The sequence below is a fragment of the Paeniglutamicibacter sp. NPDC091659 genome (assembly GCF_044756805.1).
Classification (GTDB): Bacteria; Actinomycetota; Actinomycetes; order Actinomycetales; family Micrococcaceae; genus Paeniglutamicibacter.
The window spans coordinates 873,741-989,083 of sequence record NZ_JBIVTO010000001.1 but is presented as its reverse complement, the minus strand read 5'-3'; the positions used below and the strand labels follow the sequence as shown (position 1 = coordinate 989,083).

Here is a 115,343-nt window from a genome sequence, read left to right as displayed (position 1 = left end):
GACTCATGGCAACTCCAGTGTTGGTGAAGGTGGATGCGGCTGCATCCACCGGGAAGCGTTCATCGAAAACCAGTGACGGTCGTCACTGTTGATCAATTTACTGTCAATGTATCAGTGCATCGGGACCAGCAAAAGACCCTTCTCACATGTCGGATCGGCGCCACTTGGATCTCTTGGCACTCCGGATGAGTTGCTGGGCAACCAGGTGGCCGGAGCCGCCACCCAGGCCCGGACCCGGATGCGTCGCCGCCCCGATGTGCCAGAGGCCCTTGACCGGCGAGCGCCCCTTGCCCAGCCGCGGCAGCGGGCGCCACAACAGGTTTTGGTGCAGCTCGGCGGCTCCCCCGTACGGGTCGCCGGACACAGCGTTCCGGTTCGCCCGGCTCAGCTGTTGCGGGTTGAAGGCCTTGATGCCGAGCACCAGCACCCCGAGGCCCGGGGCGTACTGCTCGATCGCCCCCAGCACCCTTTGCATGAACTCGGCCGTGAGCTGTTCGTCCCAGCCGGCGCTGGTGTCCAGCTCCCCCGCGGCATCCCCGATGGGTTTGAACGGCAGTTCCTGCAGCTGCAGCCAGAGCGTCGTCTGCCCCTCCGGCGCACGGGAGGGATCGAGCACGCATTGCTGGCCCACCACGATGGTCGGGTTGGCCGGAAGCAGCCCGGCCTCCGCCTGGGCGCAGGCGATGGCTGTCGAGTCGGAGCCCGTCGAGATGTGGATCAGCGGGGTTCGGGCCAGACGCCCGTCGCTCCACGGCACGGGGCCGGAGAGCGCAACGTGGACTTGCATGGCGGCGCGGCCCGGCCGGTGGGCGCGGGCCTCGGCACGGGTTTCTTCCGGCACGGCCGCGGGCTCGAGCAGTTCGTTGTACAGCTGCGGCACCGAGACGGAGGCAAGGATGCCCCTGCGTGCAGTGAAGGTCTCGGTGGCCGTGCGCACCGCCGCCGCGCGCCCGCTGGCGACCACCACCCCCTGTGCGCGGGTGTTCTTGCGGATCACCACTCCGTGGTCGGTGAGCAGCGATTCAAAGGCGGCAACGAACTGCGCGGCCCCGCCCTGGACCACCGGCAGGCCGAATTGGTGCATGCTCGCGGCCATGACCGGGAGCATGACCCCGCCGCTTGCCTGCTCGGGGCCGAGCCCGGCATGCAGCAGCCAGGGGGCCCAGAGCTGGTCGGCCTCGGTCCCGGTGAAGGTGCTGCGGGTCAGGTTGCGTCCGCTCATCAGCCCCTGGCGCACCAGCTGCTGGGCCCTGTTCATGCCCAGGCGCACTGCCTTGAAGCCGAGTTTCGCGGCGTTGGGCAGGTTCATTTCGCTGCCCAGCACGCCGAAGATGACGGGCGCCTGTTTCCCGAAGTCCTCCAGCATGCGCGCGTAGGCCTCGCGGTCCTCCGCGTGTTCGAAGGCGGCGGCCGTGGCACCGGGGTCACGTTGCGCGTAGACCGCAGTGGTGTTCCCCCGTGCGTCGGTGCCGATGCTCGCACACACCCAGGGCGTGTTCGCGTCCTCCGTGTTGCGGTAGCGCAGGCCGCGGGCGTGCAGCTCCTGGCCCAGCTCAGCGTAGGCGCCCCCGGAGACGAACAACGGATGCCAGGAGGAAAACGTGTCGTGGATGAACCCAGGGACCGTCAGCTCCCCCGAGTCGATGAACCCGCCAAGCCGCTCGTGTTCCTCCAGCAGCACCACTTCCGCCCCGCTGCGCGCCAGTTCGGCCGCGGCGACCAGGGAATTGATGCCCGATCCAATGACGACGTAGTCGGTTTCCATGTGCTTCTCTCTCGCTTAGCTGAAGTCCGGGTGCAGGGCGGTCCGGTGGTAGGCGCCTGCGTGGAAGACCAGCGGGTCACCCTCGATCCGGGAGTATTTTTCCACCTCGCCCACGTAGATGACGTGGTCGCCCGCCTCGTGCCTGGCCACGGTCCGGCACTGGAAGGTGGCGACGGCGCCCTCGAGCAGCGGCACCCCGGCGATCCCCTCTACGCAGTCAACACCTGCGAACTTGTCCTCCGCCGGGGTCGCGAACTGGCGCGAGAGCACGTGCTGGGAGGATTCGAGCACGTTGATGGCAAAGTGCGTGGCTGCCTCGAAGTCGCCAAGCGACGGGGCGAACTTGCTGGGGCACCAGAGCACCAGCGGCGGATCCATGGACACGGAGGTGAAGGAGTTGGCCGTCATGCCGGCCTTCACGCCCTGCGGGGTGCGCGTTGTCACCACGGTGACACCCGTGGCGAACTGGCCCAGCGTGGAGCGGAAGTCGCGCAGGTCGAACGCGGCGTCTTCCTCAGCCACCGCGCGGTCCATGAACGCCTCGGCCTCCTCGGGCTCGAACCACCAGGGGAAGAGCGTGCGAGGGTCGTCGAACCCGTTGGCCAGCGCGGCGGCCAGGGACTCGTGGTGCCGGGCCGTGGCGAGGACGTCAAGCTGCCAGGGCTTGCGTTCGCGCAGCATGGAGTTGGTCCACACCGTGGAGAACTGGCCCCAGCCGCGCCAGAACTCGTCGAAGGTGCGCAACATCCACTCGGAGTCGAAGGCTTCTTCCCCGCGCGCGTCGATGGCACGGGCGTAGTGGTCGGCTGCCAGCGTCGCGTTGTTGGACCCCTGGCCGGTCAGCGGGTCGTTGAGCATGATCGCATCCCCCATGCCCATGACCGGCCGGCCGCCGGGCAGCGTCCCCAACCCGGAGCGGACCACCGGGGTGATGCGGCCGCGCAGCACGGCACCGGGGTCGCTGAGCACCGAGCCGGCAAAGCGTGGGTATTCGCGGGGGAAGTGCTCGCGCAGGATCCCCAGCGACATCGCCAGGTGCTCCTCGGCGCTGTTGACGGCGTCCCAGCAGTCCATGGGGCCACCGGGCAGGCCCTCGAAGACCATCATCTGGCACGGCCCCTCGGTGCTGAGCCCGGGGAAGGTGAAGAACTCGCCGACCCCGGGCACGATGTTCATCCTGATGCTTGACGCATCGGGTTCCCCACCGGCACCCTGCGCGGGCAACACGTAAGTGACGGCCACGGCGCGCTGCGGGCGGTCGAAGGGCGTCTTGGCCCTGTCGGTGGCAAAGACCTGCCCGAGCTCGCCCTTCCCGGTGCCCACCACCACCAGGTCGAAGAGCGCCGCGAGCTCCTCGAGCCTGCGCACCGAAAGCTTCTCGATGCGGAAGTCTCCCCCGCGGCCGATGAACGTCTCGATCCAGTGCGCGCACTTGACCCGCTGGTCCACCGACAGCGCCGGGCGCTCCAGCGTGCCCCGCCAGTCGATTTCCTCCAGTCCCTCACTCGCCGCGATGGTCATGTGCACCCCGGTGATGCCCATGTCCGCGGTGGTCGCCCCGGGGATGTCCAGCGGCTGCTGGACCCGCAGGGAAGACGAGAACACGCATTGGCTGGAGGTGATCGACCCGGTGCGGATCTGCTGGGCCGACCGGTCGGAGAACAGGGTGACGCTGTGGCCCGACCGCTGCAGGGCGAGGGCTAGCTGGGCACCGGATTCTCCGGCCCCGACGATGGCGATGGTACGCATTGAAAGCTCCAGTGTGTGGGGATGGTGTGTGACGGGGCGGGGCTCGACGGCGCTAGTGCACCGGGTCGAAGGAGCCCAGGTAGTCGGCCGCGGCTTCCTCGCTCATGAACCACCCGGCGAAGTCCGGCGGGTAGTCGAAGCCGTTGGCGAAGCGCTTGGCGATCTCCGGGTTCCCCTGGGCGGTGGCCAGCAACTGCAGCGCGTGCGGGGCCGGCGGGGCCAGCATGGTGTTGGTCCAGGCCGCGACGTGCCGCGCGTACTCCCAGTAGCCCTCGAAGAGGCCCTGCTTGAACTCGTCGTCGTAGGGGCGCTCGCCGTGTTCGAGGATCCCCTCGAGGTAGGCGGCCGCGCACTTGGCCGCGTTGTTGGAGCCCTGCCCGGTGATGGGGTCGTTGAGCACCACCACGTCGGCCATGCCCAGCACGGTCCTTCCGGAGGGCAGCGTTGCCAGCGGGTGCCGGACGGTCGGGGGGAAGCGGCCCTGCAGCACGCCGTTGGGGTCGGTGAGCGTCACGTCCGTGCAGCGCTCGGCTTCCCACGGCAGGTAGGTGCGCAGGATCCGCAGCGAGTTTTCCAGGTGCTCCTCGGGGGTCAGCCCCTTCCAGGAGTCCATGTCGGATCCGGGCAGGCCCTCGAACACCATGATGTCGCAGGGGCCGGTGACGGTCAGCGCGGGGAACACGAAGTATTCGCCGACGCCCGGGATGAGGTTGAAGTTGACGGCGGAGAATTCTTCGCGCGGCTTCATGCCGTTCACGTAGGTCAGGGCAAGCGCCCGCTGCGGGGCCGCATACCGGCTGCGCTCGGCGTCGCGCTCGAACAGGCCCGCGATCTCGCCCTTGCCCGCAGCCACCAGCACCAGGTCGCTGTTCTCCGCGTAGCGCTCCAGGTCCTCGACCCCGGCCTCCTCGAAAACCAGGGTGCCGCCGCGCGCCTCGAAGACCTCCATGAACGCGGGGAACTTGACCCGCTGGTCGATCGACTGGGCCGGGGCGTCCAGCCGGTGCGCCCAGCTCATGGCCTTGACGCCGGGCGCCTCCGGCGGTGCCACTGTGAAGGAAATGCCCTCCACCACCGGGGCGTTCGGCCACAGGTCCAGGCCCAGGTCGCGTTCGTGCCCGAGCGCCGCATCGAACATGCACTGGCTGGAGGCTATGGAGCCGGTGCGGATCTGCTCCGGGGTGCGGTTGGAGACGAGGGTGACGTCGTAGCCGGCGTCCAGCAGGCCGATGCCCAGCTGGAGGCCCGACTGTCCGGCGCCGACGATGGTGATGGTGCGTGGGGTCATGATCCTGGTTCCTTGTTCTCGCTGGAAATGAAGTGGAAGAGGGAGGTGCTGCGAAGGGAAACTAGTTGGCCGCCAGCAGCGGGATGGCCGGTTCGTTGCGCTCGGGACCCATGGCCGAGTAGCCGCCATCGACGGCCCAATCGGCGCCCGTGACAAACGAGGTCTGGTCAGAGAGCAGGAACGCAACCACGTCGCCGACCTCGCCCGGACGCCCGACCCTGCCCAGCAGGTGGAAGGGCGCAGCGACGGAGTCGGTCTTGGCCAGGTCCCCGCCGGAGAGCGTGTCCATGATCTTGGACCAGGTCCAGCCCGGGCTGACCGAATTCACCCGGATGCCGTCGGCGGCGAGGTCCGCGGCCATGGAGCGTGTGACCTGCACCAGCGTGGCCTTGCTGGCTGGGTAGAGCCAGCGTCCGGTCTGCGAGATCCCGGATGAGATCGAGGTGAAGTTAACGATCGCCCCGTGCCCCGAGGCGGCAAGCAGCGGGCGGACCAGCTTGGCGAGCATCACCGCGGAGACCACGTTGATGTTCAGGGCGGTGAGCCAGTCGGCCCTGTCGGATTCGATGCCGTCGTCAAGGTAGCTGCAGGCAAGGTTCACCAACCCGTCGAGGCGCCCGTGCGTCGACTCGATGCCGGCGACCAGGGACTCCAGGGCCGCGTCGTCGGTGATGTCCACCGCGTGGAATTCAACGCCCGGGTGGCGTTCCTGCAGTTCGGCGCCGCCCGTCTCGTCGATGTCCACGACGATGACGTGGGCTCCCGCGTCGACCAGCGAACCTGCGACCCCGGCGCCGACCTTGGTGGCTCCGCCGGTCAGCAGCACGACTCGATCCTGAAGCGATTTCATGGTTTTCCTCCCGAACAAACTGCATGTGACCCGTGTCATAATGAGTGGCCTGACAAGAAACTACGCCCCGGGACGCAGCCGTCTCTATCCACTTTGCGCACTTTTCATCCGATGCGCGCAGGGCGCGAGCACAGCAAAGGAGCATTCTGGATGCTGACCCAGCAGCCCGCCATGCCTTCACCAAGCCGCGTGCTCGACGCACTGCCGACGCTGCAAACACCCGACCCGCACGAGGCCCAGCAACGCATCAGCGAGCTTTTTTGCGAGCACACGCTGCAACCGCTTTCGGGGCGCGGAAACGTGAAATTGAACCTGCGGTCCTCCGGATCGGGCTTCGGCGTCCACTTGCTGGATTACGGAACGGCTGTGCGGATCAGCCCCGGCGCCCTGGAGACGTTTTACATGGTCCAGGTGCCGCTTTCGGGAAGGGCGCAAATGCGCAGTGCGGGGTCGACTGTCGAGTCGACGCCCAACCTGGCCACGATCCCTCCGATCGACCATGATTTTTCGATGACTTGGCAGGCCGGGACCCCGCAGTTGATAGTCACGGCCCCTCGCGGCCTGCTCAACGATGCGGCAGCGGCACTCTACGGGGCCAGGCTCGAGGGGCCGCTGAAGTTGGCGAACAGCATGGACATCTCCAGCCCGGAGGGCAAGTCGTTCATGCGCTCGGTCTTCGAGTACCACGACCTGGTCAACACCCCCAGCACCGCGCCGACGCCATACGCCCGGCGGCTGCACGAGGAATTGGTCCTCGCGCGTTGGCTCACGGCGGCCAGCTCGAACTTTTCCGCTGCGCTCACCCAGTGGGACGCCCCCGCTGCGGGCATGAAGAATTCGACCCTGGTCTCGGCGTTTTCCAAGCTCCTGGAAATCCACAGCGGGGAGGACCTCAGCGTCGGGGACCTGGCCGAGGCGCTGGGCGTTTCGATCCGCACACTGCAGGTCGCACTGGCCAAGGAACGGGGATCCACACCGTCGCGGATGCTGCGCGAGGCACGGCTGCAACGCGCCCACTTGATGCTCGGCGAAGCCGATCCGCACCTCGACAGCGTGACAAGCATTGCCGAACGATGCGGCTTCGGGCACCTGGGCCGCTTCGCGCAGGCCTACAGGCAGCACTTCGGGATGGCGCCCTCGCAGACCCTGCGCGATTCGTCCCCCAGGTAAACGGCCTGGACGCTACTTCCGCAGCGCCGCGTGGATTTCCTCAGGCCACGGCGCCGAGCTCTCGCTGCCCTGCGGCACGCAGACGGTAACGAAGCGACCCTCGGCGGCTAGCACCGCGTCGCGACCGTCGTGCGGATGCCCCCACACCCTAAAGGCGAAGTCCATGGAGCTGGTGCCGATGCGCTGGACAACCACAGCCGTGGTGACCGCCTGGCCGAAGTAGAGCTTGGCGCGGTAGTCGGTCTCGTGACGCACGCGCGGCGCGATGGCGAAATACGAGTTTTGGCCCAGCTCACGGAAGAGCTTTGCCTCGGCGGCCTCGACAAAGCGCAGGATCACCGAGTTGTGCTGGTGCCCGGCTGCGTCCGTGTCCACCCATTCAATGGTGCGCTGCAGGGAATTTCCGGCCAGCCCGCCGGCAAGGAACTCCCACACCAGGGCATCGATCGCGCCATCGGCACCCCGATCCACGTCAGGCACATTCTTGTCCATCACCGACCAAATCCCATCCAACTATTGTTACGTACGTCACTTTAACGACATACTACTAGGGATCGTCGCACCACCACCCATTTTCTTCCCTTCCACGCAAGGAGAACCACGTGGCGCCCTCATCCACGGTTTCGGACTGGAACATTCCCAAGCGCACCACCGGCATTGTGCTATTCGCCTGCTGGCTGGCCATCCTGGCCGAAGGCTACGACGTCGGCGTGCTCGGCGCGGTGCTGCCGGCACTGGCCGAGTACAAGGAATGGTCGCTGACCCCGCTGCAGCTCGGCGGCCTCGGCGCCTACGCCCTGGTCGGAATGCTCTTCGGCGCGTTATTCATCGGCACCCTGAGCGATATCATCGGCCGCCGCAAGATGCTGCTGCTTGCCATGCTCATCTTCACTGTCACGCAGGTTGGCGCGGCCATGGCCCCGACCCCGGAAATGTTCGGTTTCTTCCGCTTCCTCGGCGGCCTGGGCATGGGCGGAATCATCCCGGTCGCCGCGGCACTGACCATTGAATACTCGGCCCCGAAGAAGCGCTCGCTGAACTACGGCATCATGTACTCCGGCTATTCGCTGGGCATCGTGGCGGCTGCCCTGGTCGCCATGGCATTGCTGCCCACGCTCGGCTGGCGCTGGGTCATCGCCGTCGGCGCGCTGCCGGTGCTGATCCTTCCCCTGGTCGCCTGGATGCTCCCCGAGTCCCTCGAGTACCTGGCCTCCAAGGGCAAGATCGCCGAGGCCAAGGCCCTGGCGGCAAAGCTCAACGTGCGCAACTACGAGCCGGCGGCACCGGCCAAGCCGGGTGCAAAGGTTCCGTGGCGCGAGGTCATGGCCGCCATGTTCTCCGGCAAGTACCTGCGTTCGACCGTCTTCTTCTGGATCTCGCTGTTCTGCGGCATGGTGCTTGTCTACGGCTTGAACACCTGGCTGCCGCAGATCATGCGCAAGGCCGGCTACGACCTCGGCACCTCGCTCACCTTCCTGCTGGTCTTCTCGCTGGCCTCGGCCGCAGGCGGCCTGGCCCTCGGCTGGTTGGCCGACAAGTACGGGCAGAAGCCGATCCTGGTGATCTTCTACCTGTTGGGCGCCGGCGGCATCCTGCTGCTGATGTTCCCGAACACCATGTTCATCAACCTGTGCTTCGTGGCCTTCGCGGGCATCGGCTCGATCTCCACCTCGCTGGTCCTCACCGGCTACATCGCCGACTACTACCCGGCCGCCCAGCGCGGCACTGCCACGGGCTGGGCGTTGTCCTTCGCCCGGCTGGGCGCCATCTCCGGCCCTATCATCGGCGGCTGGATCGCCTCCACCGGCATGAACTTCCAGTTTAACTTCGTCTTCTTCGCCATCGTCGGCGTGGTCGCGGCCCTGGCCGTGTCGATGATCCCGCCGCGCATCACCGACACCTCCGCCCCGGTGCTTGCGGCCGAACGCGAAGTGGTGCTCGACTAACCATCCCTGATACAGCGCGTGAAGCGCCGGTCCCCGAAAGGGTCCGGCGCCTCACGCGTTTTGTGTTCCAGGCGCTTGCTAGCCCAGTTCCAGCGACGGAACGTCGGCGTCGAACCCGAAAACCGTCGCGTAGAAACCCAGCGATGTCTCCAGCGCGTTGACGATGGTTTCCATGCGGCGGAAGCCGTGCTGTTCCCCCGCGTAGAGCACATAGGCGTGCGGCACCCCGTTGGCGGCAAGGGCGTCGGCGACGACCTGCGACTGGGCCGGGGGCACCACCCTGTCCTCGTCGCCCTGCAGGAGCAGCACCGGGCAGGAGATGTCATCGACGTGGTTGATGGGCGCGCGCTGCGCGTAAAGCTCGGCGGCCTCCGGGTAGGGGCCGACGAGGGATTCCATGTAGCGGGACTCGAAGTCGTGGGTGTCGGTGACCAATCCGACCAGGTCGGATACCCCGTAGCGGGAGATGCCGGCCCTGAAGGTCTCCGTGGTGGTCAGCGCATTGAGCACGGTCCAGCCCCCGGCGCTTCCGCCCTCGATCGCCAGCCGGTTGCCGTCGGCCAGGCCCGCCGCGACGAGCCCCTCCATGACTGCCACGGTGTCCTGCACGTCGACGACGCCCCACTGGCCGCGCAGCCGTTCGCGGTAGGCGCGGCCGAAGCCCGTCGAGCCGCCGTAGTTCACATCGACCACGCCGATGCCGCGCGAGGTGTAGTAGGCGATGGACAGCGATAGCTGGGCAAAGGCCTGCGAGGTCGGTCCTCCGTGCACGAACGCGACGAACGGGGGCTTCTCACCCGCGGGTCCCGCGTACTCCCCCAGCCGCGGTGCGTACACATGGGCGTAGACCGGCGACCCGTCGGCGGTGGCGAATTCCATGGCTTTGGCGTGCGGCAGCGCCTCGGGGTCCGGCAGCGCGGAGAGCGACAGGGAGACGTTTTCCGCATCCAGGGTTTCAAGGTCGATCAGCCGCAGGCCGTCGCCCTCCATCAGCGAGGTGGCTGTAGCCAACAGCCGGTTTCCGCCCAGCGCCGAGGGGGAAATCCTGGTGAACGGCAGCTTGATCCCGGCCAGTTCCCCGGTGGCAAGGTCCAGTCGGGACAGCGAGCTGCCGTGGGTTCCGTGGGTCACCAGCAGGCTGCGCTCGCTTTCCACCTTGTACCAGTTCTGTCCCAGCGCCCACAGCGGGCCGGCGAATTCCTCCTCGCGGGTGCACAGCGCGCGCTGTTGGCCGGTTTCCAGCGTGTGAGCGTACAGGTTCCACCAGCCGCTGCGGTCGGAGGCGAAGACCAGCTCGCCGTCGTTGAGCCATTCGGGCTGCAGCACCGATTCCGTGGTGGAACCCGCCAGCACGGATTCGGTGGCCACGCGCCCGTCGACCAGGTCCCCCACGTGGAGTTCGGTTCCGTCCCACGGCATTTGTGGGTGTTCCCAGGAGACCCAGCTCAGCTTGGTTTGGTCGGGACTCAGCCGCGGGCAGGCGACAAAACGGGAGGACGGGCTGACCTCGCGAAGCCTGCCTGCGTCCGCCGCGGCCGATCCGTCCAGCGGGACAGCGACGATGTAGCGGCGCAGCCCTTCGCGATGGTCCTCGCACACGGCAAGGACCTCGCCCGCGGTGATGCCCGGAACGATCTCGGCAAACCGCAATTGCGGGTCCCCGTCCGCCCCTGCGCTTTCCGGGGTCAGCGGCACCGGGGTCTCGCCGTTCGCACCGGCCAGGTAGAGCCGTTGGTCGGCGAAGTTCGCGAAGACGAGCTTCTGGGCACCGTCCACGGGAATCGCGGCCCAGGAGGATCCGCCGTATTCGTTGACCCTGCTGCGCACGTTGAAGGGGGCGGAGACGAGCTCTCGCGAAGCCTCATCGGTCAGGGTCCCGCGCGCCATTACCGTCAGGCGTCCGCCTTCGGCGGGACGGCCCTCGAGCCACCACAATTCATCCCCCACCAAGTCGCCGCCGCCCACCGGGGTGGTCCCGGCTGCAACGTGTTCTGCGGTGATCGGCGAGGGCCAGGAGCCATAGGGCAGCGTCGTAGTCATGATGAGATCTTAGACCCCGTGCGCCGCGCATAGATTGATCCTCCGACGTGGGTTTTCTTGCGTTTCCTCGCAACGGGCAGACGCGCAGCGGGTCGCCTTGCCGAACCCGCGCTGCGCGGCGCAGACTTGGCAGCATGTATTTCTATGCGATTTTCCTGCGCGGCGTGAACGTCGGCGGCGTCAAGATTCTCATGAAGGACCTGGCTGTGCTGCTGGAACAGGCAGGTTTTTCCCGGGTGCGCACGCTGCTGGCCAGCGGGAACGTGGTGCTTGCAAGCGATGAGCCGGACCCCGAGGCAGTGAAAAGGACCTGCGAGGCGGCCATCGACTCGGCCTACGGCTACGGCACCCGGGTGATCGTGCAGGATGTGGAACAGCTTGAGTTCCTGGCCGGGAACTTCCCGTTCGTCCCTCCGAATGACGGAATCCAGCGTCATGACTACCTGGTCCTGACCGAGTCCGCGGAGGAGGCTGCTAGCATCCTGGGCACTGCCCCGCAGCCCTCGGGCGATGAACGCGTCGAACAACTTGCCCACGGAATCTGCTGGGAGGTGCCCCGCGGGCAGAGCCTCGACAGCCAGCTTGCCAAGCATTTCACCAAGATGTCTTCAAAGTTCCTTGTCACAACCAGGAACATGAACACCATCAACAAGATGCTCACGGCGCTCAAGGCACTGGCATAGTTGCGTTTCCTGCCCACTTCGTTCCGAGAACTTCAACCGGTTCTCCACGCCGGAGGCCGTAGAGGAGCTCGGCCACAAACGACCGCGGAAGGATTCGTTGGCGGCCGTTGTGCAACCAACTTATGCAAAATTTGTTTACATATGCGGTCTGCCCACTAGTTATTGTCGTCAAGCGATGCCTATGATTCCCGGGACAGCCAATCGGCCGGAGCCGCACCCCGGCCTGAAACAAGGAGAAGCATGAAGAATCGTATCGGCCGCGCCACTGCTGCCATCATTGCTGCGTCGTCAATGGTCCTGGGCGGTGCCGCCGTTGCCACGGCCGCCCCGTCGTCGGCTTCCGCCGTTCAGAGCCACAAGTCGCAATCCAAGGCACAGTCGAAGCCGACGATTGTCATCCGCGATATCAAGAACAAGACCATCGAAGCCGATGAGCTTGCCACGATCACGCCGAGGGTCACGGTCCGCAAGCAGGCCAAGGTCGTCTCCAAGACCCTGACCGTTGTGCAGGACAGCACCGTCCTGGTGGATGGCAAGAAGAAAGCCAAGCTTGGCGTCGGTACGTACGAGGTCACCACCACGGTCAAGTACCGCACCCTGGTCAAGCAGGTCGTGGTGAAGGTCAAGACCAAGGGCAAGAAGGTGAAGAAGGTCAAGAAGAACATCTGGTCGGAGATCCAGACCGAGTCCAAGACGCAGACGCTGGTCGTTGCGCTTGACTCGGACGACAACAAGTAGCCAAGTACGGCAACACGGTCGGGTGCACCGGGGCATTGTCCCGGTACACCCGACCCTTGTTTTGCCCGCGGTTGTCTTGCCTCTGTTGTGGCCGCCGGTCACCCACGGCAAGGCGCCGACGGATGCGGGTCTCCGCCCCACCTGCGATGCCCAGGCTTACGGTATTTGGGGGGATGGTTCCCTGGGCCCCCTGCCGCGCCATGGAGGAATCCGGCACCGTGTAGAAGCGGAGCCTTGTGATTAACCGCGGCGACACCGGATGCTGTAGCCTGCCTGATTGACCGATCCCCCGCCGACGAAAAGGACAGCCTCCATTGACAATGCCACTGGTGCTCGACCTGTTTGGGGTCTTTTTCTTCGGGGTTTCGGGTTCCCTGCTGGCGGCACGGCGAGGATTCGACATCGTCGGCTCACTGCTCCTTGCGGGGCTGACCGGGATCGGCGGCGGCATCATCCGCGACGTCATCCTCGGGCAGACACCGACGGCCTTCGCCAACCCGTTCTACTTCATTCCACCCGTGCTGGCAGCACTGCTTGTCTTTTTCCTGGCACCCGGGGTCCAGCGGATGATGCGCCCGCTGCTGGTCTTCGATGCGGCAGGGCTGGCCCTGTTCTGCATCACCGGAACCATCAAGGCGCTGGAATCGGGCATGAACCCCTTCGCCTCGGCGCTGCTGGGCGTCACATCCGCGGTCGGCGGCGGGTTGCTGCGCGATGTCGTGGCCAACAAGACGCCCGAACTGTTCAACCCGCGGGACATCTACGCCGTCCCGGCGATGCTCGGCGCGGGTCTCATTGCCGGTTTCTGGGGCATGGGATTGACCGGCGGGGCGTGGCAACTGGCCGTTGCGGCCGCAGTGTTCCTGTTGCGTGTGCTGGCCCTGACGTTCCACTGGCGGGTGCCGCGGGCCGTCGGCCCTTGGCACAGGGAAGCCACATTGAACTGACCGGCTTGGCCCGTCTAGACCACGCGCTCGAGCGGCCGCGGAGCTCCCGCGTCGCCGGGGCTGTCTTCGATCTTTCGCGGCCCGTTGATCATCACGGCGCCGGTGAGCATGACCGCAATGCAGATGCCGAGCATCGCAAAGGAAGCGCTCCAGCCGCCGGTCGCGTCCTTGACCATCCCGAAGAGCATCGGAACGATCGCGGCACCCGCGTAGCCCAGGCCTTGGCTGAATCCGGAAAGCACCCCCGAGCCGTAGGTCGTGCGCGAACGCAGGTTCATCATCAGCAGCGCGATGGCAAAGGTGCCCTGCCCCAGGCCGGCAAAGACCACCCAAACGACGGTGCCCTGAGCCGGTGAGAGATACATACCGAGGTGGCCGGTGATCCAAAACGAGGTGAAGACCAGCACGGCGATGATCGGATGGCGCAGCCGTGGAACCCATAGCGGCACCAGCAGGCTGACCGGCAGGCCCAGGATGGCAAAGAGGGCCAGCATGGATCCGGCGGTCAGGGTGTCCAGACCTTGCGACGAGAGGTACGGAGGCAGCCAGGTGAAGTACACGTAGGTCTGTGCGGAGTTTCCGGCCAAGAAAATCGCCAGCCCCCAGGCCACGGGTGAACGCCAGGGGTTGATCTTGGCCGGCGGTGCGGCAACCAATCCGTTGACCAAAGGCATGTCGGGACGCGGCTGCTTGCGGTCCTTGAAAAGCTGGATGGCCCACGGCACCAACACGATGGCCGAGAGCAACGCCCACGCGGCGATCGAGGTGCGCCAGTCGCCGGTTGCGTTGGCCAGCGGCACCGAGAATTGCGGGGCCATCCAGGTTCCCACTGCCAGCATCGTCACGTACCCGGAGGTCACCACCGCCAGACGATCCGGGAAGTATTTCTTGACCAGCGGCGGCAACACGACGTTGCCCATTCCATATCCTGCAAGTGTGATCACCGACAGCAGCAGGAAGCTGCTGACGTCGCCCACCAGCGACCTCACCAGCTGGCCGGCGACCGCAAGCAGAACCGCAGTGACCAAAACCTTCTCCAAGCCCCACCAGCGGATCAGGCGGGGTGTCAGCAGTCCGAACGCGGCAAAAACAATGGGTGCCAGCATGGCCAGCAATCCGGTGCTGAAGGAATCAAACCCGAGTTCCGGCCCGATGCTTCCCAACAGCGGTGGGACGGAAACCACCGCGGCGCGCAGGGACAGGGCCATGAGCAGGATTCCAAGCAGTGCTCCGATGCGGCCCGTCATATTTTGCAGCTGGGCGGTGGGGGTCATGAAGGCTAGTTACCGTTCTTGAGTCGCTCAACCTGTTTCAGCAGGTGGTCAAGGTCCTTGCCGAAGGTACCGGTGGACCACGAACCGGGCATTGAAGTTTGGTAGTACAGCCCCTCGCCGATGAGCATGATGGCCTCGGCCGCGTACTTGTCCTTGACCTCGCGCCGGATCAGGTTCAACCAGCCCTCCTGGACATCCTCAAGCGCCTTGACCGATGGCTCGTGGCCACCCTGGGCCAGCCGGAGCACGGCCAGGAAGTAGCGATCAAGTTCACCGCCGATGACGGTGCTGGTGCGCACGAAGTAGGTCGCCGGCCCCTCGGGCGCGGATTCCATGAGCCGCAGGTCGTCCTCATGGGTCCTGAGCAAGCCGTCGATGACACCTTGGGCCAACATTTCCTTGGAGGCAAAGTGGTAGAGCAGCCCTCCCTTTGAAACCCCGGCTTTCGCGGCCGTTGCTTCCATGGTGGCGGCGCGCTCACCTTCTTCACAGAGCATCGAAACATAGGCGTCGATGATCTTTTCCTTGGCTAATGGGGGGCGAGACATGTAGTGAACCTTATCCCTTTCCTGTAGGCATCGTCATATTGTAACTGTACCGTCCAGACGGTACAGTTATGAATGTCCGAGCAACTACTCCTTCAGGAAAACCTCCATCATGAGCACCCCGAACCTCACGACCCGATCAGCGCAAGAGCAAGCCGGTTCAATGAACCGCAAACGTTGGGCCGCCCTTGTCGTGCTGATGTTCCCCGTACTCCTGATCTCGGTGGACAACACCGTACTCAGCTTTGCGGTTCCCGCGCTTTCCGCGGCGCTGTCCCCTTCCGGCAACCAGCTGCTATGGATCATCGACATCTACCCGCTGGTTCTTGCCGGTCTCCTGGTTCCGATGGGGTCACTTGGTGACCGTTTCGGCCGCCGCCGCATGCTTCTGATTGGCTCGACAGGATTCGCCGCCGTATCCGCTGCCGCGGCGTTTGCCACAAGCGCCGAGCAACTCATCGCCGCCCGCGCCCTGCTCGGCATCTTCGGCGCCATGCTGATGCCTGCCACGCTGTCGTTGATCCGCAACATCTTCACCGACGCCAATGAACGTCGCAAGGCCATCGCCATCTGGGCCGCCGCGTTCTCCGGCGGCGCCGCGCTCGGCCCGATCGTTGGCGGCTTCCTGCTGGAGCATTTCTGGTGGGGTTCGGTTTTCCTGCTGGCCGTGCCGATGCTACTGCCGCTGCTTTTCCTGGGACCGGTACTCATCCCAGAGTCTCGCGACCCCAAACCGGGGGCCATTGACCCCATCTCCATCGCCCTGGTCATCATGACGCTGCTGCCGATCGTCTTCGGCGTCAAGGAACTGACCCACTCGGCCTCACCATGGCTGGGCGTCCTGGCCATCGCGGTCGGCATCAGCTGCGGCTTGTTCTTTGTGCTCCGCCAGCTCAAGCGCTCAAACCCGATGCTTGATGTCCGGTTGTTCACCAACCCGGTGTTCTCCGGCGCCCTGACGGTAAACCTGCTCAGCATCTTCGGGTTCGTAGGCTTCATTTACTTCCTGTCCCAGCATTTGCAGCTGGTCGCCGGAAATACCCCGATGATGGCTGGCATCCTGATGCTGCCCGGCCTTGCCCTGACCGTGACTTTTGGCCTCCTGGCCGTCCCTCTGGTGCGCAAGTTCAAGGTCTCCACCGTCATGATTGCCGGCCTGTCACTGAGCGCCATCGCCTACGGCATCGTGTTGGCCTTCGGGCAGTCCGGCTCTGTCGCGGCCCTCATGGTGGCATTCGGCGTTTTGGGTGCCGGCGTCGGCATGGCCGAGACGCTGTCCAACGACCTGGCCCTGTCCGCAGTCCCCGCATCCAAGGCTGGCGCCGCATCAGCCATTTCCGAGACGTCCTACGAGGTTGGCTCGGTCCTCGGCACCGCGGTTTTGGGGTCGATTCTCAATGCCGTCTACTCCCGAAACCTCCAGGTCCCGGCCACGTTGAACGCCGAACAGGCCGAGGCCGCACGCCAGACCCTTGGCGGCGCCCATGAGGTCGCCGCAGGCCTCCCCGAATCCCAGGCCTCGATTGCCGACCAGCTTCTCGCTTCCGCGGCAAACGCGTTTGATGCAGGCGTGGTTATCACTTCGGGAATTGCGGTTGCCTTGACCGTAATTACGATTTTCGTTATTTCAAAAACCATCCGCGGTGCAAAGACCCCTGAGCACACCCCTGCCCCAGAATCGGCACCTTCCGCCTAGGAAGTTCAACGGGCAGTTATGCCCACCGATGAAATGGGTGCCGTAGGAATCACAATTCCTACGGCACCCATTTTTTGTGGATTCGACGAAAACCCCGAGATTCCGCTCCTCCGGCAACCAGACACGGTTCCAAAAACCCAAAATGGCGGTGAATACCAGGCCCCTAAACGGCAAACTTTCTAAATTAATGTGCCAAAGGGTAGTAACTGCGCCAATAGTCGCGTACCGTAGTGCTTGTAGTTCTAGTTTTTCTCGCAGTAAAGCAGTGCAAATACCCCGTTGCCGGGGCGAGTACCTTTCTGAACCGCGGTGAATCACGTAGCTGCAAGTGAACTCCACAGTGGAGTTCGCTCCCCTACGTCCCATTTCAGGACAGTCTCGAAAGGACACCCCCATCATGGCAACAGGTACCGTTAAGTGGTTCAACGCCGAAAAGGGCTTCGGCTTCATCGCTCCGGACGACAACTCCGATGACGTTTTCGCTCACTACTCCGCCATCCAGTCGAACGGCTTCCGTTCGCTTGAAGAGGGCCAGCGCGTAGAGTTCGAAGTAACTCAGGGCCAGAAGGGCCTTCAGGCCACCGATATCCGCGCTGTCTAAGTTCGGATCATCACCTTCGGCTAATTAGCTGATTCTATTTGGGCGGTATCTCCTTGCGGAGGTACCGCCCAAATTGTTTTTTGCCACCATGCCTCTAGCGCTCCTGGGCCAGGAAACCGCTCACATGGGCCAGCGTGGGCACGGCATCCTGCTTCTTCAGGAGCACAATCCAATCTTCCCCGCGCCTCGGTTGCGTGGAATCTCCGGGCTCCACGCTCACGCGCATTTTCAGGAATTGGCCGTCACCGGACGACGATGCGCCAAGCAGACCAAGTAGCCAATACTCGGCATTGGAAGCTTGTGATTGCGCACGGGCCCGACGTAGATTCCCCAGGTTCTCCCCCACCATCGCTTTCCGCAGCTCCTCCAGGGTCTCATCCTCCTCTCGGGAAAAGAGCACCTGCCCGTAGACCCGGCCTATCGCATCGGCAAGAGCTTCAAGGCATCCAGCGGTGCTGGCTCCTGCGATCCAGCGCGGATCACTGGCAACCATGGTCGTCCCGGCATTCGCCCAATCACTCAAACGCGCCAGCAGCAGTTCTGCGCCATCCTCCCCGGTTCCTGCTCCCAGGGGTTCAGGAACCACGAATCCTTCGGCGGAGGGGCACCCGGCTGGGAGCTCCTCCAACCTTGCCTGTGCAGCCGAGGGGGCCGACGATGATCCGGTTTCATCCGGAACAAGAATCGTGCAGCCGCTCAACAAACCCAGAAACAATCCGCACACCGGAACGAGCAGCATCCGCTTCATGCTCAGATAATACGTTTCCTTGACCACAAAACTACCCACTGGCAGCCGGCCAGGGAATGAATCCGGCACGGTCGGGGTTGCCTCCCTACGTGAGCATTCCCTTGTCGATCCTTGATCTTGCCCCCATCCGCAGCGGCGGTTCAGCCGCCGAAACATTTTCCGAAAGCGTTCGGCTGGCGCAAACCGCCGAAGCCAACGGCTACACCCGTGTCTGGTACGCCGAACACCACAACATGTCCTCGATCGCCTCGAGCGCAACTTCGGTGCTCATCGGCCACATTGCCTACCACACCAAGAGCATTCGTCTGGGCTCGGGCGGCATCATGCTGCCCAACCACTCCCCCTTGGTGATTGCCGAACAATTCGGAACCCTCGAAACGCTGTTCCCCGGACGCATCGATCTGGGCCTGGGGCGCGCCCCCGGCACCGACCAGCTCACGTTCCAGGCACTGCGCCGCGACCCCGCCGCTTCCGACGCCTTCCCCCATGACGTGCTCGAACTCCAGGCCTACCTCGGCGAGACTTCGCGCATTGAGGGTGTGAACGCCTACCCGGGATACGGAACCAACGTGCCCCTGTACATCCTGGGATCCAGCCTCTTCGGGGCCCGCCTTGCCGCACAGCTGGGGCTACCGTACTCGTTTGCCTCGCACTTCGCACCCGATGCGCTGGTCCAGGCGGTCACCACCTACCGCAACGAATTCCGTCCCTCCGCGCAGCTCGCGGAGCCCTACGTCATTGCCGGTGTGGGAGTCGTCGCTGCCGAAAGCAACTCGGAGGCCCACCGCATCATGGAACAGGTCCGCCGCGATCGCATCCAGCTCTTCTTGGGCAGGAACCGTCCCACCCCGTTTACCGAAGCCGAGATCGACATGCTCCTGGATTCGTCTCACGGGGAGTCGATCTTGAACATGCTCAAGTACACGGCCGTGGGCGACGGTGCCACGGTCGCCCAATACCTTGAGGATTTCGCGCGCACGGCTCAGGCCGACGAACTGATCACCGTGCACAATTCCAGCAGTGCGGCCCAGCGCCTGGCATCCGTGGAAATCTCTGCCCGGGCCATGAACCTCGCCGGCTGACCAGACGCCAAAGGCCAACGGGGCCGGGCTGCAAACCACGAGGGACCCACTCCTCCAGTGGTTGCCGCCCGGCCCTTTTCGCGGGGAAATCGCTCGGTCTGGATGCCCGGCAGGCGGCGACAGTCAAGGCCACGCTAGTGGAGGGCGGACAGAGACTTACGGGAATTTGCAGTGTCGCATCTCCAGATTGCAGCCCCCGAACAGGGCCATGCCAAGCGAAAAAGTGCCCATTCCCATAACCAAGGATGGGACATAGGCTGTAATCAATCGCGGATCAGCCACGAACACCGCGTTTGGTGAATAGAGGGACACGATGAGCGACATCTTTGACGACACGGTCTTTGACGAGCCGATTGACGACGACATGTATGAGCCTGGCGACGGCCGCGATGGCCAGCCCTACGAAGGCTCATCCGACAGCCCCGAAACAATGACGGCCCTGGACCCGCTGCGCAGACACCTCTATCTGCTTGACGACGATCTGACGGCCGAAGACGAGATCGAAGACGAAGACGCCGTGGAAGTGGCATGGGTGGAGGAGATTTCCGAAGAGGAGGCCGAGGGTCTCGCCTCCGCACCATAGGATTGGGGTTGGCAACGCATGTTGCCAACCCCCATCATCTTGAGGCTCGGGAGAACCTGTGGTCAATCCGGTGCACCTGCGCACGCTGATCGAAGTCGTACAACATAAGTCCTTTGCCGTGGCTGCGACACGGCTCGGCTACACTCCCTCGGCCGTATCGCAACAGATGACAGCCCTCGAACGCACCACCGGCACAACGCTTTTTACGCGGGGTGCCAAGAGCATTGAGCCCACGCCCGCGGCCATGACAATGGTCCGTCATGCGCAACGGGTGCTCACCGACATTGACGCGCTGCTTGCCGCGACGTCCACCCCCGACCTTGACCCCAGCGGAAAGCCTCTCCAGGAGTTGCGGCTGGGCATTTTCCCGTCGCTGGCCATCTACGCGTTGCCCCGCCTGCTGGGTTCCCCCGATTGGGACCAGCTTGGCATTGCGCTTCGCGTCCACGTCGGGGAACCGCACCAAACCGTTGCCGGATTGCGCCAAGACGGCGAACTTGATCTGGCTTTGATCTTCCAGGTCGGACAGGCCGGACTTGCCTGGCCCGCCCAGCTGGAACGCCAGTGGCTGGGTGACGATCAGTTCAGGGTTGTGGTTCCGGCTTCCTGGAAGCTCTCGAGCTCCTCTACGGTGAGTGCCGAACAGCTGGCCAACATGCCGTGGATCATGCACCATCCCGGCACCAGCGACGCGACGGTCATCTCCCGGCTCTTTTCCGCGTTCAACATCCACCCGCGGGTTGTCGCCTACAGCGACGACTTCAACGCTTCGCTGCACATGGCTGCGGCTGGCCTTGGCGCCGCACTGGTTCCCGAACTGGCCATGTTGCAGGCACCCGAGGGTATCCGGGTCATCGATGCACCGGAGATCAGGTTGGCCCGCAGCATTTTTGCCTTGCAATCCCCGGACAACCACAATCCAAAGGTGCGGGTCTTCATGGATCGTCTCACCACCGTGCTCGGTGAATTGAGTATCGCGCCCAAACGGCGCTAGGAAACTAGCTGTTCCCACGCACCGTGCTTGAAGCGACCGAGACGCTGGCACCGGAACTCTTTCGCACCCCGAGCTTTCCTGCGGCACTGTTGTACAGGATCTTCGCGCTGCTGACCTTCATGGTTGCCTTGTTGGCCGCGGCGATGCCGCCGGTGAACGTTGCTGGTTTGTAGCCGGCCCAGCCGTTTTTGCTGATTTCGGTTCCCCGAACGATCGAGTTCTTTCCGCCCGAGGCGCTGACTCCCACCTGGCCGTTGAGCCGGATCGTCGAGTTCAGGACTTCAGTGGCGGCGCCGTTGCTTTGCACTCCGATGCCGTGGTTCACGGCCACTCGTGAGGAAAACAGCCCCGAATGCGCACCCGAGAGCCGCACTGCACCCGTGTTGCTGGGGTTGGCGTATCCGACCACATTCATCTTGCCCATGCGCGACCATGTACCCAAGGTGATGGCACGGGTTTGCACGGCCATCGAGTACTTGTATTTGCTGCTGCTGGCTTTGCCCGTGTAGATGGCCCGCCCCTTGTGATCGATCCAGTAGGTGCCGGCCTTCACCTTCGCCTTGGAACTTACCCGCTTGAGCTGGATCCCGTTGGCGAAAAGAATCTGGGCGCTGTTGCACTGGCTGCCGGTGGTGCACTTGAGCGTGGCAGGCGCCTTGGAAGGGATCTTGCTGGAAGAAATCTTGTAGATCTTGCCCGACTTCTTGGTTTTTACCGCGGTGGTTCCGTCGAAGCGGGTGGTACTGCTGCCTTGACCCACCAAAGTTTGGCGGGACTTGAGCACCAGGTTCGCCGGTTTGTGGGTTCCGGCCTTCAAACAGATGACTGCTCCCTCCCTTTGGGAAGCAATCGCCTTTGAAATGCTAGAACCGGTTGCCACCGTCGTGGTGCAGAAATTGTTGGGGTTGATCGTCGTCGCAGCCGGGGTGGTGGTCGAGGCCTTCACCCCGGAGATCCAAGCCGCACGGGCACCGATGCCGTTGCTCGAACCCCTGAAGGCAATGCCCGTCAGCGACTTGGTGGTTCCCGCCGAAGTCGTGGCAGTTGCCGAGGAAATCGTCTTGTCCGTGGCCCGGCTGATCTTCACCGAAACGACGTCGTTGAGCCCGAAGACCTTGGCCATCTTGGCCTGGCTCACACCCTGCGTCCATGAGTCGTAGGGGTTGTTGGCGCTTGGCTTCAGTGACCATGAGTCGTCCCGGGATCGCAGGTACGGAAGCGCAGCACCGCCCCACACGTCTTCGCTGTTGCGCGTGGCTCCGCCGGTGGACGAGGAATAGAGCGTTTCGGCCAGCCGTCCGCCGTACATGACGACCTTGCCGGAGGTCGGAGTGCTCCCGCTGCGGGAAACCGTGGCGTCCACCGCGGCCTTCCATTTGGCGCCGTAACCGGGTTGTTCGTTTTCCTTGCGCCATCCGGTGAACTTTTGGTCCTGCACCTCGTCCGTCACGTTGCAGCCGCAGGAAGTCTTCACGGTGTTGATCTTGCGCATGGCATAGGTCCGTCCTGCAATCGCCTGCGCCTGCAACACCGCGCTCGGCCAGGAGGACGGGACCTCTGCAAGGCCGTAGAGGTACTCGTCATTCAGTCGAAGTGAGGTCACCAGGTTGACCTGGTCGTTGAGGATCCCGGCCTCGAGGAAACCGTGCCGGTAGGTTCCTGGGGTCGTAGATTCGGCGTTGGCCTTCGGAATGGAGAGAACGGCACGTTTGCTCGAGGGCCAGGCCGTGGTGCCTTCCCATTCGATGCGCAATTTGCCGGTGACCTTGTTTGCGGCAACGCTTTGGTCCTTGTCGTTCTTCAGCACGTAGCTCAGCTGGGAACCGCTCCGGCTGAAAGTCAGCGCGGAGCCGGCCGGTGCCGTATAGGTCTTTTGGGCCGTGGGGTCCTTGACCCGCATGCCGCCGCCGGCCACGGTCACCGAGGCGGTCGTCGACTTCAGCACCTGCACGCGGATGTCTTGCGACGGCGAGGTGGTGTTTTTCTCGACCGTTGCAGGCTTGTAGTAATGCGTAAGGATTTCAGTGGCGCTCCAGCCTGCCTCGGCCATCGCCCGCGCGCCGTACTGGCTCATGCCAACGCCGTGGCCCCATCCGGCGCCAGTGACCGTGAAGTCCGGCAGCTTGGGGACGCTGGGCAGCCAGTAGGAAGTTCCGTTGCTGCGCACCCCGAGCACGCCGCCGTTGAAGTTCTGCCGCGTGTCGCTTCCGGACTTGTAGTGCTTCCCCGTGGGGTAGCCGAATCGGCCGTTTTCCCATCCGGTGTCGGCCCACGCCTTCGCGATGTTGTTGGGTACCGTCAGCGCCCTGCGCTTGTCCGAGTAGACCACGATGCCATCGCGGTAGGAGCGCCAATAGCTCCAAGAGTTTCCGTCCCTGAGCTTTCCGGAGCCGTCGCTGGCACCGCCCAGGGTCTTTGCTGCCTTGGCCAAGTACGCGGAGTTGTCCTGCGCGATGCTCGCCGTGGCGACATTCACCGTTGCCGGTTCAGCGGCTGTCGCGGCGGCCGCCGGTACCAGCAGGGAGGCGACCAGAACTGCGGATAGGGCGAGGGCTGTTTTTCTCATGGACATCCTTGAACGACTTTGCGGGTACGAGACACCAGGGCGACTGCTCCCGATCTTACGTGAGCAGTCGATCTCGGCACCCGGACGGCACACGTCAACGGCCGAATCCCTGTAAGTTCACTTGCCGCGCGGCCCCGTTCGGCCCCGTCCTCAGTCGGTCAGCACCAGGAAAATCCCGAGTGCCCCGACCCCCACCACGGCCCCGCTCATCGCGAGCACGGCCACGACGTCCGCGTGGACGCGTTCCAGGGCAATTCCGTGGGACGCCAAGGCGTAGCGCCTGCGCTGGGTGGCATAGATGCTGCCGGCCACCAGCAGGCACAACACGACCATCAGCAGGATCCCGGCGCCGTAATGCGGGTACCACCGCAGAAAGACGAGCGCCGCCACGCACAGCGACATCGTGGTCCTCCCCCAGGACATCACCGTGCGCTCGGGTTGCAGTCCCGGATCGTCATGGGAAAACAGGGGCCCGTTGGCACTCACAGCTTGGTCGCGATCAACACCGCCACGATGGCTGCGACGATCGCGCCGCCCAAGCCCAGAATGGGGACGATCAGCGGCAGCGGCAGCGGCTTGCCGTGGCGCATGGACAGTTCGATCCTCCGCCAGCGCAGGGCCGCCCCGGCGCTGATCAGCATGCCGATGATGATCAGAAATACGGAGATGCCGGTGCGGAGCTGTGCGGGAAACTCCCGGGCGGCGAAAGCCTCCAGGGCGATGCCGCCGGCCAGGAAGGCCAGCGAGGTGCGGATCCAGGCCAGGAACGTCCGCTCGTTGGCCAGCGTGAAACGCGGGTCGGGTTCCTTGCCGCCGGGCAATACGCGCTTGGCCAGTGCCCCGCGATCGTCGTCCTCATCGTATTCAGCCATCGGCCAGGACCCCTCTCAAACACAGTGCGGCCGAGGCGTTGCCCGGCGCAAAATCCCTTTGAATCCTATCGCGGGAGTGCCACGGCGGCGGAATGTGTCGCCGCTCCCCAGTGCCTGGGAATCTGTACTTCGGGATCCCTGCCTGTAGCGTTTCTACCAGCATCTTGCGCCCTGCACACGGCATTATTCGGAAGGACCCCGACCATCACTTCGCACATCCGCGCTTCAATCACCGGACCGCTGGGAATCCTGGCGCTTGACCGCCCCTCAAAGATCAATGCGCTGACCCGCGGCATGCTCCAGGCACTCACCGACACGCTGGTGCTGTGGAGGGATGACCCGTCCGTCTCCATGGTGGTCCTGCGTGGCGAGGGCGAGCGCGGTTTTTGCGCCGGAGGAGACATCAAGGACTTCCACCGTGCGGTGAGCAACGACGCCCACGGCGAGTTCGCGGACCTGCTGTCCCTGGAGTTCGACCTGGACGCCATGATCGCCGGCTATCCCAAGCCCGTGGTCACCCTGGCGCACGGGCTGTGCATGGGCGGCGGGATCGGCCTTGCGTCGCACGCGGCCATCCGCATCGCCACCCCGGGGTCCAGCTTTGCCATGCCCGAGGCCCGCATCGGCTACACACCAGACGTCGGCGGCACCCACCTGATGGCGCTGGCCCCCGGCCACATCGGGGAATACCTGGCGCTGACGGCATCCACGTTCTCCGGCGTCGACGCGGTGGAACTCGGCTTCGCGGACATGCTGGTGGACGGGGAAAAGTTCGACGACGTGATCGACGCGCTGCCGGACTTCGAGGGAATGGACGCCGCGGAGATCGCCGCCGCGCTCGAGGTGCTTTTCGGTTCCTTCGGCGCATCCCCGCTGATGGCCGCGCAGCCGTGGATCGACCACGCCTTCAGCGCCCCGACGCTCGGGGAGATCCTGGACAGGCTCGATGCGATGTCCCATTCGGCGGCGGCCGAGGCCGCGGAGCAGATGCGCGCGAACTGCCCGACGTCCATGGAGTGCGCCCTGCAGTCGGTCCGCGCGGCACGCGCCGAGGAGCACCTGCGCTCGGCCCTCGACCGCGAGCTGCGCCTGGCCAAGTACCTCATGCACCGCGGCGACCTGGCCGAGGGCATCCGCGCACAGGTCATCGACAAGGACCGCAACCCGGCGTGGGTTCCGGCGGGCATCGGCGAGGTCGACGTTGCGGCGGTCGCCGCGGTGGTTTCCGAACCGAATTAGTCCTTCTGCATTCAGTCCTTCATGGAGCGCAGGGGGATGATCGAGCCCAGGGTCGCGGCGGCCATCGTCGAGCCCAGGACCGCGAACACTCCCCCGGCGCCGAGCCCCGTGGCGAAGATCCCGACGCCCACGGGGATGACCGCCTGGCCCAGCCTGTTGCCCAGCAGGCGGATGGACATCCAGGTGCCGCGGGTGCCCTCGGAGGCCGCGGCGGAGACGACGCTCATGCTCAGCGGCTGCCCGATACCCAGGCTCAGCCCGGCCATCACCAGCAGCGCGCCCGTCCAGAACACGCCCAGGTCAAGCACCAGCAGCGCGATGAGCACCGCGGAGATCCCGGTGGAGGCCAGCAGCAGCCGGGCCCGGCCGACGGTGCGCACCAGCCTGTCGAGCCCCAGCCGCGAAAGCACGGTTGCCCCGGCGCGCAGGGCCAGCAGGATGCCGACGGTCTGCACGGGGATTCCGCGCTCCACGGCGAGGGCCGGCAGGTAGACCTGCAACAGGTCGATGGTGCACAGCACCATCATGCTCAGTCCGATCGAGGCCAGCAGGGTGTTGCGGGTTGCCGGTTCGACGTTCAGCGCGGTCGACAGCTTGACCTGCGCCCTGGCCCCGGCGTGGGCCCGCGGAACCGCATGCCGCACCATAAACAGCGTCGCGGCGGCCATCGCCACCGCCGAGTACAGGTAGGCCTGCAGCAGCAACGCGGTGTCGGGCCGGATCCGGTCCCCGCCGAGGAAGCCAAGCAGCAGCGGGGCCGCGGCCTGGGCGACCGCAGTGACCGTGGTGTAGTAGCCGAAGACCCTGTCCATGTTGCGGTTTTTCGCCGAGGCCAGCCTGCTTTGTTCGCCGATCAGGCTCATCAGGTGCCCGACGCCCAGCAGCAGGTTCCAGCCCAGCAGGGCCGGCAGCGACCCCGCGGCAAACAGCAGCCCGAGGCCCGAGGCGATCATCAGCCCGGCGCCCAGCAGCAACACCCCTTGTTCCCGCCCGCGGTCCGTGGCCCGGCCGATGGCCACGGCCAGGAACACCGGCAGGATGGAGAAGCTTGCCACGACCAGGCCCAGCAGCCCGGGGTCCACGCCGAGTTCCAGGGCCCGGTAGGACGTGGCGGGGCGCACCAGGTAGACCGATGCCTGCAGGAAGAAGGCATGGGCAAGGATCGAGGGGAAGCCGAGGGGCCTGGCCGGGGCGGGTGCTGCCATGCCGGCAATTATTCCGCGCCCGGGCCCTGCACCCGGCCTTCATGACGCCCGGTTCAGCGCCTGGGGATGGGGTGCTTGGGTGCCAGGCGGCCCTCGGGGCGCTTGGCGTCCGGATGGACCGGGGCCACCACCTGGTGCGTCGAGTTCTTGGGTTCCACGCGCTTGGGCGCAACCGTGCCGGCAAGGGCCACCGGTGCCGGCGCAGGTTCGCGAGGTGTCGGCCACGGCATGGGGGCGTGTTCCCCGAAGGTGTCGGAGTCGGCTTCTTCCCAGTCGGCCAGCCACCCGCGGGCGGGTTCGGTGAGCAACTCGCCGGGCGCGACCCAGTTGTGCAGGGCCGCGTAGCTGCGCGTCGTCAGGTGGTCGATGCGCCGGCGCAACATGCGCGGGTTCAGCTGCGAGGGGTGCGAGACGCCCATGGAGGCCATCAACTGGGCGGCCTCCTGGACGGTGAGCTTGTGGTAGTTGTAAACGCGGTTGCCCTTGTCCAGCACGTCGAGCGCGCGGACCAGATGCGGGTTCTGGGTCGCCACGCCCACGGGGCATTCGTTGGTGTGGCACTTCTGGGCCTGGATGCAGCCGGTGGCCATCATCATCGCCCGCGCGCTGAAGGTGAAGTCCGCGCCCTGGATGAGCCGCTTGACGATGTCCGAGCCGGTGGCGACCTTCCCCGCGGCGCCGAGCCGGATCTTGTGTCGCAACCCGCACCCGACCAGCGCGTTGTGCACCAGCATGAGCCCCTCGGTCAGCGGCGTGCCCACGTGGTCCTCGTATTCGAGCGGCGCCGCCCCGGTGCCGCCCTCGGCGCCGTCGACGGTGATGAAGTCGGGGGTGATGCCGGTTTCAAGCATGGCCTTGCACATCGCCAACACGTCGGTGCGCGATCCCACGCAGAACTTGTAGCCGACGGGCTTGCCGCCGGAGAGGTCGCGCAGGTGCTTCACGAACGCCATGAGCTCCTTCGGCGTGGAGAATGACGAGTGGGAGGCGGGGGAAATGCAGTCGACGCCCATGGGGATTTCCCGGGCGGCAGCGATTTCCGGGGTGATCTTTGCGGCGGGCAGCACCCCGCCGAGCCCGGGCTTGGCGCCCTGGGACAGCTTGATGGTGATGCCCTTGACGCTTTCGTGGGCGGCCTTGGCGGCGAAGCGGTCGGGATCGAAGTTGCCGTCCACGTCGCGGCAGCCGAAGTAGCCGGACCCGATTTCCCAGAACAGGTCGGCCCCGTATTCCAGGTGGTACTCGGTCAGCCCGCCCTCGCCGGTTTCATGGACGAACCCGCCCATGGCCGCGCCCTTGTTCATGGCGAGCACGGCGTTCTTGGACAGCGCGCCGAAGCTCATCGAGGACACGTTCATCAAGGAGATGTCGTAGGGCCGCAGGCAGTCGGGGCCGCCGATGCGCACCCGGTGCTGCTCCGCCGGGACGTTGACGGGGACCGTGGAATGCAGCAGGAATTCGTAGCCGACCTCGTTGACGTCGAGCTCGGTGCCGAAGGCCTTGTGGCTGTCGGCGCCCTTGGCCCGCGCATAGATCAGTGACCGGGTGTCGCGGGCGAAGGGGCGCCCGTCGGTGTTGCGTTCGATGAAGTACTGCTGGATTTCGGGGCGAATCGATTCGAACAGGAAGCGCAGGCGTCCAAGCACCGGGAAATTGCGCAGGATGGCGTGTTTGGTTTGCAGCACGTCGTGGATGCCGAGCCCCAGCAGCGCCAGCGTCAGTGCGGCGAGGAGCCACCAGCCTGTCTCCCCCAGGGATGCGGCCACCACAGTGATGAAGCCGAGCAACGACAACAGCGCCAGAATCAGAAATCTCACCATGGGCCGAGCCTATAGCGCCGGGCGTGGCCGTGGGTGGCTTTTGCCCGAAAACCTCCACGTGCCTCCGCGAACCCGGCCGTGCACGTTGCCCGGGTCAAGGTCGGGACAAGGTGCGTGGTTCCGGTGGACGCCGCGGTTGGCTGCGGCGTCCACCGGTTCAGTCCCTAGACGTTGACCGGCGAGGAATCCTCGAGCCTCAGCGGGCCGAGCTCGGCGAGGAATTGACCCGGGCCGGGGTTCTCCGCCGCGTCTTCGCCGCCCAGGTGCTTCAATACGCCCCACACGGCGTTCAGTCCGGTGGTCACCGCGCCCTCGGCCCAGCCCGCCGTCCAGGAAACGTCGTCGCCGGTCAGGAAGATCCCGCGGTGCTCGGTGGCCAGCCCGTGCTGGTCGAAGTGCGTGTACAGGCGTTCCTGGTAGCGGTAGTGTCCGGGCAGGTTGGCCTTGAAGGCGCCCATGAAGTTCGGCTCGGCCTCCCAGGAAACCGTGATCGGCTGTCCGACGATGTGGCTGCGGATGTCGAGCCCCGGGTAGATCTTCTGCAGCGAGTGCAGCATCAGTTCCATGCGTCGCTCGGCCGAGAGCGCGAGCCACTTCAGCGCGTCGTCGTTCCAGGTGTAGGACAGCAGGATGACCGCCGGCTTGTCGTCGCCGTTGTCCAGCAGGTAGGTGGCTCGGTTGAGCCGGTCGGTCAGCGTCATGGACATCAGGTACTCGCCGGTCACCGGGTCGCGGTCCTTCCAGAACGGGCGGTCCACCATCACGAAGGTCTTCGACGACTGCATGTAGTGGGAGCGCTCGATCGCCGTCCACAGCTCGGCCGGGAACAACGATTCCTCCGTGTCGATGCCGGTGGACAGCAGCCAGGACTGCACCGAGGAGACAACCGCGGGGTAGGTCTCGCTGCGACCGAACCGTTCGGTGATCTCGATGGCGTTGGCGCCGTTGAAACCCTCGGCCTCCGAGCGGCGGATCGTGGCCACGGCACCGCGCGGAGCCCCGGCGTGCAGCGAGGAGAGAGTCGTGCCCTCGGGCCAGTGCACCATCTTTTCGGGTGCGTGGTTCCACAAGGCGTGCGGCAGCTTCGCCGCCCCGCCGCTGATGCCGCGGTGGTTGTCATCCGCGTCGGTGTACACCACTCGCAGGATCTCCAGGATGGAGTTCGAGAAGTCGGTGTCCCAGCCTCCGGATCCGAAGCCGACCTGGCCGAACGCCTCACGGTGCTCGAAGCCCGCCTCCTTGAAGGCCTTCGAGTTGGCGATGAAGCCGTAAAAGCTTTCCTCGTCGAAGTCCTCCAGCAGCGAGTTCCAGATCCGCTTCACTTCATGCGCGTCGCGGGACTTGATGGCCTGCTGCATTTCATCGAACTTGGCATCCTCGCGCAGCGCCCGCTTCCAGGCGTCGGAAACCTCGTGGAAGAACTGCGGCAGGTCGCCTTCATTCTCCACGTAGACCTTTTCGCCCTTGAGCTCGATGACCGTCGAGTCGGTCGGCGCGGCCAACGGGTTGGGGAAGTCGTAGGTCTCCAGGCCCAACAGGTCGATGTAGTGGTAGAGCGCCTTGCTGGAAATCGGGAAGCGCATGCCGCCCAGGTCGCAGGTGATCTCCGGGGCGGAGGAGAAGCTGGCGGTACGCAGCCGGCCACCGATCTGGTCGGCCTCGTAAACAACCGGCTTGAGGCCAAGCTTCATCAGCTCGTAAGCGGTCACCAGGCCGGACAATCCTGCGCCGATGACGGCAACTTCGGTGCCGTGCAGCTCTTCCGGAACGCTGCCAAGGCCCGCGGGGTGCTGCAGGAACAGGTCGTAGTTGAACGGGAAATCGGGATTGAGCATGTTGATCGTGCCGTCAGCCTGCGGAATCGAGGTCATCTCTTTGGTCCTTCGGGTGTTTCTCTGGTTGGGGAAAACAAAAGTCGTGGGTTATTGGTTGCCGATGTGGCTGTCAATGTACTGCTGCTTGCTCAATGCTCCAAGCCTGGAACGGCGGCGTCCATAGCCCAGGTACAGGCCCACCCCGACGAGCATCCAGATGCCGAACACCAGCCAGGTGTGCCACGAAAGGTTGGCCATCAGGAAGAGGCAGGCCGCGATCCCCAAGAGCGGGGTGAGCGGGTACAGCGGCGCCTTGAACGTGCGCTCGGCAAGCGGTTGCTTGCGGCGGAGATAGATGACCGAGACGCCGACCAGCGCGAAGGCGAACAGGGTGCCGATGCTCGTCGCCTCGGCCAGCGCACCGAGTGGAATGAATCCGGCGGTGATGGCCACGATGCCGCCGGTGATGAAGGTGCCGGCCACCGGGGTTCCGGTGCGTTTTGAGACGCGGGAGAAAATTGGGGGTACCAGTCCGTCGCGGGACATGGTCAGCAGGATGCGGGTTTGACCGTAAAGAACCGTCAGCACCACCGATGCGATGGCCAGCACGGCTGCGACCGCGAAGAGCAAGACGATCCACGACTGCCCGGTCAGTTCACCAATGATCTGAACGAGCGCCGCTTCCGTACCCACGAACCACGTCCAGTCACGGGCGCCGATGGCGGAAACCGCCACGAGCACGTAGGTCACGGTCACAATGGCCATCGACAGCATGATGGCGCGAGGCATATCCCGCTTGGGGTTTATCGCTTCCTCGCCCGCGGTCGAGGCAGCGTCAAAGCCGATGTAGGAGAAGAAGACAATCGAGGCTGCACCGGTGACGCCGGCGGCGCCCATCGGCAGCAACGGTTCGAAGTTGCCGGCGTCAAATGCCGTGAAGGCCACGATCGAGAAGAACACCAGGATGCAAGCCTTGATGATCACCACTACGGTGTTCACGATTGCCGATTCCCGTGCACCACGAGCCAACAGCAGGGTGGCGAGCACAACGACCACCAGCGCCGGGAGGTTTACAACCCCTCCCTCGCTGGGTCCGCCGGCAAGTGCGGCGGGAAGATCCAGGCCGAAGGTGTGCAGCGCTTCGTTGACGTATTCGCCGGCGCCCACGGCCACCGCTGCAACGGAAACCGCGTATTCCAGGACCAGGCACCAGCCGCATACCCAAGCGATTCCCTCGCCCATGGTGGCGTATGAGTACGAGTAGCTGGAGCCGGAGACCGGCACCATGCCGGCCATCTCGGCGTACGAGATGGCCGAGAACAGTGCCGTGATGCCGGCAAGAACAAATGAGATCCAAATCGCCGGACCGGCCACGGGAACCGTGGCACCCAAAACCACCAAGATGCCGGTGCCCATGGTGGCGCCCACACTGATCATGGTCAGTTGCAGCAGTCCCAGGCTGCGGCGCATCTTGCCACCACCGGCATTCTCCTCGGCTTCCCGAAGCATGGAATTGATCGACTTTCGTCGCCTGAGCTGCTGGCCCAGACGGATCGGTGCCCGGCGCTCTGTATTGATGGTGGTTTGCATTTGAGAATCCTCATTTGAACGGTCTCTAGGAGTTGCCGGTACCAACACTAAGCTTGTGACGCCGCTCTCAGGCTGGGCCTATTTGAACTAAAGTTGTTGTTCATGGGACAAATTGCACCGGAGAACGAATCCGCGCTACCTCCGAACCAAGACTTCGCCCGGCCCTGGGATTCGATCACCTTGGCCAGATTCCTACGCCAGCTCCCCACCGGAATCCAGGTTCTCCACGATGCCGGAGACCGACCCCTGAGGTGGGTGGAACCCAGTGACATCGACGACCCCACCCCCTACCTGGTTGACCACGAACTGATTCTCACCAGCGGATTCCCCCTCGTGGAGCACGCCGAAGATGCCGCCACGGTCCGCCAGTTCATTGCCCGACTGGTCGATGCGAAAGTCTCGGCGCTGGGCTTCGGGCTTGACCCGTATTTCTCCGCCGTGCCGCCGACGGTGATTGACGCCTGCCGCGAGTTGGACCTGCCCCTCTGGCAGATCCCTGCCTCCATCCCCTTCGCCGCGATCGGCTTGGCCTTCGCCAAGCTGATGGAAGCCGACAATGCCCGACTGTTGCGGGAGAACGCCGAAGCAAACCGGCACCTGATGCGCTGCGTGGCCAGCGAACACCCCGAGCAGGATATCGTCACGGTGCTCGCGCACCGCGCCAAGGCCGCGGTGCAACTGCTGGACCAGAACGGTCGGCTGCGCCACTATGCGGCTCCCCCGGGCATCCAGCCCGCCCAAGGCCGGGAGCTGGAGGCCCTTCTGGCGCAGGCCTCGGCCGCACAAGGCCCCAAGCTGGTGCTGGGTGAATCCGCAGGACGTCACCATTTGGCTTTTCCCATCCGGCCCACGGCAACCTCGGGAGCGCGGGTGCCGCCGCTTCTCGGGGTGCTGCAGCTGAGCTTCGAGAACCAGCCGGGGGCTGCCGAACACAACCTCATGTCCACGGCGTTGGGGCTGCTGGAAGTGGTCGCACGCCAGCGCGTCCTGGGGTCCTTTGCCTCCACCCAGCTGGCCACAGCCCTTTTGCTGGACGGCGCCGAGTACCTGGACGCCGGAGCCATGGAACTGTTCAATCGTTCACTTGGCGGCACCCAGCGCCGAGCGCCGCGGGTTGTGGTCGCCATCCCCGGCCCCCAGTCGCCGGTTCAAGACCCCAACCATGCGCTCACCCGCATTCGCTCGCTCATGGACACCACGCTGGTCGTTCACGGCGAGGGGCGATATACCGCCATCACGCGCAGTGAACCAAGCCGGGAATTGCTCGACCAAATCGAGGCGGCGGGCTACCTGGCAGCCTTTAGCCACCCCGTGGATCCAGTCCGGGGAGAAGGCCAGGGGAACTCGCTTGCCGCGAACCTGCGCGAGCTGGCCCGGCAGGCCCGCGGTCTGGTGCCGCGCCTTCTGGACGAGGGCCGCAGCCTCAGCGCCGAGCAATTGCCGCAGTCGTTCTCCGCCCTGTTGCCGCAGGAAGCCGGCCGGCAGCTGGCGGAGCACTTGCTGGACAACCTGTTGCAGTTGCCGTCCAAGCGCCAGGAACTCTACCTGCAAGTCTTGCGTGCATGGCTGGATGCCAACGGGTCGTGGGATGCGACGGCCACGGCCATCGACCTGCACCGCAACTCGGTGCGGCGGCACATCGCCTCGATCGCCGAGATCCTGGACATGGATCTGTCCCGCGCCGAGGTGCGCTTCGAACTGTTCCAGGCCCTCCGGTTCCTGCCCTGAGGCGTGGGGGCGCTACAGGCCCCAGCCGGGGTACAGGTCTGCGCGGCGCTCGGTGAGATAGGAAATCCCGGCGCGGGCCTTCTCCAGCTCCAGCGGTTCGATCTGCGCAAAGAGCAGCTGCCCTTCGTGATCGCCCCTGGCCACGGTTTCACCGAACGGGTCGACGACGACGCTGCCGCCTCCCAAGGCGAAACCGTCCTCGACGCCGACATGGTTGGCGTAGGCAACATAGAGCTGGTTTTCCATTGCGCGCGCGGGAACCAGGGTGGTGCTCACCGACTCGCAGCCGGCGCCCAGGGCGGTTGGCACCAACAGCAGCTGCGTCCCCTGCAACGCTGCGGCACGGACCGCTTCGGGGAACTCGACGTCGAAGCAAATGACCATGCCCAATTTCAGGCCTTGATAGTCAATGACTGTTGCCGGCCGGTCCCCGGGGCTGAACACTTCCTTTTCCTCGTCGCCAAAGAGGTGGACCTTGACGTAGCTGCCGCGCTCGATTCCGTCCTCGTCCACAAAGGTGCACGTGATCTTCCAGCTGGATCCCTGGACATCCGGAAGTGAATAGACGATGGCTATGGAGTGCCGGGCAGCGATCCGGGCCAGGCGATCGTGAAGTGCGGGTAGCGCCGCCGGATCCAGCTCGCGGCGCAACGTGCGCGGGGCGTAGCCGAGGACAAACAACTCCGGGGTCAGCAGTACGCTTGCCCCGGCCGCTGCGGCGCGCTCGGCGGCTTCCTCGATGGCGGACAGGTTCGCGGCGGCATCCAGTACGTGCGCCCGCGCCTGCAATACGGCCAAAAGCATGCGTTCCTCCAAGTCTCGGTCAGTTATCGATAACAGCCTATGGTCTCCACTCCGGCGAACCCATAGGCCATTTGGCACCATGGCCGCACATCAACGAGACAATTCGCACCAATCTGCCCGCGGCCCGCTTCCCTCGGGCCACGCGATCCCGCCGCCACCCGGAGCCGCTCACGGTTCGCGCAACCCGGGTCGATCATCGCGTGCGGCGCGGCCAAAACTTACCCGCGAGTAAGTTTATTTCCCAAAACCCTTGCAAACCTACCCGCGAGTAAGTTCAATATACCTAGCTCCAAAACTGTTAGCCAGGTCACACGCTCGCACCACTCCCCGTTCCACCCGTCCGCGCGACGCGGCGTACTTCAGTGCGCCCAAAAATCGCGGCACACCCACAGCCCGCACAACCCAAGGAGTCCAGTTGAATGCACATGTTGCAGCCAAACGGCACACTCTCATGCATGCCGTCATCACCGCACTGCTCGGCCTGTTCCTCATAGCCTTCGTCGCGTTCTACGCGTTGTTCTCTTCCCAGATGGCCACCGGCGCCTCGGCACTGAACGAGGGCATGGGCAAGGCCAACGACGGTGTCGCCAAGCTGGTCGACGGGTCGGGCAGCGCGGCGGAGGGTGCCGCAGCGCTTGCGGCGGGCACGGGAGAGCTTTCCGAGGGTGCAACCAAGCTTGCCGACGGGGCAGGCAAGGCCAACTCCGGTGCAGGCGAACTCGCCGAGGGCGCCGGCTCCCTGCACGAGGGCACCGCAAAGCTCGCCGACGGCACGCACAGCGCTGCAACCGGATCGAACAAACTCAGCAACGGCGCAGCGGAACTCTCCACCGGCGTGCACAAGCTCGTTGACGGAACCAACAAGGTCGACGCCGCTGCAGGCAAGCTCGACGCGGGCGCCGGCAAGCTGCAGGCCGGCGCCTCGGCGGCCAGCGATGGCGCAGGGGCGCTCAGCGCGGGAGCCTCCCAACTCCAGGACGGCACCCTGGCGCTTTCCGGAGGCGCCGCGGCGCTCGACGAGGGAGCCCGGAACCTGAAGGACGGCGCCGCCGACCTCTCGGCCGGCCTCACCGCGTTCGGCGCCGGAACCGAAGCGGTAAACACCGGCGCGCAAACCCTCAGCGATGGATCCCTGCGACTGGCCACGGGCGCAGCCGCCGCAAACGACGGCGCCAAGCGCCTGGCCGCCGGCACCCAGGCGGCAAATGCCGGGGCCAGGCAGCTTGCGGCAGGAACGTCCTCGGCAGCCGCAGGATCCTCCGACCTGGCAGCCGGCAGCGGCAAGCTGGCCGCGGGCCTCGGCGACCTCTCGGCGAAGGCACCCGCCCTGGTCGCGGGCGTCGATGCACTCAAGAAGGGATCCGCGGACCTCTCCAAGGGAAGCGCCGACCTCCAAGCAGGAACCGAGGCACTGGCGGACGCCGCCCCCGCACTGCAGCAGGGAATCTCCGCCGCCGCGGGCGGCGCCACCGACCTGAAGTCGGGAGCGGGCGACCTGCTCGCCGGGGCCGACGAGGCCGACCGGAGCGTCGGAACCCTGAAGGACGGCGCCGCGGAACTCGCCGCCAACCTTGACGGGCTTGTTGCCTTCATGGACACGAACCCCGGACTCACCGCGGCGGACCTGCAGGCCAAGGTCGAGGGACTGCAGACCGGGGCGGCCCGCCTCAAGGGCGGACTGGGGCAGCTCAAGGCGGGCACCGGCACGCTGGCCGCGGGCGCGGACCGGCTGAACACCGGAAGCGCCCAGCTCCAGGACGGCCTGGACGAGCTGAAAAGCAAGACGAAGTCCCTCCCCGCACAGACGACGGCCCTGGACGCGGGCGCCAAGGCGCTGAACATCGGCGCGCAGAAGATCGATGGCGGTCTCGCGCAGCTCGGTGCCAGCGGCAAGCTGTTGACCGGCGGCATCGACACCCTCAATGCCGGCGCAACCGCGCTGGACGCCGGCGCAAGGAACCTCAACGCGGGCCTCGGGCGGCTTGACGCGGGCTTCAACGATTCCACGAGGGGCCTGCTCACGGGCCTCGGATCGCTCGGCGACGGGGCCGGGGCACTGGCCCAGGGCACCGAGTCGCTCGCCTCGGGATCATCGGACCTGAGCGACGGCGCGGGCAGGCTCGCGGCCGGCACGGGCAGCCTGGCCGATGGCGCGGAGCTGCTCGGCGACGGCGGGTCCAGGCTTGCCGACGGCGGAGAAGCCCTCGCCGCCGGAACGTCCACGCTTTCCGCCGGCGCACGGGAACTGCACGGCGGTGCCGGCAAACTTGCCGCCGGCGGCAAGAAGCTTGCCAAGGGAACCGAGGACCTGCTGGCCGGAACCGGCACCCTCAAGGACGGCACCGGCAAGCTCGCCTCCAAGACCCCCGCCCTTGCCGCGGGCGCAAACGCCGCCGCCGCGGGAGCCGCCAAGCTGAAGAACGGGGCATCGGAGCTGGCGGAGGGCAACGCCAAGCTGAACCGTGGCGCCGGCGATCTCGATGCCGGGGCCTCCAAGCTGGCGGCGGGCACCGAAAAGCTCGGCCTGGGCCTGGGAACGCTCGAACGGGGCGCCTCCGACCTGTCCGCCGGTGCCGGGAAGCTCGATGCCGGGGCCGGAGCCCTGGCCGACGGCAACGGCCAGCTGGCCGAGGGCATGGCAACGCTCTCCAACGGCTCGACGGAACTTGCTGCGGGTACCTCCAAGCTGGAGCGCAGCACCCAGGCCGTTTCGGCCGCGAAGATCAGCACCGGGCCCAGTGCGGCCCTGCTGCTCATCCCGCTGGCACTGCTGCTGATCCCGGCCGTGCTCATGCTCCGCAACCGCCGCCACCTGCGCGGCTAACCCACCGAAAGGACGCAGCGCCCCCGCCGAAGCAGATCGGCGGGGGCGCTGCTGTGTGCCGGGCCGTTTGCCCTATTCCCCGAGCGACTCTCGTTCGCGGCGCAACAGCGCGGCGAAGCGCCCGTGTTCGCGCCGTGCCAGCTCGGCGGGGGCACCGGATTCGACCAGCCGCCCGCCGTCCAGCACCGCGATCTCGTCGGCCCACAGGACGGTGCGCATGCGGTGCGCAATGACCACCACGGTGCGGCCCTCGGCCGCCAGCTGCCGGACCGAGTCCATCACCAGCGCTTCGGTGTGCACGTCCAGCGCGCTGGTCGCCTCGTCGAGGATCAGCACCCGGGCGTCCTTCACGAAGGCCCTGGCCAGGGCGATGCGCTGGGCCTGCCCGCCGGAGACCCTGCCGCCGCGCTCGCCCAGGGGCGTATCCAGCCCCTTCGGCTGGGCCGACAGCCACTCGCCCAGCCCGGCCCGTTGGCAGGCGGTGCGCAGCTCATCGTCGCCGGCCCGGGGGTTGGCGACCAACAGGTTGGAACGCAGCGTGCCGCGCATCAGGTGCTCGCGCTGGGAGACCATGGCGATCGCGCCGCGGACGTCCTTCAACGCCGCATCTCGCACGTTGCGCCGCCCCAGTAAAACGGTTCCCGTTCCCGGGTCCAGGGCGCGCACCAGCAGGGCGGCGAGCGTCGACTTTCCGGAGCCCGACCCGCCCACCACGGCCAGCGACCCGCCGGCGGGAACCGACAGATCCAGCGACTCGAGCACCGCCACCGGGCCGGACTCCCCCTCCAGCACCAGGCCGGCATCCCGCACCTCGAGGCCCAGCGGGCCGTCGGGCAACGCCACCGGATGTTCCGGGTCCGCCACCGACGGGGCTCTGTGAACCAGCGCATGCAGCCGCTCGGCGGAGGCGAAGGAATCCTGCAGCCCGGAGACAAACCCGTCGACGTCAAGCACCGGCCCGAACGCCGGAACGGCGATGAGCAGCAGGCACAGGAACATGTCCAGACCCAGGGTCCCGCCGGCGACCTGCGCCAGCCCGGCCAGGCACAACAGGACCGTGGTTCCCCAGGGCAGGACGGCCTTCAGGCCCGCCCGCCAGGATGCGGCGGCGGCCCCGCGGGCCAGCGCCGCCCCCAGCGCCATATCCAGGTCCGCCAGCTCGGCCGCCCGCGCCCGTTCGTGGCCGAACGCGACGATGGTCCCGGCTGCCCGCACGGATTCGCTCACGTGCTGGGCGATGCGGGCGCGGGCCGCGGTCGCCTCCCGCGCCGCGGCGCGCGTGGTCCGCAGCCCCAGCAACGGCACACCCAGGCCGGTGAGCAGCAACCCCGCGGCAAGGATCCCGGCGAGCGCCGGATTTGCGAAGATTCCGACCGAGACCACGACGATGACCGGGATCGCCAGTGCGGCAACCAGCGGCGGGATCGTGTGGGCGAAGAAGACCTCGACCCTGTCGATGTCGCGGGTGGCGCGGGTGAGCATGTCGCCGCTGGCCCGGGTGCGGGCGTTGAACGGTGCCTGCGGGGCGAGCGCCGCATAGAGTTCGTTGCGCAGCAGCGCCAGCGCCTTGAACGCGACCTTGTGGCCGAAATACTGCTCGCCGTAGCGCAGGGCGCCCTTCAGCAGCGAGAGCCCCGCCAGCCAGGCCGCCACGGGCCACAGCGACGGCGACGGCCCGCCGGAAAGCCATGCCTGGGCGCCCTGGCCCAGGGCGATTCCCGCCACCAGGTAGAGGGCCAGGTTGCTGAGCTTGTGGGCGATGCCCAACGCGCCGGCAATCCCCAGCGGGCCCAGCACGCTGCGGCATGTCCGCAGCAGCCAGATCATCAAGTCCCTGCGCTTCATGCGTCCCCCCGCGGGTTCGAACCGGCCCCGGCGCGGGAGGCTGCCAGCGCGGCGGCCAGGTACCCGCCGGCGGCAAGCACCTGATCCAGCGGGCCCGCCTCGATGACCCGCCCGTGCTCCAGCACCGCGACCCTGTCGCAGCCGGAAAGAAGCCCCAGACGGTGCGTGATGGTGATGGTGGTCTTGTCCCCGGTGGCCGACGCGAGCGTCTCCAGCACCCGGGCCTCGGTGTCGGGATCCAGGTCGGAGGTCGGCTCGTCGATGATCAGCACGGGCCGGTCGGCCAGCAGCGCGCGGGCCAGTCCCAGCCGCTGCGTCTGGCCGCCGGAGAGCCCGTGGCCGGACTCCCCCACCGGGGTCTCGAGCCCCAGCGTCTCCAGGCCCACCCGGCCCAGCACCTCGCGCAGTTCCCCGTCGGTGGCGTCCGGCCGTCCCACGCGCAGGTTGTGGGCCACGCTGCCGCCCAGCAGCCCCGAGCCTTGGTCGAGCACCGCGCTTGCGGCGCGCAGCCGCAGCGGGCCAAGCGTGTTTCCGGAACCGTCATGCACCGCCCCGTTGGTGGGCAGCAACTGCCCTTGCAGCACGCGGACCAGCGTCGTCTTCCCCGACCCGGAGGCGCCGACCACTGCGGTGTGGGAACCCGCCGGGAATTCGAGCGACACCCCGTGCAACACCGGTCTCCCGCCGTACCCGGCGCTGAGGTTCTCGACGGCCAGCCCGCCGACGCTCCCGAGGGCCGTACCTTCAGACTCGGGCGCCATCCCCGGATCCGAGTCCAGCAGCCCGGTGATTTCCTTTTCCGCGGCCCTGCCTGTCATGCCGATGTAGAAGAAGCCGCCGACGAACGCGACGGGCTGCAGCATCAGCGTGCTCAGCAGGACCATCGTCACCGCCTGGCCCGGGCTGATCTGCCCGCCGCCCAGCCGCCAGCCCGCAAGCACCACGGACCCGGTGACCAACCCCAGCGCGAACGTCGCATCGATGACCAGCAGCACCAGCTGGTTGCCGGCCAGCAGCTTCATGACCTGCCGGCGCACCCGCTCGGAGGCGGCGGCGAGCCTGACCCCGGCGGCGCCCTCGGCGTTGTTCAGCCGCAGCATCCCCAGCCCGTTGAGCGTGTCCATGAAGGAGGCCGCCAGCATGCCCTGGCTGCGGCGGTAGTTGGCGCTCGAGGTCCTGAACAGCTTCTGGAACCCCACGACAAGCACCGGGATCACCGGCAGCGCGATGGCCAGCAACAGCGCCGCCACCGGGTCGATGAAGACCCCGATGGCCAGCACCACCAGGATCGGGGCGAGCACCGCGGCCAGCGCCGGGGCGCTGAACCCCGCCCGGAAGCGCGCCCGCTTCTCCACCGCATCGGTGGCCAGCGAGACCAGCTCCCCGCCGGCCCGGGCCCCGGTGTACCCCTGCCCCAGGGCGAAGTACTTCAGCAGCACCGCTTGGCGGTCGCCGGCTTCCTGGGCCGCGGCGGCCCGGGCTACCAGCCGCGGGGTAGCCACGGCGGTGGCACCTGCCACCAGCAGGGCCCCGGCCACCCCGGCGCCCCAGGGTTTGGAGACACCAGCACCGCCGGCCAGGTACCCGTCGACGGCGGCACCCAGCAGCAGCGCAAGCGCCGACAATGCGGCGGTGCCGAGCACGGCACACAAGACAATCACCGGCAGCGCTCGGGCCGCCGGATTCTTTTTCGCAGACACCCGATCCATCCTAGGCAACTGCCCCGCAATATGCCCGTTCGGTCTAGGTGATGCACCCGCCCAGCGGCTACCTTGAATGGGGTACCAACGTTAGAAGTGAGGAAGTTCGTGGGAGCAACAATCCGCATCGGCATCGCAGGCTATGGAAACCTTGGCCGCGGGGTGCAAGCCTCGATCGCCAAGAACCCGGACATGGAGCTTGTGGGTGTCTACACCCGCCGCGATCCGACCACCGTCGTCCTGCAGCACCCCGCCCCCGTCTTCCACATGGATGACCTGGCCGGTCACACAGGGGACATCGACGTGCTGATCCTCTGCGGCGGCTCCAAGTCCGACCTCCCGGAGCAGGGCCCGGCACTTGCCGCCCTGTACAACACCGTGGACAGCTTCGACACCCATGCCATGATCCCCGAGTACTTCGCCGCCGTCGACGCCCCGGCCACGGCGGCGGGCAAGACCGCGCTGATCTCCGCCGGCTGGGACCCGGGAATGTTCTCCATCAACCGCGTCTACGGCGAGGCACTGCTTCCCGACGGCGAAACCTACACCTTCTGGGGCCGCGGCCTGAGCCAGGGCCACTCGGACGCCATCCGCCGCGTGTCGGGCGTGGCCGGCGGCGTGCAATACACGATCCCGAGCCCGGAGGCCATCGCCCGGGTCCGTGCCGGCGAGCGCCCGGCGCTGGGCACCCGCGAGAAGCACGTGCGCGACTGCTTCGTGGTGCTCGAGGACGGCGCCGACGCGGATGCCGTGCGCGAGGCCATCGTCACGATGGAGCACTACTTCGACGACTACGACACCACCGTGAACTTCATCGACGCCGCCACCCTGGCCGCCGAGCACACCGCGATGCCGCACGGCGGCTTCGTCTTCCGCAGCGGAAACACCACCGACGAGCACGCGCAGGTCATCGAGTACTCGCTGTCCCTTGATTCCAACCCGGAGTTCACCTCCAGCGTGCTGGTTGCCTACGCCCGCGCGGTGTCCAAGATGAGCGCCGCCGGCCAGTTCGGTGCCAAGACCGTGTTCGACGTCGCTCCGGGCCTGCTCTCCTCGAAGTCCCCGGAGCAGCTGCGCGCCGAACTGCTCTAGGAACGTCGCCGGGGTTTCTGCAGCCACGGCCGCAGCAAGCGGGTGGTGGCCGGCAGGAAGATGTAGGTCATCAGCGGGGTGAGGATGCAGATGTTCAGCAGCACCGCGAAAACCAGCGGCCAGTCCTTCAGCAACGGCACCAGCAGGAAGTTCGACAGCAGGCTCAGCGGGAAGAACGGCAGGAAGATGCTGACGGCCTGCTTCCAGCGCGGCGGCACGACGGTCTCGGGGATCGTGACGTTCCGCTCCCCCGGCGGCTCGAACCACCCCTCGATCCCGGTGCGGTGCTCGACCCTGGTGGTCTCCACCAGTTCGGCGGCGCTGTCCATCCACCAGCGGCGCTCGTCGGACTCGTCCCAGGCGCGCAGGGATTTTGCGTCTGCGAAGCGGTAGAGCACGTGCCACTCGTTGGAGTCGGGCGCGGTGCGGATCCAGCCGGATCCGAGGTAGCCGTTCCATTCGCGGGCCAGTTCCTGGCCGGCCTGCACCCAGGCATTGAAACGACGGTGGTGTTCGGGAAGCACTGTTCTGGTGATGGAAACGGTGATGGGTTCAGCTTGTGGCATTCCTACAATGTAGACCCCGCGGGGCGGCTACGACCACCCGACCACCAGGCGCGCGGCCTGCTCGGGAATCGTGGGGTCCACGCCGGTGAGCTGGGCGAAGCGCTTGAGCCTGTTCATCAACGTATTCCGGTGGCAGAACAGCTCCTCGGCGGCCGCGGAGATGCTGCCCGTGCGGAGGTAGGCGCGCGCCGACTCGCTCAGCCGCCGGCGCTCGGTGATCCCGCAATTCGCCAGTGCCCGTTCCACTTCCTCAAGGCCCGGGGCGCCGGCCGCTGCAAGTTCCAGCCTGGCCATGCGGGCCCAGCCGCGCGTCCAGGTCATGGCCCCGTGTTCGCCCGGTTCCAGCAATTGCGCCAGGGACCTGGCCACCAGCGAGGCCCTCGGGATGGCACCGAGCGTACGAGGGTCGGTGATCATGCCGCAGCTGGTGTTTTCCAGCCTGGCTCCCAGCCGCTGGCACTCGGATCCGGCGCGGGCATCGAATGGATAGAAGGCGATCAGCGCATCGGAGAGCGAATGCGTGAACACGCCGGCGGAGGCGCGCTCGGTGGCAAGCGCCAGGCGCAGGGCAGGGATTTGTTCCCCCATGGCGGCAACCACCACGTATTCGGTCCGCAGGGATTGGCCCAGTTCCGCCGCAATGCGTTCGAGGGTCTCCTCCGCGAGGTCCTTTTCGCTGAACAGCGTGGCCAAATACCCCTGGCGCATGCTTGCGGCCTCGGCCTGGATGCGCGCCAGCTCGGCGACGTAGGCCTGTTGGGTTTCGCCCGCGTACCCGTCCACGACCTCCCAGACGCGTGCCGTGTGGCCCACCAGCATCAACGCGTCCTGCGGCCCGGCGATCGAGGTGATGGCCGACCAGATGATCGAGAAGTCGAGCCTGATGGCCGTCATGAGCGCCTCGATGGGAACCCCGGCGCGTGCCCGGGAAACCCCGACGTCCATGGCGATCGCCTTGCGGGCGCGCAGGTAGTCCGGCGCGTCGGCGGTTTCCTTCATGGCCTTGATCAACGCCTCGAAGGAAGCGCGTCCGGTGCGCCTGATTTCGCTCAGCGGCAGCGGAGCCTCGGCATAGATGGGAATGCCCGTCACGCGGGCGATGAACTCGTCGGTCAATTCCCCGACGTCAAGCTTTGCCAGCAGGTCGGCCCATCGTTGCTCGTCGTCGAATTGCACGTTTTGCAGGCCTTTTTGGAAACGCGGCGTTAACATCACCCCATATTATGTGCATTTGCCCCGTTTGTGGCGTGGAACTCGTTGCAATAAGTGCACCCCATCACGCCACCCGGTTGGGAAGATGGTCATTGTCACAACGTTCCGGCGGCAATGCGTGAGGCAACACCCGCCCTTGAGATCAGGCAGAAAAATTCCCATGACCCACACTGCAACATTCGAAGCAGGCGCCACACGGCAGATCTCCGACAAGGAGGCCACCAAGGTTGCCGTTGGCGCCCTCATCGGCACCGCCATGGAATGGTACGACTTCTTCCTCTTCAGCGCCGCCGCGGCACTGGTGTTCAACGTCCAGTTCTTCGCGAGCCAGAACGCCACAGCCGCCGCCATGGCGGCCTTCGCCACCTTCGGCGTCGGCCTTGTGGCCCGCCCGATCGGCGGAATGATCTTCGGCGTGATGGGCGACAAGATCGGGCGCCGCAAGACGCTGATGGTCACCATCGTCGGCATCGGCATCATCACCGGCCTGATCGGCCTGCTGCCGACCTACGCGGCCGTGGGCATCGCCGCCCCGATCCTGCTGGTGTTCCTGCGCATCGCCCAGGGCCTGTTCGTCGGTGGCGAGTGGTCCGGCGCCATGACGATCGTCGTGGAAAACGCCCCGCTGCACCGCCGTGCCCGCTATGCGGCGATGCCGCAGATCGGCTCGCCGATCGGCACCATCCTTTCCTCCGGCGGCTTCTTCCTGATGACGGTGTTCTTCTCCAAGGAAAGCTTCGATGCCTGGGGCTGGCGCATCCCGTTCCTGGCCGCGATCCCGATGCTGCTGGTTGCCCTGTACATCCGCAGCCGCCTCGACGAATCCCCGGTCTTCAAGGAACTCATGGAAAAGGGCGAGACCGAAAAGGCCCCGATCCGCACCACGCTGAAGGAGTCCTGGAAGCAGATCATCATCGGCATGGCCGCGGGCATGCTCGGCATCGGCGGCTTCTACCTGGTCACCGCGTTCGTCGTCTGGTACGGCGTGAACGTCCTGGAATACGAGCGCTCGCTGATGCTGCTCGGCGGCATCATTGCCGCGGTCGTTGAAATCCCCGTGCTGATCCTCGGCGGCCGCCTCGGCGAGCGCTTCGGTTCCTCCAAGGTCATCACCTACGGCGGCATCTTCTCAGCCATCATCGCTTGGCCCTCCTTCCTGCTCATCGAATCCGGCGTCGACGCGCTGGTGATCCTGGGCATGACCCTTGCCGTTGCGGCCTTGTCCCTGCCCTACGCCGCCTCCGGCACCGTGCTCACCGGCCTGTTCCCGGCCAAGACCCGCTACACCGGCGTGGGCTTCGCACAGAACACCGCCGGCATGATCTCCGGGTTCATCCCGCTGGCCGCCACCGCCTTGGTTGCTGCCGCGTCCAACCACTGGTGGCCGGCGGCCGCCATGCTGGTCTTCCTCTCGCTGTTCACCGCCGTTGCCGGCGTGATCGCCCCGAAGCTCAGCGTCGACCTGCCCGGCTTCAAGCACTGACGCCCCACCCGATGCGCACCGCAGGAATCCCCCGAACCCTGCGGTGCGCACCGGGCCATTCATACTTCATTTTTTACGCTCCACCGCAAAGGACCACGACCGCCCATGACCATGTCAGCCGGCCACCTCATCGTCAAGACCCTCGAAGCCCACGGCGTGGAGCGCATCTACGCGGTGCCGGGCGAAAGCTACCTCGATGTCCTCGACGGCCTTCACGATTCCTCCATCCACACGGTGGTCACCCGCCACGAGGGCGGCGCCGGCTTCATGGCCCTCGCCGAGGGCCGGCTCGGCGAAACCCCCGGCATCGCCATGGTCACCCGCGGCCCGGGTGCCGCGAACGCCATGATCGCGATCCACACCGCCTGGCAGGACGCCACCGCGATGGTGCTATTCGTCGGGCTGATCCCGCTGGCCGACCGCGGACGCGACTCCTTCCAGGAGTTCAGCCTCGAGGGCTGGTTCTCCACCACCGCGAAGGCCGTTTTTGTGCTCGACGACGAGCACCAGGCCGGCGACGTGGTGGCACGGGCCATGCGCCTTGCATCCACCGGGCGCCCCGGACCCGTCGTGGTGGGCCTGCCCGAGGACGTCCTGGTCCGCATGACTTCCTCCCCCGTCCCCTCGGTGCTTCCGCTGCCCGATGCCGCACCGAGCGCCGCCGCCCTTGAATCCCTTTCCAGCATGCTCGGCCAGGCGACAAAACCGGCGATCATCGTGGGCGGGGACGGCTGGGACCCGGCCACCTCGGCCGCGCTTGCCGAATTCGCCGCGGCCGCCCGTGTGCCGGTGCTGGCCGACTGGCGCGCCTACGACGCGATCGACCACGACGCCCCCGCCTACGCGGGCTGGCTGGGCTACGGCCGCGCCGAACGCACCGTGAAGGCGCTGAACGACGCCGACCTGTTGGTCTTCATCGGATGCACCCGCGGCGACGTGCTCTCCGAGGGCTACAAGGCGGCGCTGGACACCCCGACGATCGTGGTGAGCCCCGACGCCGCGCTGGCCGGCCATGCCGGGCGCATCGACGCGCACCTTAGCATCGACCCCACGCAATTCGTCTCCGCCCTTCCCGCCGGCGACCAGGTCCGCGGCACGCGTGACTCGGCCTGGATGGACAGGCTGCGCCAAGAGCAGCTGGACTTCACGCTCCCCGGGGCCGACGGCGGCACCGGCGTCGACTTGGGGCTGGCCTTCGCATCCCTCGAAGCCGCCCTTGATGCCGACCGCATCATCACCTACGGCGCCGGCAACGCCACGCTGTGGGGCCACCGCTACCTCAGCCACCACGGCCCGAAGTCGCTGGCCGGTCCGCGCAACGGCGCCATGGGCTTGTCCGTTCCGGCCGCAGTGGCCGCGAGCATCATGCACCCGGGCCGCCACGTGGTGGCGATCTGCGGGGACGGCGACTTCTTCATGAACGCCCAGGAACTCGCCGTCTCATTTGCCCACGGCGGAACCCCTCTGGTCATCGTGGTGGACAACGGCATCTACGGCACCATCGTCGACCACCAGCGCCGGCACTACCCGCAGCGCCCCTCCGGCACCTCGATGAGCAACCCCGACTTCGCGAAGTGGATCGAATCCTTCGGCGGCCACGGAGAATTCGTCGCCGCCACCGAGGACTTCGCCCCGGCGCTCGAACGGGCGCTGGCCAGCGGCCTGCCGGCCGTGCTGCACCTGAAGACCGACCCGGCCACCATGGGCCCTGGCACCGTGGCACACAACACCGTTGCACACCGTGCGGAGGCCAACGCATGAGGCTCGACCTGGTCGTCCGCGCCGGCACCATCCTCACCATGGACGAGGCGCGCCCCGTCGCCCGCGAGATGGGCGTCATCGGCGGCCGGATCGTCGGCTTCGACGAGGAACTCGCCGGCTGCACCGCGGACCGCACCGAGGACTTCGGCGACGCGGTCATCACCCCGGGCTTCATCGACGCCCACTGCCACACCACCTGGTGGGGGCTGGGTCTGGCGGCGCTGGACCTCTCCCCGGCACGCGGGCTGGAGGAACTCTACGCCCTGCTCGAATCCGAGATGCTCCGGCTGGCCAACCGCCCCGGCGTGTGGCTCAACGGCACCGGGTTCAACCACAAGCACCACGGCGGCCTGTTCCCCGACATCAAGCGGCTCGACGCGATCACCGGGGACCGCCCGCTCTACCTGCGCCACGTCTCCGGGCACGCCTCGATCACCAACTCCGCCACGCTGCGCCTGGCCGGTGCGCTGGCCGGGGACTTCGCCAACCCGGTGGGCGGCGCCGTGGTCCGCGATGCCCACGGCAACCCCACCGGCCTGGTCGAGGAATCGGCGCAGGGACTCATCCAGAAGCTGCTGCTGCCGTACTCGGTCGAGCAGATCATCGGGGCGCTGGACGCGGCAACCACGCGCTACGCGGCCGAGGGCATCACCTCCTTCACCGAGGCCGGCGTGGGCGGCGGCTGGATCGGCCATTCCCCCGTCGAAATCAACGCCTACCAAGAGGCCCTGGACTCCGGACGCCTGCACGCCCGCGCCCAGCTCATGCCGGCCCTGGACGCCCTGGCGGAGCAGTCCTCGCACGCCTCCGACGCCCACGGCACGGGAGGCGGCCGCGGCCTGGGCCTCGGCATCCGGGCGGGTTTCGGCAACGACCACCTGTCGCTGGGTCCCGTCAAGGTCTTCATGGACGGATCGCTGCTGGGAGCCACCGCCGCGGTCACCGAAGACTACTGCGGGCACCAGCACAACACCGGGTACCTGCTCGACACCCCGGAGCAGTACCTCGAACGGGTGTCAGCCGCCTACCGCTCCGGCTGGCCCGTGGCCCTGCACGCCATCGGCGACGCGGCCATCGACCTGGCCATCGAGATCATTTCCGGCCTGCAGGAACGCCACGGACCGAACGCCCTGCCCAACCGGATCGAGCACTTCGGCATCGCCCGCCCGGACCAGGTGGCGGCGGTGGCCAGGCACGGCATCGCGGTGACCCCGCAGGCGTCCTTCATCGGCCCGCTGGGCGACCAGTTCGCCCAGCTCGTCGGGCCCGAGCGCGAGGGCTGGCTCTACCGTGGCCAGTCCCTCCTCGAGGCCGGCGTCCTCGCCGCGGGCAGCTCCGACCTTCCGGTGGCCGACAACAACGTCCGCCGCGCCATGGCCTCGGCTGTCGACCGCCGCACCGAAAAGGGACATGTGCTTGGCGGGGCAGCCGAATGCCTCTCGCCGCTTGAGGCCCTGCGCCTCTACACGGTCAACGCCGCCAGGGCCACCGGCCAGTTCGACGACCGCGGGAGCCTGTGCCGCGGCAAGCTGGCCGACTTCGTGGTGCTCTCCGATTCCCCGCTGGACACCGAAAACATCGCCGACCTGCACATCGTCGGCACCTTCGTCGGCGGAAAACAGAGTTACTCGTCGCTGTCCGCCGACGCCCCGGCTGTCGCCTAACCTCCCCTCTCCTCCCACCGATCCCAGGAAACACAATGACTTCACACAACGCATCGTTCCTTGCCGACTTCGCTTCGATGAGCACCAACGGCGCCACCGCCGGGGGTGGCGTCGACCGCCAGGCCGCAACCGTCGCCGACGGCCAGAACCGCAACTGGTTCCGCGGCCTGGTCGAGGGCCACGGTTTCAGCGTCCACTACGACCAGGTCGGCAACCAGTACTCGATGCTCGAGCTCTCCCCCGGCGCCCCGTGGATCGCCGTCGGATCCCACCTGGATTCGCAGCCGCTGGGCGGACGTTTCGACGGGGCCTACGGCGTGCTCGCCGGCGCCCACGCCGCCAAGCGTGTGCAGGAGCAGCTGGCCGCGGCAGGGGGCGAATCTCCCGCCAAGTTCAACATCGTCGTCATCAACTGGTTCAATGAGGAAGGCTGCCGCTTCAAGCCCTCCATGATGGGCAGCTCCGTCTACACCGGCAAGCTTTCCGCGGCCCAGGTCCTGGAAACCACCGACCCCGCCGGCGTCTCGGTCCGCGAGGCCCTGGAGTCGATCGGCACCATCGGCGACTTCGAGCTGCCGGTCTCCGCCTACGTGGAGATCCACATCGAGCAGGGGCGCTCGCTCGAGGACCGCGGCCTGACCATCGGCCTTGTTGAATCGACCTGGGGAGCCAACAAGTACGAGTTCGTGGTGCACGGCGACCAGGCCCACACCGGGGCTACGATCATCGCCGACCGCCAGGACGCGCTGCTGGGTGCCTCGGCACTGGTGGTTGCCGCCCGCGAAATCGCGCTGGAACACTCGACCGACGAGCACATGGTCATCACCTCCTGCGGCGAATTCAACGTGTTCCCGAACTCTCCCGTCGTCGTGGCCAGCCGGGTGAACCTGCTCGTCGACGTGCGCTCCACGGACCCGGACGTCTTGGCGGCCGCGGACGCGGCCCTCCATGCCCGGGTGGCGAAGATCGAGAAGATGGCCAACGTCAGGATCGAGCGCGGCGCCGAACACATTTGGGGCGCCAAGGCCTACGACCAGGCAGGCCTCAAGCTGGCCGCGGAGGCTGCCGAGAGCCTGGGGTTGAGCCATGGCGTGGTGCGCACGCTGGCCGGCCACGATTCGACGAACATGAAGGACCTCGTTCCCACCATCATGTTGTTCGTCCCCAGTGTCGAGGGCATCAGCCACAACGAACGCGAGCTGACAAGCGACGACGACATGGTCGCCGGCGTGGACCTGCTCAGCGCGGTGCTTCTGCGCGTGGTGCGCGGCGAGTTCGTTTCCGAGGCCCAGGAGTTCGCTACGCTTGACCTCGACGCATCCGTTTCGAGGTAAGGATCCTCCAATGCCGTTCTCGGTTCCCAAGGGCCATCTGCTCCTGGATTTTTCATTGCTGAAGTTCGATGAGATGACCCGGATCGTTGCGGCATTGGGCGACGAACTTGCAGCGCGGCCCCCGGCCCTGCCGGGGGCCAACACCCCCTATGGAATCCTCAACCATTGCCTCGGGATGATGCGCCGCTGGAGCAGCACCGTGAATCGCGGGATAGGGGTTCCGCGCGATCGCGACGCGGAGTTCACGCAGACCGGTCCCGTGGCGGAACTCCTGGCCCGCGCCGCTGCCGTCCGCGAAGAGTTCATGACCGATGCCCTCTCCGTGGATCCGGCCGCCGCACCGGTTCAGGTGCCCGAGGGCCGCGAGGTTTTCTGGACCTCAACCACGAATGGCGTCCTGCTGCATGTGTTCGAGGAACTCTGCCAGCACCTGGGTCAGCTCGAGATCACCCGGGATCTGCTCATCGCCAACGCGGAAAGTGTCCAGGCATGAAGCGCACCTTTGAAGAGCTCATCGCCGAGGCCGAAAATGCTCCGATCGACGGGTGGGATTTTTCGTGGTTTGAGGGTCGCGCCACCGAGGAACGGCCGTCATGGGGCTACTCAAGGCTCCTGGCCGAACGCCTTCCGGTGGTTTCCGCCGCGCTGGACCTGCAGACCGGAGGCGGCGAAGTCATAGCGAGCATCCCAGTTTTACCGCCGTTCATGGTGGTGACCGAGGGGTGGAAACCCAACATTGCCAAGGCCACCGAGTTGCTTCATCCCCGGGGCGTGGCAGTCGTGGCCGATTCACCCGAACCGCCGCTCCCCTTCGGTGATGCCGCCTTCGATCTGGTCACCAGCCGCCACCCCGTGAAGGTCTACTGGGAGGAAATTGCCCGGGTGCTTCGCCCCGGCGGAAGCTACCTGGCACAACATGTGGGCCCGCACAGCGTCTTTGAAATCGTTGAATACTTCCTGGGCGAACAGTCCGAAGCGGTTCGGCTGGATCGCCACCCGGACTTCGACGTCGAGGCCGCGGAGGATGCGGGACTGGAAATCACCGATCTTCGGTTCGAAGAGCTGCGTCTTGAGTTCCACGACATCGGCGCAGTGATCTACTTCCTACGGATGGTCATCTGGATGGTTCCCGGCTTCACCGTCGAGGCCTACCTCCCGCGGCTCCGCGAGATGCACGACCTCATTGCTTCAGAGGGACCGTTTGTCGCACACTCCACGCGTTTCCTCATAGAGGCCCGCAAACCACACTAGAAACCATCGCATTGCCGCTGCGGTGCGTGCCTTTATTGCCGTTCGTGCGGCGCGGCGGGCTGGACGTTGTACTGGTTGGTGCCAGGCAGGGGCAGCGCCGTGGATACATACGTGTGGCCGCTGAAGGTTGTGACTCGTTTGGTGTGCCGTGGACCCGGAATCGTTTCCTCTTTCCAGCCTGGACATTCCTTGGTCTGGTTGCAGAAAACACAGGATCCGCCCGAGTTTTCGACCGAGGTCGGCCCTCCGCGGGCGGCTTGAACCACGTGGTCCAAATGCCTGATCGGACTATCGCAAAACGGCGACCTGCAGAACTGGTCGCGAATGCTGATGAATTTCTTCAGCCCACCGGTAAAGAGTCGTTGCGCCGAATCCATCGCAATGAGGTCGCCTGTTCCGGGCGCCGTATAGAGACGCCGCAGCCAGAGCTCCAACTCGTTGGGGTTCTCTTCGCTGCCGTTGATGAGCATGCGGGCCTTCTCAGCGGAGATTATTCCGTAGCCTTGCAAGAGCGCAGGCTCTGAGTGGCCCTGGAAAAGGGTCCTATCGGTCATGACCAGCCCCAGCTGGATGGGAATTGCGGTGGGACTGTCCAACCCGGTCAAGCGTTCTAGAAGCGAGTCAACTGCCAGATGTTGCCGCGAACGATCGTCGCCCTGCGCCTTTGCGCTGGAGACCATGCTCTCAAGCACCTGGGCGATCAACACACCGTATTCGGTGGGTAGGATCCCGGTGATTTTCATCCGGTGGCGGTCGATGGGGAAAATGCTGACGTAGCGTTCCTTTGCGGCCCTGGTTTCAAGGTCGACTTCCTTTTCCGACCCGTATGCCAGCGCCCATTCCCGGATCATGGCCGCAAGCTTCTTGCCCCCGAGCCCAAAACAATGATGCCCCTCGGAGAAGAGTCGAAGGTCGATTTCTCCGCGTTGTTCCCGGGTGAGTCCACGTGTTTCCTTGACTACGATGATGGCCTCAGCTTCGGTGATCACTCCGCGATGCAGGGCATCGTAGGAGAAGACCAAGTCATCGGTGAGAACATGGCAAAATTCCAGGTACTGGGCACCTGTGCGTGGCGGCTGGTGGCGGGCAAAAGCGATCTCCGGCCCCACGCCCCAACTGGGGTTGAGCATCCGCTCTCCTCTGGCCGCGCGATGCTCGGCAACTTCGTCGTCGTAAACGCATGTGGTCTTTGCCTGGAGTGCGCAGGCGCTGGCCTTTAGCTCCTCCAGCGCCGCGATGCTGTCGACCCGCTCATAGGACGCTGTGGAAATGCGCGTGTGGTCCAAGGCTGCTGCGATGGCCCGCAACCCGTCAGTGCCCTCGGCGGCCAGCGCCTGCTGCAGGAAATGACGCAAGTCGATGCCCTGTTCGGCCAGATACTCATAGGTCAGTTCTGCGGGACCGGATTCCGAACCATCCCCAAGACCACCCGTTTCTGACCTCGATGTCATACCTAAATTATAGAAAACATTACCGACACTTTGACCGAGTATCACACGCATCTGTGAATACAACTTCGAATAATCGAAGGTCGTTCTCGGGCCCCGTCGAGGCAGCATCCATGAACTTGATGCACCATCAGTGGCGACCGAAACGCGCATCGCCGAAGGGTTCGCCGCAGCGACTCCCGCGATATGACGCAACCGAAAACATTGAACCCATAGGTCTCGACGCCGTCCCTGGATGGCGCATCATTGAAAACAGGAACGACGCCGGAGGAATTGAAGGGATCGAAATCCATGGGCGAAAACCCGTTGCGGCATGCCATGGCACGCATGGGAGGTCGGGATCCCCACGAGCAAAACCGCGTGTCCACGCCGCTTGAGTTGTTCTTCGACCTGACGTTCGCGATCGCTTTCGGCGTCGCCGCAAACCTTTTCGCCGAAAGCCTGGCCAAAGGCCATGCGGGAACGGGTGTCGTCAGCTTCTGCTTTGCCATGTTTGCCGTCATCTGGGCATGGATCAACTTCAGTTGGTTCGCCAGCGCCTACGACACCGACGACTGGGTGTTCCGCCTGATGACAATGCTCCAGATGGCCGGCGTGCTGATCCTGGCCATGGGGCTGGAACCCATGTTTGCCTCCATCCAGCAGGGCATCCACGTCGACAACCGGGTGATGGTGCTCGGATACGTGGTGATGCGCGTGCCGCTGATCTTCCAGTGGCTGCGGGCCGCCAAACAGGATCCGCGGCGCCGTTCGACATGCCTCAAATACGCGTGCTACCTCGCCGTGGCACAAGCCGGCTGGATCGTCGTGATCCTGGTGGACACCGGCGTGTGGGAGATGTTCCTGATGGCAGCACCGCTGTTCATCCTTGAAATGGCGACCCCGGTGATCGCCGAAAGGAAGTCGCGGACGCCCTGGCACGCGCACCACATCGCCGAACGCTACAGCTTGCTGGCCATCATCGCGCTGGGCGAGTGCCTCGTCGGCACCATCACCGCCCTGCGTGCGGTGGTTTCCGGCAGCGGCTGGAGCCTGGACACGGTGCTTGTGGGACTGGCCGGCACCGGGCTGGCCTTCGCCATGTGGTGGCTGTACTTCATGGTCCCGGCCGGAACCGCATTGCATGCCCGGCGCGAACGGTCGTTCGTGTTCGGCTACGCGCACATGCTGCTCTTCGCCTCGATCACCGCCACGGGCGTCGGGCTGCGCGTCTACGCGCTCTACCTTGAGGGGCAGACCCGGATCGGCGAGGCGGGGGTGGTGGCCTCGGTGGCCGTTCCGGTGGCGGTGTTTGCGCTGGTGCTGACCTTCCTGCACGCCTACATGGTGGCCGTGGATCCGCTGCAGCTGTGGCTCGCCGCGGCGCTGCTGGTGTGCAGTGCCGCGGCGATCGGCCTGGCCGTGGCCGGACTGCCGCTGACGCTGTGCCTGGCGCTGATCCTGGCGACGCCGGCGGCGTCCATCGTCCTTGACGAGCTGGTCGGCCACCGCAACCGGGCGGCGGCGTTGGGCAGGCTGACGGGGCGCTGAGGCGGTCCGCTACGCCCGCATGGCAGCGTCGAACCAGCCGGTGATGCTGGCAGGGTGCGTGATGGCCGTGCCGACGACCACCGCGAAGGCACCCATGTCAAGGGCCGCACGGGCCTGGGCCGGGGTGTGGATCCGACCCTCGGCGATCAGCGGAATGCCCAGCCCGGCCATCGCGATGGCGGCCAGCAGTTCCAGGTCCGGGCCCTCGGTCTTGGGCCGCTCGCCGCTGTAGCCGGCCAGCGTGGTGCCGATCAGGTCGGCACCCGCCTCCGCGGCGTTCATCGCGTCGGCCAGCGAACCGCAATCGGCCATGACCAGCGCATGCGACTGCCCGTGGACCATGTCGATGGTCTGCTTCAGGGTGAGCCCGTCCGGGCGCTCACGGCGGGTGCCGTCCAGGGCGACGATGTGCGCCCCGGCGTTGGCCACGGCCAGCGCGTGGCGCGCGGTCGGGGTGATGAAGACGCCGTCGTGCCCGTCCTTCCAGAGCCCGATCACGGGCACTGCCACCGCGCTGCGGGTGAACTGCACGTCCGCGATGCCCTGGACGCGGACCGCCGCGGCCCCGCCGATGACGGCGGAGGCGGCGACCTGCGCCATGGTGGTGGGCGTGCGCATGGGCTCGCCCGGGTAGGCCTGGGCGGAGACGATCAGGCGTCCGCGCAGGGCTTCGAGTTCACCGGGGGTCAAGAGCATGTCGGGTCCTTCGGGGTAAGCGGCGCCAGGAAGAGTCCTGCCGCGCCGATGAGTGCTGCGTCGTTGCCGAGGGTCGCGGGAACCAGCTCCAGCTCCTGCAGCGGGTCGATGGCCTCGGCGGCGAACCCCTCGCGCACGGCGTCCCACCACAGGTCCCCGGCGCCGGCCATGCCGCCCGAAAGCACGATGAGCTCCGGGTCAAGGATGTTCGCCAGCGAGCCGGCCGCGATGCCCGCGGCGCGCCCGCCGGTGCGCAGCGTCTGGATGGCCAGCAGGTCCCCCGCATGGGCGAGGGCCGTCAGCTCGCGGGTGTCCGCGACGTAGGGATCGCCGCCCAGGCGCAGGTAGTTGCGGTGGATGGCGGGTCCCGCGGCGATGGCCTCCAGGTGGCCGGTGCGCCCGCAGGAGCAGCGCACGCCGGTGGCCAGCGGGGAGGCGAAGTGTCCCATGTGCCCGCCGACGTGGTGTGCGCCGGTCTGCGGGACCCCGCCGAGCAGGTGCGAGCCGCCGATGCCCGTGCCGACGGCCAGCAGCAGCGCGTTGGCGCTGCCGGCGGCGGCGCCGCACCAGGCCTCGCCGAGGCCGTGGGCGTGGACGTCGTTGACGGCGCGCACCTCCAGCCCGGTGCGGGTGTACAGGCCCTCGGCCAGGTCGGTGCCCGCCCAGTGCAAGATGGTGTCGGTGGCCGAGAGCACGCGCGCGCTGCCCGCGTCGATGACCCCGGCGGCGCCCAGGCCCAGGCCCAGGATCCGCAGGCCGGCGGCCTCCGGAGCGGCAAGCAATCCCGCCACGAGTCCGGCGACGGCGTCGAGCACCGCCTCGGCGCCCTCGGTGGCGGGGGTCGGTGCGGAGGCGGAGGCCAGGACCGTGCCGTCGGCGCCGACCAGCCCGGCGGCGATCTTGGTGCCGCCCAGGTCGATGCCGAACGCGGCGATGCGCCCCGATTCCTCGGGACGCATCTGTGCTGTTGCTTGATCCATCGGGGCTTAGAGCAGTCCGGTGCGGGTCAGGATGCCGGAGATCGCAGAGGCCTCGGCGGCGTTCAGCTCCTCCATCGGGGTGCTCATCTTGTTGCAGTCGATGACGCCCATCTCTACCAGTGCGGTCTTGAAGGCGCCCAGGCCGGCGGCGCCGCCGGAGACGCGGGAGGAGTCCGGGGTGTAGACGATCTCGAAGACCTCGGTCAGGCGGTCCTGCTCCTTGGCCGCGGTGGCGAAGTCGCCGGCGACGGCCGCGTCGAACAGGCGGCGGTAGCCGGCCGGGTCGACGTTGCCCAGGCCAGGGACCACGCCGTGGGCGCCGCCGAGCATGGCGCCGTCGACGACAACCTCATGGCCGGTGAAGACGGAGAAGCCCTCGATGTCGCGGGTTGCCAGCAGCAGCTGGCGGAAGGAGACGTCGTCGCCGGAGGAATCCTTCACGCCGACGATCACCCCGTCCTTGGCCAGCGCCACGGCGGTGGCGACGGACAGCTTGACGTGGGTGCGGACCGGCACATCGTAGGCGAAGATGTCGATCTGCAGCGCTGCGTGGACGGCGCGGAAGTGGGCCTCGACCTCGGCGGCGTTGGACAGCGCGTAGTACGGGGTGGTGACGACGAGGGCGTCGGCGCCGAGTTCGATCATCGCGCGGCCCTCCTCGATGACGCGCTCGGTGGTCTGCTCGTTGGCGCCGACGATCAGCGGCACGCGGCCCGCGTTGGCCTCGCGGATGGTGGAGACCACCAGGGCACGCTCGGCGTTGGTGAGGTACGGGACCTCGCCCGAGGAACCGAGCACGAATAGGCCGGTGACCCCGCCCGTGATCAGGTGCTCGACGACGGCCTGCAGACCCGGGACGTCGATGGCGCCATCCGCGGTGCGCGGGGTGACTACCGGGGGGATGACGCCGGTGTACTTGGGGTTGTTTGCGAATGCCACGAGAAAATCTTTCTTCTAAGGGGGTTTGGGGAAATTTAGAGCTGCAGGAGCGAGGGGGCCGCGCCGAGCAGCGTGCGGGTGTACTCGTTGGTCGGGTTTTCGAAGACCTGGGCGGCCGTCCCCTGCTCCACGATCTGCCCGGCGTTCATCACGCAGATGCGGTCAGAGACGTAGCGGACGGTCTGGATGTCGTGGGAGATGAACACCATGCCGAGGTTCAGCGAGGCCTTCAGGTCGGTGAGCAGGTTCAGCACCTGGGCGCGCACCGAGACATCCAGCGCGCTGGTCGGCTCGTCGGCCACGATGATGTCCGGGTCCAGGGCCAGAGCCCGGGCGATGGCAACGCGCTGGCGCTGGCCGCCGGAGACCTGGTTGGGCATCGCGGAGGCCGCCGAGGCGGGCAGGCCCACCACGGAGAGCAGGTCCGCGACCTTGGCCGCGCGGGATGCCGCGTTGCCGATGCCGTGGATCTTCAGCGGGTCGGTGAGGATGTCGTGGATCGTCATGCGCGGGTTCAGCGCCGTCGACGGGTCCTGAAAGACCACGGCGACGGAGCGGCCGAACTCCTTGCGGCCAGCCGCATTGCGCTTGGCCGCGTCCTTGCCGCGGAAGAGCACTGTTCCGCTGGTCGGCTCCTGCAGGCCGACCAGCACGGAGGCCAGGGTCGACTTGCCGCAGCCGGATTCGCCCACGATGCCCACGGTCTCGCCGCGGGAGATGGAGAAGTCCACCCCGTTGACGGCACGGACGATGTTCGGGGAGAAGAGCTTGCCGCCGCGGGCGCGGTGGTGCACGTGGATGTCGCGCAGCTCGACGACCGGGGTGTTGGTATCGGCACTCACTGGTGGCCTCCCTGGGAAACGGTTTCGTGGCTGGCCCAGAAGTGCTCCGACTCGGAGCTGGCCGGCACGAAGTCGGTGGGCGTGTTCGGGTCCGCGTCGGCGCGCTGGGAACGTTCGGCGAACCTGTCCCCCGCGGCGAACGAGTATGGCGACGGCACTGATCCGGGGATCTGGTGCAGGCGCGTGGCGCCGGATTCGATCGACAGCACGGCACCGAGCAGGCCCTGGGTGTACTCGTGGGCCGGGGCCTTGAGCACGGCGGGAACCGGTCCGGATTCGACGACCTGGCCGGCGTACATGACGGTGACGCGGTGTGCCAGCGAGGCCACCAGGGCCAGGTCGTGGCTGACGAAGACCATCGCGAAGCCCAGCTGCTCGCGCAGCTCGTTGAGCAGGTCCACTACCTGCTTCTGAACCGTGACGTCCAGCGCGGTGGTCGGCTCGTCGCAGACCACCAGCTTCGGCTTGCGGCTCAGCGCCATGGCGATGAGCACTCGCTGGCGCTGGCCGCCGGAGAGTTCGTGCGGGTAGGAGCGCAGCGTGCGCACCGGGTCGAGCTTGACCAGGCGCAGCAGTTCCTCGGGGCTGGTGCGGCCGTTGCGCTTGGTCAGCTGGCGCAGCTGGTCGCCCACCAGCATCGAGGGGTTCAGTGAGGAGAGCGCGTCCTGGTAGACCATGGCGATCTGCTCGCCGCGCAGTCCCTTGTAGACTTTCTCGTCGCCGGCCAGGGCGAACCCGTCGGGTCCCTCCGGCAGCAATTCCTTGCCCCCGAACGTGATGGAGCCGGTGATCTTGGCGGTGTCGGGCAACAGCCCCATGATCGCCAGCGAAGTGATGGACTTGCCGCAGCCGGACTCGCCCACCAGGCCCATGGTTTCGCCCTCGCGGACGGTGAAGGAGACGTTGTCCACGATCCGGGTGTCGCCGAAGCGCGCCGGGAAGCGGATGGAAAGGTTCTTGACCTCGAGGATGACCTTCGGCTCCCCGGCGGCGGCGTCTAGGCTGAGCCTGTCGGTGCGGCGGGACTCGGTCTCCGAGAGCAGGGCCAGTTCCCCGCGCAGGCGTTCCAGCGCGGCGGTGTCGGCGGCCGGCTTGGCGGCCTTCGCGGCCGCGGTTTCCGAGGTCGAGGCGGTCTTCTTGGTGGACTTGGGGTTCACCAGGGCGTCGGTCATGCCCTCGGCCAGGATGTTCAGCGCCAGCACCGTGAGCAGGATCGTCAGGCCGGCGAAGGTGGTGGCCCACCAGGCGCCGTTGAGCACCAGGGTGCGGCCGTAGGCGATCACGTTGCCCCAGCTCGGTGCCGGGTCCTGGATGCCTGCGCCCAGGAAGGAGAGCGATGCCTCCAGGATGATGGCGTCGGCGACCATGACGGTGGCGAACACCAGCACCGGGGCGGCGCAGTTGCGCAGCACGTGGCTGCCCAGGATGTAGAAGCGGCCGGCGCCGATCACGCGTTCGGCGCGGACGTAGTCCTCGCCCCATTGGGCCAGCACGTTGGCGCGGACCACGCGGGCGATCTGCGGCACGTAGATCACCGCGATGGCCAGGATGATCACCGGCAGCGAGTTGCCCAGCGAGGCCAGCAGAGCCGCGGCCAGCGCGATGCCCGGGAACGCCATGAGCATGTCCATGATGCGCATGATGGTCTCGTTGGCCCACTTGGCGCTGGTTGCGGCAAGCGCGCCGAGCAGGCCGCCGATGACCAGGGCCAGGGCGACGGAGCCGATGCCGATCAGCAGCGAGGAGCGGGCGCCGAAGAGCAGGCGGGAGAAGATGTCCCGGCCCAGCCTGTCGGTGCCGAAGAGGTTCTCGGCGCTCGGCGGCCGGGCGGGGATGCCGGAGGCCAGCGGGTCGTGCGGGGCGAGCACCGGGGCAAGGATCGCCGCGAGGGAGATCAGCACCAGGAAGGCCAGGGCGATCTTTGAGCCGACCGGCAGCGCGGTGAAGCGCGTGGTTCCGGAGCTCAGGCGTGCGACCAGGCCGTTTCGGGGGGCAAGGGTGGCCATGAAGAGTTACACCGTCCTGATGCGCGGGTTGATGAGCAGGTAAAGCAGGTCCACGACGATGTTGACCAGCACGAAGGTGACCGCGATGGTCAGCACCACGCCCTGGACCAGGTTGACGTCGGAGTTGGTGATGCCGTTCATGATCAGCTGGCCCATGCCGGGCAGCGAGAAGATCATTTCGATCACGACGGCGCCGCCGAGCAGGTAGCCGATGCGCAGGCCCAGCACGGTGACCGGGGTGACCAGCGCGTTGCGCAGCACGTTGCGGGTAAGCACCTCGCCGCGCGGCACGCCGTTGCCGATGGCCGTGCGGACGTAGTCCTTGTCGAGTTCCTCGACCATGGAGGTGCGCACCACGCGGATCAGCGAGGCGGAGACCGGGATGGCCAGGGCAAGCGCCGGAAGCGTCATGTGGGACAGCCAGCCGACGATGCCCGATCCCTCGGGGGCCGCGCCGCCGGAGGGGAAGAGCGGGTTCGCGCCCAGGGCCAGCCACTGGATGAGCAGGATGCCGAGCCAGAAGGACGGGGTGGCCACCGCCGCGATGGAGAAGATGCGGACCAGCTGGTCGGGCATCTTGTCCCGGTAGAGGGCACCGGTGACGCCGAAGACCAAGGCGATGACCACGGCGATCAGCACGCCGTAGAAGGTCAGCTGCAGGGTCAACGGGAAGGCGTTGGCGATCATTTCGCCGACCGGGCGCTCCGGCGGGGTGGTCATGCCGAAGTCCAGCGTGACCAGGCGGCCCAGGAAGGCGACGTACTGGATGACCAGCGGCGCGTTGAGCCCGCGCTCTTCGCGGTAGGCGTTCTTGGCCGCCTCGGAGGCGCCTTCGCCCAGCGCGGACGTGGCCTCGTCACCGGGGGAAAGTTTGAGGATGATGAAGACCAGGAAGGTGACTCCCAGGATCATCAGGGGCAGTGCGGCGAGGCGACGTAGCAGTAGCCGTAGGAGGGTTCCCACTCAAGGACTCCGATGGGTAGGCGGCAAGTTGTCTGGGGGGGTGTGCGGGGCGCACCCGATGCACTCGGGGGAAGATGCAACGGGCGCGCCACGCAAGCGGGAAAGGCCGTTAGGCCTTCGGCGAGACTCCGACGAAGGAGACGCCGGTGGTCGGCAGCGGCTTGAAGTTCTCAACCGCCTTTTCGTTCCAGGCGGTCGGCAGCTGGCGGTGCAGGACCGGGTACAGCGGCACGTGGTCGGAGATCAGGTTGATGGCTTCGGTCCAGGCCTTGGTGGCGGCGGCCTCGTCCTTGGCCTTCACCGCGGTGTCCAGCATGCCCTGCAGCGCCTTGTATTCGGCGGCCTTGGACCAGCGGAAGCGGTTGGTCGGCCAGACATCGCCGCGGTAGAACCAGCTCAGCAGCAGGTCCAGGTCGTTGCCGAAGACCGACGGGTCGCCCGGGGCCGCGACGACGCGGAACGTTCCGGTGTCCACGTGGTCGGTGTACAACGCACCGGACTGCAGGTTCTGCATGGTGACCTTGACACCTGGAAGCTTGTTCCAGGATTCGAGCAGCAGCGGGGCGATGTCCTTGACCCAGGAGGTGTCGGTGGTCAGCAGCTCGAATTCGAGGTTGGTGACGCCGGCTTCCTTGAGCAGGGCCTCGGCCTTGGCCTGGTCGTAGCCGTAGACGTTCGCGGCCTTGACGTACTGCGGGTGGGTCTCCTGCACGTATGAGGTCGCCGGCTTGGCGTTGCCCAGCAGCGCGCGGTCGATGATCGTCTGCGTGTCGGTGGCGAAGTGGAAGGCCTGGCGCACGCGCTTATCGGAGAACGGGCCCTCGGCGCAGTTGAACATGAGGAAGAGCAGGCCGAAGGACTGCACGGACTCGACGTTCATCTTGGACTTGAGGCGCTCGACGTCCAGGTACGGCACGTCCTCGATCACCGATACGCGGCCGGATTCGGCGGCGGTGACGCGGGCGGCCGCGTCGGAGAGCAGGTACCAGGTCATGGTCTCGGCCTTGGCGGCGTAGGCGCCGTTGTAGTCGGCGAACTTCTCGAAGACGATCTTGTCGTCCTTGGTTGCAGAGACCAGCTTGTACGGGCCCGAGCCGACCGGGGCCGCATCGAAGGCCTTCTGGTCCGCGGAGGCGAGCTTCTTCGGGACGATCTTGACCACGGAGATGCGGGTCGGGAAGAGCGGGAAGGCGTAGTTCAGCGTGAAGACGACGGTGTCGTCGCCCTTGGCCTTGACGGTCTTGATGAACGGAACGAACTGCGCGAAGAGCGATGCGTTCGTGGTGTCCAGCACGCGTTCGAAGGAGTAGACAACGTCATCGACCGTGACTGCATCGCCGTTGTGGAACTTGGCGCCGGAACGAAGCTTGACTTCCCAGCTGGTGTCGCCGAGCTGCTTGGGCTGGGCGGCGGCGAGTGCCAGGTACGGTTCGCGGGTTGCCGGGTGCAGGTCGACGAGGCCCTCGAAGATGTGCATGTTGGCGGCGAACGGGGTAGCACCGGAGGAGGTCATCGGATCGAAACCGGTCGACAGTGCGTATGAGATGCCGGCTTCCAGGTGGGTGGTGGCTCCGGAGGTGGCAGCGCTGCCACCTCCGGTTGCTGCACCGGGGCTCGAGCATGCGGCGACCGTAGCCGAGAAGGCGGCCGCGGCACCGAGCATGCCGGTCATCTTGAGAAATTCACGGCGGCCGCGGGGCTTATTGGCCAAGTCCTTCAGGGTCATATCTAACCTCTTTCAAATCCAAGACTGAGAAAGTCGGACGTAGGATGTCCTATGCTATGAGTTAGACTGTAAGCGGCATCACGCCCGATAGTCAACTGGGTCACATGTTTTGGCCCACAATGGACGATGATTGGATTCCGGGGAGTCTTTCCCGGCACGACTAGGAGGTATCAGCACACACATGACCATCACGCGACCACCACGCCTCGATGCCCATGCCCGCCTGCGCGCGCTGACGGCCGATATCACCGACCTCATTTTGGATCGCGGCTTGCTGCCAGGAGACGCCATGCCTACCGAGCAGGAGCTTTCCGCGGAGCTGGGCGTCGGCCGCAACACTCTGCGCGAGGCCATCAAGGTGCTCCAGGCCCTCGGCGTCGTGGAGATCCGGCACGGTTTCGGCATGTTCGTTGCCGACGAAAACCTTCTGGCACTCTCGGATTCGCTGACCTTCCGCGGGCAAATGTCCCTGCGCCACAAAGGACACGAGGCCAACGAACTGGTCGACGTGCGGCAGGCGCTGGAGTCGGGGCTTGTCGGCTCCGCGATTTCCGCCATCACCTCCGACCAGCTGGCCAAGCTCGAGGCCAGCGTCGCCACCATGGAGTCCCTCGCAGCGAACGGCCAGAACTTCGTCGACGCCGACAAGGACTTCCACCGCATCCTGTTTGAGCCGCTCAACAACCAGCTGCTCAGCAACCTGCTGGGCGTCTTCTGGGATGTATACCGCACCATCCACCAAGGCATCGGAGTACGGGACAGCACCCGGGCACACCTTGCCGAGACGGCACATTCGCACCGCGAGCTCCTCGATGCAGTGAAGGCCAGAGACAAGTCGCTGGCCAGCGAACTGCTCAGCCGCCACTTCGATGGTATCCGCGAACAATTGGCCGCAATCAACACCGACAAGGACTGATTCGGGGCGCGTTCCCGCGCTGTGCACGGCAAAGGTGATTGCAGGGGTTACCCTGTAACTCATGCGTTTAACTGCAAACAGGTTCAGGCACCTGGGCAGGGCGTTCCTGCCCCGCCACCCGGCCCAGGCGATCGCCTTGGGCTTCGGCACAGCCATAGTCGTCGGGACGTTGGTCCTGATGCTTCCGATGGCCAAGGTGGGCCCCGGCGGCGCCGGCCCCTTGGAGGCGCTGTTCACCGCAACCTCCGCGGTGTGCGTCACCGGGCTGGCGGTCGTTGACACCGCCGTCTATTGGACGAGGTTCGGCCAGGTTGCCATCCTGTGCCTGGTCCAGCTCGGCGGCTTCGGCATCATGTCCTTCGCCTCCCTGCTCGGCGTGATCATGGCCCGTCGGCTGGGCCTGAAATCCCGGATCCAGGCCGCCGCGGAAACCAAAAGCACCGGCTTCGGCGACGTGAAATCCGTGTTGCTGGGCGTCCTGCGCATCACCGTGGTGGTCGAATTGTGCGCCGCGCTGCTGCTGGCCCTGCGCTTCGGGCTTGGCTACGGCCACTCCTTCGGCCACTCGCTGTGGCTGGGGTTCTTCCATTCGGTGTCGGCCTTCAACAACGCCGGATTCGCCTTGTTCAGCGACAACCTCATGGGCTTCGTCGGGGATCCGTGGATCTGCCTGCCGATTGCGGCGGCCATCATCATCGGCGGCGTCGGCTTCCCGGTGCTCTTCGAACTGGGACGCCACTACCGCAAGCCCCTGCACTGGACCATGAACACCAAGCTCGTCCTGGCCGGCACGGGCATACTTCTTGCTGCGGGCACCGTGTTCATCAGCGCCGTGGAGTGGAACAATCCCAAGACCATCGGGCCCCTGTCCAGCGCCGACAAGCTGCTGGCCGGATTCTTCCAATCCGTCATGACCCGAACCGCGGGATTCAACTCGCTGGACATCGGCCAGATGGATCCCGCCACGTGGCTGGGCATGGACATCCTCATGTTCATCGGCGGCGGCCCGGCGGGCACCGCGGGCGGCCTGAAGATCACCACCTTTGCCGTGCTCTTCTTCATCCTGCTCACCGAGGTCCAGGGCGGAACCGCGGTCAACGTCTTCGGCAAGCGGCTCTCCCGCTCGGTGCACCGCGAGGCCATCACGATCGTCCTGTTGGCGGTGGCCCTGGTCATCGGTTCCACCATGGTCCTGATGCTCATCACCGACATCGACTTTGACAGGCTGTTCTTCGAAACGGTCTCGGCGTTTGCCACGGTCGGCCTGTCGACCGGCATCACTCCCGTGCTGCCCCCCGCTGGGCAGCTGCTGCTGGTCTTCCTCATGTTCGTGGGCCGTCTGGGACCAGTGACCCTGGCCTCGGCCCTCGCCCTGCGTGCCCGCACCCCGCTCTACGAATTCCCGAAAGAGAGGCCACTCATTGGCTAAGCACCATCTATTCACCCCCAAGTCTATTGAACGCATCGCGGAAGCCAACTCCGTGGTCGTCATCGGGCTTGGCCGCTTCGGCGGCGCGCTGGCCCTGGAGCTGGCGGCCGCCGGCACCGAGGTCCTGGGCATCGACGCGGACGAGGACATCGTCCAGTCGTTCAACGGCCGACTCACCCACGTGGTGCGGGCGGATTCCACCAAGGAAGAGGCCCTGCGCCAGCTATCGGTGCACGAATTCGACAGCGCGGTGGTCGGCATCGGCAGCGACTTGGAGGCGAGCATCCTGACCACCTCTGCCCTGTTGCGCTTCAAGATACCCACCATCTGGGCCAAGGCCGTCAGCGAAGCCCACGGCCAGATCCTCGAACAGCTGGGCGTCGAGCACGTGGTCCGTCCGGAGCAAGACATGGGACGCCGCGTCGCCCACCTGGTCCGCGGCGCCATGCTTGACTACGTCGAGTTTGAGGACGGTTTTGCGATGGTCAAGACCCGGCCGCCCAAGGAAGCCCAGGGCCAGCCGCTGGGCACCACCGGGATCCGGGCCAAGCACCATGTCACGGTCGTTGCGGTCAAGGGCCAGAGCGGTGAATGGGACTACGCGTCCCCGCAGACGGTCCTGCACGCGGAGGACGAGATCATCGTGGCCGGGGCGACCGCGGCCGCGGAACGGTTCGCCACACTGCTCTGACCCCCGCCCCGCGTCGATTCGCGTACTGGTTCGTGGTTTCGGCGTATGGAAGGCATGAGGATTCGCGGTTTTCCCTCGACACGGCTCGCGGGACATGACTCACTGGTTCACAAGAAAGTGCTGTCCGCCGGACTCACTTGAAGATCTTGACCCAGGGAGAGCTGCACCATGGATGGCGAAATACTCGGAACGATCGTTTTCTTCACGGTGGGAACTGCCGTCGTGGTCTGGCTGGTCGGCATTCTGCTCCGAAGCATCAAATAGGCGCGGGCGCGCATGGATTTATGCGCCCCGCAGCGCGATGCTGGTGTCATGAAACCTTCAAACCACAGCGCCGTATACGTGGAGTCAACGGAGACGGACGTTCGCGAACTCACCCGGAGGCTCCTCGTGGACCTCGGGGGGCCAACGGTCCAGGCCATGGCCGGCAGCAGGGACAACACCGCGCCCCACCGGTGGGCGCACCCGCAGGGAACGGGGCCCGATCCTGTCGAGGAGCAACGGGTCCGCCTTGGCTACAGGGTGTGGAAGACCTTGCAAAGCCTCGGAGACCGCGAAAAGGCCGCACTCTGGATGCTGGATGCGAACCCCGAACTCGACGGGGCCACGCCGGTGGCCTTCATCGCGCAATTGCACACGCGCGAGGTGATTGACGTTGCCGAGGCATTCGTCCTGGAACAACTCCCGGTGAGCGGGACCTAGACCCACTGGTGCGGAGCCGGCCTGCGCGCCCCGGGCAGCGCGGTGTCTTCCCGCCAGCGTTCGATCCACTCGGGAAGCACCAGGTCCGCCGGAACATCCTCTCCCACCGCCGCGATGATCTCCTCGTTGGCGACCGGGCCGAGCTTGGAAACCATGCGGGTGGCGATGGTCGCCTGGGCATAGATCTCGCCGTTGGCGACCATCCTCTGCTCGAAGTAGATGCAACGATCGTCCATGCCAATGAGCCTGGTTTCTTGGGTGAACCTCTGGTTGAGGACGATGGACTTGCGGAAGGTGACGGTCTCGGCCTGGACCACCGGGGTCCACTTTTTCTTCCGGATCACGCCCCAGGCGCCCGAGCGCACCATCAACTCGAAGCGCCCGAGGTCGAAGAGCGAGAAATACACACCGTTGTTGATGTGCATGGCGATGTCGATGTCGGTCGGCATTGCGCGCATCGGCGTCGAAATCGGGTCGAAAATCGACACGGGAGGCCGCTTGCGGGCCGTGGTCAGCAGGACGAGAAGTCGAAAGAGTACATGCATGAACCACAGCCTACTCGCCAGTAACTTATTAGTCACCCAAATTCCACTGGGTTCTGATTGACTTATCCCAATGAGTTGAGACAAGATTGACCGTGGCGCAACATCGTGCGCCGAGAAATTCACCAGCTACAGGACCCACATCATGGCCCCGCGCGCCCTTAGACCATTCGCCCACCGCGACTACCGCGTCCTGCTGATCGCCATGGCGATCAGCGTCTTCGCCCACGGAATGTGGGCCGTGGCCATGGTCTACCAGGTCAAGCACCTGGGCGGCGGGCCCGCACAGCTTTCGATTGTTGCCACGGCGACCTCGATCGGCCTGCTGGGATTCGTGCTCATCGGCGGCATCGCCGCGGACCGGGTCAGCTGCCGGAAAATCATCATCACCGTTGAGGCGCTTTCGCTGCTGGTCATGGGCACCGTTGCGGTCCTTGCCACCACGGGGACCATCCAGCTCTGGCACCTGGCGGCGGCCGGATTCATCCAGGGCGCGGGAGCCGCGTTCTTTTTCCCCGCCTATTCGGCGCTGCTCCCCCGGATCCTGCCCGCCGACGACCTGCTGGCGGCCAACGGCATGGAGGGAATGTTCCGTCCGGTGCTGCAGCAGGCCGCGGGACCCGCCATTGCCGGCGTGCTTGTCGCCTCCTTCAACCCGCCCATGGCCATCGCCGGAATCGCGGCCTGCCACCTGGTGGCGTTCATCGTGCTCAATGCCCTGGGCCACCACAAGGCCTATGACGAGCACCTGGAACCCGGGCAGAAACGCCCGAGTGCACTGGCCGACCTGCGCGAGGCCGTCGGATATACCCTGGGCACCCCATGGCTTTTGTGGACGCTGCTCTTTGCCGTCATTTCGGTGCTCAGCTTCATCGGCCCCGTCGAAGTGCTGCTTCCGTTCGTGGTCGGGGACCAGTTGGGCGGGGATGCGCGGACCTTTGGCTTCATGCTCGCGGCCTTCGGAATCGGCAGCGCCGTTGGTTCGCTGGTGACGGCGTCCTTCCCGCTGCCGCGACGCTACCTCACATTCATGATCATGTTCTGGGGATTCGGCACGTTGCCGCTGGCACTCATCGGCCTGACGCGAACGCCGTGGCAACTGGCGGCGCTTCTTGTGGTTGTCGGCGTCACCGGCGGCCTGGGGCAGGTCATCTGGGGAACGCTCCTGCAGCGCCGCGTCCCGCCGCACATGCTCGGCCGTGTCTCCTCGCTGGACTTCTTTGTCTCGCTTGCCCTGATGCCCGTGTCCATGGCCTTGGCCGGGCCGCTTGCATCGATCATGCCGATCTGGGCCATCTTTGTCATCGCCGGAGTCGCTTCCCCGGTCGTCGGCGTCGCAGCGTGGTTTGCGGGAAAGATGTACAAGGACGAGATCGAGCACCCGCTGGACAGTGTTGCGAAAACGCGGAAGGAAGCACCGGCCGAAGGCCGAGGCTAGTACTGCACGGCAGGGTCCCCGAACGATGTGCGTCGTTCGGGGACCCTGCCAGTTAAAGATAGGGCCGGGTGATGAACTCGATGTAGTGCCCGGCCGGGTCCAGCAGGTAGACGCCGCGCCCACCGCGCTCTGAGTGGGTTTGCCGCGGCATCGTCCGTAGCGGATCAGCCCAGTGCTCAAGATCGTTTTCAATAATGCGGGCATATATGCGGTCAAAATGTTGGTCGTCGACGAGGAACGCGTAGTGCTGCGGCGGGAAATCGATGGACGACTCGGCGAACTGAAGTGTGACGCCGTCGTCCAACGCGACATTGGCGAAGGGACCCACCCCTTGAACGCTGTGGGCTTCGGCGATGTCTATGAAAAATTGCGCCGAGGCTTCGCGGTCTTTGGCGGCAATGACGGTGTGGTTGAAGGAAATGCTCATGGATTCCTCCCGCTTTCCTGACACGTGAAACAAAAGGATGCAAGCCTCGCGTGGCCCAGCCACCAGGCAATGGTGAGGAAATCAAGAAGCGTGCCCAGGAAATCTGTGGGTTCTTGCGGGTACGCAAGAGGAACACTTCATTGCGGCGCGGCGACGACTTGAGTTGCCCCAATCCCATACAGACTCAGCCAAGCTGGGGACCATCAGTGATTCTCGCACGAGTGGCACTCGGCTTCAAGGCACGCCAACATGCAATCATCCGCCGCTGACTGGCGGCATCGTGTCATTTCCGCAACTCTCCCGCGGCCGATCATCACCGCCGCCGGCCACGGCCTGCCCGGGCGACCGTTGAGCGTAATACTGGTCGGCAACAACCGGATATTTCAGTGCGGTGATTCTGGGAATCGGCATGGCGAAATTGGCCGCGAGGAAGAAAAACAGTGGCACAACCAGGCATTTGACCTAGCAAAGCGCGTTCTTTGCTTCCGCTGCATCTCGTGGTTGCCGGCAGGTCACCTTCCAGACATATGGAATTCCTACGCTCTAGATCACGACCTCGAGCCATCTGTACTCGCTTTTTTCCATGGTCGAAATCTTTGAAAGGCATAGTGTGAATTCCTCCTCTTCAGTCCCCCGCCGCGGAATCCTTGTCGGCGGCGCTGCAGCTGCGGTCACTGGCATCCTGGCTTCGGGCGCACAAGCAGCAACTGCAAGCACCGTCACCAAGCAGCCCGAATCATCGGTGAGCGCAAAGCTGAAGTTCGGTCAGGACGGCAAGTTCAAGATCGTCCAGTTCAACGACACCCAGGACGGGCCGCTGACCGATCGGCGCACCCTGGAATTGATGGACAAGGTCATCGAAACCGAAAAGCCCGACTTCGTGCTGATCAATGGCGACGTCATCGACGGCCAGCCGAAGACGGCCACGGAGGTCAAGCAGGCAATCAACAACGTGGTCCAGCCAATGGAATCACGCAAGGTCAAGTGGGCGCTGACGTTCGGCAATCACGACGAGGATTCCCTCTCCCACGGCACCGACATGACCGAGGCGAAGATGCTCGACTTCATCCGGGGCTACAAGTACAACGTGAACACCCGCGAGGATGAAATCTTCGGTTCCTCAAACTCGCAGCTGCTCATTGCCGGTTCGCGCGGCACCAAGCCCAAGTTCGGTATCTGGCTGTTGGATTCCGGTCGCTACGCCGCAAGCCAGATCGCCGGACAGGACTTCAAGGGGCTGAAGAACTACGACTGGATCCGCCCGGAACAGGTCCAGTGGTACCGCGCGGCCTCGATGGCCGCCGAGCGCCGCCACGGCAAGATTCCCTCGCTCATGTTCTTCCACATCCCCCTGTGGGAGCACCACCACATGTGGTACGGTTCCCAGTTCACCTCCAACGAGGCCGACCACGCCGCCGCGGCGAAGAAGCACAGCATCGTCGGCGAGAAGAACGAGGGCGTCTACACCGGCGCCTTCAACTCGGGCCTGTTCACCGCACTGCTGGAGCGCGGCGACGTGCGCGGCGCCTACTGCGGGCACGACCACATCAACTCCTACATGGGCAACTACTTCGGGATCGAGCTGGGCTACGGCCCGGGCACCGGGTTCGGACCGTACGGCAAGAGCGGCGCGGACAAGCACCAGCTACGCGGCGCCCGCGTCTTCGAGCTCGACGAGAACGCCGAGGGCATCTACACCTCCACCCGGACCGTCTTCGCCAAGGACTTCGGCATCGACATGAACGCGGCACGCCAGCCGTTGGACAAGCCGCTGCCACTGCCCGACCACTAGGGTTCGGCGCCCACCCGCGCGGGGCCTATGTGTAGGCCCGGCGCGGGTGGGCCGGGCGGTTGCCTTCCGCCTCCTCGATGGCGTCGGCGGCGCGGATCAGCCCCAGGTGGGACAGCGCCTGCGGGAAGTTGCCCGCCATGTGCCCGCTGGCGGGGTCGTACTCCTCCGAGACCAGGCCCAGGTCGTTCACGACGCCCGCGACCCTGTCCATGAGTCCGCGGGCGTCGGCGAGCCGCCCGGAATGGGCGTATTGCTCGACGAGCCAGCAGGAACACACCAAGAAGGCGGCTTCCCCTGGCGGCAGCCCGTCGGTACCGACCTCGGTCCGGTAGCGCCTGATGAAGCCGTGCCCGTCGACCAGCTCCTCCTCGATGCGTTTCACGGTGCCGAGCATCCGCGGATCCTTGTGGTCGACGAACCCGACCTGCGCCAGCACCAACAGGGACGCGTCGACCTCGGTGCCGTCATAGGTCTGGGTGAAGCAATCCAGCTCCGTGTTGAATCCCCGGGCCAGGATCTCATCCCGGAGCTTGTCGCGGGCGTCGGCCCAGGCCTCGGCCTCGCCGGCCAGCCCGTGGAGTTTCACGGCCCGCACCCCGCTGTCCAGGGCTGCCCACATCATGACGCGCGAATGAGTGAAGTGCTGCGGATCCCCGCGCATTTCCCACAGGCCGCGATCCTTGTGCGACAGGTTGTCCAGTACGTAGTCGATCAGCGCCCTTTGCAGCGGCCAGGAGAAGTGGTCCTCGTGCCCGCCGAGCGTGCGCAGCTCCTCCATGGCCACCATCACCTCGCCGATCACGTCCCCCTGGTACTGGCTCACGGCCCCGTTGCCGATCCGCACCGGGGCTGATCCCGCGTATCCGGGCAGGTGGTGCAGGACGCGCTCGGGAAGCTCCCGCTTGCCGTCGATCCCGTACATGATTTGCAGCTGGTGGTGGTCCCCGGCGATGGCGCGCAGCAGCCAGTCGCGCCATTGCAGGGCCTCCACCCCGTAGCCGTGCGTCATCATGACCTGCAGGGTCAGCGCCGCGTCGCGCAGCCAGCAGAACCTGTAGTCCCAGTTCCGTTCCCCGCCCAGGAACTCCGGAAGGGATGTGGTCGGCGCCGCGACGATGCCGCCGGTCGCCTCGTGGGTCAGCGCCTTGAGCACCAGCATCGAACGCCTGACGACGGCCTCGTAGTCGCCGTGCGGCGGGATGTCGCTCGCCCAGTCGTGCCAGTGTTTCGCGGTCTGGGTCATGCTCAGGCCCACATCGCTCGGGCCCGGACTGGGTTCGTGGCTCGGGTGGCAGGCGAACTCGAAGTCGAAGATGTCCCCGGCGTTCACCACAAACTCGTCGCGGTGCGAGTGCTGGTCGGCCTTGGGCAGGCGGGTGGCATGCAGGACGGCCGCGTGCGGGCCGGCCACCGCGATCAGCGACTCGCTTCCCTGCACCGTGTCGAAGCTGCGCCGGACCCAGGGCAGCACCTTGCCGTAGTCGTAGCGCATGATCAGCTCGTGCTCCATCACCATGGAACCGCTCAGGCCCTCGACGCGTCTGATCACGCTGGAGCGTCCGTTGCCCATGGGCATGAAGTCGGTGACCAGCACCTGCCCCGATTCACTCCCCCACAGGGTGCGCAGGACAAAGGACGAGTTCAGGTAGTTCCTGCCGATGACGTGCCCGTCGCGCGGCGCCAACAGCCAGCGCCCGTGGTCCTTGGTTCCGACGAGCGCGGCAAACACGCTGCTTGAGTCGAAACGCGGAAAACACAACCAGTCGACCGAGCCGTTGCGCGACACCAGAGCCGCGGTCCGCTGGTCGGACAGCAATGCGTAGTCTTCGATGGGCGTACTCATGGCCCCACCCAACACCTTTTTGTCACACCAGACAAGGTCTTTCGGCGGCGATGCCGCCATGGGATAGGTTCGGTTGCAGGACCTTGACGGATTGATCCAGACGGAAGATGAAAAAGATGAAACCACCGGCCATGCGCCAGCGCTTCCTTCCGGGCGTTTTCCCCCCGCCGGATTGGGAACGTCCCATGCCGAATGCGCAGCAGCTGCGCCGCGACGTGTGGGTGACGCTTCTGGTCATGGCCTGCTCGCTGTTGGGCATGGAAATGGTCCTCAGCTTTGCACCGGCCGAGGATGCCCCCGATCGCGCGATGAGCTACCTCGCCATGTGTGCACTGATTGCGCCGCTGGCCGTCCGCAGACGCTTCCCCATCAGCTCCATGTTGTTGCTCTCCGTCTTGTTCATCGGCTTTGGCACGTGGCTGCCGCAGGTCATGATCCAGCTGGCCCCGCAGATTGCCTACTTCGTGGGGCTATATTCGGCAGTCACCTGGGCACGGGACCGCAGGGCCCTGCGTTTGGCCCTGGGCGGGGTCGTCCTGGTGATGTTCCTGTGGCTGGTCATTTCGATCACCAACGCCAAGGTCCTGTTTGGTTCGGAACTGGACCTGCCCATGGCCATCGACACCTCCGGTTTCATCGATCCGGTGGTTGCCTACGCCGGATACAACTTCCTGGTCAATCTCTTTTACTTTGGCGGCGCCATCTTCCTGGGCTTCTCGTCGTGGCGCAGCGCCTGGCAGCATGAGCTGCTGGTGGCCCAGGCCGAAAAGCTGCGCGAGCAGTCCAGGGAGCTGGCGCGCCGGGCCGTCATCGACGAACGCCTGCGCATCGCCCGCGAGCTGCACGACGTGGTGGCGCACCACATTTCCGCCGTCGGGGTGCAGGCCGCGGCCGCGCGCATGGTGCAGCCACGGGATCCGCAGCGCGCCGCCGAGTTGATGCGCGGCATCGAGGATTCGGCACGCCAGGCCGTCGGGGAAACGCGGTCGCTGCTGCGCGTGCTGCGCCACGAGGACCAGACCGGGGCGGAAACCGCCGGCACCGACGCGCACCGCTCCCCCGAACCCGGGCTCACCGACATTCCGGAACTCCTCGAGCAGTCCGCCCGGGCGGGGGTCCGCGTCAAATTGATCACCGTCGAACACCGCGAGGGCTTCCTCGACTCGGTGGGCGCCGGGCTGGGCCTGGCCCTGTACCGCATTGCCGCCGAGTCTCTGACCAACGTGCGCGAACACTCGACGGCGCGCTCCGCCGTGCTCTCGCTGCGCAGCGGAGTCGACGGGACCGGCGAATGGGCCGAGGTCGAGGTCACCGACGACGGCAACCCGCGCCCGGGCACCGGTGGCAGCGGGTTCGGGCTGCGCGGCATCCGCGAGCGAGCCGAACTGCACCACGGGCTCGTTGACATCGGGCCCCGCTCCCCCGCCGGGTGGCGCTCGCGCGCACGCCTGCGCGTCCCCGGTTCCACATCGCTTTCACACATAGCCCCGGAGGCCACCGCATGAGCAAGACCCGCATCCTGATCTGCGACGACCAGCCACTGATCCGATCCTCGCTGGAGCTGATCCTCGGCACCGACGAGAACCTCGAGGTCGTCGGCACCGCCGCCGACGGCGCGCAGGCCGTGGCGGCAACGCTGTCCCTGAAGCCCGACGTGGTGTTGATGGACATCCAGATGCCGGTGCTCGACGGCGTTGCCGCAACCGCACGGATCACCGCGGCAAGCACCGCGAAGGTCGTGGTGCTGACGACCTTCGACCACGACGACTACCTCTTTGACGCGATCGACGCCGGTGCCAGCGGCTTCCTGCTGAAGAACACGGAACCGGAAATGCTCATTGCGGCGGTGCACGCCGCGGCCGGCGGGCAGGCGTTGCTCTCCCCCGAGGTCACGCTGCGCATCATCCGACGCGGCACCGGTACGGAACGGCCGGTCTCCGGCACCGGGCAAGTGCCGCTGGCCCCGGAGGACCAACGGATCCTCGATGCGTTGACGGCCCGCGAGCTCGAGGTGCTGACCAGGCTGGCCAGGGGCCTGTCCAACACGGAGATCGCAGCGGTCCTTTCCATCTCCGAGGCGACGGTGAAAACGCACCTGTCCAACATCCTGGCCAAGGCCGGGCTGCGGGACCGGGTGCAGGCAGTCGTCTTTGCGTACCGCGCGCGCCTCATCCCTTTGACTGAGATCCAGTAAACCGCTTCCCACAAGTTCATTCCTTTGAACGATCCGCCCGCCGCGGGGCCCGCCATAGATTGGAGGGCACGGGAACAACCAGCTTCAACGTGAGGAAACCAGCAGGTGCTAGAGGTACGGAATCTGACGCGGCGCTTCGGGGAACGGACGGTCTTGCACGGCATCTCCTTCGGCGTCCCCGCCAACGGCATGACGGGCTTCGTCGGGGCCAACGGCGCCGGCAAGACCACCACCATGCGCATCGTCATGGGCGTGCTCAAGGCGCACGGCGGCGAGGTGCTTTTCAACGGCGAGCCGCTTGTCGACGCCGACCGGGCCCGCTTCGGCTACATGCCGGAGGAGCGCGGGCTATATCCCAAGCAGCAGGTGCTCGACCAGCTGCAATACCTGGGCCAGCTGCACGGCATGGGCCGGCACGACGCCCGGACCGAGGCGCTGAACCTGCTGGAGCGCTTCGGCATTGCCGACCGGACCAAGGACAAGCTCGAGTCACTCTCGCTAGGCAACCAGCAGCGCGTACAGGTCGCCGCCTCGCTGATGCACCACCCCACCGCGCTGATCCTGGACGAACCGTTCTCCGGGCTGGACCCGATCGCCGTGGACGCGATGAGCTCGCTGCTGGCCGAACGCGCCGCCACGGGCGTGCCGATCCTCTTCTCCAGCCACCAGCTGGACCTGATTGATCAGCTCTGCGACAACCTCGTGGTGTTGGCCGAGGGCAAGATCGTCGCCTCCGGTTCCGCCGACGAGCTGCGCGGCCGAGCCAGGTCCACGCACGTGCTGGTGACCCCTCCGGATGCCGGATGGCTGCGCGAACAGCCCGAGGTGAACGTGCTTGATGTTTCCGGGCCCCGCGCCATCGTCGAGTTCGCCAGTGAAGAAGCCGCCCAGCGCATCCTGCGCGCGGCGCTCGAACGCGAAAGCGTCACGGAGTTCGCACCCCAGCGCCCCTCGCTTGCCGAAATCTACCGGGAGGTCATTCGATGAGCACCACAACACCTGCCGTAACCCGGCAAGGCACCCCGTGGCTGATCGTGACCCTGCGCGAGGTCACGGTGAGGCTGCGCGACAAGTCGTTCATTATTTCCACGGCGATCACCCTCGCGCTAATCGTCGGTTCGGTCGTCATTTCGGGCATCCTGGCCGACCGCACCACCGAGGCCTCCGTGGCCTTCGCCAGCAACGACCGGGCCGCGGCGCTGGTACGGGCGGCCAACGAGCTCGCCGTGGAACAAGACCAGAAGATCGTTTTGATACCCGCTCCGCTCGGTTCCGAGAAACGGGCCGTCGAGGCCCTGCGAACCAAGAACACGGATCTGGTGCTCACACCGACGGCCGATGGATTCAACCTCACCGGGCTGGCGGACGTCCCCGCGTCGGTGGAGAAGCTGCTCGCCGATGCGGCCGCGGCGCAGGCCCTTGAGTCCAACGCCCAAGAGTTGGGTGTCTCCGTCGAGTCGCTGACCGCGGGGTCCACGGTCGCCCCGGTGTTGCTCGAGGGCGACCAGGAACGCAACTCGATGGCCACGGCCATGGGATTCGTCTTCTCGTTCCTCTTCTACATGTCGGCGCTGATCTTCGGCATGCCGATCGCCAACTCCGTGGTAGAGGAAAAGCAGAACCGCGTGGTGGAAATCCTCGCCACCGCGATCCCGATCCGCCAGCTGCTCGCCGGAAAGATCCTGGGCAACCTGATCCTGGCCACGGGCCAGCTCTGCCTCTTCGTGGGCATCGGCCTGCTCGCGCTGAGCATGATGCCGACCTCGATTCCGTTCCTTTCCGTGGTCTTTGCGACCTCCGGCTGGTTCCTCGCCTTCTTCCTGGCCGGGTTCCTGATCCTTGCCGCGATCTGGGCGGCGCTCGGCTCGATGGCTTCGCGCACCGAGGACTTGCAGCAATCGACCGGACCCGTGATCACGGTGCTGGTTGCCGTGCTGTTCGTGGGGATCTACGCCAAGGGATCGCTGTTGGTTGCCGCATCGTACATCCCGGTCATCTCATCGGTGGCAATGCCCATCCGACTACTCAGCACCGACGTGCCGCTGTGGGAACCGTTTGCCTCGCTGGCCATTGCGGTCGCCGCAGCCTGGGCGATGGTGTTGCTCGGTGAGCGTATCTACCGCCGCGCAATCATGCAGACCGGCAGCGCACTGTCCTGGCGCAAGGCGCTGAAGCTTGAAGACTAGCTTCACTGCAATCATTGCTGTTTCATGATCACGCATCGGAAAGCGCCTGGCCTCTTGCGCTAACAGCAGTAGCCAGCCGTGTAAGTTCTACACCCTATTGTAGGGATCGCGAACAGCCTTCAAATTATTAGGTACTCGATCTACGCGATCGATCAAGTTTGCACTGTCAGGCTTGATTCGTTCCAGTCTGTCAATAGCACGGGAGCGTTCAGAATTAGATTTCTGGAAAGGCTGGAAAATTTGCTCCCGTTGCTCGCCATAGATACTCGACAGGCACCTCGTTCCCCATTTCTGCATTTCAGAACCACGGGCACTCATATTGAGTCGTCAGTGATGGTTGTCGGTACCGCTCGATAGAATTACGTGAGAATTGCATATTTCATGGGGGAACAATTGAAAAAGAAACACTTGGCCATCGCAATGCTGTCGGCGCTCATCCTAACGGGTTGTAGCTCGGCGTCAACTGCGCCGCCAACGACCGCTGGCCACTTGCCTGCAAGCACCGCTCCGACGGGTTCCGCGCCAAGCGCGGCCCTTCCGTCTCCGACGCGGAATACGAACGAGCGGGGTCAGCTCGTCAAGAAGCTTGGCGAAACCGGCGGCATCCCCGGAGAAGACGGGGAGCTTGACCTAAAATTCGCTGTGACCAAGTTTGAGTTCGTGAAGTGCTCCAAGTATGCGGGTGATCTGAACGGTCGCGCGCTTGCTGCACATGTCGAGGTGGAAACGACGGGCGACTACGAAGGGCCACTTGATGTCAACGGTGCACCGGGCTTCATAGGCTTCGGGGCGTACTACTGGCGCGGTTACGAACCTGACGGTACTCGGATGAATGATCTGAATAGCACAGCCATCCAAAATTGCTTCGAGTCCAAAGCTAAACTTCTTCCCGATTACATCGGAAAAGGCGAAAAGGCCAAAGGCATGGTCCTGATCGATGTGACCACCAAGTCCGGCGAGGTCGCGTTCGACCCGTATGGCGACGGCGGGTGGGTCTGGGAGTACCCTGGCGAAAAGGCTAATGCCTAGGGTCCGAGACTTTGAAAAATCGGTTGCCCCTAGTGGAGCAACCTAATTCAACGAACTACCACTCATGGCGTAATTCCTTTCCGGTTGGTGGGCATGGAACTTTCATAGTGCATGAATGCTCATAGTTCGAATGGCCATACTGACTTCACGTCATTAACAGACCGGCGCTTGTTCTAGATCCCGAGCCAAAACAGCGAAGGCTCGTAGCATTCCCCGCTAGGGGAACGCTACGAGCCTTCGTCGTTAGAGCTTCGGGCTACTAGATAACCGAGTCGCTCAGGTGGTTCGGGGTACCGAAGCGGTGCGCGGTGATGGAGACAGCCTGCTCGTGCAGGAAGGTCAGCATTTCCACGCGGCCGGCGGAGACCACGTTGTTGGCGTAGATCGCAACATCCGGCTTGCCGTTGGTTGCCTCGGCAACGTCGGTGATCGAGCCACCGATGAGGCGGATGCGGGCTGCGGAGTCCGGGCCGGTCTTGGCTGCAAGCCGTGCGGCGCGGGCGCCGAATGCCTGGGCATCTTCGACCACGACGGTGGCGGAGGATTCGGTCAGGACGGTGCGGATCGCGGCCGGAACCTCGACAGCGGAGGAAACGGTGACGCGGGATCCGGCGGCGATGCCTGCGGCAACCACGCGAACCAGTTCGGCGATGCCGTGGCCCGAGGTTTCACCCTCGAAGCGTACGGTCACCGGCAGGGCGCGGTAGCGGAAGACGTTGCGCTCTGCGTGCAGGCCGGAAACGTCCTTGGCGGTGTTGAACTCGTTGATCCAAACATCGTTGTCCGATGCCAGGGCAGCCTCGAGCCAGGTGAGGTCTGCTTCTTCGAGGCCCGCGGTGCGTGCTGCGTTGAACAGCGCCGATGCCGAAGCGGAGAGGATGCCGGACTTGGCAAGCGGGGCGTCTTCCCAGGAGCCCATGCCCACCAGGTAGTTCGGTCCGCCGGCCTTGGTGCCTGCACCAATGGCCGACTTCTTCCAGCCACCGAACGGCTGGCGCTGAACGATTGCACCGGTGGTGCCGCGGTTGACGTAGAGGTTGCCGGCCTGGATGTTCTCCAGCCAGTAAGCCATCTCATCGGAATCCAGCGAGTGCAGGCCGGAGGTCAGGCCGTAGTCGATGTCGTTGACGATCGCCACTGCTTCTTCCAGGGTGTCCGCGGTCATGACGCCGAGGATCGGGCCGAAGTACTCGGTCAGGTGGAACTCGGAACCGCGCTTGACGCCGGAGCGTACGCCCGGGCTCCACAGCTTGCCGGAGTCATCCAGCTGCTTGGGCTCGAGAACCCACTTTTCGCCTTCGCCCAGGACGGTCAAGCCGCGCAGCAACTTGCCCTGAGCAGGCTCGATGACCGGGCCCATCTGGGTCTGCGGATCCTGCGGGTAGCCAACCTTCAACGAGCGGGCGGCATCGATGAGCTGGTTGTGGAAGCGCTTGGATTCGGCAGCCGAACCAACCAGGACGACCAGCGAGGCGGCGGAGCACTTCTGGCCGGCGTGGCCGAATGCCGAGGCAGCCAGGTCCTTGGCCGCGAGGTCAAGGTCGGCGTTCGGGGTGACGATCAGCGCGTTCTTGCCGGAGGTCTCTGCCAGCATCGGCAGGTCCTTGCGGAAGGAGCGGAAGAGCTGCGCGGTCTCGTAGCCACCGGTGAGGATCAGGCGGTCGACGGCCGGGTGCGAGACAAGCTCGGTGCCCAGGTCGCGCTCGGAAAGCTGCACCATCTGCAGGACATCGCGCGGCACGCCGGCTTCCCACAGGGCTTCGACCATCACGGCGCCGGAGCGGGCTGCCTGGCCGGCAGGCTTGATGACGACGGAGGAACCCGAGGCCAGCGCCGAGAGGACGGAGCCTGCCGGGATGGCAACCGGGAAGTTCCACGGCGGGGTGACAACGGTCAGCTTCGACGGAACGAAGGTGGCGCCTGCAACGTTCTCCAGCTCAAGACCACGCTGTGCGTAGTAGTGGGCGAAGTCGATGGCCTCGGAAACTTCCGGGTCACCCTGGTCCAGGGTCTTGCCGCATTCGGAGCCCATGACCTCGAGCAGATCGGCGCGGCGGGCCTCAAGGGTGACGCCGGCACGGTGCAGGATGGCGGCACGGGCGGCAGCGCCCATGGCAACCCAGGACTCGGAAGCTGCAACGGCGGTCTCGACGACCTTGTTGAGCTCGTCTTCGGTGTGGATCATGGCGTTGGCCACGGACTCGGCACCCAGGGTGGAGCCAACCATCTTGTTCACGATGGCACGGCCCCAGGCACGGTTGCCCGGGAGGTCCGGATCGGTGTCCGGGGTGTTCTCGAAGTCGAGGGTTCCGTTGGCCAGGCCCGCAAGCTTGGCGCCAACCTCGACCTCGTCGACGATGTTGCGGTCCTGGATGCGGTGCGGAGCCGGTACCTTGTCGTCAAGGTCGGCCAGCGATGCGAGGAAGCGGTTCTTTTCGCGCTCGAACAGGGCTTCGTTCTTGTCCAGTTCGAAGACTGCGGACATGAAGTTTTCCTGGCTGGCGCCCTCTTCGAGGCGGCGGATCAGGTAGGCGATGGCCACGTCGAACTCGCCCGGGTGCACAACAGGGGTGTAGAGCAACAGCGATCCGACGTCCTTGCGGACGGCCTCGGCCTGGCCGGTGGCCATGCCCAGCAGCATTTCGAATTCGATGCCTGCGGTCACGCCGCGGGACTGTGCCAGCAACCAGGCAAGTGCAACGTCGAAGAGGTTGTGGCCGGCGATGCCGATGCGCACGTTCTCGACGTGGCCCGGGCGCAGTGCGTAGTCCAGGACCGACTTGTAGGAGGTGTCCGAGTCCTGCTTGGTGTTCCAGGTGGCAACCGGCCAGCCGTGGAGGTCTGCTTCGACCTGCTCCATCGGAAGGTTTGCACCCTTCACGACGCGGACCTTGATCGATGCGCCGCCGCGGGCGGTGCGCTTGGCGGACCATTCCTGCAGGTGGATCATGGCGGAGAGGGCGTCCGGCAGGTAGGCCTGCAGCACGATGCCGGCCTCCAGGTCGCGGAATTCCTCCATGTCAAGGATCTGGGTGAAGACCGCAATGGTCAGGTCCAGGTCCTTGTACTCTTCCATGTCCAGGTTGATGAACTTCTTCTTGGGTGCCGAGGTGGCTGCCAAGCGGTAGAGCGGAACGAGCTTCTCGATGATGTGCTCGACGGCCTCGTCGAAGGCCCAGTGGTTGTGCGGGGCAACCGTGGAGGAAACCTTGATGGAGACGTAGTCGACGTCGTCGCGGGACAGCAGCTTGTGGGTGCCCTCGAGGCGGCGGGCGGCTTCGCCCTGGCCGAGGATGGCTTCACCCAGGAGGTTGACGTTGAGGTCGATGCCCTCCTTCTTGATCTTGGAGATCGAGGCACCGAGCTTTGCATCGGTGGCGTCGATGATCAGGTGGCCGACCATTTCGCGCAAGACCTTGCGGGAGATCGGGACAACGACGCCCGGCATGATCGGGGCCATGAAGCCGCCGAGTGCAACTGCGGACTTCATGTACCAAGGCAGGAAGGAAGGAACCTTCGGGGCCAGTGCCTTGAGGTTGCGGGCGGCAACCTTCAGGTCCTCGGGGCGGATGACGCCGTCGACGAAGCCGACGGTGAAGTCAAGGCCGTTGGGATCCTTCAGCACGCCGGCAAGCTGCGCGGCGGAGGCGTCAACCGGAACCTTTGCGCCCTCGGTGAGCCAGTGGCGCACCAGCTTGATGGTTTCATCGGCCAGGTCCTGGGGACGGGCCAGGGGGGTGCCATCGGCTGCTAGTGCCGGGGGCACAATGCGCGCATGCGAGGTCTCGAGGGACACGGCTGCTTCTCCTTGGAAGATGAGATATTTATCGATTACGCGCCTGCCGGGAGCACACCAGAGAGGATGCGGGCGGACGGGTTCACAAGCCAGTATGACCCCAACCATACCTTCAGCGAAAGTGAACAAACCCGAAGGTTTTCCTTCGGGTTTCCCGATGTATTGTTGGGGTGTTCCCGCCAGCGAAGAATCGCCGAGATCTTCCCCACACCCCCGGAGTCGCAATGCTTGAAATTCGCCGTCTACGCCTGCTGCGCGAGCTCAGCATCCGCGGGACGATCGCCGAGGTGTCCGACGCCTTGAGCTATAGTCCCTCGTCGATCTCCCAGCAGCTTTCGCTGCTGGAAAAAGAAACCGGGGTGCAGCTGCTGCGCAAGGTCGGCCGGCGCCTCCAACTCACCCCGCAGGCGGAGGTCCTGGTGGCCCACACGGACGAGCTGCTGGACTCCATGGAAAGGGCCGAGGCCGACCTCGCCTCGACCCAGCCGGAGATCGCCGGCACGGTCCGCATGGCGGTGTTTCAGACGGCAGTGCTTTCACTCATCCCCTCGATGCTCAGGCAGCTGCGCCAGGACTATCCGCACCTGCGCGTGGAGATGGTCCAGCACGAGCCGGAAACGGCCCTGCACGAAACCTGGGCGCGCGACTTTGACCTAGTCGTAGCGGAACAATACCCCGGGCACGCGGCTCCGCACTACGCCGAATTGGATCGCAGGATCCTGGCACACGACGCCATCCGACTGGCGCTTCCCGCGCGCAACGAGGCGATGCCCGAGGAGTTCCACCATGTCTCCTCGATCGAGGCCGCCGCGGGCCTGCCGTGGGTCATGGAACCGCACGGCGCGGCCTCCCGGCACTGGGCCGAACAGGTCTGCCGCTCGGCCGGCTTCGAGCCTGATGTCCGCTATGAAACGGCCGACCTCCAAGCGCACGTTCGGCTGGTGGAATCGGGCAACGCCGTCGCCCTGCTTCCGGACCTGGTGTGGGCGGCGCGCAAGCTTGATCTGCGCATCGTCGACCTGCCCGGTGCACCGCAGCGCACGATCTTCACGGCCATGCGACATTCCTCGGCGCAACACCCCGGATTGATCGCCGTGCGCAGGGCCCTGCATGAGCAGGCAGGTAGCCTTCCGACGACTCAGGACAGCACCTCCCTGCCCCTGTAATGCTTATCACAGGAAGATAACGCGGCGACGGGCGACTTCGCCGTGTAGGCGTTTTTGCTGTCATACTCTAGTTTCGTTGTGCGCGCCCGGCCTGTGTTGGTGGCGGTGCAACATGCCGGGGACCATCCCATTTCCCGGTACGCACCACATTCACGAGGACCAACCATGTCTGAACAAGCCTTCCAGTTGATAGCAATTGCCGTGTATCTGGCGGCGATGCTGGCCATCGGCTACTTCGCCTACAAGCGCACCAACAACATCGACGACTACATGCTCGCGGGCCGCGGCCTGAAGCCGGGCGTCGCCGCCCTTTCCGCCGGCGCCTCCGATATGTCCGGCTGGCTGCTCATGGGCCTGCCCGGCGCCATCTACCTCAACGGCCTGATCGAGGCCTGGATCGCGATCGGCTTGACCATCGGTGCCTGGCTGAACTGGAAGTTCGTGGCCCCGCGGCTGCGTTCCTACACGGAGGTCGCCCAGAACGCCATCACCATCCCGAGCTTCTTCGAGAAGCGCCTCAAGGACAACAGCCACTTCCTGCGCATCGCGGCGTCGCTGATCATCCTGGCGTTCTTCACCTTCTACGTCTCCTCCGGCATGGTCGCCGCGGGCAAGTTCTTCGAGTCGTCCTTCGGCTGGAACTACTTCACCGGCATGTTCATCGTCGTCGGCATCACCCTGCTTTACACGCTCTTCGGCGGATTCCTGGGCGCCACGCTCACCGACGTGGCCCAGGGCCTGTTGATGTTCGCGGCCCTGATTGCCGTGCCGATCGTTGCCGTCATCCAGATGGGCAACCTGGGCGATTTCACCACCCAGCTGAAGGCCGTCAACCCCGACGCGCTGAACCTGTTCTCCAGCTTCAACGGCACCAACGGCGTCCTTGCCGCCGTCGCCATCTTCTCCACCGCAGCCTGGGGCCTTGGCTACTTCGGCCAGCCGCACATCATCGTGCGCTTCATGGCGCTGCGTACCCCCAGCGAGGCCAAGACCGCCCGACGCATCGGCATCGGCTGGATGGCATTGACCGCCCTCGGCGCCATCGTCACTGCACTCGTGGGCATTGTCTACTTCGCCGGCAACCCGGCCAAGGAAATCAAGGACGAGGAAACCGTCTTCCTGCTGCTGAGCCAGATCTTCTTCCACCCGTTCGTTGCCGGCTTGGTGCTGGCCGCGGTGTTGGCTGCCATCATGTCCACCATGTCCTCGCAGCTGATCGTTTGCTCCTCCGCCCTGGTTGAGGACCTCTACAACATCGCCGGCAAGAAGCTGACCCCCAAGCGCGAGGTGGCCCTGGGCCGCTCGGGCGTGCTCGTGGTTGCCGTCGTCGCCTCGGTGCTGGCGCTGAACCGGGACTCCAGCATCCTGGACCTGGTCGGCTTCGCCTGGGCCGGTTTCGGTGCCGCATTCGGCCCGATCGTGCTGCTGAGCCTCTACTGGCGCAAGCTCACCTCGACGGGCGCGCTGGCCGGCATGATCACCGGTGCCGTCACCGTCTTCGTCTGGGGCAACATCACCGCCCTGCACGAGGCCATGTACGAGATCGTTCCCGGCTTCCTGCTGAACCTCCTGGTCGCCGTCGTCGTTTCGCGCATGACCTACAAGCACAACGAGACGATCGAAGCCGAATTCTCCGCCATGGAGAAGGAAGTTTCCGAAAACGCACCCTACGTTGAAGCAACCGTCTAGCCACCCGGCCTGACAACGAAAAAGCGGGGCGGTTCATCCACGATGAACCGCCCCGCTTTTTCGTGCCCCGGCGGCGGCTCGTCCGCACCGGTTCGCCTTCGTTTCCGCCCTTCACGCGGGCACCCCTTGCGTGTTTGACTGGGCGGGCAATCATCGCTCGATTCACCACTGGTCGAAATGAGGAACACTCATGAAAGAGCTTTTTGATTTCAACTTCGATAGCTTCGTGACACCCAAGATCGTCAAGATCGTCTACATCCTGATCACCATCGGCTTGGCCGTGCTGTACCTGGGCATGGTGATCGCCGCGTTCGCCTCCGAAGAAGTGATGCTCGGAATCCTGGTCCTGCTGGTCATCGGCCCGCTGGTCACCATTATCTACCTGGCGCTGGCCCGCATGGGTCTGGAATCGTTGCTTGCCACGATCCGCACGGCGGAACACACCGGCGATCTGGTTCGTCTGGCCGGCGGCAGCGCACCGGGCCCAAGCTCGGTCCAGAGTCCCTATCCCGGCGCACCGATGAACCCGCCGCCGGCTCCTCCTGCCACGCCCTACGACGGCGGCCGACCGCAGGGCTGAAAACGACCCTCCGGAACGGATGGAACCGGCGGTGTTTCGGACGCCCCGGCATGGCACCGCACAGCAGTCGGCTTTATGCCAACGAATTGCGTTTTCGCCCCGAATTTGCCGGGAATTCCCCGAGTCCGGGTTTGCCGCCATCAGGCTGTAGGCTCTTCCCATGCCTGATGTTCCTGCCTCATCCCCTGCCGCCTCCATGACCGCCGAAAAGCCCGAAGCCGTGGACGATTTCGTCACCCGTCAGCACCGCAGCGCCTCGGGCCTGCGCTACACCAGCACCACCGGCCGGATGGTGCTGCGCCGGGAAGAGGATGCAGAAGGCAAGACCGAGGGGTTCAAGCCCAAGGCCGAGATCTTCATGATCTCCTACACCGCGGACGAGGCCGAGGCCCCCGCCGCGACAACCGCAGCCAGCAAGGCGCGGGCCAAGAAGCCCAGCGGCCCGCCTGCCGTCAACCGCCGCCCGGTCGTTTTCGCCTTCAACGGCGGCCCCGGCTCGGCCAGCCTCTGGCTGCACATGGGCCTGCTGGGCCCGCGCATCGTCGACTCCGGCGACGTCGGGAACATGACGCCGGCGCCGTACGGGGTCATCGACAACCCCGAGTCCCTGCTGGAGCACGCCGACGTGGTGATGATCGACCCGGTGAACACCGGCTTCTCACGCGTCGTCGAGGGCGGCAAGAGCGATGAGTTCCATTCCTTCATCGCGGACCGCGACCTGATCGCCGAGGCCATCCGCCTCTGGGTCACCCGCAACCATCGCTGGCTCTCCCCCAAGTACCTCATCGGCGAGTCCTACGGAACCATGCGCGCCGTGGCCGTGGCCCGCCGCCTGCACGAGGCGCACGGCATGGCCGTGAACGGCCTGGGCCTGATCTCCACGGTGCTGAACATGTCCACGCTGGATTTCGCACCGGGCAACGACACCCCCTACGCGCTGCACCTGCCGACCTACGCCGCGATCGCCCACTACCACGGCCGGCACGGCAACCGCCCGCTGGACGAGATCATCCGCGACGCCGAGGACTATGCGGCCGGCGACTACGTGGTGGCCCTGCACCTGGGCAGCCGGCTGTCCAAGCGGAAGTTCGACGGGACGGTCAAGCACCTGGCGGAGCTCACCACGCTCTCCGAGGCCTTCATCCGCCGCACCAACCTGCGTTGGGACTACATGGAGTTCGCCACCGAGCTGCTGCGCGAGAAGGGCCTGATGGTCGGGCGCATCGATGGCCGCTTCACCGGGGTTCCGCCGCGCCTGCAGGAATCCCATACCTGGGACGACCCCTCGCTGCGCGCCATCACACCGCCCTACGCCGCGGCGATCAACCACTACGTGCGCGCCGAGCTCGGCTACGAATCGGACCTGCCCTACGAGGTGCTCACCGGCCGCGTCCACCCGTGGAGCTACGAGACCTTCGAGGGCAAGCCCGTCGACGTCACCCGCGACCTGGAGCGCCTGCTCATCGACATCCCGGAACTGCGCGTGCACGTGGACTACGGCTACCACGACGGCGCCACCCCGCACTTCGCGGCCGAGTACGTGTGGGCCCACCTGGAGATTCCGGCCGCGGCACGAGCCCGCTTCAGCCACTACTACTACGCGGCAGGGCACATGATGTACGTGGACCCCGAGGTGCGCGTGGCACAGCTCGGCGCGCTGGCCGGGTTCGTCACCAAGGCCTGATCGGGCCATGCTTCCGGGCGGCCCGTTCAAACGGGCCCCCGGAAGTGGCTAAGCTGAACCCATGGCTTGGCAGCGTACACAGACACAGTTCTTCGCCCTCCCCGTTTCCGCCCTGTGGGAGGTGCTGAGGGATCCCGCCCGGGTTCCCGAATGGAACCTCGCCATCGCGCGGCTGGACCCGCGCACGCAACCCGCGGCGGCCGGCACCGAGCTCGACCTGGTGCCCGCCGGCGACGTCATCGGCCCGATCCACGCCAGGACGGCCCCTCCTGCGGTCATCACCCGGGTCGACGAGGGCTCCAGCCTGACCTGGCGCCAGCCCCAGCCCGGCGGCTACCTGCTGGTTCGGTGGTCGCTGCGCGAGGTTTCCGGCGGCTGCGAGCTGACCCAGCTCGTCTCCGTCTCCGGGCTCGCCTCCCCGCTCTTTGCACAGACCGCGGCCAAGCCGATCGCCGCGAACTTCGCGCAGAACTGCGCCAGGCTCTACACCCTGGCCGGCGGCACCGACATGCAGGACCTGCGTGTGGTGATCGCCGGCGGCCACGGTTTCCTGGGCAGCCGCGCGGCGGCGGACCTGCATTGCCGCGGGCACCAGGTCACCATCCTCACCCGCAGCGTGCGCAAGGAAAGCCCCTACCGGCAGCTGCCCTGGGACGGCAGGAACCAGGGTCCGTGGGCCGGCGCCCTGTATGCGCAGGGCCGGCCGACCGCGGTGCTGAACCTTGCCGGCGAGCTGGTGGACCTGCCCCCGACGCCGGAGAACATCAAGAGGCTGCGTTCCTCCCGGGTGGAATCCACCCGGGCACTCGTGGAGGCAAGCGCCGCGCTGCCCCGCCCGCTGGCGGCCTTCCTGCAGTCGAGCACCACCGCGATCTTTGCCGACGCCGGCGAGGCACTGCTCACCGAATCCTCGCCGCTGCCCGTCGGCTCTCGCGCGCTGCCCCAGATGACCGGCGTAGCCAGGCCGTGGGAGGAAGCCGTGGCCGGCGCCAACGCCGAACGCGTGAACATCCTGCGCACCTCGCTGGTCTTCGAGCAGGAAAGCCCGCTGGTGGACAGGCTCAGCCTGCTGGCGCAGGCCGGGCTGGGCGGATCGGTGGCCGGCGGCCGGCAGTGGGTGAGCTGGATCCACCTGGCCGACTGGCTGCGCATCGTGCGGGCCTGCCTGGGCCTCGAGGAAGGTGCCGCGCTGCCGCAGGGCGTCATCAACCTTGCCGCGCCGCATCCGGTGCGCAACACCGAGATGATGGCGCTGCTGCGGGCCCGCGTGGCCCCAGGGGTCATGAAGAAGATCGGTCTGCCCACCCCCAAGCCGGTGCTGGCCGCTGGCGCCGTGCTGCTGCACACCGACCCCGCGCTGGGGACCACCGGCAGGCATGTGACCTCCGAGGTGCTGGAGGCCGCCGGGTTCGAGTTCGAGCACCCGACCTTCGCCGACGCGCTGCGGGGCATCTTTGGCTGAGCGGCCGGATCCCTGCCACGCGGTGGTCGATTCGCCCATCGGGCCGCTGACGATCGCCGCGAACGAGCGGGGCGTGACCGGCATCTACATGCAGGCCCACTCGCACCCGCCGGCTCCCGAAGCCCTCGGCAAGAAGCTGGAAAGCCCGGGCGACGATCCGTTCATCGCCCGGGCCGCACGCGAGCTGGGCGAGTACTTCGCGGGCCAACGCACCACATTCGACGTACCGCTGGATGCCGCCGGCACCGAATTCCAGCGGCGGGTCTGGGCCGAACTGGCCAGGATCCCTTTCGGGCAGACCCGTTCCTACGGCGATCTGGCGCTGGAACTCGGCGACGTGAAGCTGACGCGTGCGGTGGGAACGGCCAACGGCCGCAACCCCGTCTCGATCATCGTTCCGTGCCACCGGGTGATCGGTGCCGACGGCTCGTTGACCGGGTACGCCGGAGGCCTTGACCGCAAGCTGTTCCTGCTGCGGCTCGAGGGAATCGTTCCCGAGCCCGAGGAAACGCTTTTCTGACGCAGGCCTGCCCGTGCCAAACGACGGCACGCTCCCGGTTGGCTGCGAAGCCTGCTTGGCAGCCCCCTTGGTGTGCAGGGGCCCCTTTAGGCAAGCACGACCGTATCGATGGACTGGCCCAGGATCGCCGCGGTTTCGGGGTCCAGGGCCTCGCCCGTGATCAGCGCGTCGACGACCGACAGCGGCGCAATCTGGCACAGGCCGGTGACCCCCCACTTGGTGTGGTCGGCGACCACTACCTGCCGGGCCGCCGCACGCATGAACGCCTGGTTGGTTTGCGCCTCAAGCATGTTGGGCGTCGTGAATCCGTCCTCGACGGTCATGCCGTGCACGCCAAGGAAGAGCACATCGACATGGAGCTGGCCCAGTGCGGACAGTGCCAGCGGCCCCACGAGCGCATCGGATATGGTCCGGATTCCGCCCGTGAGGATGATGTTCTGGCTGGCGTTGTCTGCCGCGTAGAAGGCCTCGGCAATGCGCGGGGAGTTTGTCACCACGGTCAGGTCGTTGATGCCGGTGCATTGCGCGGCAAGCGCGAAGGTGGTGGTGCCCGAGTTCAGGGCGATGGACATGCCCGGCTTCACCATTGCGGCTGCCGCGGCGGCTATCGACTGCTTTTCGGCCGCTTCGAGGGACAGCTTGTTGACGAACCCCGGCTCCCGGCTGGTGGGCGCCGCATTGGTTGTCGCCCCGCCGTGCACCTTGACCAGGGCGCCGCCGGCGGCCAACAGGCTCAGGTCGCGTCGCACTGTCATCTCCGAAACGCCCAGCTCACGGGCCAGCGACGTCACTCGAACCTGGCCATGGCGGTTCAGGAGATCAAGAATTCGTTGGTGTCGCGCCGTAGCAAGCATCTCAGTCATGATCGTCCAGTCATCAGTTTGTCGGGTGAACACCAACATCCTAGCGACAATCGAACACTGAAAGTATTTATATGTTCGATTTTGAGCGCTGCGGGCGTTCGCATTCTTCCCCGGGGCCTCCCGCGTCGGTCGTTTTCCGGATGCCGATGCAGGGACCGTGCATCGGACGGTCGTTTTCGACGCAACATTTCGCCAGGTCTGGCACAACAGGGGCACGATCGAATATGATCGTTTTTGTTAACTTATGAAACATTTTCCCCCAGTCAACAATGTCGATGCCGCACCGGCCCAAGGAGTATTCGTGAGCAAGCAATCAAGCCCAAGCCAGACAGCACTCGGCGGCGGTTCCCTTGGTCGCAGCCCCGTTCGGGCCGCCATGGCCGACGGCCGGGAACTGATCTACTTTTTCGACACCACCGACCGGGGTGCTGAATTCGTCGCCCCGGCGGACGCCCGGGACTTGCAGCCACGGCCTCCCGTGTCGGAATTGCGCTACGACGCCCTGAGCGGCGAATGGGTTTCCTTCGCGGCACACCGCCAGACGCGAACCCACCTGCCGGCCGCCAGCGAATGCCCCCTGTGCCCGACCCGAAGCGAGATGGCCAGCGAGATTCCCGCCGCATCCTACGACGTCGCGGTCTTCGAAAACCGGTTCCCGTCCTTCGGCCCCGAGCAGCACACCTCCGGCGTCGCCGCCGAGCTCGGTGCGTTCACACCGTCCCACGGCCGCTGCGAGGTAGTGGCCTTCGGCCCGGGGCACAGCGATTCGCTTGCCTCGCTCGGCGTGGAGCGGATCCGCACGGTGGTCAACGCCTGGGCACACCGCAGCACGGAGCTGGGCAACATGGAGGGCGTCGAACAGGTCTTCGTCTTCGAAAACCGCGGCGCCGAAATCGGCGTGACCCTGCACCACCCGCACGGGCAGATCTACGCCTACCCGTACACCACCCCGCGCACCGCCAACCAGCTGGCCCGGGCCGTGTCCCACAGGGATCGCACCGGCCGCAACCTCATGGCCGACATCCTGGCGTTCGAGATCGCCGACGGCAGGCGCATCGTCGAGCGCGGCACCCACTGGACGGCCTTTGTCCCCTACGCCGCCCGCATGCCCATCGAGGTCCACCTGGTGCCGAACCGGCAGGTCGCCGAGCTCGGCGAACTCACCGCCGAGGAACGCGACGAGCTGGCGGAGATGTACCACCGGCTGCTGCGCAGCGTCGACGCACTGTACTCGACGCCGACGCCCTACATCTCGGGCTGGTTCCAGGCGCCGCGCACGCACCCGAACAGGGACGAGGCATGGCTACACTTGCAGTTGACCTCACCCCGACGGGCCGAAGACAAGATGAAGTACCTGGCCGGTTCGGAGGCAGCCATGGGCGCCTTCATCGGCGATGTCACCCCGGAAACATCCGCCGAGTCCCTGCGGGACGCGGCATCGCGCGCCAACGGCGACGCATGAGCACCCAAACGAAAGTCGCCCCCATGAGCACCATTGCCGAATCCTTCGCCGCGCTCTTCGGCCACGCCCCGGACGGGCACTTCGCCGCGCCGGGCAGGGTGAACCTCATTGGCGAGCACACCGACTACAACGACGGCTACGTGCTGCCGTTCGCCATCGACAGGGTCGCCCGGATTGCCGTCAAGATCCACCACTCCGCCGAGGCGCGGACCCTGCGCGTGGCATCCACCATGGGCGGGGACGTCATCGAGGCGGACCTGGGCACACTGGCGGCCGAGGACGTCACGCCATGGGCCCGCTACGTCGCGGGCGTGTTCTGGGCCTTTGGGCAGAAGGGCTTCACCCTGCCCGGAGCCGACATCCTGCTCGACTCGACGGTTCCCATCGGCGCGGGGCTTTCCTCCTCGGCAGCCATCGAGTGCGCGGTGGCCCTGGCGTTGAACGAGATGCTGCGCCTGGGCCTGAGCCGCGAGGAACTGGTGCTGCTGTGCCAAAACGCGGAGAACAACTTTGTCGGCGCGCCCACCGGCACCCTCGACCAGTCCGCCTCGCTGTTGAGCACCGCCGACCACGCGCTGTTCCTGGATTGCCGAACCCGCGAATCCCGTCAGGTGAACCTGCCGCTGGAAGCCGAGAACCTGCAGATCTTGGTGATCGACACGCGCGTGAGCCACGCCCATGATTCGGGCGGCTACAAGGAACTGGTCGAGGCATGCACCCTCGGGGCCAGGGAACTGGGCGTTCCGGCGTTGCGCGACGTCTCCCCCGAACGGCTGCCCGAAGCCAAGCAGCTCCTGCACCCGGACATCTACCGCCGGGTGCGCCACATCGTCACCGAGAACCAGCGGGTACTCGACACGATCGAACGGCTGGACGCCAACGGCCCCGCTGCCATCGGCGACCTACTCCTGGCAAGCCACGCCTCCATGCGGGACGACTTCGGGATCTCCTGCGAGGAACTGGACCTTGCCGTCGACGCCGCCATGGCGGCCGGCGCCTTGGGCGCCCGCATGACGGGCGGCGGATTCGGCGGTTCGGCCATCGCCCTGGTGGAGTCCTCGCAAGCTCAAGCCGTTTCCGAACGCGTGCTGAAGGACTTCGCCGAGGCCGGCTACACCACCCCCGAGATCTTCTCGGTGGTCCCTGGTCCGGGCGCCCAGCGGCTATAGGCTTCCGGGGGGCCGGCGAGAATTCTCCGTTCACCATCGGACCGCCCTGCAGGACGTCACGCTTCTCCGCCCGCTCCATTTCCTGGAGCGGGCGGAGAAGCATGCGCCATGTAGGCAGGACGGTCAGACCCGTCGAACCCCGGACGGCCAACGCCGGTGGTGCCTTCAGTTCCGGCACGAGCTCCGCGGACGGCATGTGGTTGGTTGCCTGTCTGCGGTCTTCCCGGCCGGTTGTTTCCGTGCGTCTTCGAGACGCATGGAACCGTTCAGCAGGGCAGGGAACTCGGCAGGCGCACCGGGGTGGTGGCCACCGCGCCCGTCCCGTCAGTGCCGTGATATGCCCTGCAGAGATTCACGCCGCGCTTGTTGAGGTTCTTGTTGATCTGGCGGATTGAGTCCGGCGCGAATCCGTACCACTGCATGTGCATCAGGACGGTGTCCCCGGGCTTGGCCGCAGATGCCCTGGACACGGTGATGGCCTTGGATTTCACGCTCCAGTCCATGGTGTCGCGCGACCAGGTCCAGATGGCCATGCCGACCTTCGCGTACGCGCAGGTCACGCTCGCATCGATGGCACCGAATGGCGGCCTGCCGAAGTTCGTGTGCACACCGCTTCCGCCCAGTTGCTTCGCTGCTGCCGCACAGCTCAATTTGCGCAGGTCAGGGTGGCTGATGGAGTGGTTGATCACCCATTGCCCCTTGGCGCGGGCACGTGCGGCGATATCCACCCCGTAGCGCGACTTGAACGATGAGATGCAGTCCCCCGTGGGCGCCAGCACCAGTCCGATGTTGTTGGCCGATGCGTAGTCGACGGCGCTCGTGAACGCACTCAGGGTGCGGGGGCAATCGTCAAACGTCAGGACCACCCGCGAGGTCTTGTTGGGGCCCCTCAAACGGGGCGTCTTTGGTGCAACCGGGGCCTTCGTGTTTGTCGAGACATAGCTGTTGCTCACCCACCCCGTGCGACCCGAATAGGTGACTTTGTACCAACCGTTGGATGCCTTCCCGGAAACTGGAACCACTTTGCCCGCAGGAATCGTGAGCAGGACCTTGTGGCTCGTTGAGGATCCGGCACGGAGATTGACATTGGCCGTGGCGCGCACCTTGGCCGGCAATATCGCCGCAGCTACCCCAAGCGATTGTGTCGCGGAAAGTACATTGGGCCGGGAAGTCGGCTCGGACGCCGAAGCAGTCAGGGGAACCGACGCGGCGACTAGGGCGGCCGCCAGAATGGTCCCAAACATTCCGCGTGCCAACCCGTATTTCTTGGTTTTGTTCAACATGATCCTGCACCCTTCGCGAGTTGTGCATTGTGAGGACTATGAGCCTTCAGTTTCTACCCCGCCCAAACCCGAAACAATGGCGAATTCGATTCGTGTGCCAATCGTTGAGTTCGACCTCATTCGTTGCTTATAGCTAACGATTTCGAGAAGCGGGCAGCTGGTGCCTCATGGGCCTCCATGTGCGGCGCAACAGGAATTTACCGCGCTCCCAGCCAATTCACCGACAACGCGTCTAGCGTTGAATCGCTTGGGTTCAAACCGCGAAGGGATGCTCCGGTGGCGGCGCAACCACTTCGGTTCGGGAGGGAATCCTGATGGATAACATAGCCATTGTCCACTACCAACGCGATGCGAATTCCAAGGTTCTTGCCTTGGAACTTGCGGACAAATTGCGAGCCTACGAGTTGCGCGGAGAGTTGCGCGACGTCGCCCATGCCTCGGCACACGAGCTGATCTATTTCGACGCAGTGGTCCTCGCCGGCCCCCTTCATTTTTCCCGAATGCACGGGCTGTCCCTGATCAAGGCCTCGTTTGGCTTCAAGCCGACGGCCCTGCTGTTGACCGGTGTCGGGGACACCGATCGCGTCCTGCGGCTCTTGCCGAAGCACATGCGTGGAGAGGTTCCCGTGTTTGTGGTAGACGCTTCGCAGCCAACACTCACGAGGCTCGATCCGCTCGTCTCGTGGCTGCGCAGCATGATCGGCACGACCGGTTACCGCTGGACGGGCTGATCGCGGACGCATGCAGGGCAGGGCTTCCCCGCACCGCTGATGAAGCGGTCCGTCGAACGATGGAAGCCCAACACACGATCGGCCAGGAAATCCCTGGCCGATCTCCGTTTTGCCCGGTCCCCTTGGCTGCTAGGTCAGGTCCCAGAGCATGCGGTAGTAGGCGATGCGTTCGGCATCGGGCTGGACACCGTATGCCTCGTACACCAGGCGTTCGTATCCGGGGCCGTAGTTCCACTCGGTGCTCCACGCAGCAACGGCAAGGTCTGCCCAGCGGTCGGCCACCCCGATGTCGCCCAGGTCCACGTGCCCGGCAAAGTTCCCGTCCACGTCCAGCAGGGTGTTTGGCGCACACGCGTCCCCGTGGCACACCACAAGTTTGTCGATCGGCGGCGGGGTGCCCAGCATTTCGCGTGCTTGGTCCACGGTGAACCGTGAATAGCCGTTCCCCCAGTCCGCCGGGGATTCACCCGAGGCGACGCGCGCCTCGAACCCCGCCATGCGGTCCTCCACCGACCAGGAAAACGGGCAGCTACCAATCGGAAGGGCATCGTGCATGGCCCGCAGGCCGATGCCCACGGCACGCGCTGCCTGTTCGGGGCGGGCGACCCACACCGGGTCCACCGCCGAGGCCCCTGCCATCGCACGGGTCGACAGCCAGCTGCCATCTTCATCAGCGCCCCGTTCCAGCACCTCGGGTACCGGGCTGAATCGTCCGGCCCATTCCATCCGTTCGGCCTCCCTGGCGAAGTCGCTCTCCGGCGTTCCCGCGGCCGCGTACTTCACGTAACGTTCCCGCGCGGTGCCCTCAGCCATCCTGAACGTCATGCCACCCACCCCGTTGACCCAAACCGGACGGACGGAGTCTCCCTGGGCAAGGACCAGCAACCGAGCCGGAACAGCCACATCGTGTTCGGGGATAAATGCCAGCGGTTTCACACTCATGCTTAAATGATCCCCCGGCCAGGGGTGCGTCGCGGCCGACGGCATCGCCGCGAAAGCGAATATCTCCATTTGCCCGAATTTGCTGTAACAATGAGGTGACGTATCCGTTTAGGGCTGAGAGGCTTTTCCATGCATGATCAAACGTCCCTCACAGTCGGCCGCGCCAGGCGCGTCCTCGAGGAACGAATCCGCCCGGCCATCCATTCGAGCCACCTGCCGGCGAACGTGTCATTCCATGAATTGCCCTCCGAGCCCATCCCCGCGCAGGATGGCCTGGCACTGGACTACGAACCATTCCGGGTGGGGAGCACCTGGGGTGCTGCCTGGGGAACCACGTGGTTCCAGGTTCGTGCCACGGTGCCTTCCGGCTGGAGCGGCAAGCGCGTCGAGCTTCTGGTGGATCTCGGTTTCGATGTCTCCAAAACGGGCTTCCAGTGCGAAGGGCTCGTGTACAGGCACGACGGATCGACCATCAAATCCCTGAACCCGCGCAACCAATGGGTGCCGGTCGCCGAGTCTGCTTCCGGCGGTGAAGAGGTGCTGCTGTTCATTGAAGCCGCCTCCAACCCGGTGTTGCTCGAGGACCACCCGTTCCTCCCCACCCAGGAAGGCGACATCCTCACGTCATCGAGGGAACCGCTGTACAGGACCCGGCGCTTCGACCTTGCCGTCCTGGAGCGCGATGTCTATGAGCTCGCCCTGGACCTTGACGTGCTTCTGGAGCTGCAGGCGGAACTGCCGGAAGGTACCCGCCGCGCACAAATCCACCAAGCCATGGACGATTCCCTGGACGAGCTGGACCTGCAGGACATTGCGGGAACCGCCGCCGCGGCCCGTGCCAGGCTCGTGCCGGCCCTCGGCGCCCCGGCGTCGGCCAGCGCCCACGCGCTGTCGGCGGTCGGCCATGCCCACATCGACTCGGCGTGGCTGTGGCCGGTGCGCGAAACGATGCGCAAGGTGGCCCGGACCTGTTCCTCGATGCTCGAGCTCATCGACGAGGATCCCGATTTCATCTACGGCATGTCCAGCGCCCAGCAGTACAAGTGGCTGAAGGTGCAGTACCCGGAGATCTTCGCGAGGATCAAGACTGCGGTCGCCAACGGCCGCTTCCTGCCGCTCGGCGGCATGTGGGTCGAGTCGGACACCGTCATGCCCTCCGGCGAATCCCTGGTCCGGCAGTTCCTGTACGGGCAGAGCTTCTTCAGGAAGGAATTCGGGGTCAGCTGCGAGGGCGTCTGGCTTCCGGATAGCTTCGGCTACTCCCCCGCGTTGCCGCAGCTCACCCGCCGTGCGGGATTCGAGTGGTTCTTCACCCAGAAGATTTCCTGGAACCAGGTCAACAAGTTCCCGCACCACAGCTTTGACTGGGAGGGAATCGACGGGTCTCGGGTCTTCACGCATTTCCCGCCCATGGACACCTACAACGGGCAGCTCTCCGGCGCCGAGGTCGCGTTGGCCGAACGGCAGTTCCGCGACGCCCGCGCAGCCTCGGGCTCGATTGCCCCCGTGGGCTGGGGCGACGGCGGCGGCGGAACCACCCGTGAGATGACCGGCAAGGCCGCCCGGATGGCCGACCTCGAGGGCAACCCCACCGTTCGCTGGGAACACCCCAACGACTTCTTCGGGCGTGCACGGGAAGAGTACGCGCAGCCGCCGGTCTGGGTCGGCGAGCTCTACCTGGAGTTGCACCGCGCGACGCTCACGTCGCAGCACAGGATGAAGGCCGGCAACCGCCGCAGCGAACACCTCTTGGTGGAAGCGGAGTTGTGGTGCACCACGGCGGCGCAGCAGGGGGACTTCGAGTACCCCTACGACGAGCTCGATGCGTTGTGGGAGTCCGTGCTGCTGCACCAATTCCACGACATCCTGCCCGGCACCTCCATCGCGTGGGTCCACCGCGAGGCGGTCACCGAATACGAGCGCATCATCTCCGCGACGCAGCTGATCATCGGGCGGGCCCTGGCTGCGCTTGCCGGACCGGGCGACAAACAAATTTCGGTGAATCCGACCGCCATTGCCGGGATCGTTCCGGCAGGCGGCGGCCACGAGGCGCAGCCAAGCCTGCTGCCCGCCGTGCGCGTGACCTCGGACGACTCGGGCGTCAGGCTTCTCAATGACCTCGTTGACATCCGCTTCTCCCCGGAGGGCCTCATCACCTCGGCGGTCGATCTGTCCACCGGACGCGAGGCGATCGCCCCGGGCCAGACGGCAAACCTGCTGCAGCTTCACCAGGACTTTCCCAACCAGTGGGATGCCTGGGATGTGGACAAGTTCTACCGGAACCGCGTCACCGACCTGCGCGAAGTCACCTCGATGGATGCAACGGCGAACGCCGACGGAAGCGCCCTGCTGGAAATCGTTCGCCCGATCTCCGCTGATTCGACGGTGCGCCAATCGATCATGCTGGAACCGGGGTCGCGCACCCTGTCATTCCACCAGGTCACCGATTGGCACGAAACCGAGAAATTCCTCAAGGTGGCATTCGCGCTGGACATCCGGGCCGAGCACACGATTGCCGAGACGCAGTTCGGGCACTTCAAACGGGTCACCCATGCCAACACCAGCTGGGAGGCGGCAAAGTTCGAGACCTCCATGCACCGCTTCATCCAGGTCGAGGAACCGGGCTTCGGCGTCGGACTGGTCAACGACTCGAGCTACGGCTACGACGTGACCCGCCAGGTCGACGAGCACGCCAACGTGACAACAACCGCCCGGCTGTCGCTGCTTCGCGCCCCGCGCTTCCCGGACCCCGAGGCGGACCAGGGCCTCCATGAACACCGCTACGGCATGGTGGTCGGTGCGGACATCGGGCAGACGACTGCCGCAGGCATTTCCCTGAACGCGCCGGGCCGCTTGGTTCCGGGCGGCAGCGGTTTCGATCCCCTCGTCTCCGTCGACGGTGAGGGGCTGCTGCTTTCCTCGGTGAAGCTCGCTGCCGACCGCTCCGGTGACGTGATCGTTCGGCTCCACGAGTCTCTCGGCCGCCGAGCCTCCGGGTCATTGGGCATCAACGCGAGGACCAGTGGATGGGCAACCGCCACCCTGATCGAGGACGTGCTCGAGGATGCCCCCAGCGGGAACGGCACAACCGTCCCGCTTGAACTCAAGCCCTTCGAAGTACGGACCCTTCGATTCACAATGAGCACTGGAGCATGATGACGATCCTGTCCATCGACGCCGGCCAAAGCGGAATGCGCGTGCGCCTGCGCGCAGCAGACGGCACTTCGCGGGAGCTTTCCCGTCCGGGAGTGCGCACCGACAGCGATGTCATCACCCAGCTGGCGGCCGCGATTGACAGTATCGCAGCCGAACCCGACATGGTCCTCGGAGCCGCCAACGTGGGGACCTCCGGCGTCGATTTCCGCCCTGAGCTGGCCGGGCGCCTCAAGGGCCTTGTTCCGGCGCTGGCTTCGGCCTCTGTGCGGGTTGCCCATGATTCGATCTCCGGGTACCTGGGCTCGGCAGGCACGGAACTGGGCGTCACCACGGCCGTCGGCACCGGCGTGGTGACCCTTGGCGTGGGCGACGGCGGTGTGCACAGGGTCGATGGCTGGGGGCATTTGCTGGGCGACTGCGGCAGCGGGTTCTGGATAGGACGCGCGGGCCTGGAAGCGGCAATGCGGGCCTACGACGGCCGCGGGGAATCCACCGTCCTGCTCGATGACCTGATCGCCTTGTTCGGAGAGCCTGCCGGAGCCTACCTCCGCATCCAGTCGGATCCCGACAGGGTTCGGTCCGTTGCGTCCTTCGCGCGGGTGGTTCTGGATGCGGCCGAGGCCGGGGACGCGGTCGCATCGGACGTGGCCATGCATGCGGCAAACGAGCTCTACACCTCAATGGATGCAGCCCTTCGACAGGCGGGGTTCGCCATGGAGGACGCGCCCGTTGTCTGCTGGACCGGCGGTGTGGTGCGCAGCCAAGTGCTGGCTCAGGCACTCGTCAGGCGCTTTGCCGCTCAGTGGCCGAACGCCCGGCTGCTTCCCGCCCTGGGCGACCCGTTGGACGGCTCGGAGCGACTAGGCGACCTGTCCCCCAGCCACCCCCTGTTTGCGAGCATTTCCCGCGCATAGCCGGCCGAGCGTACCGGTTTTCCTTGACCGGGAACGGATCAGGGCAATAGCGTCGAGGCCAACGGCACCTTTGTTGTGCAATCACTTCACCAAGAAGGAACTTCGGCATGCTCACGTTGGGAATGATCACCTTTGATACAAGCGATGCACTCGAGCTCTCCAAATGGTGGGCAGATCAGTTGGATGGGAAAGTAGTCGAGGAAAACGACGGATACTTCTGCATCGTCAAGACCCCCATGCTGCCCGTTCCCTTGGCCTTCCAGCTTGTCGAAGAGCCAACAGCGGGCAAAAACCGCATCCACCTGGATCTCGCCGCAACATCAAGCGCGGGCGGCCGCGAACTTGTTGTTGCAAAGCTCGTCGCCGGCGGGGCCTCCCTGGTCGACCAACAGCGGATGGAAGGGTTCGCCTGGGACGTGCTCCGGGATCCGCACGGGAACATCTTCTGCGTTACCGATCCGCACTAATGCCGGCGCCCGGATTCCGGCGGAGGGCAGCGAAACTTGCTTAAAAAAATGAGGCTCCGCAATGCGGAGCCTCATTCAATTCGTGGAGGTAAGGGGATTCGAACCCCTGACCTTCTGCATGCCATGCAGACGCGCTACCAACTGCGCCATACCCCCGAATCGGGTTGGTATTTGGCTTTCCCGGAGGACTGCCGAACCGAGATAATAATCTACAGCACAATCACCCCGAAACACCAATCGAGAATCACGGCAATCTCCTGCACGGGTACTTGCGCCACCGAGCGCCGCGCCGGTTCCCACTGTTTGCGGGGAATTTCGACCCCCATTACTTATTTTGTGACGTCCGCCACTCTAGTTTGATCGTGTCGGTTCCGGGCTCTTCAAGCGGGTTTCCGTCTCCGTTTCGGCGAACCCGCACCGACGGGAAAAGCATGGAGCAGCAAGCCGCGACATGGCATCGGCTACGGCCATGTCCGCGAACAAAGAGCGCACCCATCCAGCGTGCGGCGCGCGATAACGCGCTATACCCCTGATCGCGCCCAGAATCTTGACATCACCGCGCGTTCAGGATCGAGATTCAAGACCTTCCAGACCAGATGACGAATCTGTGACGCCTGCAAAATACCCAAACGCCGCCACGAATCAAATTTTGGCCCAGATTTCCCGTTCAAGTGGGCCATCTGAGGCGCAGCCGCGTCATTTCCGCTGGAATCTACTCATTTTTTCGGCGCCGGCACCGTTCTCGCCATGAATTCTCCGGGCGATCCCGAACCTACCGGCAAGTACGAAAAAACCTACCGACAAGTACCAAAACCTTTGAGCGTCCGGTTAGTAAACGACGGCGAAAATTCTCGCTACTCTATCAACATGGCAACACGTGGTTCATACGCAAAAGGCATCATTAAACGAGCCGAAATACTCGACGTTGCCCTGGAAGTCTTCGCGAAAGAAGGCTACCGGGGAACATCGCTTCGCAAGGTCGCGCACCTTTGCAATCTCTCCCTCGCGGGCGTCATGCACTACTTCGAGTCCAAGGAAGACTTGTTGGTCCAGATCCTGCGCAAGAAGGATCTTCGTGACGAGATCGTCGGCAACGATGTAGAGCAACAGGGAAACCTCACCGCAGTACTAAACAGGAGCACCCAGGAACCGGGCCTCGTCGCCCTTTACGTGACGATGGTGGCCGCGGCCGCGGACCCCGCGCATCCCGCCGCAGCCTACTTCAAGGAACGATACGACCGGCTGATGAAGCTCGCCGAAGATTCGTACTATGCGGACAAGCCGAACCCGACGGAGGATGAACTCGCGTTCTTCCGCACGATGACTCGTGCGTCGTTGGCAATGGCAGATGGCCTGCAACAGCAGTGGCTCGTGGATCGGGACGTCGATGTCGCGGGGACGATGGAGGCCTTCCTGCAGCAGGTTCGCACAAACGTCGAAGGTTCGCCGACCCTGCCGGATACCGCAGGATAGGCTGAATCGCTAGCGAGTGACGGCTCGGGCTTCAATCTTGTTAGCCCGCCAACCCGTCACCAGCGCCAGCATCAACCCGAGCACCGCAAGACCCGCCCCCAAGAAGGACGGCGCGCGATAACCGAATCCCGCGGCAATGACGGCGGCGCCAAGCGCGGCGCCCAGGGCGTTGGCCACGTTCAGGGCCGAGTGGTTCAAGGACGCCGCCAATGACTGGGCATGCGGCGCCGAATCCATCAGCAGCGCTTGGAGCCCCGGAACCAGTACGGATCCGGTGGCTCCAAGAAGGAACATGATGATCAGGGTCGGAACCACGTAGCTGGACAACAACCCGAACAACACCATGAAAACCACCATGGCCGACATGGAAACATAGATCGCCCCGTGTACCGACCAGTCCGCGAGCCGGCCGCCGATCAGGGATCCGGCCACCATGCCGATACCGTAGAGACCCAGCACAACCGGTACCGTCCTGATGTCCACGCCGGTGACGTCGGTAAGAATCGGACTGATGTAGGAGTACACGGCAAAGAACCCGCCGAAGCCGACGATTCCGGTCAGCATTGCCATCCACACCTGCCCGCTACGCAGCGCCGAGAGCTCGCGGCGGATACTGGCACCTTCGTGCGCCGGCTCATGGGGAACGAACATGCGAATGGAAATCCAGGTCAAGGCTCCGACGATGCCGACGACACCAAACATCCAGCGCCAGCCATAGTTTTGCCCGAGGAAGGTCACGAACGGCACGCCCAGGACGTTGGCGACAGCAAGGCCCATCATGACCCAGGCGATGGCCCGGCCGCGCATCGAGGCGGGCACCAACGTCCCGGCAAGAATGGCCGCGATCCCGAAGTACGCCCCGTGGGGAAGTCCCGCCAGGAAACGCGAAACCAACATCGACTCGTAGTTGGGGGCCAAAAGCGAGCTGAGGTTGGCAATCGTGAAGAAGGCCATGAGCCACAAGACCATTGTCTTGCGGGCGACCTTGGCTCCGAGAGCAGTGAGGACCGGTGCGCCAACAACCACGCCCAGCGCATAGGCCGAGATCAGCAAGCCCATCTGTGGGTTGGAAACCCCAAGGTCCGCGGCACCTTCCTGCATCAACCCCATGATGGTGAATTCCGTGGTTCCAATGCCGAAGCCGCCCATGGCCAGTGCCACGACGGCCACGAACAATGCCTTGCCGGTTAATTGCGTGGATCGAATGGCCGGGGTATTGCCAATTGCGGTGGCGTCAGAATTCACGGGTGCCTTTTCAAGATTCAGCTAGGTGTGCAAGGTGTCAGTTCTGTTGCGTCGACACCTGTAACAGCCTACGGGCAGGAATCCTGCCGTCGGCACCGAACGTGACCGTCCCCACCACGCCAAGACAATAGGGAGGTGGGTTTCGTTTACTCGAAACGAAACCCACCTCCCGCTGTCGAGCGCCTGGTCCTTGGGGGAACGAGCAACTCCGTGTCGGGCGTTCGCGGTTTGGGGAACGCAATGAACACCCGACGTTTGGGGCTCATGAACCAAGGAAGATTCACGAACCCGCGAGTGAGCGATTAGCTCAGTTTGTGGCGGCGGGTCGATCCAATGGTCGAAACGCCGGTGGCTGGTGGTGCGGAACTTGCGGCAACGAACGCGAACAACCGGGTGCCGGCCAGCACTCGCGATTCGGCCGCGGTTTCCCGACGTGGCGCAGGATCGCTCAGGAAGGCTACGGTCGGCGCGGCCTTGCATGGAATGGCAAGCTTGCCCGCTCCTGTCACCGCGTTGTCCCCGACACCCCAAGTGTCGTTGCAAGCCACGGCTTGCACGCATCTCTGATGAATTGAGTCCTCTTTCGGTCCACTCGTTCAGTCTTGAACGCCCCACCCGAACCGGCTCCCCGGCCGGTTAGAAACAGTATGGCATGGCTCACTAGCGAACCTTGGGATTTCCGAGACGACATTGCCGCGGGAGCAACCAAGACCTAACCAAAGCGCCATTTGGCGCTCCGATACGGGCAAAACACCATGAAAACCGATCACACGGATCCACGACATGCCGGAACAAAAGCAGTACCCCCCCAGGCGGCGTTCAAAGGACTACAACGAGAGCAAATCCAGCGAAGTGTCGGCAAGCCTCTCTGCGGAGATGCTCTTGCCTACAAGGCCTCGCAAATGGTCATTCACGTCCCAGATATTCACGTTCATGGCAGCCGTGATGATTCCCTTGCGCAACCAGAAGATGATGAATTCCTCGCTACCCGGATCTCCACGAAGCACCGCGTCATCGTCGGCGGCTCGGTCGCCGACATATTCCATGCCCAAATCAAACTGGTCGGTGAAGAAATACGGAAGCCAGTCGTATGATTCCTCGCGCCCCAGGATGGTTGCCGCGGCGAGCTTTCCCTGGCGAATGGCGTTGTCCCAATGCTCGACACGCAGGGAACGACCCAGCGTCGTGTTGAACGCCTCCGCGATATCGCCGATCGCCAAGACACTCGGGTCGCTGCTGCGCAGCTGGGCATCTACAAGGACGCCGGTTCCAACGTCCAGACCGGCCTGGGCCGCAAGCTCATTGTTCGGCACGGCTCCGATGGCCAAGAGCACAACGTCCGCCGCGACGTCGCCGGTAGACGTCACCACCTTTAATCCGGATTCCGGATCCAGGGTGATCCCGTTGACCATCGTTCCAAAACGGCAATGAACCCCGTTCTTGATGTGCAGACGTGCAACATGGGAACCGAACTCCGTTCCCATGGCAACAGCCAGCGGCGCCTCGTCCGGCGTCAGCACCGTGACTTGCACGCCCGCGGCCCGGGCCGAAGCCGCCACTTCCATGCCGATCCATCCGGCGCCGATGATCACCAGCCGATTGCCTTCAACGAGCTGCTCCTTGAGGGCTTGCGAATCGGCAAGGGAACGCAAGGTATGGACGCCGGGAAGATCCCAGCCGGTCATGTTTGAAGCGCGGCCACCCAGCCGGGAACGGCATCCCGTGGCAATGACGAGGTTCTCGTAGCCGATCGACGTGGAATCGGACAGGCCGACCACCTTGTTGGCCGTATCGATTGCGGTTGCCGTCACACCCAGACGCAACTCAACCGAGGATTTGGCATACCATTCCCTCGGGAAGGGCTGGAATTCGACGACGTCTTTTTTCCCTTGCAGGAACTCCTTCGATAGCGGCGGTCGTTCATAGGGGATGGCGTCCTCGTCGGTGACGACGGTGATGGGTTTGCCGTAACCTCCCTTGCGGAGTTCGTGAACGCAGTGCGCAGCTGCGAGTCCCCCGCCGACCACCACGGTTCCTGCATTGTTGTCTTCCGCGGAATTCCCGTCGTCTACACCGGACATGGCTGCCTTCTCCTACAACATGGGGCCACCGGTCGGATCGATGGTTGGGTCGAAAGTCGCGGTGGCGGCGGGTACCTCTCACCTCAGAATGGCACTTTGCACAGGGCCAGTCGATAGCTTCCCGGGCGGGACTTCCGCCGACCGATCCAACGGAAAAATTTGCCGTGACTCACGCGGACGGCTGGAATTTCCGGCGCGACCGGGACTTTTGGTGCGTCCGGGATCCCCGCTTCCTGTTGGTTCACAGATTTATCCCAAGCTTGTACCAGTTCCATATGCGACCCTTGATAGCGATGTCTGTTCAAACCGCTTCCGCTCCGCCCCGGCAACGCAAGCCCCGACGCTTGTCGCGTTGGCAACGCCAACTCCGGGCCTTCGTGCTTCTCGGTGCGCTGCTCAGCACGCTGCTCATGGTTTTCCATTCCCGGGTGCCTGATTTCATGGGCGTTGCCCTGCTGGTGGACAACTCAGCTCCGTGGCTGGGTTTGGCCGTACCTGTCCTCCTGTTGGTGGCCCTGGGCAGCAAGACCCGAAGCGCCATCGCCTTCGCATTGGTCCCCGCGCTGGTTTGGCTCGCGGGCTTCGGCGCGGCCGTGGTGCCGCTCTCCTGGACCGTCCCGAAGGCCTCCGCACATACCTTGACCGTCAGCAGCCAGAACATCAAGGCAGGCACCGGGGCTGCCGTTGATTCGGCCCTCGAACTGGCCCGCGGGGGCAGCGATGTCATCGCGCTTCAGGAACTGGATGCGGGCAGCGGGCAGGACGTCACCGCCGCGCTGAATGCTGACTATCCGCATCACTATGTGGTCGGCACCGTGGGGGTTTGGAGCAAGTACCCCCTTTCCCGCTCGCAGCCCCTGGACCTGGGACTGGGCTGGAAACGGGCCTTGACTACCCAGGTCGACACCGCGGCGGGAAGCATCCGCCTCTATGCCGTGCATGCTGCCTCGGCCCGCCCGAACGACCACGAAAACCGCGATGAAATGCTCGCCCAGCTGGCTGCTACCTTGCGGGCCGATACGAGCCCCTCGGTCATCGCCGTGGGCGATTTCAATGCGACATCGACCGACAGGTCCTTCTCCGTGCTCACCGAAACCATGGATGAGCCAAACCAGGATGAAGGCATGTTCGGCTTCACCTGGCCGCGCGAGCCCTTTGGATTCATGCGTTTGGACCATGTGCTTCAGCGGGGCCTGGAAGTCACCTCAAACACCGTCGTCCCCGCCGGGGAAAGCGACCACCTTGCCGTGCGGGCCACCGTGAATCTCCCGGGGTCCTGACCCTAACCCTCCAGGCCGGTCACCCGCATGGTGATGTTGATCCGCCCCGCGGCCAGGCCGCACTCGGCGGGCGCGGTGCCGGGCAGGATCTTCGTGACCCCGTGGTAGGCCAATCGTGCCGGGCCGCCGAAGACAAACAGGTCCCCCGAAGCCAGCGCGATGTCTTCATAGGGCTTGTTCCGGCTGCTTGTATTTCCGAACCTGAATTGGCAGGTGTCACCGATGGAAATCGAGACGACCGGCTGGGTCGATTGTTCGTCCTTGTCTTGGTGCATGCCCATTTTCGAGTCGTCCGAATAGTAGTTCACCAGGGCGGTGTCCGGCGTGTAGTTCTCCGCGGCGACGGGGTCGCCGGTGGCTGCGAAGATGGCCTTGCGCCCCAGCCTGACCATCCACTCGGGGAACTCGAGCACACGGTTTCCGTTGACGTCGGTTGCTTTGCGGGAATAGGCATAGGGCTGCCAGTGCCAGCCCAGACATACCGTCTGGACCGACATTTCGCCCGAACCGATCTTGGCGGCACGTGGCGGCACGGGTCCCCGCCCCCACTCATGGAACCTGTCCACAAGCCAGCGTTGTTCATCCAGACCGAGCCAGTCGGGAACCCAGACGGCGCCGGGGCTGAGTTCCCGCCGGGAACGGTCAAGGAAACTCTCCGAAAAGAGCGTGCTCAAAATAATCTCCTCGGGTCGCGGATCGAATCCAGGATTTCATTATCCGTGACCGACCCTACCCCGGAGCATGAATCGCCCGAAATGGCGTGCGACTAGGCTTGTCGGCATGAGCAACGACAAAGGACTGGCTGCCCGGAGCACGTGGATCGCGGGATTCGCAGGCGTTGGCTGGCTGCTAAGCGGCGCGCTGAATGGCTGGCTGGTTACACGCCCGGGGTTGCTCACCGTGTCCTTCGTGCAGCTGCTCTTTCCGGAGACGATAGCCCTCGTTGCATGGCGGACGGTCGATATCTGGCCCGTGTTCTTGGCTCTGGTTTCGACGCTCACGTTCATGCTTTTCACGGTCTGTGCCTTGTTGCTCGTCGGCCCTTTGAATGCGCTGGATCCTGCACATAGGCGCATCCGCTTCTTCGCAACGTGGATGTGCATTGTCGTTGCGTCCTTTGCCACAAGCGTTCTCTCGGCGCTGGGCGAGCTCATCGCCAACTGGCCGCCTCCGCGTCTGACAATGCTTTTCCAAGGCGTCGATTCCGACCTTTTGGCGGCGGGATACTGGGGAATCTTCTGGGGATGGCTTCCGGTGGTTGCCGGGACGTTGGTCGCCAGGCAACGCCCCGACGGCGTCGGCCGACGCAAGGCCTTCGGCATGCCGGGGCTCCTTGTCGCGGTTGCGGCCATCTTCATGGCCGCAACCCTGGTGATTGCGATCCCGCAGGCCCACCGGGAAACCAAGGCGCGGGCCGCTTTCGACCCGCCTGTCACGGCCCCGCCCGCATCCCCGGAACCCGATCCCATTGGCTCGCCCAGCGTCTCCTATGCGACGCAACCGGCTGGAACGGATTGGTGCGACGGCAAGGATCTCTCGCTGACCGTGTCCGAACCCGACGGCGCGACCGGCCACCGGGCAATGCGCATGGGGCTGACCAATGCAGGGGCGGCTTCCTGCGTCCTGGCGTCCTACCCCGATCTCGCCTTCGACAACGTTGACGGCTGGGCCATCGACGTTCTGGTGGTCCACGGCGGCTCGTTCATGACCGATGACCCGGGAGTCGCACGCGTGACGCTCGCTCCCGGGCAGGGCGCCGAGGCCTTCATGGGATGGAATGCGATGGTATCCGCGGGCGATACCCGCGTCGGCAACGTCCTGGTGGCCCCGTACGCGGGCACCCTGCGCCAGAACTCGACCGTCGACCTGGACATCGTCGACAGGGGAACCGTGTCCGTCACCGCCTGGCAGAAGGCAGGCAAGACCGTCGAAACGAGCCCATACCCCGGACCCAACGACTAGCTTCCGGCACGGTTCGGGCCCGTGGCCGGGGGCACGCCGGTTGACCACGGCCCGGACGACGTAACACGAGCGCGCCAAAGAATGACAAGAAACTGTTCCATGATAGGTATTGATTCGTAACCATCCGGAGCGGCCGAGAGACCTGGATCGATGAAGCCGCAGCAACCTAACCCGCCGACGAGGCCTCTGAAACGGTAACGGTGCTACTGCCAGGTTCGATGGAAAGTAGGCAATCGCCCATGTCCTTTGACAACAGCCACATCCGCACCACCCACGCAGGTTCGTTGCCCCGCACCGATGAGCTGCTGGCCGCCAACGAGGCTAAGGAACGCGACGGGATCACCCCCGAGTTCCACGGACTCCTCGAGGCCTCGGTCACCGGCATCGTCGCCAAGCAGCGCGAGCTGGGCATCGACATCCCCAACGACGGCGAATTCGGGCACACCATGTCCTCCGCCGTCGACTTCGGCGCCTGGTGGAACTACTCCTTCGCCCGCCTCGGCGGCCTGGAGGAAACCACCGTGGACCGCTGGGCCGAGACCTCGGTCAACCGTTCCACCCCCGGCAACGTGGTGCTCACCTCGTTCCCGGACCGCCGCGACCGCCAGGCTTTCGCCGAGGCGTACGCGGATCCGACCTCGGGCATCCTGGCGCACCGCAAGGCCACCACACAGCCGAAGGTCGTCGCGCCGCTGACCTACACCGGGCACGACCTGGTGGCATCGGACATCAAGAACCTGAAGACCGCCATGGCGGCGACGGGCACCGAGGAGGGCTTCCTCGCGGCGCTCTCCCCCGCGTCCTGTGCCCGGCTGGCCAACGACTTCTACACCAGCGACGAGGAGTACCTCTTCGCCGCCGCGGATGCCATGCGCGAGGAGTACAAGGCGATCCTCGATGCCGGGCTGGTCCTGCAGATCGACGACCCGTCGCTGGCCGAGTCCTGGGACCAGGTCAACCCGGAGCCGAGCCTCGAGGACTACCTGAAGTTCCTCGAGCTGCGCGTGGAGGCAACCAACCACGCGCTGCGCGGGCTGCCGGCCGAGCGGATCCGGCTGCACGTGTGCTGGGGTTCCTGGCACGGACCGCACACCACGGACATCCCGTTCGCCGACATCCTGGACCCGGTGCTGCGCATCAACGCCGGCATGATCTCCTTCGAGGCCGGCAACGTCCGCCACGAGCACGAATGGCGCATCTGGGAGGACCGGGCGCTGCCGGAGGGAAAGATCCTGGTCCCCGGCGTCGTCTCGCATGCCACGAACGTGGTCGAGCACCCGGAGCTTGTCGCCGACCGCATCGAGCGCTTCGCGAACCTGGTGGGCCGCGAGAACGTGATCGCGTCCACCGACTGCGGCCTGGGCGGACGTGTCCACCCGCAGATCGCCATGGCCAAGCTGGAGGCCCTCGGCGCCGGCGCGGCGCTGGCCACCAAGCGCCTGTGGAAGGGCGCCGCGGTCATCGCCTGATCGAGACAATCCGCTTCATCCGCGAAGTAGCCGCCGCACGCACCAGCATGCGGCGGCTTCTTCGGGTGTGGCCCAGGTCCACCCGATGGGCAGCAATCGGGCGAACTCGGTTAGCCTTCGACGTCCAGGTGGGGGTAGGTCTTTGCCCGGTGCTGGAACTCGAGGATCGAGGGGTTCTGGATGACGCCGTCGAGGATCTCGATCGACTTGGCCACCGTGTTGTTCGCCTGCCACGCTCCGGGGCCGCCCAGCACGTCTTCGACGAACGGCAGCACCGCTTCGCTGATTTCCCAGCTCGCCGAGTTCCACAGGTAGGACGGGCTGTGGTCGACCGCGTAGTAGTTGATGTTCTTGCCCACCGTGAACATGGGGTCGGCAAAGGTGGTCGGCCTGGCCCATTCGAATCCCATGCCCTCGTCGCAGGACACGTCGACGATGATGCTGCCGGGGGCGAAAGCGGCCAGTTCCCCGGTCCGCAGGTACATGAGCGGCGCGTTGGGGTCCTGCAGCGTGCAGTTCACCACCACGTCGCTCTCCGCAAGGAACGGGGCCAGCGGCACCCGTCCGTCGTCGGTGATGACCTCGCTCAGGTGCGGGCCCCCGTCGTGTTCGAATTGCACCATCTGCACCGAGTGGATGGGCGAAGCCACGGCGGCGACCGAGCGATTGGTCAGGACCCGGATGTCGTGTATGCCGTGGGCGCGCAGCGCCGTCACGGCCCCGCGGGCCGTGGCGCCGAAGCCGATGACGACCGCGGTGAGCTTCCGGCCGTAGTCGCCGGTGGAGCCACAGAGTTGGAGCGCGTGGATGACGGATGCGTATCCCGCAACCTCGTTGTTCTTGTGGAAGACGTGAAGCCCGAAACTGCCGTCGGTGCCCCAGTGGTTCATCGCCTCGAAGGCGATCAACGTGAGCTTCTTGTCGATGGCCAGCTGCGTGATCGCCCTGTCCTGGACGCAGTGCGGCCAACCCCACAGGGTTTGCCCTTCACGCATCTCCTCAAGGTCGGCAAGCTGCGGTTTTGGCAGCAAGAGGATGTCCGCGTTTGCGAAGACCTCGCTGCGTGGGACGATCTTCCCGACAAACGGCGCCAGCTGCTCGTCGTCGAATCCGTAGGACTTCCCGTAGCCGGATTCGATCATGATTCGGCTGCGGAGGTGCTCGTCGATTCGTTCAAAATGTGCCGGGTGGATCGGCAAACGCCGTTCATCCACCTTGCGTGAGGTTGCGATAAGACCCAATGAAAGTTCATGAGAGATGGCCACGATATACGCCCTTTTTATGTTGGGAACCCGCGGTTCCCCTAAGGCTCACGGTACACTGCCCAGCTGGGCAACCGGAGTGAACCCAAGTCAACGCGCATTTCATGCGGGCGGTCCGACACGGTCCCGCACCCGGAAACCCAACACATGAAGCCAGGCCCGTCCCCACCGTTCAGGGCGGGGAGGGGCCTGGCCGGGGCGTGTGATTTACGGGCGGAACGGCTTGGGCTTGTGGCCGCGCATGGTCGGCTTGACCTTGCAATCCTTCCCGTTGATCAGCATCGTGATGTTGCCCTGGCTCGGGGCCAGGTCACCGACCACCGACACCTCGGTGACCTTGCCGTTCTTCCACGTTGCGTTGACCTCGTAGCCGCCACGTGCCCGCAGGCCGGTGAAGGAGCCGTCGGGCCACGCCGTCGGCAGGGCGGGCAACACGTGGATCTTCGCGCCGTGGCTCTGGATGAGCATCTCCGCCACGGCGCCAGTGATGCCGAAGTTTCCGTCCATCTGGAACGGCGGGTGGTTGCAGAACAGGTTCTGCAGGGTGTTGAAGCGCAGCAGGCCGCGCAGCATCAGGCGGGCGTGGTCGGCCTCCCCCAGCCGGGCAAAGAGCGCCACGCGCCACGGCCAGGTCCAGGACCTGCGGCTGTCCCCGGAGACCGATGCCTCGGTGAACGGCACGCCCGCGACCTCGCCGCAGCGGGCCTTCAGCGACACCAGGGCGGCCGCGGCCAGTTCCGGGGTGTCCTCGAGCGTGATCTGGCGTCCCGGGTACACCGCAAAGAGATGCGAGGTGTGGCGGTGGATGTCCTTGGGGTTGTCCCTGTCCGTCTGCCATTCCTGCAGCTGGCCCCAGCTGCCGATCTTGTTCGGGGCGAGCCGCTCCTGCATGCTCGCAACCTTGTCGCGGAACACCGGGTCGAACTCCATGGCCGCTTCGCAGTCCAGGTAGTTCTGGAAGAGGTCCCATATGATCTGCTGGTCGTACATGACGCCGTCCTCGCGCGGGCCATGCTCCGGCGACCATCCGTCCGGGGCCACCAGCTTGCCGCCCTCGTCCTCGACAAGCCGGTCCTCCCAGAACTCGCAGATCTCCTTGAGCATGGGCAGCGCGGTGCCGCGCAGGTAGGCCTTGTCCTGGCTGAAGGCCCAGTGCTCGTAGAGGTGCTGTCCGTACCAGGCGCTGGCCACGGTGTTCCATTCCCAGGAGTTGCCGCCGAAGATGCTCTGGCTGGTGCGCGCGGTCCAACCGCGGGTGTCCTTGCCGAACGCGTTGCGGGTCGCGACGCGGCTCGGCACGGCCACCTGCCGGATGAAGTCGATGAGCGGCTCGTGGCTCTCGCTGAGGTTGGCGGTCTCTGCGCCCCAGTAGTTCATCTGCACGTTGATGTTCGTGTGGTAATCCGAGGCCCACGCCGGGGAGTTGCTGTCGTTCCACAGGCCCTGCAGGTTGGCCGGCAGGCCGCCGGGCCGCGAGGAGCTCAGCAGCAGGTAGCGGCCGAAAGCGAACATCGTCTGCTCCAGGCTCGGGTCGTCCTGGCCCGCGGAGTATGCGCCGAGGCGGACGTTCGTGGCAACGCCGGACACCGCGGGCGTCGAGGTCCCCCAGTTGACGCTGACCCTTCCCATGAGGCCTTCGATATCCGCCTGGTGTGCGGTGCGCATGTCCTCGTAGCCGCGCGTGGAGACCTTCGCGATGTTGCCGGCCACCGTGGCTGCAGCGTCGGCGCCGCGCCACCCCGCCTTGGCATCGAGCTTGTAGTTGGTGCGTGCGTCCAGGACCACGGTCATTTTCCGCGCCCCGGCGATCTTCAGGGAATCGCCGGAAGCACTGACGGTTCCGTCGGTCTCGGTGACGGCCAGGGTGGCCGCGAACTTGAGTTTGTTGGCCATCTCGCCGGCGAAGGACAGCGAGCGGGCCGACGCATCGGCGGAGGTCGGCGCCCCGGCCTGGGCGGACGTCAGCGCGATGCCCGCGTTGAGCCCCTGCGCCCGGTCGGTCTCGTAGCGCAGCACGATGAGGTCGGAGTCCCGGCTGGCAAACGCCTCGCGCTGCACGCGGTCTCCCGTGGTGCCGAACTGGGTCACGTGGATGCCGACACTGGGGTCCAGTGCGCGCTTGTACTCGGCCACGGCGGAGGACTTGCGCGAATTGAACGACGGCCCGGAAAGCGAGACCCCGGCAAGCTGGAGCCGGTCTGCCCCGGCCGCACCGCGCAGCGTGAGCCGGTACGAGTTGAAGTTCCTGCCGCCGGCGATCGCGAACGTCTTCTCCAGGCCGCGGGAGACAAACGGTGCACCGGGCGACTGGGTGTCCAGCACGGCCCAGGTCCGGTCGTCGGTGGAACCTTCCAGCGTCCATTCGCGCGGATCGGCTTCCGGGGCATCGGACGCCGAGGTCAACGAGTACGAGTTGAGCACCACCGCGCTGGCCAGTTCCGCCTGCCAGATGACCTCCGCCCCCGGCTTGGCGACCGTCCACGCGGTGGCGGTCGACCCGTCAAGGGTGCGCAGGATGTCGGAGCCGGGGCCTTCGCCGTCGGCCTGCCCGGTGGGCGAGGTGACGTACATCTTGGCGCCGCCGCCGAAGGAGACACCGGCCAGTGCGATCTCGGAGACCTGGAAGTGGCTGACTCCGGGGACCGGTGCGAAGTCGAAGCGGTACTGGCTGAAGGATCCCGGATTGGTGACCGTGAAGTCCTTGGCCTGGCGGCGGGCCTCGAACGGCCCGGGCAGGGTCTTGGTGTCGACGACGGTCCAAGCGTCGCCGTCGTTGGAGCCGGACAGGGTCCAGTTGCGGGGGTCGCGGGCCGGCACGTCGTTGGCACTGGTGAGCGTGTATTGGGCGACGCTCACCGGGCTGGGCAGCTTGACCAGCCACTGCACCTTGGCGGGCGGGCCGTCGATGCACCACTTCGTTCCGCTGTTGCCGTCGATCGTGGCCGCCACTGTTTCGGAGGAGGAATTGTTGTACGGGCCGCCGGGCGAGGTCACCACTGCCTGCTCGGCGAAGGTCACCACCACGTCGCCAAAGTTCCGGTAGGAGCCGAACCCCGTCACGCTCGTGTCGTAGGCGCCGTCCGGCTTGCCTGCCAGGGCGTTGTCGTAGTCGTTCATCCCGCCCCACAGGCTCTGTTCATTGAACTGGATGCGCTCGCGGTCCGGGTCGCCGAAGAACATGGCGCCGAGGCGGCCGTTGCCGATGGGCAGTGCGCCCGATTGCCAGTCCGTGGCGGGACGCTGGTACCAGAGCGTGTGCCCGGAAAGGGCCGGGTGCTTCAGGAGCCCGACGGCCGGAGCCAACGCCGGGGATGCATTGGCCGACTGGGCGACGATTTGGGTGACTAGCGGGGTGAGCGCCAGCAGTCCACCAATTTTGAGAACCTGTCGTCGACTGGGTGATGCGTAGACCATGGACAATCTCCAATGCTTAATTGATCGGTTGTTTAGCTCCTAAATGCGAGGCACCCCCAAGCCCTGCCGCCGCGCTATGACAGTTTTGCATAGCATACATCCGATGTATAACATCAACGCTCGCGAATTTGTTTGTGACGTGGACAACTTTTCCGAACCGCGGCCGCGGACACGCGGTCCGGCAATCCAACCGTTAACCTTGTGGCCGCCTGCCCCTCACCCGGCCTTCCCAAGGCATTCATGGCTCCATGACTCAATGTGTGTTTACCAATCTCGACCAATCAATGGAGCTCCATGCGCCGCCTCGTGATGATTCTCATCGCCTTCCTTCTCCTCTTCGGACCCGCCACGGCGGCCCAGGCCCACCCCGTCGGCACCACCGGCATGCTGGTCGAAGTCGAGGGCGACCGGATGGGGCTGACCCTGCAGCTGCAGCTTGACCAGCTGAACAAGTACCCGGGCATCAACCTGGAAGCGGGTGATCCGATTCCGGCCGGAACCATCGAGCAGCTCGTCAACGAGAAGGTCGCAATCACCGCGGGCGGCGAAGCCGGCACCACCGAGATCACCGGAGTCGCCCACGGCATCGTCAACGACCGCGACGCCGTCGTCGTGAACATAACCGTGGTTTCCCCGACCGGGTCGGGTCCCTTCATGGTGCAGTCTTCGCTGATGACCGATGCCCTCGATGGCCACAAGGTCTACGTCTCGCGCGTCGTGGACGGCGAGGAAGCGGAGCTGCTCGGCGTCCTCACCGCGACCCAGCAGTCCTTGGAGGTCGACGCGCACTCGCAGAAGGCGGGCCTCGGCGAGATGATCGGACACGGCATGCACCACATAGCCGACGGCTACGACCACCTGCTGTTCCTCGCGGTGCTGCTATTCTCGGCCCCGATGCTGGCCGTGCGCACCGGCGCCGGGTGGCGTTGGAGCCAGCGCAAGGCAGGTCTTGGCCCGTCGATGAAGCGGATCCTGGCGATCGTCACTGCCTTCACGGTCGGCCACTCGGTCACCCTGCTGGTGGTGAGTCTGGGCTGGTTCACCCCACCGGTCCGCTACGTCGAGACCTTCGTGGCGATCTCCATCGCGGTGGCGGCATGGAACCTGGTCCGCCCCATGTTTGCGCACGGCGAGGTGATGCTGGCCGGTGTCTTCGGGCTCGTGCACGGCATGGCCTTCGCCACCACGATCCTGGAGATGAACCTCAACCTGGCGGACACGCTGGTTGCGGTGCTCGGATTCAACATCGGCATCGAGCTGGCCCAGCTGCTCGGCGTGCTGCTGGTGGTCCCGCTGATCCACGCCGCGGCCAACGGAAAGCACTACGGCCGGCTCTGCCAAGTGGTCGCAGCATTCGGCGTGGTGGCCTCGGCAGCCTGGGTGGTGGGCATCTGGACGGACACCGACTCGGTGCTGACCCCGCTCTTCGACGGCATCGCCGCCAACCCGCTGCTCTCCTACGTGGTGTTCATCGGCGCCATGCTCCTGCTGGGGTTCACCGGAGCGCGGGCGGGCGGCCAGGACGCGGCCACTCCGGAGGCAAAGTCCAACGCGAAGGAGGATGCCCTGACCGGCGCCAAATAGACGCCTCCGGGAGGCCGCCGGCCCGGCCCGGCAGCCTCCCGCAACCGACGCGAACCCGCCTTAACTTCAGAGCATGCGCTGGTCAGACCGCGTTCATGTGGGAGACACCATCGAGTCACGTTGAATCGTTACGTTTGTCGGCGTGAAACCTGACGCGCGCAGCGCACCCCATACCTATCGAAACATTCTCGCGGTATTCATAGCGACAATGACCTTCCTGCTATCCACCGTGGGCACCGCTTCGGCCCACCAGAGCCGTGACCATGGAGAGCTCGTCGTCTCGACCAGCGGGGCGACCTCC

The 115,343-nt window shown here is 65.6% G+C and carries 93 protein-coding genes, 1 tRNA gene and 1 riboswitch (2 of these 95 cut by a window edge); of the genes, 50 read left to right on the top strand and 44 right to left on the bottom strand.

Going from position 1 to position 115,343, the window contains the following annotated elements:
* From ACIQLF_RS04460 to ACIQLF_RS04440, 5 genes are all read right to left on the bottom strand, one after another.
* A protein-coding gene (locus ACIQLF_RS04460; RefSeq protein ID WP_400294774.1) for a cyclase family protein crosses the window boundary here: on the bottom strand, nt 1-7 show its 5' end (the start). The gene continues 794 nt to the left of window position 1, outside the view; 7 of the gene's 801 nt are visible here — the first part of the coding sequence; it begins with the start codon at nt 5-7; the stop codon falls past the left edge of the window.
* A 135-nt stretch (nt 8-142) separates the two neighbouring features.
* The gene (locus ACIQLF_RS04455) at nt 143-1,765 is read right to left on the bottom strand and encodes a phytoene desaturase family protein (protein ID WP_400294771.1); all 1,623 of its coding nucleotides are present in this window, start codon (nt 1,763-1,765) and stop codon (nt 143-145) included.
* A gap of 15 nt (nt 1,766-1,780) precedes the next feature.
* A complete protein-coding gene (locus tag ACIQLF_RS04450) occupies nt 1,781-3,514 on the bottom strand; it encodes a flavin reductase (RefSeq protein WP_400294769.1) in 1,734 nt (577 codons plus the stop codon).
* Between the two features lie 52 nt (nt 3,515-3,566).
* On the bottom strand, nt 3,567-4,802 hold the full coding sequence (locus ACIQLF_RS04445) for a styrene monooxygenase/indole monooxygenase family protein (RefSeq protein ID WP_400294766.1): 1,236 nt from the start codon (nt 4,800-4,802) through the stop codon (nt 3,567-3,569).
* A gap of 61 nt (nt 4,803-4,863) precedes the next feature.
* Entirely contained in the window at nt 4,864-5,652 is a 789-nt protein-coding gene (locus tag ACIQLF_RS04440; RefSeq protein ID WP_400294763.1) for an SDR family oxidoreductase, read from the bottom strand.
* Between the two features lie 150 nt (nt 5,653-5,802).
* On the opposite strand from ACIQLF_RS04440, the gene ACIQLF_RS04435 reads away from it, so the two are divergent.
* The gene (locus ACIQLF_RS04435) at nt 5,803-6,822 is read left to right on the top strand and encodes an AraC family transcriptional regulator (protein WP_400294760.1); all 1,020 of its coding nucleotides are present in this window, start codon (nt 5,803-5,805) and stop codon (nt 6,820-6,822) included.
* 12 nt (nt 6,823-6,834) lie between these two features.
* On the opposite strand, the gene ACIQLF_RS04430 is transcribed toward ACIQLF_RS04435, so the two are convergent.
* On the bottom strand, nt 6,835-7,314 hold the full coding sequence (locus tag ACIQLF_RS04430; protein ID WP_400294757.1) for an acyl-CoA thioesterase: 480 nt from the start codon (nt 7,312-7,314) through the stop codon (nt 6,835-6,837).
* A gap of 110 nt (nt 7,315-7,424) precedes the next feature.
* On the opposite strand from ACIQLF_RS04430, the gene ACIQLF_RS04425 reads away from it, so the two are divergent.
* The gene (locus ACIQLF_RS04425) at nt 7,425-8,768 is read left to right on the top strand and encodes an MFS transporter (protein WP_400294754.1); all 1,344 of its coding nucleotides are present in this window, start codon (nt 7,425-7,427) and stop codon (nt 8,766-8,768) included.
* Nucleotides 8,769-8,846: 78 nt separating this feature from the next.
* On the opposite strand, the gene ACIQLF_RS04420 is transcribed toward ACIQLF_RS04425, so the two are convergent.
* Nucleotides 8,847-10,808, bottom strand: coding sequence for a prolyl oligopeptidase family serine peptidase (locus ACIQLF_RS04420; RefSeq protein WP_400294751.1), 1,962 nt, complete (start codon nt 10,806-10,808; stop codon nt 8,847-8,849).
* A gap of 134 nt (nt 10,809-10,942) precedes the next feature.
* Between ACIQLF_RS04420 and ACIQLF_RS04415 the strand changes: the two genes are divergently transcribed.
* From ACIQLF_RS04415 to ACIQLF_RS04405, 3 genes are all read left to right on the top strand, one after another.
* On the top strand, nt 10,943-11,491 hold the full coding sequence (locus ACIQLF_RS04415) for a DUF1697 domain-containing protein (RefSeq protein WP_400294749.1): 549 nt from the start codon (nt 10,943-10,945) through the stop codon (nt 11,489-11,491).
* A 240-nt stretch (nt 11,492-11,731) separates the two neighbouring features.
* The gene (locus tag ACIQLF_RS04410; protein WP_400294747.1) at nt 11,732-12,229 is read left to right on the top strand and encodes a hypothetical protein; all 498 of its coding nucleotides are present in this window, start codon (nt 11,732-11,734) and stop codon (nt 12,227-12,229) included.
* Between the two features lie 320 nt (nt 12,230-12,549).
* Nucleotides 12,550-13,176 carry a trimeric intracellular cation channel family protein gene (locus ACIQLF_RS04405; protein WP_400295046.1) on the top strand — a complete coding sequence of 209 codons (627 nt, stop codon included), beginning with the start codon at nt 12,550-12,552 and terminating at the stop codon, nt 13,174-13,176.
* A gap of 14 nt (nt 13,177-13,190) precedes the next feature.
* Here ACIQLF_RS04405 and ACIQLF_RS04400 read toward each other — a convergent pair whose 3' ends face one another.
* Together ACIQLF_RS04400 and ACIQLF_RS04395 are read right to left on the bottom strand one after the other, a co-directional pair.
* Nucleotides 13,191-14,450 carry a CynX/NimT family MFS transporter gene (locus tag ACIQLF_RS04400; RefSeq protein ID WP_400294744.1) on the bottom strand — a complete coding sequence of 420 codons (1,260 nt, stop codon included), beginning with the start codon at nt 14,448-14,450 and terminating at the stop codon, nt 13,191-13,193.
* Nucleotides 14,451-14,455: 5 nt separating this feature from the next.
* Complete coding sequence (locus tag ACIQLF_RS04395) at nt 14,456-14,998, bottom strand: TetR/AcrR family transcriptional regulator (protein ID WP_400294741.1); 543 nt, start codon at nt 14,996-14,998, stop codon at nt 14,456-14,458.
* Nucleotides 14,999-15,107: 109 nt separating this feature from the next.
* Between ACIQLF_RS04395 and ACIQLF_RS04390 the strand changes: the two genes are divergently transcribed.
* Entirely contained in the window at nt 15,108-16,691 is a 1,584-nt protein-coding gene (locus ACIQLF_RS04390) for an MFS transporter (protein WP_400294738.1), read from the top strand.
* A gap of 397 nt (nt 16,692-17,088) precedes the next feature.
* Nucleotides 17,089-17,292 (top strand): cold-shock protein, encoded by a 204-nt coding sequence (locus tag ACIQLF_RS04385; protein WP_007271190.1) that lies wholly within the window; start codon nt 17,089-17,091, stop codon nt 17,290-17,292.
* A 94-nt stretch (nt 17,293-17,386) separates the two neighbouring features.
* Here the strand turns inward: ACIQLF_RS04385 and ACIQLF_RS04380 are convergent, their stop codons facing one another.
* Nucleotides 17,387-18,040: a hypothetical protein gene (locus ACIQLF_RS04380; protein WP_400294735.1), complete on the bottom strand. Its 654-nt coding sequence runs from the start codon at nt 18,038-18,040 to the stop codon at nt 17,387-17,389.
* An 89-nt stretch (nt 18,041-18,129) separates the two neighbouring features.
* Here ACIQLF_RS04380 and ACIQLF_RS04375 point away from each other — a divergent pair, with 89 nt between their 5' ends.
* The 3 genes from ACIQLF_RS04375 to ACIQLF_RS04365 all read left to right on the top strand — a co-directional run bounded on the left by ACIQLF_RS04375 (nt 18,130) and on the right by ACIQLF_RS04365 (nt 20,699).
* Entirely contained in the window at nt 18,130-19,122 is a 993-nt protein-coding gene (locus ACIQLF_RS04375) for an LLM class flavin-dependent oxidoreductase (RefSeq protein WP_400294733.1), read from the top strand.
* Between the two features lie 313 nt (nt 19,123-19,435).
* Complete coding sequence (locus ACIQLF_RS04370; protein ID WP_400294730.1) at nt 19,436-19,705, top strand: hypothetical protein; 270 nt, start codon at nt 19,436-19,438, stop codon at nt 19,703-19,705.
* A 58-nt stretch (nt 19,706-19,763) separates the two neighbouring features.
* Nucleotides 19,764-20,699 (top strand): LysR family transcriptional regulator, encoded by a 936-nt coding sequence (locus tag ACIQLF_RS04365; protein WP_400294728.1) that lies wholly within the window; start codon nt 19,764-19,766, stop codon nt 20,697-20,699.
* Between the two features lie 4 nt (nt 20,700-20,703).
* Here the strand turns inward: ACIQLF_RS04365 and ACIQLF_RS04360 are convergent, their stop codons facing one another.
* The 3 genes from ACIQLF_RS04360 to ACIQLF_RS04350 all read right to left on the bottom strand — a co-directional run bounded on the left by ACIQLF_RS04360 (nt 20,704) and on the right by ACIQLF_RS04350 (nt 24,137).
* Nucleotides 20,704-23,265, bottom strand: a complete 2,562-nt coding sequence (locus tag ACIQLF_RS04360) for a SpoIID/LytB domain-containing protein (RefSeq protein ID WP_400294726.1) — start codon at nt 23,263-23,265, stop codon at nt 20,704-20,706.
* Nucleotides 23,266-23,415: 150 nt separating this feature from the next.
* Nucleotides 23,416-23,751, bottom strand: coding sequence for a DUF202 domain-containing protein (locus tag ACIQLF_RS04355; RefSeq protein WP_400294723.1), 336 nt, complete (start codon nt 23,749-23,751; stop codon nt 23,416-23,418).
* Nucleotides 23,748-24,137, bottom strand: coding sequence for a YidH family protein (locus tag ACIQLF_RS04350; RefSeq protein ID WP_400294721.1), 390 nt, complete (start codon nt 24,135-24,137; stop codon nt 23,748-23,750). The genes ACIQLF_RS04355 and ACIQLF_RS04350 overlap by 4 nt, the downstream gene beginning before the upstream one ends.
* Nucleotides 24,138-24,308: 171 nt before the next feature.
* On the opposite strand from ACIQLF_RS04350, the gene ACIQLF_RS04345 reads away from it, so the two are divergent.
* On the top strand, nt 24,309-25,376 hold the full coding sequence (locus ACIQLF_RS04345) for an enoyl-CoA hydratase/isomerase family protein (RefSeq protein ID WP_400295044.1): 1,068 nt from the start codon (nt 24,309-24,311) through the stop codon (nt 25,374-25,376).
* Between the two features lie 11 nt (nt 25,377-25,387).
* Here the strand turns inward: ACIQLF_RS04345 and ACIQLF_RS04340 are convergent, their stop codons facing one another.
* The 4 genes from ACIQLF_RS04340 to ACIQLF_RS04325 form a co-directional block, all read right to left on the bottom strand.
* Nucleotides 25,388-26,581, bottom strand: coding sequence for an MFS transporter (locus ACIQLF_RS04340; protein WP_400294719.1), 1,194 nt, complete (start codon nt 26,579-26,581; stop codon nt 25,388-25,390).
* 53 nt (nt 26,582-26,634) lie between these two features.
* Nucleotides 26,635-28,401 carry an FMN-binding glutamate synthase family protein gene (locus ACIQLF_RS04335; protein WP_400294717.1) on the bottom strand — a complete coding sequence of 589 codons (1,767 nt, stop codon included), beginning with the start codon at nt 28,399-28,401 and terminating at the stop codon, nt 26,635-26,637.
* Between the two features lie 164 nt (nt 28,402-28,565).
* The gene (locus ACIQLF_RS04330) at nt 28,566-30,272 is read right to left on the bottom strand and encodes a flavin monoamine oxidase family protein (protein ID WP_400294715.1); all 1,707 of its coding nucleotides are present in this window, start codon (nt 30,270-30,272) and stop codon (nt 28,566-28,568) included.
* Nucleotides 30,273-30,323: 51 nt separating this feature from the next.
* Nucleotides 30,324-31,805 carry an APC family permease gene (locus ACIQLF_RS04325; protein ID WP_400294712.1) on the bottom strand — a complete coding sequence of 494 codons (1,482 nt, stop codon included), beginning with the start codon at nt 31,803-31,805 and terminating at the stop codon, nt 30,324-30,326.
* Nucleotides 31,806-31,907: 102 nt separating this feature from the next.
* On the opposite strand from ACIQLF_RS04325, the gene ACIQLF_RS04320 reads away from it, so the two are divergent.
* A complete protein-coding gene (locus tag ACIQLF_RS04320; RefSeq protein ID WP_400294710.1) occupies nt 31,908-33,533 on the top strand; it encodes a PucR family transcriptional regulator in 1,626 nt (541 codons plus the stop codon).
* Nucleotides 33,534-33,545: 12 nt separating this feature from the next.
* On the opposite strand, the gene ACIQLF_RS04315 is transcribed toward ACIQLF_RS04320, so the two are convergent.
* Nucleotides 33,546-34,337: a carbon-nitrogen hydrolase family protein gene (locus tag ACIQLF_RS04315; RefSeq protein WP_400294708.1), complete on the bottom strand. Its 792-nt coding sequence runs from the start codon at nt 34,335-34,337 to the stop codon at nt 33,546-33,548.
* 415 nt (nt 34,338-34,752) lie between these two features.
* Here ACIQLF_RS04315 and ACIQLF_RS04310 point away from each other — a divergent pair, with 415 nt between their 5' ends.
* Nucleotides 34,753-37,161, top strand: coding sequence for a hypothetical protein (locus tag ACIQLF_RS04310; protein WP_400294705.1), 2,409 nt, complete (start codon nt 34,753-34,755; stop codon nt 37,159-37,161).
* A gap of 72 nt (nt 37,162-37,233) precedes the next feature.
* On the opposite strand, the gene ACIQLF_RS04305 is transcribed toward ACIQLF_RS04310, so the two are convergent.
* On the bottom strand, nt 37,234-39,006 hold the full coding sequence (locus ACIQLF_RS04305) for an ABC transporter ATP-binding protein (protein WP_400294703.1): 1,773 nt from the start codon (nt 39,004-39,006) through the stop codon (nt 37,234-37,236).
* Entirely contained in the window at nt 39,003-40,706 is a 1,704-nt protein-coding gene (locus ACIQLF_RS04300) for an ABC transporter ATP-binding protein/permease (RefSeq protein ID WP_400294701.1), read from the bottom strand. The genes ACIQLF_RS04305 and ACIQLF_RS04300 overlap by 4 nt, the downstream gene beginning before the upstream one ends.
* A 108-nt stretch (nt 40,707-40,814) precedes the next feature.
* Between ACIQLF_RS04300 and ACIQLF_RS04295 the strand changes: the two genes are divergently transcribed.
* Nucleotides 40,815-41,798, top strand: coding sequence for a diaminopimelate dehydrogenase (locus ACIQLF_RS04295; RefSeq protein ID WP_400294698.1), 984 nt, complete (start codon nt 40,815-40,817; stop codon nt 41,796-41,798).
* On the opposite strand, the gene ACIQLF_RS04290 is transcribed toward ACIQLF_RS04295, so the two are convergent.
* Together ACIQLF_RS04290 and ACIQLF_RS04285 are read right to left on the bottom strand one after the other, a co-directional pair.
* The gene (locus ACIQLF_RS04290; RefSeq protein ID WP_400294695.1) at nt 41,795-42,364 is read right to left on the bottom strand and encodes an antibiotic biosynthesis monooxygenase; all 570 of its coding nucleotides are present in this window, start codon (nt 42,362-42,364) and stop codon (nt 41,795-41,797) included. The genes ACIQLF_RS04295 and ACIQLF_RS04290 overlap by 4 nt on opposite strands.
* A gap of 27 nt (nt 42,365-42,391) precedes the next feature.
* The gene (locus tag ACIQLF_RS04285; RefSeq protein WP_400294692.1) at nt 42,392-43,576 is read right to left on the bottom strand and encodes a helix-turn-helix domain-containing protein; all 1,185 of its coding nucleotides are present in this window, start codon (nt 43,574-43,576) and stop codon (nt 42,392-42,394) included.
* 160 nt (nt 43,577-43,736) lie between these two features.
* Here ACIQLF_RS04285 and ACIQLF_RS04280 point away from each other — a divergent pair, with 160 nt between their 5' ends.
* The 6 genes from ACIQLF_RS04280 to ACIQLF_RS04255 all read left to right on the top strand — a co-directional run bounded on the left by ACIQLF_RS04280 (nt 43,737) and on the right by ACIQLF_RS04255 (nt 51,069).
* Nucleotides 43,737-45,059: an MFS transporter gene (locus ACIQLF_RS04280; RefSeq protein ID WP_400294690.1), complete on the top strand. Its 1,323-nt coding sequence runs from the start codon at nt 43,737-43,739 to the stop codon at nt 45,057-45,059.
* A gap of 105 nt (nt 45,060-45,164) precedes the next feature.
* A complete protein-coding gene (locus ACIQLF_RS04275; protein WP_400294687.1) occupies nt 45,165-46,820 on the top strand; it encodes a thiamine pyrophosphate-dependent enzyme in 1,656 nt (551 codons plus the stop codon).
* The gene (locus tag ACIQLF_RS04270) at nt 46,817-48,484 is read left to right on the top strand and encodes an amidohydrolase (protein ID WP_400294684.1); all 1,668 of its coding nucleotides are present in this window, start codon (nt 46,817-46,819) and stop codon (nt 48,482-48,484) included. The genes ACIQLF_RS04275 and ACIQLF_RS04270 overlap by 4 nt, the downstream gene beginning before the upstream one ends.
* Before the next feature lie 35 nt (nt 48,485-48,519).
* Nucleotides 48,520-49,818 (top strand): M20 family metallo-hydrolase, encoded by a 1,299-nt coding sequence (locus ACIQLF_RS04265; RefSeq protein ID WP_400294681.1) that lies wholly within the window; start codon nt 48,520-48,522, stop codon nt 49,816-49,818.
* 10 nt (nt 49,819-49,828) lie between these two features.
* Nucleotides 49,829-50,311: a DUF664 domain-containing protein gene (locus tag ACIQLF_RS04260; RefSeq protein ID WP_400294678.1), complete on the top strand. Its 483-nt coding sequence runs from the start codon at nt 49,829-49,831 to the stop codon at nt 50,309-50,311.
* The gene (locus ACIQLF_RS04255; RefSeq protein WP_400294675.1) at nt 50,308-51,069 is read left to right on the top strand and encodes a methyltransferase domain-containing protein; all 762 of its coding nucleotides are present in this window, start codon (nt 50,308-50,310) and stop codon (nt 51,067-51,069) included. Before ACIQLF_RS04260 ends, ACIQLF_RS04255 begins: the two co-directional genes overlap by 4 nt.
* Before the next feature lie 32 nt (nt 51,070-51,101).
* Here ACIQLF_RS04255 and ACIQLF_RS04250 read toward each other — a convergent pair whose 3' ends face one another.
* Nucleotides 51,102-52,571, bottom strand: coding sequence for an HNH endonuclease (locus ACIQLF_RS04250; protein WP_400294673.1), 1,470 nt, complete (start codon nt 52,569-52,571; stop codon nt 51,102-51,104).
* A 237-nt stretch (nt 52,572-52,808) separates the two neighbouring features.
* On the opposite strand from ACIQLF_RS04250, the gene ACIQLF_RS04245 reads away from it, so the two are divergent.
* The gene (locus ACIQLF_RS04245; RefSeq protein ID WP_400294670.1) at nt 52,809-54,047 is read left to right on the top strand and encodes a low temperature requirement protein A; all 1,239 of its coding nucleotides are present in this window, start codon (nt 52,809-52,811) and stop codon (nt 54,045-54,047) included.
* Nucleotides 54,048-54,056: 9 nt separating this feature from the next.
* Here ACIQLF_RS04245 and ACIQLF_RS04240 read toward each other — a convergent pair whose 3' ends face one another.
* The 7 genes from ACIQLF_RS04240 to ACIQLF_RS04210 all read right to left on the bottom strand — a co-directional run bounded on the left by ACIQLF_RS04240 (nt 54,057) and on the right by ACIQLF_RS04210 (nt 62,199).
* Nucleotides 54,057-54,743: an N-acetylmannosamine-6-phosphate 2-epimerase gene (locus ACIQLF_RS04240; protein ID WP_400294667.1), complete on the bottom strand. Its 687-nt coding sequence runs from the start codon at nt 54,741-54,743 to the stop codon at nt 54,057-54,059.
* The gene (locus tag ACIQLF_RS04235; RefSeq protein WP_400294664.1) at nt 54,734-55,723 is read right to left on the bottom strand and encodes an ROK family protein; all 990 of its coding nucleotides are present in this window, start codon (nt 55,721-55,723) and stop codon (nt 54,734-54,736) included. The genes ACIQLF_RS04240 and ACIQLF_RS04235 overlap by 10 nt, the downstream gene beginning before the upstream one ends.
* Before the next feature lie 6 nt (nt 55,724-55,729).
* Nucleotides 55,730-56,662 carry a dihydrodipicolinate synthase family protein gene (locus ACIQLF_RS04230; protein ID WP_400294661.1) on the bottom strand — a complete coding sequence of 311 codons (933 nt, stop codon included), beginning with the start codon at nt 56,660-56,662 and terminating at the stop codon, nt 55,730-55,732.
* 35 nt (nt 56,663-56,697) lie between these two features.
* A complete protein-coding gene (locus ACIQLF_RS04225) occupies nt 56,698-57,504 on the bottom strand; it encodes an ABC transporter ATP-binding protein (RefSeq protein ID WP_400294658.1) in 807 nt (268 codons plus the stop codon).
* A complete protein-coding gene (locus tag ACIQLF_RS04220; RefSeq protein ID WP_400294656.1) occupies nt 57,501-59,510 on the bottom strand; it encodes a dipeptide/oligopeptide/nickel ABC transporter permease/ATP-binding protein in 2,010 nt (669 codons plus the stop codon). The genes ACIQLF_RS04225 and ACIQLF_RS04220 overlap by 4 nt, the downstream gene beginning before the upstream one ends.
* Before the next feature lie 6 nt (nt 59,511-59,516).
* Nucleotides 59,517-60,473, bottom strand: a complete 957-nt coding sequence (locus ACIQLF_RS04215) for an ABC transporter permease (RefSeq protein ID WP_400294654.1) — start codon at nt 60,471-60,473, stop codon at nt 59,517-59,519.
* Nucleotides 60,474-60,582: 109 nt separating this feature from the next.
* On the bottom strand, nt 60,583-62,199 hold the full coding sequence (locus ACIQLF_RS04210; RefSeq protein WP_400294651.1) for an ABC transporter substrate-binding protein: 1,617 nt from the start codon (nt 62,197-62,199) through the stop codon (nt 60,583-60,585).
* 181 nt (nt 62,200-62,380) lie between these two features.
* Here ACIQLF_RS04210 and ACIQLF_RS04205 point away from each other — a divergent pair, with 181 nt between their 5' ends.
* The 4 genes from ACIQLF_RS04205 to ACIQLF_RS04190 all read left to right on the top strand — a co-directional run bounded on the left by ACIQLF_RS04205 (nt 62,381) and on the right by ACIQLF_RS04190 (nt 65,937).
* A complete protein-coding gene (locus tag ACIQLF_RS04205) occupies nt 62,381-63,115 on the top strand; it encodes a FadR/GntR family transcriptional regulator (protein WP_400294648.1) in 735 nt (244 codons plus the stop codon).
* A 61-nt stretch (nt 63,116-63,176) separates the two neighbouring features.
* Nucleotides 63,177-64,544 carry a TrkH family potassium uptake protein gene (locus tag ACIQLF_RS04200; RefSeq protein ID WP_400294645.1) on the top strand — a complete coding sequence of 456 codons (1,368 nt, stop codon included), beginning with the start codon at nt 63,177-63,179 and terminating at the stop codon, nt 64,542-64,544.
* Nucleotides 64,537-65,235 (top strand): potassium channel family protein, encoded by a 699-nt coding sequence (locus ACIQLF_RS04195; RefSeq protein ID WP_400294642.1) that lies wholly within the window; start codon nt 64,537-64,539, stop codon nt 65,233-65,235. Before ACIQLF_RS04200 ends, ACIQLF_RS04195 begins: the two co-directional genes overlap by 8 nt.
* A gap of 312 nt (nt 65,236-65,547) precedes the next feature.
* Nucleotides 65,548-65,937 (top strand): hypothetical protein, encoded by a 390-nt coding sequence (locus ACIQLF_RS04190; protein ID WP_400294639.1) that lies wholly within the window; start codon nt 65,548-65,550, stop codon nt 65,935-65,937.
* Here the strand turns inward: ACIQLF_RS04190 and ACIQLF_RS04185 are convergent.
* The gene (locus ACIQLF_RS04185) at nt 65,934-66,482 is read right to left on the bottom strand and encodes an acyl-CoA thioesterase (protein WP_400294636.1); all 549 of its coding nucleotides are present in this window, start codon (nt 66,480-66,482) and stop codon (nt 65,934-65,936) included. The genes ACIQLF_RS04190 and ACIQLF_RS04185 overlap by 4 nt on opposite strands.
* 139 nt (nt 66,483-66,621) lie before the next feature.
* Between ACIQLF_RS04185 and ACIQLF_RS04180 the strand changes: the two genes are divergently transcribed.
* Nucleotides 66,622-67,917, top strand: coding sequence for an MFS transporter (locus ACIQLF_RS04180; RefSeq protein WP_400295042.1), 1,296 nt, complete (start codon nt 66,622-66,624; stop codon nt 67,915-67,917).
* Nucleotides 67,918-67,969: 52 nt separating this feature from the next.
* Here ACIQLF_RS04180 and ACIQLF_RS04175 read toward each other — a convergent pair whose 3' ends face one another.
* Both ACIQLF_RS04175 and ACIQLF_RS04170 read right to left on the bottom strand, forming a co-directional pair.
* Nucleotides 67,970-68,344 carry a VOC family protein gene (locus tag ACIQLF_RS04175; protein ID WP_400294634.1) on the bottom strand — a complete coding sequence of 125 codons (375 nt, stop codon included), beginning with the start codon at nt 68,342-68,344 and terminating at the stop codon, nt 67,970-67,972.
* Between the two features lie 255 nt (nt 68,345-68,599).
* The gene (locus ACIQLF_RS04170) at nt 68,600-68,791 is read right to left on the bottom strand and encodes a hypothetical protein (RefSeq protein ID WP_400294631.1); all 192 of its coding nucleotides are present in this window, start codon (nt 68,789-68,791) and stop codon (nt 68,600-68,602) included.
* A gap of 163 nt (nt 68,792-68,954) precedes the next feature.
* On the opposite strand from ACIQLF_RS04170, the gene ACIQLF_RS04165 reads away from it, so the two are divergent.
* Nucleotides 68,955-70,136 (top strand): metallophosphoesterase family protein, encoded by a 1,182-nt coding sequence (locus ACIQLF_RS04165; RefSeq protein WP_400294628.1) that lies wholly within the window; start codon nt 68,955-68,957, stop codon nt 70,134-70,136.
* Nucleotides 70,137-70,161: 25 nt separating this feature from the next.
* On the opposite strand, the gene ACIQLF_RS04160 is transcribed toward ACIQLF_RS04165, so the two are convergent.
* Entirely contained in the window at nt 70,162-72,039 is a 1,878-nt protein-coding gene (locus ACIQLF_RS04160) for a glycoside hydrolase family 15 protein (RefSeq protein WP_400294625.1), read from the bottom strand.
* A gap of 125 nt (nt 72,040-72,164) precedes the next feature.
* Here ACIQLF_RS04160 and ACIQLF_RS04155 point away from each other — a divergent pair, with 125 nt between their 5' ends.
* The 5 genes from ACIQLF_RS04155 to ACIQLF_RS04135 all read left to right on the top strand — a co-directional run bounded on the left by ACIQLF_RS04155 (nt 72,165) and on the right by ACIQLF_RS04135 (nt 77,388).
* Nucleotides 72,165-73,484: a sensor histidine kinase gene (locus ACIQLF_RS04155; protein ID WP_400294622.1), complete on the top strand. Its 1,320-nt coding sequence runs from the start codon at nt 72,165-72,167 to the stop codon at nt 73,482-73,484.
* Nucleotides 73,481-74,173 (top strand): response regulator, encoded by a 693-nt coding sequence (locus tag ACIQLF_RS04150; RefSeq protein WP_400294620.1) that lies wholly within the window; start codon nt 73,481-73,483, stop codon nt 74,171-74,173. Before ACIQLF_RS04155 ends, ACIQLF_RS04150 begins: the two co-directional genes overlap by 4 nt.
* Before the next feature lie 105 nt (nt 74,174-74,278).
* On the top strand, nt 74,279-75,160 hold the full coding sequence (locus ACIQLF_RS04145; protein WP_400294618.1) for an ABC transporter ATP-binding protein: 882 nt from the start codon (nt 74,279-74,281) through the stop codon (nt 75,158-75,160).
* On the top strand, nt 75,157-76,359 hold the full coding sequence (locus ACIQLF_RS04140) for an ABC transporter permease (RefSeq protein ID WP_400294616.1): 1,203 nt from the start codon (nt 75,157-75,159) through the stop codon (nt 76,357-76,359). The genes ACIQLF_RS04145 and ACIQLF_RS04140 overlap by 4 nt, the downstream gene beginning before the upstream one ends.
* 363 nt (nt 76,360-76,722) lie before the next feature.
* The gene (locus tag ACIQLF_RS04135; protein WP_400294613.1) at nt 76,723-77,388 is read left to right on the top strand and encodes a hypothetical protein; all 666 of its coding nucleotides are present in this window, start codon (nt 76,723-76,725) and stop codon (nt 77,386-77,388) included.
* A gap of 259 nt (nt 77,389-77,647) precedes the next feature.
* Here ACIQLF_RS04135 and ACIQLF_RS04130 read toward each other — a convergent pair whose 3' ends face one another.
* A complete protein-coding gene (locus ACIQLF_RS04130; protein ID WP_400294610.1) occupies nt 77,648-81,184 on the bottom strand; it encodes a proline dehydrogenase family protein in 3,537 nt (1,178 codons plus the stop codon).
* Nucleotides 81,185-81,408: 224 nt separating this feature from the next.
* Between ACIQLF_RS04130 and ACIQLF_RS04125 the strand changes: the two genes are divergently transcribed.
* The 6 genes from ACIQLF_RS04125 (at nt 81,409) to ACIQLF_RS04100 (ending at nt 88,285) form a co-directional block, all read left to right on the top strand.
* On the top strand, nt 81,409-82,350 hold the full coding sequence (locus ACIQLF_RS04125) for a LysR family transcriptional regulator (RefSeq protein ID WP_400294607.1): 942 nt from the start codon (nt 81,409-81,411) through the stop codon (nt 82,348-82,350).
* 165 nt (nt 82,351-82,515) lie between these two features.
* Nucleotides 82,516-84,039 (top strand): sodium/proline symporter PutP, encoded by a 1,524-nt coding sequence (gene putP / locus ACIQLF_RS04120; protein ID WP_400294604.1) that lies wholly within the window; start codon nt 82,516-82,518, stop codon nt 84,037-84,039.
* Nucleotides 84,040-84,229: 190 nt separating this feature from the next.
* Nucleotides 84,230-84,619: a DUF4282 domain-containing protein gene (locus ACIQLF_RS04115; RefSeq protein ID WP_400294602.1), complete on the top strand. Its 390-nt coding sequence runs from the start codon at nt 84,230-84,232 to the stop codon at nt 84,617-84,619.
* A gap of 160 nt (nt 84,620-84,779) precedes the next feature.
* The gene (locus tag ACIQLF_RS04110) at nt 84,780-86,303 is read left to right on the top strand and encodes a S10 family peptidase (RefSeq protein WP_400294599.1); all 1,524 of its coding nucleotides are present in this window, start codon (nt 84,780-84,782) and stop codon (nt 86,301-86,303) included.
* A gap of 61 nt (nt 86,304-86,364) precedes the next feature.
* Entirely contained in the window at nt 86,365-87,765 is a 1,401-nt protein-coding gene (locus ACIQLF_RS04105) for a DUF1731 domain-containing protein (RefSeq protein WP_400294597.1), read from the top strand.
* Nucleotides 87,758-88,285: a methylated-DNA--[protein]-cysteine S-methyltransferase gene (locus ACIQLF_RS04100; protein ID WP_400294595.1), complete on the top strand. Its 528-nt coding sequence runs from the start codon at nt 87,758-87,760 to the stop codon at nt 88,283-88,285. The genes ACIQLF_RS04105 and ACIQLF_RS04100 overlap by 8 nt, the downstream gene beginning before the upstream one ends.
* Nucleotides 88,286-88,371: 86 nt before the next feature.
* On the opposite strand, the gene ACIQLF_RS04095 is transcribed toward ACIQLF_RS04100, so the two are convergent.
* Complete coding sequence (locus ACIQLF_RS04095) at nt 88,372-89,148, bottom strand: DeoR/GlpR family DNA-binding transcription regulator (protein ID WP_400294592.1); 777 nt, start codon at nt 89,146-89,148, stop codon at nt 88,372-88,374.
* Between the two features lie 301 nt (nt 89,149-89,449).
* Here ACIQLF_RS04095 and galT point away from each other — a divergent pair, with 301 nt between their 5' ends.
* Nucleotides 89,450-90,610, top strand: a complete 1,161-nt coding sequence (gene galT / locus ACIQLF_RS04090) for a galactose-1-phosphate uridylyltransferase (protein WP_400294590.1) — start codon at nt 89,450-89,452, stop codon at nt 90,608-90,610.
* A gap of 23 nt (nt 90,611-90,633) precedes the next feature.
* Nucleotides 90,634-91,779: a galactokinase gene (gene galK / locus ACIQLF_RS04085; RefSeq protein ID WP_400294588.1), complete on the top strand. Its 1,146-nt coding sequence runs from the start codon at nt 90,634-90,636 to the stop codon at nt 91,777-91,779.
* 266 nt (nt 91,780-92,045) lie between these two features.
* Here the strand turns inward: galK and ACIQLF_RS04080 are convergent, their stop codons facing one another.
* Nucleotides 92,046-93,062 carry an SH3 domain-containing protein gene (locus ACIQLF_RS04080; RefSeq protein WP_400294586.1) on the bottom strand — a complete coding sequence of 339 codons (1,017 nt, stop codon included), beginning with the start codon at nt 93,060-93,062 and terminating at the stop codon, nt 92,046-92,048.
* A gap of 314 nt (nt 93,063-93,376) precedes the next feature.
* Between ACIQLF_RS04080 and ACIQLF_RS04075 the strand changes: the two genes are divergently transcribed.
* Nucleotides 93,377-93,793 carry a hypothetical protein gene (locus ACIQLF_RS04075; protein ID WP_400294583.1) on the top strand — a complete coding sequence of 139 codons (417 nt, stop codon included), beginning with the start codon at nt 93,377-93,379 and terminating at the stop codon, nt 93,791-93,793.
* Between the two features lie 129 nt (nt 93,794-93,922).
* Here ACIQLF_RS04075 and ACIQLF_RS04070 read toward each other — a convergent pair whose 3' ends face one another.
* A complete protein-coding gene (locus ACIQLF_RS04070; protein WP_400294581.1) occupies nt 93,923-94,735 on the bottom strand; it encodes an aminoglycoside 3'-phosphotransferase in 813 nt (270 codons plus the stop codon).
* 129 nt (nt 94,736-94,864) lie between these two features.
* On the opposite strand from ACIQLF_RS04070, the gene ACIQLF_RS04065 reads away from it, so the two are divergent.
* The 3 genes from ACIQLF_RS04065 to ACIQLF_RS04055 all read left to right on the top strand — a co-directional run bounded on the left by ACIQLF_RS04065 (nt 94,865) and on the right by ACIQLF_RS04055 (nt 99,272).
* On the top strand, nt 94,865-97,891 hold the full coding sequence (locus tag ACIQLF_RS04065; RefSeq protein ID WP_400294578.1) for an alpha-mannosidase: 3,027 nt from the start codon (nt 94,865-94,867) through the stop codon (nt 97,889-97,891).
* Complete coding sequence (locus tag ACIQLF_RS04060; RefSeq protein WP_400294575.1) at nt 97,888-98,805, top strand: N-acetylglucosamine kinase; 918 nt, start codon at nt 97,888-97,890, stop codon at nt 98,803-98,805. Before ACIQLF_RS04065 ends, ACIQLF_RS04060 begins: the two co-directional genes overlap by 4 nt.
* Nucleotides 98,806-98,912: 107 nt before the next feature.
* Nucleotides 98,913-99,272 (top strand): VOC family protein, encoded by a 360-nt coding sequence (locus ACIQLF_RS04055; protein WP_400294573.1) that lies wholly within the window; start codon nt 98,913-98,915, stop codon nt 99,270-99,272.
* A gap of 83 nt (nt 99,273-99,355) precedes the next feature.
* Here ACIQLF_RS04055 and ACIQLF_RS04050 read toward each other — a convergent pair.
* A tRNA-Ala gene (locus ACIQLF_RS04050) sits at nt 99,356-99,428 on the bottom strand.
* A 591-nt stretch (nt 99,429-100,019) separates the two neighbouring features.
* Here ACIQLF_RS04050 and ACIQLF_RS04045 point away from each other — a divergent pair.
* Nucleotides 100,020-100,745 (top strand): TetR/AcrR family transcriptional regulator, encoded by a 726-nt coding sequence (locus ACIQLF_RS04045; RefSeq protein WP_400294571.1) that lies wholly within the window; start codon nt 100,020-100,022, stop codon nt 100,743-100,745.
* 9 nt (nt 100,746-100,754) lie between these two features.
* Here the strand turns inward: ACIQLF_RS04045 and ACIQLF_RS04040 are convergent, their stop codons facing one another.
* Both ACIQLF_RS04040 and ACIQLF_RS04035 read right to left on the bottom strand, forming a co-directional pair.
* The gene (locus tag ACIQLF_RS04040; RefSeq protein WP_400294569.1) at nt 100,755-101,990 is read right to left on the bottom strand and encodes an MFS transporter; all 1,236 of its coding nucleotides are present in this window, start codon (nt 101,988-101,990) and stop codon (nt 100,755-100,757) included.
* 827 nt (nt 101,991-102,817) lie between these two features.
* Entirely contained in the window at nt 102,818-104,071 is a 1,254-nt protein-coding gene (locus tag ACIQLF_RS04035; protein ID WP_400294567.1) for an NAD(P)/FAD-dependent oxidoreductase, read from the bottom strand.
* A 344-nt stretch (nt 104,072-104,415) separates the two neighbouring features.
* Here ACIQLF_RS04035 and ACIQLF_RS04030 point away from each other — a divergent pair, with 344 nt between their 5' ends.
* The gene (locus ACIQLF_RS04030; protein WP_400294564.1) at nt 104,416-105,351 is read left to right on the top strand and encodes an endonuclease/exonuclease/phosphatase family protein; all 936 of its coding nucleotides are present in this window, start codon (nt 104,416-104,418) and stop codon (nt 105,349-105,351) included.
* A 2-nt stretch (nt 105,352-105,353) separates the two neighbouring features.
* Here ACIQLF_RS04030 and ACIQLF_RS04025 read toward each other — a convergent pair whose 3' ends face one another.
* The gene (locus tag ACIQLF_RS04025) at nt 105,354-106,025 is read right to left on the bottom strand and encodes an alpha-ketoglutarate-dependent dioxygenase AlkB family protein (RefSeq protein ID WP_400294561.1); all 672 of its coding nucleotides are present in this window, start codon (nt 106,023-106,025) and stop codon (nt 105,354-105,356) included.
* Between the two features lie 106 nt (nt 106,026-106,131).
* On the opposite strand from ACIQLF_RS04025, the gene ACIQLF_RS04020 reads away from it, so the two are divergent.
* On the top strand, nt 106,132-107,313 hold the full coding sequence (locus tag ACIQLF_RS04020; protein ID WP_400294558.1) for a DUF4232 domain-containing protein: 1,182 nt from the start codon (nt 106,132-106,134) through the stop codon (nt 107,311-107,313).
* Between the two features lie 117 nt (nt 107,314-107,430).
* Nucleotides 107,431-107,538, top strand: a riboswitch (SAM riboswitch).
* Nucleotides 107,539-107,552: 14 nt separating this feature from the next.
* Nucleotides 107,553-108,782: a cobalamin-independent methionine synthase II family protein gene (locus ACIQLF_RS04015; RefSeq protein ID WP_400294557.1), complete on the top strand. Its 1,230-nt coding sequence runs from the start codon at nt 107,553-107,555 to the stop codon at nt 108,780-108,782.
* Nucleotides 108,783-108,892: 110 nt separating this feature from the next.
* On the opposite strand, the gene ACIQLF_RS04010 is transcribed toward ACIQLF_RS04015, so the two are convergent.
* The gene (locus tag ACIQLF_RS04010) at nt 108,893-110,050 is read right to left on the bottom strand and encodes a N(5)-(carboxyethyl)ornithine synthase (RefSeq protein WP_400295039.1); all 1,158 of its coding nucleotides are present in this window, start codon (nt 110,048-110,050) and stop codon (nt 108,893-108,895) included.
* 201 nt (nt 110,051-110,251) lie between these two features.
* Nucleotides 110,252-113,458: a glycosyl hydrolase family 95 catalytic domain-containing protein gene (locus ACIQLF_RS04005; protein ID WP_400294555.1), complete on the bottom strand. Its 3,207-nt coding sequence runs from the start codon at nt 113,456-113,458 to the stop codon at nt 110,252-110,254.
* A 294-nt stretch (nt 113,459-113,752) separates the two neighbouring features.
* On the opposite strand from ACIQLF_RS04005, the gene ACIQLF_RS04000 reads away from it, so the two are divergent.
* The gene (locus tag ACIQLF_RS04000; RefSeq protein WP_400294553.1) at nt 113,753-115,042 is read left to right on the top strand and encodes a HupE/UreJ family protein; all 1,290 of its coding nucleotides are present in this window, start codon (nt 113,753-113,755) and stop codon (nt 115,040-115,042) included.
* A gap of 208 nt (nt 115,043-115,250) precedes the next feature.
* On the top strand, nt 115,251-115,343 hold the 5' portion of the coding sequence (locus ACIQLF_RS03995) for a PQQ-binding-like beta-propeller repeat protein (RefSeq protein ID WP_400294551.1). 3,717 nt of this gene lie beyond the right edge of the window; the window shows 93 of its 3,810 coding nt (coding positions 1-93); its start codon is at nt 115,251-115,253; its stop codon lies beyond the right edge, outside the window.

Coding starts and splice junctions, on each gene's coding strand:
- ACIQLF_RS04200 (WP_400294645.1), top strand. CDS start 63,177: ATGCGTTTAACTGCAAACAGGTTCAGGCACCTGGGCAGGGCGTTCCTG.
- ACIQLF_RS04240 (WP_400294667.1), bottom strand. CDS start 54,743: ATGCTCTTGACCCCCGGTGAACTCGAAGCCCTGCGCGGACGCCTGATC.
- ACIQLF_RS04220 (WP_400294656.1), bottom strand. CDS start 59,510: ATGGCCACCCTTGCCCCCCGAAACGGCCTGGTCGCACGCCTGAGCTCC.
- ACIQLF_RS04265 (WP_400294681.1), top strand. CDS start 48,520: ATGACTTCACACAACGCATCGTTCCTTGCCGACTTCGCTTCGATGAGC.
- ACIQLF_RS04020 (WP_400294558.1), top strand. CDS start 106,132: ATGAGCAACGACAAAGGACTGGCTGCCCGGAGCACGTGGATCGCGGGA.
- ACIQLF_RS04435 (WP_400294760.1), top strand. CDS start 5,803: ATGCTGACCCAGCAGCCCGCCATGCCTTCACCAAGCCGCGTGCTCGAC.
- ACIQLF_RS04335 (WP_400294717.1), bottom strand. CDS start 28,401: ATGGTGAGATTTCTGATTCTGGCGCTGTTGTCGTTGCTCGGCTTCATC.
- ACIQLF_RS04235 (WP_400294664.1), bottom strand. CDS start 55,723: ATGGATCAAGCAACAGCACAGATGCGTCCCGAGGAATCGGGGCGCATC.
- ACIQLF_RS04445 (WP_400294766.1), bottom strand. CDS start 4,802: ATGACCCCACGCACCATCACCATCGTCGGCGCCGGACAGTCGGGCCTC.
- ACIQLF_RS04405 (WP_400295046.1), top strand. CDS start 12,550: ATGCCACTGGTGCTCGACCTGTTTGGGGTCTTTTTCTTCGGGGTTTCG.
- ACIQLF_RS04270 (WP_400294684.1), top strand. CDS start 46,817: ATGAGGCTCGACCTGGTCGTCCGCGCCGGCACCATCCTCACCATGGAC.
- ACIQLF_RS04110 (WP_400294599.1), top strand. CDS start 84,780: ATGCCTGATGTTCCTGCCTCATCCCCTGCCGCCTCCATGACCGCCGAA.
- ACIQLF_RS04035 (WP_400294567.1), bottom strand. CDS start 104,071: ATGTCCGGTGTAGACGACGGGAATTCCGCGGAAGACAACAATGCAGGA.
- ACIQLF_RS04150 (WP_400294620.1), top strand. CDS start 73,481: ATGAGCAAGACCCGCATCCTGATCTGCGACGACCAGCCACTGATCCGA.
- galK (WP_400294588.1), top strand. CDS start 90,634: ATGAGCACCATTGCCGAATCCTTCGCCGCGCTCTTCGGCCACGCCCCG.
- ACIQLF_RS04095 (WP_400294592.1), bottom strand. CDS start 89,148: ATGACTGAGATGCTTGCTACGGCGCGACACCAACGAATTCTTGATCTC.
- ACIQLF_RS04245 (WP_400294670.1), top strand. CDS start 52,809: ATGGGCGAAAACCCGTTGCGGCATGCCATGGCACGCATGGGAGGTCGG.
- ACIQLF_RS04250 (WP_400294673.1), bottom strand. CDS start 52,571: ATGCGTGTGATACTCGGTCAAAGTGTCGGTAATGTTTTCTATAATTTA.
- ACIQLF_RS04065 (WP_400294578.1), top strand. CDS start 94,865: ATGCATGATCAAACGTCCCTCACAGTCGGCCGCGCCAGGCGCGTCCTC.
- ACIQLF_RS04255 (WP_400294675.1), top strand. CDS start 50,308: ATGAAGCGCACCTTTGAAGAGCTCATCGCCGAGGCCGAAAATGCTCCG.
- ACIQLF_RS04190 (WP_400294639.1), top strand. CDS start 65,548: ATGAAACCTTCAAACCACAGCGCCGTATACGTGGAGTCAACGGAGACG.
- ACIQLF_RS04210 (WP_400294651.1), bottom strand. CDS start 62,199: ATGACCCTGAAGGACTTGGCCAATAAGCCCCGCGGCCGCCGTGAATTT.
- ACIQLF_RS04140 (WP_400294616.1), top strand. CDS start 75,157: ATGAGCACCACAACACCTGCCGTAACCCGGCAAGGCACCCCGTGGCTG.
- ACIQLF_RS04400 (WP_400294744.1), bottom strand. CDS start 14,450: ATGACCCCCACCGCCCAGCTGCAAAATATGACGGGCCGCATCGGAGCA.
- ACIQLF_RS04115 (WP_400294602.1), top strand. CDS start 84,230: ATGAAAGAGCTTTTTGATTTCAACTTCGATAGCTTCGTGACACCCAAG.
- ACIQLF_RS04060 (WP_400294575.1), top strand. CDS start 97,888: ATGATGACGATCCTGTCCATCGACGCCGGCCAAAGCGGAATGCGCGTG.
- ACIQLF_RS04430 (WP_400294757.1), bottom strand. CDS start 7,314: ATGGACAAGAATGTGCCTGACGTGGATCGGGGTGCCGATGGCGCGATC.
- ACIQLF_RS04315 (WP_400294708.1), bottom strand. CDS start 34,337: ATGCTTTTGGCCGTATTGCAGGCGCGGGCGCACGTACTGGATGCCGCC.
- ACIQLF_RS04055 (WP_400294573.1), top strand. CDS start 98,913: ATGCTCACGTTGGGAATGATCACCTTTGATACAAGCGATGCACTCGAG.
- ACIQLF_RS04390 (WP_400294738.1), top strand. CDS start 15,108: ATGAGCACCCCGAACCTCACGACCCGATCAGCGCAAGAGCAAGCCGGT.
- ACIQLF_RS04155 (WP_400294622.1), top strand. CDS start 72,165: ATGCCGAATGCGCAGCAGCTGCGCCGCGACGTGTGGGTGACGCTTCTG.
- ACIQLF_RS04045 (WP_400294571.1), top strand. CDS start 100,020: ATGAATTCTCCGGGCGATCCCGAACCTACCGGCAAGTACGAAAAAACC.
- ACIQLF_RS04285 (WP_400294692.1), bottom strand. CDS start 43,576: ATGTTAACGCCGCGTTTCCAAAAAGGCCTGCAAAACGTGCAATTCGAC.
- ACIQLF_RS04350 (WP_400294721.1), bottom strand. CDS start 24,137: ATGGCTGAATACGATGAGGACGACGATCGCGGGGCACTGGCCAAGCGC.
- ACIQLF_RS04175 (WP_400294634.1), bottom strand. CDS start 68,344: ATGAGCATTTCCTTCAACCACACCGTCATTGCCGCCAAAGACCGCGAA.
- ACIQLF_RS04320 (WP_400294710.1), top strand. CDS start 31,908: ATGGGACAAATTGCACCGGAGAACGAATCCGCGCTACCTCCGAACCAA.
- ACIQLF_RS04005 (WP_400294555.1), bottom strand. CDS start 113,458: ATGGTCTACGCATCACCCAGTCGACGACAGGTTCTCAAAATTGGTGGA.
- ACIQLF_RS04370 (WP_400294730.1), top strand. CDS start 19,436: ATGAGCGACATCTTTGACGACACGGTCTTTGACGAGCCGATTGACGAC.
- ACIQLF_RS04275 (WP_400294687.1), top strand. CDS start 45,165: ATGACCATGTCAGCCGGCCACCTCATCGTCAAGACCCTCGAAGCCCAC.
- ACIQLF_RS04000 (WP_400294553.1), top strand. CDS start 113,753: ATGCGCCGCCTCGTGATGATTCTCATCGCCTTCCTTCTCCTCTTCGGA.
- ACIQLF_RS04290 (WP_400294695.1), bottom strand. CDS start 42,364: ATGCCACAAGCTGAACCCATCACCGTTTCCATCACCAGAACAGTGCTT.
- ACIQLF_RS04380 (WP_400294735.1), bottom strand. CDS start 18,040: ATGAAGCGGATGCTGCTCGTTCCGGTGTGCGGATTGTTTCTGGGTTTG.
- ACIQLF_RS04455 (WP_400294771.1), bottom strand. CDS start 1,765: ATGGAAACCGACTACGTCGTCATTGGATCGGGCATCAATTCCCTGGTC.
- ACIQLF_RS04125 (WP_400294607.1), top strand. CDS start 81,409: ATGCTTGAAATTCGCCGTCTACGCCTGCTGCGCGAGCTCAGCATCCGC.
- ACIQLF_RS04410 (WP_400294747.1), top strand. CDS start 11,732: ATGAAGAATCGTATCGGCCGCGCCACTGCTGCCATCATTGCTGCGTCG.
- ACIQLF_RS04185 (WP_400294636.1), bottom strand. CDS start 66,482: ATGCATGTACTCTTTCGACTTCTCGTCCTGCTGACCACGGCCCGCAAG.
- ACIQLF_RS04325 (WP_400294712.1), bottom strand. CDS start 31,805: ATGCAAACCACCATCAATACAGAGCGCCGGGCACCGATCCGTCTGGGC.
- ACIQLF_RS04415 (WP_400294749.1), top strand. CDS start 10,943: ATGTATTTCTATGCGATTTTCCTGCGCGGCGTGAACGTCGGCGGCGTC.
- ACIQLF_RS04015 (WP_400294557.1), top strand. CDS start 107,553: ATGTCCTTTGACAACAGCCACATCCGCACCACCCACGCAGGTTCGTTG.
- ACIQLF_RS04330 (WP_400294715.1), bottom strand. CDS start 30,272: ATGACCTCGATTCCGCAGGCTGACGGCACGATCAACATGCTCAATCCC.
- putP (WP_400294604.1), top strand. CDS start 82,516: ATGTCTGAACAAGCCTTCCAGTTGATAGCAATTGCCGTGTATCTGGCG.
- ACIQLF_RS04075 (WP_400294583.1), top strand. CDS start 93,377: ATGGATAACATAGCCATTGTCCACTACCAACGCGATGCGAATTCCAAG.
- ACIQLF_RS04280 (WP_400294690.1), top strand. CDS start 43,737: ATGACCCACACTGCAACATTCGAAGCAGGCGCCACACGGCAGATCTCC.
- ACIQLF_RS04080 (WP_400294586.1), bottom strand. CDS start 93,062: ATGTTGAACAAAACCAAGAAATACGGGTTGGCACGCGGAATGTTTGGG.
- ACIQLF_RS04440 (WP_400294763.1), bottom strand. CDS start 5,652: ATGAAATCGCTTCAGGATCGAGTCGTGCTGCTGACCGGCGGAGCCACC.
- ACIQLF_RS04385 (WP_007271190.1), top strand. CDS start 17,089: ATGGCAACAGGTACCGTTAAGTGGTTCAACGCCGAAAAGGGCTTCGGC.
- ACIQLF_RS04205 (WP_400294648.1), top strand. CDS start 62,381: ATGACCATCACGCGACCACCACGCCTCGATGCCCATGCCCGCCTGCGC.
- ACIQLF_RS04420 (WP_400294751.1), bottom strand. CDS start 10,808: ATGACTACGACGCTGCCCTATGGCTCCTGGCCCTCGCCGATCACCGCA.
- ACIQLF_RS04070 (WP_400294581.1), bottom strand. CDS start 94,735: ATGAGTGTGAAACCGCTGGCATTTATCCCCGAACACGATGTGGCTGTT.
- ACIQLF_RS04160 (WP_400294625.1), bottom strand. CDS start 72,039: ATGGCGGCATCGCCGCCGAAAGACCTTGTCTGGTGTGACAAAAAGGTG.
- ACIQLF_RS04395 (WP_400294741.1), bottom strand. CDS start 14,998: ATGTCTCGCCCCCCATTAGCCAAGGAAAAGATCATCGACGCCTATGTT.
- ACIQLF_RS04340 (WP_400294719.1), bottom strand. CDS start 26,581: ATGGCAGCACCCGCCCCGGCCAGGCCCCTCGGCTTCCCCTCGATCCTT.
- ACIQLF_RS04305 (WP_400294703.1), bottom strand. CDS start 39,006: ATGAAGCGCAGGGACTTGATGATCTGGCTGCTGCGGACATGCCGCAGC.
- ACIQLF_RS04450 (WP_400294769.1), bottom strand. CDS start 3,514: ATGCGTACCATCGCCATCGTCGGGGCCGGAGAATCCGGTGCCCAGCTA.
- ACIQLF_RS04360 (WP_400294726.1), bottom strand. CDS start 23,265: ATGAGAAAAACAGCCCTCGCCCTATCCGCAGTTCTGGTCGCCTCCCTG.
- ACIQLF_RS04260 (WP_400294678.1), top strand. CDS start 49,829: ATGCCGTTCTCGGTTCCCAAGGGCCATCTGCTCCTGGATTTTTCATTG.
- ACIQLF_RS04105 (WP_400294597.1), top strand. CDS start 86,365: ATGGCTTGGCAGCGTACACAGACACAGTTCTTCGCCCTCCCCGTTTCC.